This is a genomic window from Massilia psychrophila, assembly GCF_002760665.1.
GTDB lineage: Bacteria > Pseudomonadota > Gammaproteobacteria > Burkholderiales > Burkholderiaceae_D > JAFCUW01.
Map to the genome: position 1 here is coordinate 1 of NZ_PDOB01000009.1, position 115343 is coordinate 115343.

Genomic DNA, 115343 nt, shown 5'->3' on the forward strand with positions numbered 1-115343 from the left:
CGCCGCGCACCAGGATATGCGTGTCGGGGAAATGGCGGCGAATGCGCTCCAGCACTCGCTTGAGGATCATCGTATTCTCGGCGCCGGTCGGACGCATGGACGAGCGCAATACGGCCGCCACCAAGGCACCGCTGAGGCCCTCGAAAATCACCAGCGGCAGAGAACAGGTGCTGCCATAGTGGTGGTTGCAGAATGCGAATGGCTGCGGGCCATGAGCCTGATCTTGCGTGTGGTCGATGTCGAGCACCAGCACAGCCGGAGCGGTGGCGTAGCCGGCGATGAACTGGTCCACGAGCGCACTGCTGAGGCGGAAAATATCCCTGCGCCGGGCCGCATGTTCGAAACGGGAGATGGTGGAGGCCGATGCCAATGCCGCCTCGTCGTTGAACGGGGCACGGCCCAAGCCAAGACGAAACATCGGGTCGTGGCGCAGCGCAGTGCAACCGTTACCGTCCTCGTAGCCGCTGGCGATCTGATAGACCCGCTGGTTCAGGATGTCGTGTTGCGAATGGGTGACGTAGCTGGCGTGACGTCGGTCGGTGAGCGCCGCCGAGAGCCGCTTGGTCAGGCCAATCTGGCGGTCTATCCCATTGAGCAGCAGTGGCCCGACATCGGACGACAACGCCCCGCCTTCGACGTCGGCCCGCACTGAAAAACCCGGAATGGAAGCAAAGCGGAGCTGTTCTGGCTTAAAATTCATCTTGGGCAAGGTGTGTTTGTGTTGAACGAATAGGTTTCTAGATAATTCCCATTCTATCAATCACTTACGTCACTCTTGCCCTTTTTTATGCAATATCCGGGTTAGGGCGCTACTTTTGCGAACTGTGGCAATATTGCCTTTTATTCATTCTTGCGCTAGGGCCCCGCGATGGTCGGCATATGTCCAGGGTGCAACAATTAAAGCCAAGCATACTCTAAAGTTGTTGACAAGAAACCTTGTAAAAGGCAGAGTTCGTTTTGCTGCTGTTGCAACGCTACCGCGCGGCCGCCTTTCCATGGAACCTTGATGCTTCCTCTGATTTCGTCTCAACTGCTGCGCCTGTTTGCCTGGTGTTGCCTGCTCGTCCTCGCCGGCGTGGCTGGAGCAACCCCCACCTCCGACCTGCGCTTCAAGCGCCTTGGCGCGCTCGACGGCGATGACCTGTCGATCATGGCGCTGTTGCAAGACCGCCAGGGCTTCATCTGGATCGGCACCAATAGCGCCGGACTGTACCGTTATGACGGCTACCAGGCCAGCAAGTATCTCCACGATCCGCGCAACCGGCGCAGCCTGCCGAGCGACCGGGTGCTGGCGCTGTTCGAAGACCCGCAGGGCCAGATCTGGGCCGGGACCCAGGAAGGCGTGGCGCGCTTCGATCCCGCATCGGGCGACTTCACCTCATTGACCCTGCCGCCCGGGCCGGCGCGCCAACGCATGGTCAAGGCGATTGTCGGCGACGGCGCCAAGGGCATGTGGGTCGCGACCTGGGGCGGCTTGCAGCATGTCGACAGCGCCAGCGGCGCCGTGACCGTGTACACGCACGACCAGCAGGACCAGGCAAGCCTGGGCAGCAACGACCTTAATGCGCTGGCGCTGGACCCGCAAGGCGGCCTTTGGATTGCCACCTGGCCGGGCGGACTCGACTATCTGGCGCCAGGTGCTACCCGCTTCGTGCATTATCGGATCGACTCGTCGCAAGCGCCCGACGACAAGCGTAATATTGCCCGCTCGCTGTACTTCGCCGCCGACGGCACCTTGTGGATCGGTACTGAAAACGGCATCGTCACCTGGAACTCCGCCCAGCCATGGTCGGCGCGCCAGCAAATCGCATCGCCGCCGAACCGGATCACCACGCTGTATGGCGACCGCAGCGGCGCGGTGTGGGCCGGCACCCTGGCCGCCGGGCTGCTGCGCTGGGACAAGGGCAGCAGCACGGCGGTGCATTACGTGCACCGCGCCAACGATATACACAGCCTGCAATCGGACCATATCCACGCCGTGCTGCACGATCGCGGCGGCATCTTGTGGGTCGGCTCGTACACCAACGGCATCAGCCAGGTCAACCTCAATAGCCGCGGCTTCGAGCGCGTCATCCCGTTCGACAGCGCCGCCGACAGCCTGTTGCGCGACAATGCGATCCGCAGCATCGACGGCGCGCCCGACGGCCGGCTTTGGCTGGGCAGCAATACCGGCATTGCGCTGTTCGATCCGGCCGAGGGCGCCGTGATCCAGACCTGGCGCAGCGCGCCGAAGCGCCCGGGCGCGCTCAGCAACGACACCGTCTACAGCCTGTACCAGCAGCCGGGCGGGCCGCTGTGGGCCGGCACCGCGGCCGGGCTGAACCGGCTCGACCGGCAGGACGGTGGCTTCCAGGTCATCGGCTTCGGCGCCATCGCCGCCAATTTCATCAACGTGATTGCGCCTGGCGCCGGCGCCACGCTGTGGCTCGGCACCGGCCAGCAGGTAGTGCACTACGATATTGCCAGCGGCAAGTGGACCGGCTACCCGAACAACCCGCTTGATCCGCTCGATCCGGCCAGGCGCAGCGTGGGCGGCACCAGCTGCATCGTCGAAGACAGTCTGGGTCGGGTCTGGATGGGCTCGGAATGGAACGGCGGCGGGCTCGACCTGCTCGATGTGGCCAGCGGCAAGTTCCGCCATTTCCGCCACGATCCGGCCGACCCGGCCTCATTGGCGCACGATAACGTCTCGAGCCTGTACCAGGATCCGCAGGGCCGGCTTTGGGCCGGCACGGCGCGCGGCGTCCAGCAGGTGCTGGTAGGGGCCGACGGCGCCATTTACTTTCGCAGCTACAGCGCAGCAGGCAGCGTCGGCGCGGTCAAAATCCTGGCGATGCGCAGCGACCGCGCCGGACTACTGTGGCTGAGCACGGCAAAAGGGCTGCTGCGGCTCGATCCGGTCAGCGGCAAGATCAGCAGCTATAGTGCCGCCGATGGCCTGTCCGAGGGGTTTGCGCTCAACGTTGCCACCGCCGCGCCGAACGGCGTGCTGTATTTTAGTGGCCTCAATGGCATGACCGGAGTCCATCCCGACAAGGTGCACAGCGTCTCGATGGCGCCGCACGTGGCGATCACCGACATGCGGGTGTTCAACCGCTCGCTGGCCGAAAGCGGGCACAGTGCCGACGTCAAGCTGCGCGGCACGATCACCGCGCCGACCGAGATCACGCTGTCGGTACGGCAGTCGGTATTTTCGCTCGAGTTTTCGGCCCTGCACTACACCGACCCGGCGCGCAACGCCTACGCCTACCGGCTTCAGGGTTTCGACCGCGACTGGGTGCAGGCCGATGCCAACCACCGCAGCGCCACCTACACTAACCTCGATCCCGGCACCTACCTGTTCGAGGTCAAGGCGGCCAACGAGCAGGGCGTGTGGAGCAAGCAGCCGGCCAGGGTAACAATCCGCATCCTGCCGCCGTTCTGGCAGACCTGGTGGTTCCGCCTGCTAGCGGCGCTGCTGGCGACTGGCCTGCTGGCGGCGGCTTACCATGCCCGGGTGCGCAGCCTGACGCGGCGCCAGGAGCAGCTGCAGGCACTGGTCGCGGCGCGCACCGGCGAACTTGAGGAAAGCAACGCCAAGCTGGCGATGCTGTCTTCCACCGACGCCCTGACAGGCATCACCAACCGGCGCGGCTTCGACGAGGCGCTGGCGGCGGAATGGCAGCGCGCCAAGCGCGGCAATCACGCGCTGGCGTTGGTGATGCTCGACGTCGACTACTTCAAAAGCTACAACGATTTCTATGGCCACCAGGCGGGCGACCAGTGCCTGCGCGCGGTGGCCGCGGTGATCGAGACGTTCGGTCGTCGCACCAGCGACATGGTGGCGCGTTACGGCGGCGAGGAGTTCGTGCTGCTGGCGCCGGAGACCGACGCCGCCGCCGCGCTGGCGCTGGGACAGGCCATCTGCCGCGAACTCGAACGGCTGGCATTGCCGCATGCGCAGTCGCCGTACGGGGTAATTACGATCAGTATCGGCGTGGCGGCAATAGTGCCGGCCGACGACAACGATTCGGGCATGCTGGTGCGCTTGGCGGACAGGGCGCTGTACCGCGCCAAACAGGCCGGGCGCAACCGGGCGATGCTGCCGCTTGTCAGCGTTGAAGCGGCACGCGATGCGGCCGATATCGAGGCGCACTGACGGCCGCCCTAGCGCGACCAGCCGCGCTGAGCTGCCGCCTGCTCGCCCTTGGCGTCGAGCGACGGCCCTACCGTGCGCGCGTCGACCGCATCGAGCACCGCCGGCGGCATCGCGCTGCCGGCCTGGCGATAGGCGCCGGCCGCGCCACCGCCACTGTCGGTCAGCACCGGGATGGTCCACTGGCCGTCCGACCGGCACGCCAGCCCGGCCGCCCCGCCGACTGCGAACGTGCGGCAATACTGGCCCTCTTTGGCGACGAAGCTGACGCCGATCGTGATGGCGCTACCGGCGGCCGGCGGCGCGCTCGCCAGTTGCCGCGTCAAGGCCGTGTCGAGCTTGCCACGCGCGGTCAGCGTACCGTTGCTGCCACCCGAAGCGAAGGTGGTTTCACCCTGCACGCTGTGCAAGCCGAGCGTGCCGGCCAGCACACCGACCACCAGGGTGGCGGCGATCGCGCCCCATTCCGGCCACGACCAGCGGTGCGACGTTTCGATGACGACCGGTTTCCTTGCCGCCCGCACGCTGTCGAGATGGACCACCTTCGGCGAGCTTGACGCCGCCTGCCGCAGGCGCCCTGGCGTGTTCACCTTTCCGCTCGAATTTGCCTCGATCAAGACGCCGCTACGCGCCTTCCTGGCCACGCTGTTCGACGAAAACACGTACCAGTTCAAGCCGGTGTTCCGCGGCTTTTACTTTACCAGCGCACTGCAGGAAGGCAGCGTCCAGGACCTGGCGTCGAAACGCGTCGCCAGCCGCTTCGACCTGAAGCTGCAAGAGCAGCAGGCCGCCGCGACCGGCGAACCCGGCGAACCCGGCGAGCAGAGCGGCGGCTTCTTCCTGCACGACCTGTTCCGCAAGGTGATCTTCGCCGACCGCGATCTGGTGGCGCGCTACACCAGCCCCACAAAAGCGCGCCTGAAATACGGCGCGTTCTTCGCCGCCACCGTGTTGCTGGGCTGCTCGCTGGGCCTGTGGAGCTGGTCGGCCATGGGCAACCGCCAGTTGGTGGCGAACGTCCAGGCCGACCTCGAGAAGACGGTGCAGCTGCAGGCCAAGCGCTCCGACTTGCAGTCGCGAATGGAAGCGCTGGAAATTTTGCAGGACCGTATCGAGCAGCTGCAGAAATACCGCGATAGCAAGCCATGGATGCTTGGCTTCGGCCTGTACCAGGGTGGCGCGCTCGAGCGCAAGCTGCGTGACGAATACTATGGCGGCGTGCGCGAAGTGATGCTTGCCCCGGTCGGCGCCGCCCTTGAATCGCTGCTCACCCAGATGAACGCCAACGCCGACAAGCTTGACACCGTGCCGGCGTCTGCGCCCGCGGCGCGGCCTGGTCAGCCCTACCAGGACGCTTCGCCGACCAGCTCGGCCGACGGCTACAACGCGCTCAAGACCTACCTGATGTTAAACGACAAGAGCCGGGCCGAAGCCAGCCACCTGAACGACCAGCTGACGCGCTATTGGCGCGGCTGGCTCCAGGCCAACCGCGGCGCCATGCCGCGCGAACAGATGATCCGCAGCGCCGAGCGGTTGATGAGCTTTTACGTTACCCAGATAGGCGACCCGGCCTGGCCACAGCTGACCGCCAAACTAAGCTTGGTCGACACGGCGCGCGAGAACCTGCGGCGGGTGGTACGCGGCACGCCGGCGCGCGAACGGGTGTATGCCGACATCAAGGCGCGCGCCGGTACCCGTTTCCCCGCGGTGACGGTGGCGCGCATCGTTGGCGAGCAGGACCAGGCGCTGGTGGTCGGCAGCGTCGCCGTGCCGGGCGCCTTCAGCCGCGAGGCGTGGGAGAAATTCGTCAGCGGCGCCATCAAGGACGCCTCCAACAAGGAGCTGCAAAGCAGCGACTGGGTGCTCAAGACGGCGGTCAAGGACGACCTGACGTTAGAGGGCAGTCCGGAGCAGATCCAGAAGTCGCTTACCGAACTGTACAAGGCCGACTACACGCGCGAGTGGCTCAGGTTCGTGCAGGGAGTGACCATCAGCGAACTGTCCAGTTTCGATGCGAGCGTGCGGGCGATGAACCGGCTGGGGGATCCGCAGACCTCGCCACTGGCCAAGCTGCTCACCGCGATCTACCAGGAAGCCTCGTGGGACAACCCGGCGGCCGCCCGCGCCAACATGGCGCGGGTCGAAACCGGCCTGTTCGCGTGGTTCAAACAAACTATCCTGCAGCGCGCGCCAAGCGAAGCGCGCAACGATCTTCGGAGCGACACCGCGGCGATGGGCCCGATTGGGCGCGAATTCGCCGGCGTTGCCAAGCTGGTCGGGCTGCGCGAAAAGGAAGCTTCGCTCATGAGCGGTTACCTCGACAGCCTGTCGCGCCTGCGCAGCCGCCTTAATACGCTCAAGAACCAGGGCGATCCGGGGCCTGGCGCCAAGCAGTCCATGCAGCAGACGTTAGCAGGTCGTTAAAAAAAGCATGAATACCTTCGGGTTTTATCGATGATCAGTCGAATTTATCGCTCTCAAACCCGCATTCAGCCCTGAAACCAGGTTCTGGCCGCATTTCAGGGCGTTTTTTGCGCGTTTTCACGCCTTTCGGCGCTCTCTGGGCGGATTCCGCCTATACCGTCGACAAACGCCAACCAAAAATCGTCGCCATGCGCGCCAGGTTGTAGACCGCAAAAGTGAAAATTGTTTGTGCCCTGACCTTCGCCAGACCGACAAAACGCGCCTTGCGCAGACCACCGATTGTCTTACTCCAGCCGAATATCTGTTCGACCAGTTTGCGTTTCTTCAGGCTTACCGCGTAGCCCTTGTGGCGCGTGATGCGGGCATCGATGGCACTGTGTTTTTTCTGCGCGACGTGCGGTGTAATCTTCAGTTTGCGCAGCTGCTTGACGAATTCAAAGGCGTCATAGCCGTTGTCGGCGCCAAGCGTCGAACCGGCTTTCGTCATGCTCCGCTTCGCCATCGTCAGCGCCGCGTCGCGCTCCGCCGTGCCGGTCGCCAGCGTCGTTTCAGCATCGACCACGAGGCCGTTGCGGTTCTCCATCAGCGCATGGCTCAAGTAGCTCATGCGAGACTTGTCGCCTGCGCTTTTTTTGTACAGACGGGCGTCCGGATCGGTCGTCGAATGGTGCGTTTCGTTGGAGCGTTTCTCGCCCTTGAAATCGACCGTGGCGTTACGTCCGCCATCCTCCGGCGGCTTGCCACTGCCGTCTTTTTTAACGAAACTTTTCATCGACGCCCACGCTTCGATCTGGGTGCCGTCGACCGTGAAATGCTCGTCCGAAATCAGATCTTGCCATTGCGCGATCAGCAACACCTCGGCGAAGAAACGCTGTGCCATGCGCTCGCCGAACAGGCGGTCGCGGTTGGCGCTGAAGGTCGAATGGTTCCATACCGCCTCGTCGATATTCATGCCGACAAACCAGCGGTAGAGCAGGTTGTATTCAATGTGCTGGACCAGCTGGCGCTCGGAGCGGATCGTGAACAACGTCTGGATCAGGCTGGCCCTGAGCAAGCGTTCCGGCGCAATCGACGGTCTGCCACGGCGCGAGTACAGCGGCGCAAACTCGGCGTTCATGCTCTGCAAAATTCCGTCAACCAGAATGCGTAATCTGCGCAGAGGATGCCTCTCAGGAATGCGCTCCTCCAGCGATCGGTAGCTGAACATGGCGTGCTGGGTGACGTCGGTCTTGCGCATGGGGTCGAAGTAAAAAGTTGTTCTCTTCATACAACGTATACCCCCGCCGTCCAGTTGACAGGGCAGTGGAATTTTTCAACAGCCTGCTAAGCCGCCCGGCGTGACGAAGCAGGATAAAAATAGGGGTGCTGCACGGTTCTGTCCGGCAGCGCCCCAAGGTAGTCGGCGCTATGGCCGACCTGGTGATGGGACAGCTGACCGACCGCTACACCAACCGCATGGGCCGCTACCGGCCGTGGCTGCTGCTGCTGGCGGTGCCTTATGGCATCAGCGTGTTCTTCGTCTTCACTACCCCCGACTGGGCCTAAAGCGCCAAGCTGGTGTGGGCCTACGCCACTTACATCATCATGACCGTGATGACGGCGGGCGTCGGGATTCCCTACATTTCGCTGATCAGCGGGCTCACCAGCGACCCGCAGGAGCGCCTCTCAGCCAATGGCTACCGGCTGTTCTTTGCCAAGATCGGCGCCTTCATGGTCACCATCATCGTGCCGATCCTGGCGCAGCGCTGGGGCGGCGGCAACCCGGCCACCGGCTACCAGGCGGCGATGGCGGTGATGGCGCTGATCGGCGTGGCGATGTTCCTGTTTTGCGTATTCAGCACCACCGAACGGGTGATCCACGTAGTCGAGCGGCAGTCGCTGGCCGACCAGGTCAAGCTGCTGCTGCGCAACGACCAGTGGCTGATCCTGTGCGGCGTTTGCATTACCGGCACCGTCGGCTACGTGGTGCGCGGCTCGGTCGCCATCTACTACGCCAAGTACTACCTCGGCGCCGACACCGCCACCGTGTCGGCCTTCCTCTCGATCGGCGTGGCGGCGGCAATCCTGTCGATGATCGCTTCGACCTGGGTCACCAAGTTCTATTGCAAGGTCAAGCTGTTTCGCAACACCCAACTGGCGGTGGCGGCGATCAGCGTGCTGATCTACGTGGTGGTCAAGCCGGGCGACATCATGCTGGCGTTCGTCCTGTATTTCATCTTGTCGTTCGTGGTCGACCTGCACGCGCCGGTGTTCTGGTCGGCGATCGCCGAAACCATCGATTACGGCCAGGTCAAGACCGGCAAACGCGTCTCCGGCTTTGCCTTCGGCGGCATTTCGGTGTGCCAGAAGGCCGGCATGGCGGTCGCCGGCGCGATGGTCGGCATCTTGCTGACGTATTTCAACTACCAGCCGAACCAGACACAGACGCCGCAGGCGCTGGCGGGCATCGCCATGATGCTGTCGGTGATTCCCGGCTTCTTCCATTTCGTCATGGGCATGCTGATGTTCAAATACCGCATCAGCGATACCTACTATACGACCGTGACGGACGACATGCGCACCCTTGGCTACGTCGCCAGCTAAGCTGAAAAACGACCCATGGAACAACTTCTCACACCGCTGATCGCGCAGCGCGCCGATCCCCATATCGTGCGCCACAGCGACGGCCATTACTATTTCACCGCATCGGTACCGCAATATGACCGCATCGAACTGCGCCGCGCCAAGACCATCGCCGGGCTGGCCGACGCTATGCCGGTGGACGTCTGGCGCAAGCCCGACAGCGGCCCGCACAGCGAACTCGTATGGGCGCCAGAACTGCACTTCAACCAGGGCGCCTGGTACGTCTACTTCGCCGCGGCGCCCAGCCGCGAGATCAAGTTCGAGCTGTTCCAGCACCGCATGTACGCGATCCGCAACACCAGCGCCAATCCGCTCGACGGCGGGTGGGAGTTCATGGGCCCGGTCGACACCGGCATCGACACCTTCTGCCTCGACGCCACCACCTTCACCCACAAGGGGCAGTTGTACTACCTATGGGCGCAGAAGGACAAGGCGATCGCCGGCAACTCGAACCTGTACATCGCGCCGATGAAGACGCCGTGGCAGATCGACGGCAAACCGATTATGCTGAGCAAGCCGGAATTCGACTGGGAGACGCGCGGCTTTTCCGTCAACGAAGGGCCGTCGGTGCTGCAGAGAAACGGCAAGGTGTTCATCAGCTATTCGGCCAGTGCCACCGACGAGAACTACGCAATGGGTCTGCTGTGGGCCGACGATGACGCCGACCTGCTCGAGCCGGTGTCGTGGACCAAGCTGGCGCGGCCGGTGCTGCAAACCTGCTACGAGCACGGCGTCTACGGTCCGGGCCACAACAGCTTCACCCGGGCCGAAGATGGTGATACCGTGTTACTTGTCTACCACGCGCGCACCTATACCGAAATCGTCGGCGATCCGCTGTGGAATCCGGACCGCCACATTTTCGTCAAACGTCTGCGCTGGGACGAGCAGGGCATGCCGCTGTTCGGCCGCCCGTCGATCGATTGAAGATGGAGGCAAGCATGAACGACAAGGTCGTCAAGTCGCCGTTCGGCCAACTGGCCGACGGCGCCAAGGTCAGCCTGTACACCTTGGTCAATGCCCACGGCATGGTGGTTAAAATTACCGATTTCGGCGCCATCATTACCGAACTGCACGCACCGGACCGCGCCGGCGTGCTGGCCGACGTGGTGCTCGGCTTCGACATGCTGGCGCCTTACGTGGCGCCGAATCCGTACTTCGGCGCCACCATCGGCCGTTACGGCAACCGCATCGCCGACGGCCGCTTCGAGCTCGACGGCGAAATTTTTCAGTTGGACGTCAACGACGGCGCCAACCACCTGCACGGCGGCTCGCGCGGCTTCCACACCGTCCTGTGGCAGGCGACGCCGGACCAGGAAGGCCTGACGCTGACCTACCGCAGCGCCGACGGCGAGCAGGGCTACCCGGGCAACCTCGACGTCACGCTGCGCTACGAGCTGACCGACGACAACGAACTGCTGATGCGCTGCTCGGCCGTGACGGACCGTGCCACGCCGGTCAACCTGACCCAGCACAGCTATTTCAACCTGGCTGGCGGCGGCGACATTCTCGCCCATGAACTGACGATCCACGCCGATTCCTTCACGCCGATCGACGCCGCGCTGATCCCGACCGGGGCGCTGGCGCCGGTGGCCGGCACCCCATTCGACTTCCGCTCGCCGCGCCCGATCGGCGAACGCATCGCCCAGCCGGACAAGCAGCTGCGCCAAGGCGCCGGCTACGATCACAATTTCGTGCTCGACAAGCAGGGCGGGCGCATGACGCTGGCCGCGCGGGTGCGCGAGCCGGTGACCGGCCGCATCCTCGAGTTGTACACCGAAGAGCCCGGGCTGCAGTTTTACAGCGGCAATTTCCTCGATGGCAGCCTGCCCGGCAAGGGGCGCAGTATCGACTATCGCAGCGGCTTCTGCCTGGAGCCGCAGCATTTTCCCGATTCGCCGAACCAGCCTGAGTTTCCAAGTACCATACTGCGGCCGGGCGAACGGTACATGACCGAATCGCGTTTCAAGTTTTCAGTGGAGAACCACGCATGATGCAATTGGTGGTCGATGGCGAGAACGAACTGGGCGAATGCGTCCTTTGGTGCGAACGTACCGGCCGCTTGCTGTGGACCGACATTCCGGCGGCGACGCTGTGGGCGCACACGCCGGCCACCGGCGACACGCGCAGCTGGGCGATGCCGCAAAAGCTCGCCTCGTTCGCATTCACCGGAGACGACGACCGCCTGCTGCTGGGCCTGGCGAGCGGCCTGGCGTTTTTCACCTTTTCCGGCGCTGCAGTCACGCATATCTGCGACGTCGGGCCGGACTTGGCGGCCACCCGCATCAACGACGGCCGCTGCGACCGCCAGGGCCGTTTCGTGTTCGGCATGTTTAACCAGAAGCACAGCCCACGCGAGGCGATCGGCAGCTTTTATCGGCTCAATTGCGACCTGTCGCTCGAGCGTCTGCCACTCGGGCCGGTGGCGATTGCCAACAGCATCTGCTTCAGCCCGGACGGCGCCATCATGTACTACTGCGACTCGCTCACCAAGGTGATCCGCTGCTGCGATTATGGCGACCAGGTGGGCGAGTCGCGCGTGTTCGCCGACCTGACCGGCGAGACGGGCGAGCCGGATGGCTCGACCATCGATGCCGAGGGCTACCTGTGGAACGCGCGCTGGGGCGCCGGCCGCTTGGTTCGCTACGCACCGGATGGATCGGTCGAGCGGGTGCTGATGCTCGACGCGCCGCAGCCGACCTGCGTCGCCTTTGGCGGTCCGTTGCTCGACAAGGTGTATGCGACCAGCGCGCGCCAGTGGCTGTCCGACGCCGAAGTAGCGGCAGCGCCAAAGTCCGGTGGCGTCTTTACGCTCGCCACCGATGTCATTGGCCTGCCCGAGCAACGCTTCCTGGGCTAAGTCCGTGCTCCTGATAACGATTTCGATATCGATATCGCGAAAAAATTGATTGGAAAGATATTCCCCCAGCTTTTAGTATGACTTATCGCTGGCCTGGGCCACCAATAAGTCCCCGGCGCCAAGAAAATTCTGGAGGAATGGATGTCTGAGATCAAAAAAACGAAGCTGCGTTTGGCCGAATGGTTCGGCTCGCAAGACAAGAACGGTTTCATGTACCGCAGTTGGATGAAAAACCAGGGCATTCCCGATCATGAGTTCCAAGGCAAGCCGATCATCGGCATCTGCAACACCTGGTCTGAACTGACTCCTTGCAACGCCCACTTCCGCAAACTGGCCGAACACGTCAAGCGCGGCATCTTCGAAGCCGGCGGCTTCCCGGTCGAGTTCCCGGTATTTTCCAACGGCGAATCGAACCTGCGCCCGACCGCCATGCTCACGCGTAACCTGGCCAGCATGGACGTCGAAGAATCGATCCGCGGCAACCCGATGGACGCCGTCGTGCTGCTGGTCGGCTGCGACAAGACCACCCCGGCGCTGCTGATGGGCGCGGCCAGCGTCGACCTGCCGACCATCGTCGTCAGCGGCGGCCCGATGCTCAACGGTAAGTTGAACGGCAAGAACATCGGCTCCGGCACTGCCGTCTGGCAGCTGCATGAACAGATGAAGGGCGGCCAGATCAGCATGCACGATTTCCTCTCGGCCGAAGCGGGCCATTCGCGCTCGGCCGGCACCTGCAACACGATGGGCACGGCGTCGACCATGGCCTGCATTGCCGAGGCGCTCGGCACCTCGCTGCCGCACAACGCCGCTATTCCCGCGGTCGACGCGCGCCGCTATGTGCTGGCCCACATGTCGGGCATCCGCATCGTCGAGATGGTGCACGAAGACCTGCGTCTGTCGAAAATCCTGACCCGTGAAAATTTCGAGAATGCGATCCGGGTGAATGCGGCGATCGGCGGCTCGACCAACGCGGTGATCCACCTGAAGGCCATCGCCGGCCGCATCGGCGTGCCGCTGGAGCTGGAAGACTGGACCCGCATCGGCCGCGGCACTCCGACCATCGTCGACCTGCTGCCGTCGGGCCGCTACCTGATGGAAGAGTTCTACTACGCCGGCGGCCTGCCTGGCGCCATCCGCCGCATGGGCGAGGGCGGCCTGCTGCCGCACAAGGACGCGCTCACCGTCAACGGCAAGACGCTGTGGGAAAACTGCATCGACGCGCCGATCTACGACGACGAGGTGATCCGCAAGCTGGACACGCCGTTGATCGCGGACGGCGGCATCTGCATCCTGCGCGGTAACCTGGCGCCGCGCGGCGCGGTGCTGAAACCGTCGGCCGCCTCGCCGCACCTGATGAAGCATCGCGGCCGTGCCGTCGTGTTCGAGGACTTCGCCCACTACAAGGAGCGCATCCTCGATCCCGACCTCGACGTCGACGCCAACTCGATCCTGCTGATGAAGAACTGTGGCCCGAAAGGCTACCCCGGCATGGCCGAAGTAGGCAACATGGGCCTGCCGCCAAAGCTGCTGGCGCAGGGCGTGACCGACATGGTGCGCATCTCGGACGCGCGCATGAGCGGCACCGCCTACGGCACCGTGGTGCTGCACGTGGCGCCGGAAGCGATGGCGGGCGGGCCGCTCGGCATCGTGCGCGACGGCGACTACATCGAGCTCGATTGCCACGCCGGCAGTCTTCACCTGGACATCGGCGACGCCGAGATGACGGAGCGGCTGGCGCTGCGCGCCAAATTGCAGGAAGCGGCAAAAGGCGCCGGCATGAAAGGCGGCTATCAGGCTTTATATATCGATCACGTGCTGCAGGCCGACGAAGGCTGCGACTTCGACTTCCTGGTCGGCTGCCGCGGATCGGCCGTGCCGAAGCATTCACACTAATTAGAATATCTGGAGACCCCATGCTGCTTGTACAATTTCTGAACGCCGCCGGCCAGCGCCGCGTCGGCATCCTGCAACACGATACCATCCGCGAAATCGACGGCGTCGAATCGACCCTGGCGCTGGCTCAGGCGGCGATCGCCGCGCAAACCGGGCTTGAGCAACTGGCCGCCTCCAAATCCGGCGCGCAGACCCACGCGTACGCCGACGTCGTCGCCGGTGGCCGCCTTCTGGCGCCGCTCGACCATCCGGACCCGGCGCACTGCTACGTCACCGGCACCGGCCTGACCCACCTCGGCAGCGCCGACACGCGCGATTCGATGCACAAGAAGTTGTACCAGCAGGACGGCGGCGAGATGGACGCGCTGTCGGACAGCATGAAGATGTTCCGCATGGGCGTCGAAGGCGGCAGGCCGGCGGCGGCTTTGGTGTCGCGCCGGAATGGTTCTACAAGGGCGACGGCTCGATCGTGCGCGCCAGCGGCCAGCCGCTCGAGATGCCCGAGTTTTCGCTCGACGGCGGCGAAGAGCCGGAGATCGCCGGCCTGTACGTGATCGGCGCCGATGGCCAGCCTTACCGGGTCGGTTACGCGATCGGCAACGAGTTTTCCGACCACGTCACCGAGCGCCAGAACTACCTCTACCTTGCGCACTCGAAGCTGCGCGCCTGCAGCTTCGGCCCCGCGCTGCTGGTCGGCGAACTGCCGGCGCACGTGCAGGGCCATTCGCGCGTGGTCGGCACCGATGGCAAGGTGCGCTGGGAAAAGGCCTTCGTCAGCGGCGAGCAGAACATGTCGCACACGATCGAGAACCTCGAGCACCACCACTTCAAGTACGCGCTTTTCAAGCGCCCTGGCGACGTCCACGTGCACTTCTTCGGCACCGCCACGCTCAGCTTCGCCGACGGCATCTTGGTGCAGCCGGGCGAGACGTTCGAGATCGAAGCGGACGCCTTCGGACCGCCGCTGCGCAACCGGCTGGCGATTGTCGAATCCACGAGTGCGAAAGTGAAGACCTTATGAACATTACCGGTAAAGCCCTGATCGGCGGCGTCAGCGAGCGCGGCAACGGCGCCAACTTCAAGGCCGTCGACCCGGCCCTGCGCGCACCACTCGAGCCGGCCTTTTACATGGTCGATGCAGCCCAGATCGACCGCGCCTGCAACCTCGCACGCGACGCCTTCGACGCTTTTCGCAACACCAGCGACGAGCAGCGCGCCACCTTCCTCGACACCGTCGCCGACCAGGTGATCGCCATCGGCGACGAATTGATCGTGCGGGCGATGGCCGAATCCGGCCTGCCGCGCGCGCGGCTCGAGGGCGAACGTGGCCGCACGGTCGGCCAGCTGCGCCTGTTCGCCGCCTTGCTGCGCGAAGGCTCGTGGCGCGACGTGCGCATCGACAGCGCGCTGCCGGAGCGGGTGCCGCCGCGGCCTGACATGCGGTTGCGCCTGATCGGCGTCGGCCCGGTCGCCGTGTTCGCCGCCAGTAATTTTCCGTTGGCGTTTTCGGTGGCCGGCGGCGACACCGCCTCCGCCTTCGCGGCCGGCTGCCCGGTGGTGCTGAAGGCGCACTCGGCGCATCCGGGCACCTCCGAACTGGTCGCTCGCGCGGTGGTGAAAGCGGTGGCGCTGTGCCAGCTGCCGGCCGGCGTGTTTGCACTGCTGACCGGCACCGGCAATGGCATCGGCCAGGCGTTGGTGGCCCATCCGGCGATCCAGGCGGTCGGTTTTACCGGCTCGCGTTCCGGCGGCCAAGCCTTGATGGCGGTGGCTGCGGCGCGGCCGCAGCCGATTCCCGTGTATGCCGAAATGAGCTCGATCAACCCGGTGTTTTTGCTGCCGGGCGCGCTGGACCGGCGCGCCGAAGAAATCGACGCCGGCTTCGCCGCATCGCTGACGATGGGCGTCGGCCAATTCTGCACCAATCCCGGGCTGGTACTGGCGATCGACGGCGAGCAGTTCGACCGCTTCGCCGCCAGCGCCGCCAGGGCGCTCGACGCCACCGAAGCGGCTACCATGCTGACGGCCGGCATCGCGGCAAGCTACCAGGGCGGTGTGCAGCAGCTCGCCGCGCACGACGCCGTCATCACGCTGGCGCACACCGCGCACGGCGAAGGCAAGGGCGGCGCCGCGCTGTTCAAGACCAGCGGCGCGGCCTTCCTGGCGCAGCACGCGCTGCATGGCGAAGTGTTCGGCCCGGCGTCGCTGCTGGTCGCCTGCAAGGACGCCGATGAGGCGCGCCTGGTCGCCGAAAGCCTCGAAGGCCAGCTGACGGCGACCATCCAGATGGAAGCAGGCGACATGGACGAGGCGCGCAAGCTGCTCACGGTCCTCGAACGCAAGGTCGGGCGCATCCTCGTCAACGGTTTCCCGACCGGCGTCGAAGTGTCGACCGCGATGGTGCACGGCGGCCCGTTCCCGGCGACCTCGGACGGGCGCAGCACGTCGGTGGGTACGGCGGCGATCAACCGCTTCCTGCGCCCGGTGTGCTACCAGAACATGCCGCAGGCGCTGCTGCCCGAGGTGCTGCGCGACCATAATCCTGCCGGCACATGGCGGCGGCGTGACGGCTCGCTCGGCAAAGCGTAATCATTAGCGCTATCACCACACTACAAGAGCAGACGGAGACAGCATGAAACAGTTGGCCAACTATGGCAGCCTGCGTGGCAAGCGGGTATTTGTGACCGGCGGCGGCACCGGCATCGGCGAGGCCATCGTGGCCGCCTTTGCCGGGCAGGGCGCCGTCGTCGGGTTCGTCGACATCGCGCGCGAGGCGAGCGATGTCCTGTGCGCGCGCTTGGCGCAGGCCGGCCTGCCGGCGCCGCAGTTCCGCCACTGCGACATCACCGATATCGCCGCGCTGCAAGCGACGATGGCCGAACTGGCCGCCGAGCTGGGCGACTTTGACGTACTGGTCAACAATGCCGCCAACGACCAGCGTCACGACATCGCCGACGTCTCGCTCGACTACTGGAACGAGCGCATCGCGGTCAACCAGCGGCCGATGTTCTTCACCTGCCAGGCGGTAGTGGCAGGCATGCGCAAGAAGGGCGGCGGCGCGATCATCAACTTCAGTTCGATGTCGTGGCACGTCAAGGGCAGCGGCTACCCGGTGTACGCCACCACCAAGGCAGCGGTGATCGGCCTGACGCGCAGCCTCGCGCGCGACCTCGGCAAGGACGGCATCCGCGTCAACACGGTCACGCCTGGCTGGGTGATGACGCAGCGCCAGGTCGAGCTGTGGGTGAACGACGCCGCCAGGGTCGAGATCGCCAAGGCGCAGTGCCTGCCAGGCGAACTGATGCCGGACGACATCGCATCGATGGTGCTGTTCCTCGCCGCCGACGACAGTGCGATGTGCACCGGGCAAGAATTCATCGTCGACGCCGGCTGGGTCTGATCAATTCAAAATGGGGTCAGACCCCATTGAAATTAAATGGGGTCAGACCCCATTGAAATTCGGTCCGGGCACGATTTCTACCTATTTAAAACGGGTCTGACCCCTTTTTTATAAAAGGCAGGTTTGACCTCCGACGCGCCTCTGCAGCGCATGGGATTCGCATGCTCATCACGTTCAAACATACCGTCGCGGTGTTGGCCGCGAGCGCCTTTGCGGCGCCCGCGCTGACCAGCCCCGACCATCACATCAAGGTGCGCGTGGCCGTCACGCCGCAGCAGAGTTCGATATCCGCGCCGCATGGCGGCTTCGTCGCAATATTTAAATAACTAAAAAACACCAGGAGACAGCAATGCACGCACTCAAACACACCGTCCTCGCACTGGCCTTCGCCGCCGCGCCGGCCTTCGCGCAGGTCAGCGTGACAATCGACGCTGCGCATCCGGGCGCGGTGATCAACAAGAACGTCTACGGCCAGTTCGCCGAACACCTTGGCACCGGCATCTACGAGGGCATGTGGGTCGGCCCCGGCTCGAAGATCCCCAATACCAAAGGCTGGCGCAACGACGTTGTGGGCGCCCTGAAGGACCTGCACGTGCCGCTGGTGCGCTGGCCGGGCGGCTGCTTCGCCGACGAATACCACTGGAGGGACGGCACCGGCCCGCGCGCCAAGCGCCCGGTCAAGGTCAATACCAATTGGGGCGGCGTGGAAGAGAGCAACGCGGTCGGCACCCACGAATTCTTCGACCTGGTCGAGATGCTGGGCGCCGACGCCTACGTCAACGGCAACCTCGGCTCCGGCACGCCGCAGGAGATGTCGGAGTGGGTCGAGTACATGACCTCCGACAGCAAGTCGACGCTGGCAAACCTGCGCCGCAAGAACGGCCGCGAGAAGCCGTTCAAGCTGGCGTATTTCGGCATCGGCAACGAGGCCTGGGGCTGCGGCGGTAACATGACGCCTGAGTATTACACCGGCATGTACAAGCACTTCAAGAGCTTCCTGAAGGCGCCTGAAGCGACGCGGCCGAAATTCATCGCCAGCGGCGGCAACGACAACGACACCAAATGGACCGATGTGATCAGCCGCGATGCCGCGCACGAAACCGATGGCATCAGCTTCCATTACTATACGATCCCGACCGGCAAATGGGAGGTCAAGGGCGCCGCCACCGGCTTCGACGAGGCGCAGTGGATAGCGACGCTGGCAAACACGCTGAAGATCGATGGCATGATCACGAATAACGTGGCGAAGCTCGACAAGAATGACCCGGACAAGAAGATCGGACTGTTCGTCGACGAATGGGGCACCTGGTACGACGTCGAGAAGGGTACCAACGCCGGCTTCCTGTTCCAGCAAAATACGATGCGCGATGCGGTGGTGGCGGCCCTCAACTTCAACATCTTTCACGCCCACGCCGAGCGCGTGCGGATGACCAATATCGCGCAGATGGTCAACGTGCTGCAGGCGATGATCATCACCGACAAGGACAAGATGATCCTGACGCCGACCTATCACGCGTACCAGATGTACGTACCGTTCCAGGATGCGACGTCGCTGCCGGTGGCGCTGGCGAATAACGTGCCGTACAGGGTCGGAGGCGTCAGCATCCCGGGCGTCAGCGCCTCCGCCGCGCGCGGCAAGGACGGCAAGCTGTGGCTCGCGCTGGTTAACACCAACCCGGGCCAGCCGGTCGATGTCGCCCTCGACGTCGGCGGCCGGCACATCGCCGCGGTCAACGGCCAACTGCTGACGGCCGCCGCGATGGATGCCCACAACACGTTCCAGCAAGCGACGACGGTCAAGCCGGTGCCGTTCAGCGCCCGCGCCGCCGGCGGCAAGTTGAGCGTTAAGCTGCCGGCCAAAGCGGTGGTCGTGGTGGCGGTCGAGGTGCAACCATGAGGCTCACTGTGCTTGCGCTGGCCGTCTCGATCAGCCTGGCGGCTTGCGGCGGCGGCAGCAGCGGCAGCGCGGTCACCCCGGCGCCGGCGCCCGTGCCGACGCCATCCCCAGCCCCGGCGCCGACCCAAACGGCAGTCACGTTCACCAACGTTTCGGTGCACGATCCGGCCGTCATCAAGGTCGACGCCACCTGGTACGTCTTCGGCTCGCATCTGGCCGCGGCCAAGTCCACCGACCTGATGAACTGGACCAAGACCGCCGACGGCGTTACCGCAGCCAACCCGCTGTTCAACAACGTCGTCACGGCGCTGGCCGATACCTTCGCCTGGGCACAGGTGACGGACCTGTGGGCGCCGGACGTGATCAAGCTCGATGACGGCAAGTTCTACATGTACTACAACGCCTGCAAGGGCGATTCGCCGCGCTCCGCGCTCGGCTTCGCGGTGGCCGATAAGGTGGAAGGCCCGTACACCAACAAGCAGATCCTGCTGAAGTCCGGGATGTGGGACCAGATCAGCGACGACGGCACCATCTACGACGCGCGGATCCACCCGAATACGGTCGATCCGACCACGTTGCGCGACAAGGACGGCGCGCTTTGGATGGTCTACGGCTCGTACTCGGGCGGCATCTTCATCCTGGCGATGGACAAGGCGAGCGGGCTGCCCAAGCCGGGCCAGGGCTACGGCAAGCACCTGATGGGCGGCAACCACGCGCGCATCGAAGGCGGCTACATCATGTATAGCGCGCAGTCGGCCTACTACTACCTGTTTACGTCCTTTGGCGGGCTCGATGCGAATGGCGGCTACAACCTGCGCGTGTCGCGCTCGCGCAATCCGGATGGCCCGTTCGTCGACGCCAAGGGCACCGACATGGCGACCGTCAAGGCGAATCGGGCGTTGCCGCTGTTCGACGACGCCAGCGTCGCGCCGCACGGCCAGAAGCTGATGGGGAACTACCAGTTTGCGCTGGCGGCCGGCGAGAGCGGCACGCCGATCGGCTACGTCTCGCCCGGTCACAACTCGGCGCAGTACGACGCCGCCAGCGGCAAGTACTTCATCCTGTTCCACACCCGCTTTCCAGGAACCGGCGAAGCGCACGAACTGCGGGTGCACGAAATGTTCATCAGCGAGGACGGCTGGCCGGTGGTGGCACCGTTCCGCTACGCGCCGCTGACGCTGGCCGTGCCGACGATCAGCGCGACCGTCACCGCGGCCGACGCCGCCGGAACGTATAAGATGATCAACCACGGCAAGGACATCAGCACCTCGGTCAAGTCCTCGCAGGCGATCAAGCTGGCGTCGGATGGCACAGTCAGCGGGGCGGCGACGGGCAGCTGGGCGCACAAGGGTGGCAACAACGTTGGAATCACGCTCACCGGCGGCGGAACGTTCCACGGAGTGCTGTCGCGCCAGTGGAATACCAACGCGAACGCCTTCGTCGTCACCTTCACGGCGCAGTCGGTGGACGGCGTGTCGATCTGGGGCGCCCGTAGCGGCCACTGAACTGCAATCGAATTGAGGAATCCATGAGCTTTTCGTTTCGATCCCTTGCGGCCGTGCTTGGACTGGCGCTGTGTTTTGGCTGCCAGGCCGCGCAGGTCAGCGTGCACGACCCGGTGATGGCGCAGGACGGCGCCCGCTACTACCTGTTCAGCACTGGGCCGGGCATCACCTTCTACAGTTCGGCCGACATGCAGAACTGGACGCCGGAAGGCCGCGTGTTCGCCGGCCCGCCGGCCTGGGCCAAGCGCGCCGCGCCGAGCTTCAATGACCACATCTGGGCGCCGGACATCCAGCATCACAACGGCAGGTTCTACCTGTATTACTCGGTGTCCGGTTTCGGCCAGAACACCTCCGGCATCGGCGTCACGGTCAACCGGACGCTCGACCCGCATTCGCCCGACTACCGTTGGGAAGACCAGGGCATGCTGCTGCAATCGGTGCCGGGGCGCGACGATTGGAACGCGATCGACCCGAACATCGTCGAAGACGGCAAAGGTGGCGCGTGGATGTCGTTCGGCTCGTTCTGGAGTGGCTTGAAGCTGGTGAAACTCAACGACAACTGGACGCAGCTGGCCGAGCCGCAGGAATGGCATTCGATCGCGCGCCGCGAGCTGTCGACATCGGTGGCCGGCGCCGGCGCTGGCGCCGGCGAGATCGAAGCGCCCTACATCTTCCGCAAGAATGGCTACTTCTACCTGTTCGCCTCGTGGGGGCTGTGCTGCAAGGGCAAGGACAGCACCTACCGCGTGATGGTCGGCCGCGCCAGCGACGTCAGCGGGCCGTACCTCGACCGTGCCGGCAAGGACATGGCGGCCGGCGGCGGCTCGCTGGTGCTGGCCGGCGACAAGGACTGGCAGGGCGTCGGCCACAACAGCGTCTACACGATGGTCGGCAAGGACTTGCTGGTGCTGCATGCCTACGAGCGCGCCGACAAGTACTTGCAAAAGCTCAAGGTCATGCAGATTCAGTGGGACAAGGACGGCTGGCCAACGGTCGACCCGCGCGACCTGAATCGGTACAACAGCACGCAACTGCCATGATTCGCTCGATGCTGATGGCGCTGCCGGACTGGGCGCTGCAGCTGACGGCGCGCAGATCACCGGCGAGGACAACGCCGACGCCCGCGGCAGCGCGCTGGTGACCAACGACATGACCAGGGAAACCGGCATCGCATGGGACGACATCGATCCGGCGGCGGTCATTCGCGGCGACGGCCAGGCCATCGTCGACTTCAACGGCAAGTCCTGCATCTTCCACCACAACGCCAAATTGCCGGGGGAGGTGAGTACCGCCGTTCGGTGGCAGTCGAGGCATTCCAGTATGGGGCGGACGGCAAAATCGGCCTGATTGAGCAGAGCGCGCAGGGGCCGGCGGCGAATCCCTCGGCGGGCTGCAGGTGATATCGAAATCGATAACATTTTGCCGCGAGCAATATCGGGGATGATATTATTTTGAAAATGGACTCTCCCAACCCAAACTGGTTCCTGAAGGCGCGCCTGAAGACGCGGCAACTGCTGCTGCTGATCGCGCTCGACGATTTTCGGAATACCCACCGTGCCGCCGACGAGCTGAACATGACGCAGCCGGCCGCTTCCAAACAGATCAAGGATCTCGAGGAGATGCTCGGCGTGCGCCTGTTCGAACGGCTGCCGCGTGGGATGGAACCAACCCTGTACGGCGAAACGATGATCCGCCACGCCCAGATGGCGCTGACCGGCCTGTCGCTGGCGCACGACGACATCGTCGCGCTGAAGGCGGGCCTGGCGGGGCAGGTCGAGGTCGGCGTGATCATGACTGCGGCGATGGCCTTGCTGCCGCGCGCGGTCGCCCGTATCAAGGAGCACGCGCCGCTGCTGCGGATCGGGGTCCAGGTCGAGCCGAGTAACGTCTTGCTCGACAAACTGCAGCGCGGCACGCTTGACTTCATGATCGGGCGCATCTTCGACACCGCCGACAGTTCCGGGCTGATCTACGAAGAGCTGACCGAGGAGCCGGCTTGCGCGGGGGTGCGCCCCGGCCATCCGCTGCTCGAACGGCGCGAGCTGGCGCTGAAGGATATTTCGGCGTTGCCGTGGATCTTGCCGCCGCACGGCAGCATCCTGCGCCACCGCTTCGACATGATGTTCCGCCGTGCCGGCCTCGAGCCGCCAATCAATGTGGTTGACTCTACCGCGCTGTTGCTGGTGACGGCGCTGTTGCAGCAGACCGATTCGCTGCATGTGATGCCGATCGACGTCGCCGCCTACTACGCCTCGCTCAATGTAGTGAAGATCCTGCCGATTGACCTGCCATGCAAGATGGACGCCTTCGGCATCATCCTCCAGCAGGACCACCTGCTGTTGCCGGCTGCCGGCCTGCTGCTCAAGGAAGTGCGCATCGCCGCGCTCGAAATGTACTGAGAAGTGAGGTGCTCAAACCTAAAGATTTTCCCTGATCGAGGCCGGTAGTTCGCGATCTTTTCAATCGTCGTCGGTCCATCGTCACAGTCCACTATCCATATCGCTTACATATACCAACATCAAACCAGACTCGCTTGTCTGCAATAGCTTCGACCTTCAGCGTGCCCGGTTGATCCGAAATCATCCCGCGCTGCTGTTCGAAAAAGGCATCGATCTCGTCTTGGAGGATGGACAGGTGTATCGAGTCGACGGTTGCACAGCACAGCACAGCTCGACGGAGCAATGCTAAGGAAGCGATCCAGCGTTTGAAGCATCTTTACCCGCGCGTTCGCCACGACCTGCGCGGACAGGCTGAAGATGTTGTTGTTTGTGCCCGCATCGAGATAGGACAGCTGCTACCCCTGCGGCGCACGGGTCAGATCAAAATACTTGTGCTGCCTCAGGAGGTGCGCTCTCAGTCGAAGCCTTGAGATGGCCGGTCAGCCTTCGATGCCAATGGCCGCTATCGTTGCTCAGGCAGCCGCCGGTGGCGAAGTCGCCAATGAAAATCCTTCGTCGATCCAGCCGGTAATTCCTCCTGGCATAATTTTGACGGGGCGTCCGAGCTTTGCCAGGCGAATCGCCGCGCGCGCCGCGCCGTTGCAATGGGGGCCGGCGCAATAGGTCACGAAGACCGTCTCGACCGGGTACTGGGCCAGCTTTGCGTTGACGATTTTTCCATGTGGAAGATGGTTGGCTCCGGCAATGTGCGCAGCGGCAAACTGATCTGGTCCGCGCACATCGAGCAGGACGAAATCATGGGCGCCGGTGGCGAGTGCATGGTGGACGTCCCAGCAATCCGTTTCGAACTGCAGAATGGCTTCAAAGTGGGCAAGGGCAATGGCATGAGGTGCTGCAGCTATTTCGGTGATGATGGACATGGTCGAACCCGGGGTTGGTTGGTGTGGGGCTATTATCGATGCCGCCGGCCTGTCTCGATAGTGGCGTAAACGTCAATGTGCGGTAACATAACGCCATGGAAAAACATCTTGTTGTCGCGCTCGCTTATGACAGGCTCTGTACCTTTGAATTCGGTTGTACCGTCGAGCTGTTCGCGCTTGATCGTCCTGAGTTGGAAGTGCCCTGGTATGCATTCGCCGTCTGTGCAGCCGAGTCGGGGCCTATCCGAGCTGCCGGCGGCATTTCGGTCCTGGCGCCGTTCACCCTGGATTTGCTCGACCGCGCCGATACCATCATCATTCCGGGCTGGCGCGATGCCGATGAGTTGCCGTCCGTTGCTTTGCTCGACAAGTTACGTGCGGCCTACCGGCGCGGTGCCCGGCTGTGCTCGATTTGCTCCGGGGTCTTTGTCCTGGCCGCAGCCGGGGTTCTTGACGGCAAGCGCGCGACTACGCATTGGCGTTATGCCGGGCGCCTGGCACAGCGTTACCCATCCATAGAAGTAGAAGCCGACCTGCTCTATGTTGATGCGGGACAAATCATTACCTCGGCCGGGTCGGCCGCCGGACTCGACATGTTGTTGCATCTGGTACGCCGCGACTACGGGGCCAAGGTCGGCAATCTGGTGGCGCGACGGCTGGTCGTCGCGCCGCATCGGGAGGGCGGCCAAGCCCAGTTTGTGCCGCGTCCAATGGCGCGCGATGAGGGCGGCCGACTGGCAAAACTGATGGACTGGCTGCGCGCACATTTGGCGCAGCCGCACACGCTCAGCTCGATGGCGCAACGTGCCATGATGAGTCCACGCACCTTGCAGCGCCAGTTTCAAGACGCCACCGGACTGGGGCCGGTCAACTGGCTGATCCGGGAACGGGTGGCGATCGCCAAGGACCTGCTGGAGTTGCCCGACACGCCAATGGCGCAGGTAGCCGAACTGGCCGGTTTCGGTTCGGAAGAATCGTTGCGACGGCATTTTCGCCGACTCGTCGCCACCAGTCCGGGTGCGTATCGACAAAGGTTCGCAGCGATGCCGTAAGGTCTCGCCATGGCGGCACATGGCAGACAGGTGGTGCTTGCCGAGTTACTTCACCCGCTGCTTTTCCAGCTTGCGCGCGAGGGTGCGCCGGTGCATGCCGAGCCGGCGCGCCGCCTCGGAAATATTAAAATCGGTCTCGGCCAGTACGGCATGGATGCGCTCCCACTCGAGCGTCTTGATCGAGGTGGGGCGCGCGGTCAGCGCCAGGTCGGCGCTGGCGACCTGGTGGCCGAAGGCCGCTTCGATGTCGTCGGTGTTGGACGGCTTGGCCAGGTACTGGCAGGCGCCCAGCTTGACCGCCTCGACTGCCGTGCCAATGCTGGCAAAACCGGTCAGCACGACGATCAACATGGCCGGATCGTGCGCGTGCAGCATCTGCACGCAGGCCAGGCCCGACAGGTTGCCGGTCAGTTTCAGGTCGACCACCGCGTAACCGGGCACATGCTGGCGCAGCAGCGCGCGCGCCTCGTCGTAACTGGCGGCCAGCAGTACGCGGTATTGGCGGCGCTCGAACGAGCGGCCGAGGGTGCGGGCGAAGTCGAAGTCGTCTTCGACGATGAGCAGCAGGCGTTCAGGCTGCATGACTGGTTTCCTCAGGTTGCAGGGCGATCGACGCCAGAGGCAGGTCTAGTCGCACACTGGCGCCGCCTTCGGCGCGGTTGCGGGCACTGACGCGGCCACCTAAAGTGCGGGCCACGTTGACCACCAAAAACAGGCCAAGACCGCCGCCGGGCCGGCCCTTGGTCGACTGGTAGGGCGTGCCGAACTGGTCCAGCATGCCGGGGGCGAAGCCGGGGCCGCCGTCAGTAATCAACAGCACCAGCGCATCGCCTTCGCGGCGCGCTTCCAGGCGCTGCCAATGGGGCGACGCCTCGAAGGCATTGTCGAGTACGTTCCAGATCATCTGCTTGAGGGTCGAGTCCGACACTACCGGCACGTCGCGCTCGATATGGTTGTCGTATTCGAAGGCGACAATCGGCCGGCTGGCGCGCCACTCCGCCACCAACTGGTCGAGGAACACCTTAATGGTGGTCTTAGCCGATGATTCGCCGCGCGCTTCGCCGGCCGACATCAGGATGCCGCTGACGATGGTCTTGCAGCGTTTGAGCTGGGCCTGCATTTCGCCCAACTCCGCCAGCAATTCGGGATTACGCGCGAACTCGGGCATGCGGCGCCAGTCGCCCAGGATCACCGCCAACGTCGCCAGCGGCGTGCCGAGCTCGTGGGCGGCGCCCGAGGCCAGCAGACCCATCCGTACGATATGCTCTTCCTCGGCGGCGCGCTGGTGCAGGCCGGCGAGCTGGGCGTCGCCGGCGCGCAGGTTGCGGTTGATGCGGGTGATGAACACGAGCAGCAGGGCCGCATTGACGACGAAGCTGATCAGGATGCCCTGAATATAGAGGCTCGACATGCCGCGCCCATGGTCGAGCGGCAGCGGCAGCGGCTTGGCGAACAGCGCCAGCGCCGCCACGCAGGCGCCGGTGATGACGACGATGGTCCAGCTCGACCATGGCTGCAGCAGCACCGCCGCCAGGATCACTTGCAGCAGGTAAAGGAAAACGAAGGGATTGGTCATCCCACCGCTGAGATAGAGCTGCATGGTCAGGCTGAAGACGTCGACCAGCAGCGCCAGGAACAGCTGGCGGTTGTCGACGTAGTGCTGTTCCTTCCAGCGCAACAGGCTGAAAATGTTAAAGGCGATTAGGCAGGCCAGCAACTGCAGCATCGCCGGCACCGGCAACTGGACGCCGAAGCCCATTGACACGACGGCGATCGTCGACAGCTGGCCAACCACCGCGATCCAGCGCAGCTGGATCAACTGGTGCATGTTGCGATAGCCGGCGGCATTGGCGTTCTGGCCCGGCACCGCCATCGGTTCGATCACATCGCTTTTTCGTCGCCCGGTCTTCACGTCGTCCCTTATCAAATTTTCCCGCGCGCAATGGCGTAGCTGGCGCCGGCCGACATCAGCCCCATGGCAAACCAAGTCAGGGCGTAGACAAGGTGGTTGTTGTGGAAGGATACCACCGTCAGGCCGGCGACCGGGGCGACCGGCGCGCCGATGCGGGAAAAGGGGTCAGACCCGTTTGTTGTTCGGCGACCAGTGCCCTGAACGTCGTGATTAATGGGGTCAGACCCATTTGTTATTTTGATTTCTACGCCCTGGACCTCGCGATTAAACGGGTCAGACCCTGTTTTTGGGGCAACGGAATTAGTGGCGTCCTGGTCGAGGAACCAGGGGGCGATGCGGGTCAGGCCGCGGGCGGCGCCGATTGCTTCGGCATCGCGCGAATACCAGCGGTTGTGCTTTGGGTCGTTGTCGCGCAGGAAGCCGCCGCCGCGCTCGCTCATGCGCAGCAAGCCGGTGATGCCGACGGCGCCGGGACCGGCATCGGCCGGCGTGGCGTCAGACGGGATAAAGCCGCGGTTGATGAGAACGACGGCGCCGCCGCTGTTGACGTTGTCGGTGCTGCCGCTGCCGCCAATGACAAAAGGCGTCAGCACCCAGAAGCCGGCGCCCAGTTCGGTAACCGCCTGCACCCGGGTGGACAGCCGGTCGAGAAAGCGGCCTTCGAGGCGCAGGTGGCGGTATTCGTCGTTGTTTCTGGACAGGGCTGTCCAGGCGGCGACGGGCGGGGCGGCGGTAGCGGGCGCATGCACGCGCCCGTCGACTTGCGCGATCAGCGCTTTTTTCCACTGCAGGCGCTGGACTTGCCAGGCACCGAGGGAGAATAAAACGGCGCACAGCAACGCCAGACAGAGCGCAACTACCCGCCGCGCCCCTGTCCTGCGCGGCGTGGCCGGGTTTGCGCCCCGCGGATTGGTCATGGCATGTCGTGTTGCATGGCCGGGCCCATCATGCTCGGCATCATGTTGTGGTTCATGTTGTACATCACCCAGATTGATCCGCTCAGCATGATGACCACCACCATCGTCGTGAACAGCATGGCCAGCATCGACCAGCCGCCTTCGACCTTGGTGTTCATGTGGAGGAAATAGACCATGTGAACGACGATCTGCACCGCGGCCAGGCCCAGGACCACCAGGCCGGCGGTGCCGGAGTTGCTGAAGACCTTGCCCATCACCAGGTAGAACGGGATGGCGGTGAGGATCACCGCCAGCGCAAAGCCGGTGGCATAGCCGCGCAGGGTCGAGTGCGGGACCTGCTGCTCATGCCCGTCGTTGTGGCCGTGGCCGGAAACATCGTCATGCGCGCTCATGGCAGCACTCCCATCAGGTAGACAAAGGTGAAGACGCCGATCCAGATGACGTCGAGGAAGTGCCAAAACATCGACAGGCACATCAGGCGGCGGCCATTTTCCGGTGTCAGGCCGTGTTTGCCGAGCTGGAACATCAACGTGATCAGCCAGATGATGCCGAAGAAAACGTGCAGGCCGTGGGTGCCGACCAGCGCGAAGAACGCTGTCAAGAAGCCGCTGCGCTGCGGGCCGGCGCCTTGGTGGATCAGGTGGGCGAACTCGTACAGTTCAAGGCCGATGAAGCCGGCGCCGAGCAGGCCCGTGACCGCCAGCCAGGCCAGCACCGGGCGCAGTTTCCCCTTTTGCATTTCCAGCATGGCGAAGCCGTAGGTGATCGACGACAGCAGCAGCAGCGCCGTGTTGATCGCCACCAGCGGCAGGTCGAACAGTTCGGCGCCGGTGGGGCCGCCCGCGTAATTACGGCCAAGGACCGCGTAGGTGGCGAACAGGCAGGCGAACACCAGGCAGTCGCTCATCAGGTACAGCCAGAACCCCAACAAGGTGCCGTGTTCAGGATGATGCTCGCGAACGTAGAAGCGCGCGCTCGGGTCGGCGGGCGCAACGCCCGATTCAGGGTAAGTGCTAGGGTAGGTGGTCTCAGACATGGGCTTCCACTTGGGTATCGAGTAAGCGGGTGCGGATATTTTCCGTACGGGCGACTTCGTCGGCCGAAATAAAATAATCGCGTTGATAATTAAAGGTATGAACGATGACGGCGGCGATCACGGCGGCCATGCCCAGGCCGGCAATCAGCCAGATCTGCCAGACCAGCGCGAAACCGACCAGCGCGCACAGACCGGCGATGATGAAACCGGCGCTCGTATTCTTCGGCATGTGAATTGCCATGAAGCCGCTGCGCGGACGCTGGTAGCCGGCAGATTTCATGTCGGTCCAGCTGTCGTTGTCGTACACACGCGGGGTGAACGCGAAGTTATAGTCCGGCGGCGGCGACGAGGTCGACCATTCGAGCGTGCGGCCACCCCACGGGTCGCCCGTGACGTCGCGCAGTGCTTCGCGGTTGCGGTAGCTGACGACGAACTGCATCAACATCGAGGCGATACCGAGCATCACCAGGAAGGCGCCGAAGGCGGCGACGATGAACCAGATCTGCAGCGACGGGTCCTCGAAGCGGCTGACCCGGCGCGTCACGCCCATCAGGCCAAGCACGTACAGCGGCATGAAGGCGAGGTAGAAGCCGACCACCCAGAACCAGAACGAGCACTTGCCCCAGAAGTCGTCGAGCTTGTAGCCGAACGCTTTCGGGAACCAGAAGTTGATGCCGGCGAACAGGCCAAACAGCACCCCGCCGATAATCACGTTGTGGAAGTGGGCGATCAGGAACAGGCTGTTGTGCAGCACGAAGTCGGCCGCCGGCACCGCCAGCAGCACGCCGGTCATGCCGCCGATGACGAACGTGATCATGAAGGCGATCGTCCACATCATCGGCAGCTCGAAGCGGATGCGCCCGCGGTACATGGTGAACAGCCAGTTGAAGATTTTCGCGCCGGTCGGGATCGAGATGATCATCGTGGTAATGCCGAAGAACGAGTTGACGGAGGCGCCCGAACCCATGGTAAAGAAGTGGTGCAGCCAGACCAGGTAGGACAGGATCGTGATGACGACGGTGGCATACACCATCGACGTGTAGCCGAACAGGCGCTTGCTGCAGAAGGTGGCGACCACTTCCGAGAAGATGCCGAACGCCGGCAGTATCAGGATGTAGACCTCGGGGTGGCCCCAGATCCAGATCAGGTTCACATACATCATGGCGTTGCCGCCCATGTCGTTGGTGAAAAAGTGGGTGCCGAGCATGCGGTCCATCGACAACATGCCGAGCACTGCGGTCAGGACCGGGAAGGCGGCGACGATCAGCACGTTGGTGCACAGCGCGGTCCACGTAAAGATCGGCATCTTCATCAGGCTCATGCCCGGCGCGCGCATCTTGACGATGGTGGCGAGTAAATTCACTCCGGACAGCAGGGTGCCGACGCCGGCTATCTGCAGCGACCATATATAGTAGTCGACGCCGACATCGGGACTGGCCAGGATGCCCGACAGTGGCGGATACGCCAGCCAGCCGGTGCGGGCGAATTCGCCGACGAACAGCGACACCATCGTCAGGCCGCCGCCGAACGCGGTCATCCAGAAGCTGAAATTGTTGAGGAACGGGAAGGCGACGTCGCGCGCGCCGATCTGCAGCGGCACGACGTAGTTCATCAGGCCCGTCACCAAGGGCATGGCCACAAAAAAGATCATGATCACGCCGTGGGCGGTGAAGATCTGGTCGTAGTGGTCCGGCGGCAGGAAGCCGCTGTTGCCGCCGAACGCCATGGCCTGCTGGGCGCGCATCATCAGCGCATCGGCGAAGCCGCGCATCAGCATGACCAGGCCCAGGATCATGTACATGATGCCGATTTTCTTATGGTCGATGCTGGTGATCCAGTCGCGCCACAGTGGGCCCCACAAGCGGAAACGGGTGAGGGCGCCGAGCATTGCGGCGCCGCCGATGGCCACCATGGCGAAGGTGGCCAGCAGGATCGGATCGTGAAGGGGAATCGCGTCCCAGCTTAGCCGCCCGAACAGAAGCTTTGTCAGGTCAATTTGGTTGAGCATTGGTTGTCTCTTCTTATTGAGTTGGTTGGCGTGATGTGGATATATGCGCTGGCGGACTTGCCATCAAGGTCGGCTTCTCGCCCATCCTGTGGTTGGCATGGGCGTCGGCCGCCATCGTATGGTTCATGCAGGCCGCGCCAGGCGCGACGCAGCGGTTGAGGATGGCGTCGTACAGGTCGCCGGCGACGACGCTGTAGCGCCGCACCCCTTCGCGCTGGCTTGGCTTTTCCAGCTCCAGGTAAGCGCTGCGGTCGAGCATGGATGTGCTGGCCCCGGCCCCAGCCCCGGCTTTCACCGACGCCACCCAGGCGTCGAACCCGGCCTGGTCCTTGCCGTGAAATTTGAAACGCATGTCCGAGAAGCCGGCGCCGCTGAAGTTGGCCGAAAAGCCATCGTAGCTGCCCGGCTTGTTGATGACGGCGTTGAGCGTCGTCTGCATGCCCGGCATGGCGTAGATCTGGCCGGCCAGGGCGGGAATGAAAAACGAATTCATCACGGTCGAAGCGGTAATTTTGAAACGCACCGGCACGTCGATCGGGGCCACCAGTTCATTGACCGTCGCGATGCCCTGTTCCGGGTAGATGAACAGCCACTTCCAATCGAGCGCGACGACTTCGACGATCAACGGCTTGGTGTCCATCGAAATCGGGCGGGCGGCGTCGAGGCGCTGCAGCGGTCGGTACGGGTCGAGCACGTGGGTGCTGATCCAGGTAATCACGCCGAGTGCGATGATGATGAGCAGCGGCGCGCCCCAGATCACCAGTTCGAGGCTGGTCGAGTGGTCCCAGTCGGGCGAATAGGTCGCCGCGGTGTTACTCTTGCGATAGCGCCAGGCAAACAGGATGATCAGGACGATGACCGGGACGATGATCAACAACATCAACGCAGTCGACACGACGATCAGGCGCGCCTGCTGGACGGCGATGTCGCCGGACGGGTTCATCACCACGCTGTTGCAGGCACTCAGCAACAAAATGGGCGAGAGGAGCATCACGCGGGTAAGTAAGTAAGTCATGCGATATGGGTATGTATAGTCGGTCTGAGGTGTTACAGTACAGCAGCTAACAACGGAACGCGATTGGACAAATTGTCCTACCCAGGCGGGTGCGCCGCGCGCCCAGTTATGATTGCGGCAGACAAAATAGGAGGAGAATTGAGCATGTCAGACATTCATACCCCACGCCCCGGCTCCATCAAGGAGCGTGCCGACATCGGCGCCGATGCGCGCCGCATCAATGCCGACCATTCCGCCGTCGCGCCGGGCGAAATCGCGGTCGGCGTGGTGATCGGCCGCGCCTCCGAATATTTCGACTTTTTCGTTTTTGCCATCGCCTCGGTGCTGGTGTTTCCGTCGGTTTTTTTTCCCTTCGCCGACAAGCTGACTGGCACGCTGTACGCTTTCAGCGTGTTCGCGCTTGCCTTCGTGGCAAGGCCGATCGGCACCGCGCTGTCGATGGCGATCCAGCGCCGCTACGGGCGCGAAGTAAAGCTGACCGTGGCGCTGTTTCTGCTCGGCGTATCGACCGCCGGCATTGCCTTCCTGCCCACTTACGCCCAAATGGGCAGCACCGCCATCGTGCTGCTGTCGCTGCTGCGCGTCGGCCAGGGGTTGGCGCTGGGCGGCTCGTGGGACGGCCTGCCGTCGCTGTTGGCGCTGAACGCTCCGGCCGACCGGCGCGGCTGGTATGCGATGCTCGGCCAGCTGGGCGCGCCGGTGGGCTTCATGATTGCCGCCGGCGTGTTCTGGTACCTGCTGTCCGACCTCAGCAGCGCCGACTTCCTGTCGTGGGGCTGGCGCTACCCGTTCTACGTCGCCTTTGCCATCAACGTGGTAGCGCTGTTCGCCCGCCTGCGGCTCATTTCCACCAACGAGTACACCCACTTGCTTGAAGAGCAGGAATTGCAGCCGACCCCGTTTGGCGAAATGACCCGCCACCAGGGCCGCAACGTCGTCATCGGCGCGCTCGCCGCGCTTGCCAGCTACGCCTTGTTCCACTTGGTGACGGTGTTCCCGCTGTCGTGGATCAGCTTGTATTCGCCGCGCGAGGTGGCCGGTTTCCTGGTAATCCAGATCATCGGCGTCGCCCTGATGGCGGTGGCGGTTGTCGCTTCCGGCCTGATTGCCGACAAGGTCGGCCGGCGCACCACACTCGGCACCCTGGCCGGCCTGATCGCCGTGTTCAGCTTTTTCGTTCCGATGCTGATGAACGGCGGCGAATCTGGCCAGAACACGTTTATTTTGGTCGGTTTCGTGTTGCTGGGACTGTCGTATGGCCAGGCCGCCGGCGCCGTCACCGCCAACTTCCCGGCGCGCTACCGCTACACCGGCGCGGCGTACACATCCGACCTGTCGTGGCTGGTCGGCGCCGGCTTCGCGCCGCTGGTGGCGCTGGCGCTGGCCGCCAAGTTCGGAATGGTCTACGTCGGCTTGTACCTGCTGTCGGGCGCGGTCTGCTCGCTGGCGGCCCTCAGTCTGAACCGCAAGCTCGATATCCGCGACTGACAGGCGGCAGCTGGCGCAGCGCCGTATCTTCCCGCGCAGCAGCCATGGCCGTCAAGCGGCGCGAACTTCCGCGCTCCTGCAAACGGACGAACGGTGTAAGCTGGAATTTGGCGGTGCCGCGGGCGATGCGATTTATCCACTGTCGCACGCACGATGGCATCTCGCACTCAGTTGACGTATTTATTAAGGTGAGAAAATCATGAAACCAAGCACATGGCTTTTCGCAGCTGCAATGTCCGCCTCCGCCCTGGCGGTGGCACAAGCGCCCCAGAGTTCAGGTGTGACCGAAACCACCGACCCGGCCAAAATCGCCGCCATCGAGCAGCGTGCACAAGAACTGGCGTCGCGTCCGGCGGCGCCAACGGCGGACGCGGGCGACCAGATGAAAAACAAGGGCGCGCGCCATCACAAAAACAAGGCCATGCACAAGGGCATGAAAAAAGCCAAGCCGCCATCGGATACGCCAATGGCGACCGACAGCAAGAGCTGAACCGGCCTGCAGCGGCGTCAGCAGACCGCGTGCATCCAGCCGTGTGCATCCGGCGCGGTGCCGTGCTGGATCGCCAGCAAGGCTTCGCGCAGCGCCATCGTCACCGGGCCGTTTTCGCCGTTGTTGATGGTCAGCTCGAAGCCGTTGGCCTTGACAAAGCCGACCGGCGTGATCACCGCGGCGGTGCCGCAGGCAAATACTTCGGTCATGCGGCCGGCCGCGATATCGTCGCGCCACTCTTTCACGCTGAGTTTGCGCTCGACCGTGCCGTAGCCGAGGTCGCGCCCGAGCTGCAGCAGACTGTCGCGCGTGATGCCGGGCAAGAGGGTGCCGGTCAGTTCCGGCGTCACGAGCGTGGTCTTGCCGTCTTGCTGGTACACGAAGAACAGGTTCATGCCGCCCATCTCTTCGACATACTCGCGCTGCACGGCGTCGAGCCAGACGACTTGGTCGCAGCCTTTTTGCTCGGCCTGCGCCTGCGCCACCAGGCTGGCGGCGTAGTTGCCGGCGCACTTCGCTTCGCCGGTGCCACCGGGGGCGGCGCGCACGAAGTCTTCACTGATCCACACCGTGACGGGCTTGACGCCTTTCGGAAAATAGGCGCCGGCAGGCGAGCCGAACATGACGAACAGGTATTCGAGGGCGGGGCGCACGCCGAGAAAAGGGTCGGTGGCGATCATCAGCGGACGCATGTACAGGCTTTCGCCGACGTTTTGCGGCACCCAGTTGCGCTCGAGCGTAATAAGCGCGTCGGCCGCTTGCATGAACAGCTCCGGCGGCAGCGCCGGCATGGCCAGGCGCTTGGCGCTGCGGTTGAAACGTTCGGCGTTCGATTGCGGGCGGAACGTCTTGACGCCGCCGTCGGGCTGGCCGAACGCCTTGAAGCCCTCGAAAATGGCTTGGCCGTAGTGCAGCGACGAACACGACGGATCCAGGCTCAACGGGCCGTAGGCCTTGATCTCGCCCTGTTGCCAGGCGCCGTCGCGGTAGGGAATGACCACCATGTGGTCGGTGAAGGTGCGCCCGAAGCTCAGTTTGCTCATGCGCGCGGCGCGCTCCGCGTCGCTATGGATGTTGGCCGATGGCGTGACGACGAGGCGTGGCTGGGTAGTGGTCATGGATAGTCCCGGATAGGTCAAAAAAATTCAGGCGCAACGGCCTCGTGCGGCCGCGCGTGAACGAACATACAGATTGTAGCGCGGCATGGCGCGGCCATGGTGAGCGGCAGCGCTTGCCGCCATGTTTTTGATCTGTAAGATCGGCTCTTGGAGCTTGCGACGTAACATTTGGGAGGCATGCATCATGCAACGCCGTAACATGTTGAAGAGCTTGTTGGTCGGGCCGCTCGCTTGCAGCGCGGACCTGGCCTTGGCGCAGGGCTTGATGGCGACCCCGGCGCAGACCGAAGGGCCTTTTTTTCCTGATAAACTGCCGCTCGATCAGGACAATGACCTGGTTCGCATTGCAGGACATCAGGCGCCAGCCGCAGGTGAAATCACCGAGTTGACGGGACGGATAGTAGACCTGAACGGCAAGCCGCTGGCGGGGGTGACGATCGAGATCTGGCAGGTCGATCACAACGGCCGTTACATCCATTCGGCCGATGCCAGCGTTAAAAACGATGCCAATTTTCAGGGCTACGGCCGGTTTGAAACCGGCCAGGGCGGGCAGTACCGGTTCCGCACCATCAAGCCGGTGCCGTATCCCGGACGCACCCCGCACATCCACGTCAGGCTGCGCGAGGGCGGCCACGAATTGCTGACCACTCAACTGTACGTGCAGGGCCACCCGCTCAACGAGCGCGATGGCGTCTTGCGCGCCATGCGCGACAGCAGGGCGCGCGCGTCGCTGATGGTACCGTTTTTGCCGAGCAAGGAAGGCCGCAGCGCACTGGCGGCAAGCTTTGACATTGTATTGGGAGTGACCGCGGCCACGTGAACGGCAGCCGCGATCAGTGCCATTACGGTGTCCTCACCTGCTTCAAGACAGCTTTATTGAGCGCGGGAAAGTTGCAATTCCCAATAACCGACATCGACCCACTGGCCGAACTTGCGCCCGACCCGTTTGAAAAGAGCAACTTTTTCGAATCCGACGCTTTCGTGCAGGCGCACGCTGGCGGTGTTCGGCTGCGCGATGCCACCCAGGACCACCTGCATGCCGCGTGCGCGCAAGTCGTCGATTAACGCCTGGTACAGTTGTGAGCCAATGCCTTGCCGGGCGAAGCCGGGCGCCACGTAGACGGTGCTCTCGACAGAAAAACGATAGGCGCTGCGCGATCGCCAAGGCGTCGCATATGCGAAGGCGACCACCGCTCCCTCGCGCGCGTATACATACCAGGGCAGCCGGGCGCCGACCTCGTCGACCCGGCGCGCCATGTCGTCGGCTTCGACCGCCTGTTCCTCGAACGTCACCGTGCTGGTTTCGACATAGTAGTTGTAGATCGCTGCAATGGCGGCGGCATCGGTAAGCTTGGCGAGTCGGATCGACATGAAAATGTTCGGTAGCGTGGATTAAATTTGGCAGATTTGCGGTATGCGGTCAGGCATATCTTTATTGTCGGCCAAAATTAATTTTTTGTCAATAATATTGTGGAAAAATTAAGTTATCCGGCCCATGTGCGAAGTACTTAACATTCGCATTTAACCATTGCCCGTATATTTACCTACTTGTTTACCCGTCTGCCAATCGTCTTGGTGGGTGTGTTCATTACCTTAAGGCGCCTAAAATGAAAAACCCAGTGCTCGTTCCCGTCGTCGTTGCCGCCTTTGCTGGCGCCGTCTTGCTCGGCGCCGCCTCCCTGGCCCTGGCCGCCGAAAATCCGCCCAAGGCCGAACCGGCCATGCAGAAAGTGCTCGACGCCCTTGCTTCGCTGGGCGGCAAGCCGGCCGAAACCCTGACCCCGGAAGAAGCGCGCAAGCAGCCGACGTTCGCCGACGCGGTCAAGAAAGTGACCAGCGACATGGGCAAGAGCGCCGCGCCCGACGCTGGCGTGACCGTCAAGGACATGTCGATCGCCGGCCCGCTGGGTAATTTTCCGATCCATATTTACACGCCGGAAGGCAAGGGGCCGTTCCCCGTCATGGTCTATTACCATGGCGGCGGCTTCGTCATCGCCGACACCAAAACCTATGACGCCTCACCGCGCGCGCTGGCGAAGATGGCCAACGCCATCATGGTGGCGGTCGACTATCACCTGGCGCCGGAACACCCATTCCCCGCCGCGCCGAACGATGCCTACGCGGCCTACCTCTGGACACTCGAGCATGCGAAGGAAATCAACGGCGATCCGGCCAGGGTGGCGGTCGGCGGCGAAAGCGCCGGCGGCAACCTGGCGACCGTGGTGTCGATGATGGCGCGCGACAAGAAAGTGGCGATGCCGGTGCACCAGTTGCTGGTCTACCCGGTCGTCGACGCCAACATGGAGACGCTTTCGTATCGCAGGAACGCCGAAGCCAAGCCGCTCAACAAGGCGAGCATGGCGTGGTTCTTCAAGCATTACGCGGGCGACCCGGCCAACCCCTATGCGCTGCCGATGAAAGCTGTTTCGCTAAAGGGACTGCCGCCTGCGACCGTCATCGCGGCCGAAATCGATCCCCTGCAGTCGGAAGGAAAAGCCTATGCCGACCGCCTGAAAAAAGATGGCGTCGCCGTGACATACAAGCAGTACATGGGGGTGACACATGAATTTTTCGGCATGGGCGCGGTGGTGCCGAAAGCAAAAGAAGCCGAGCAGTTCGCCGCCGATGCGCTGAAAAAGGCGTTTGCGGCCAAGAAATAAGACCGACAGCGACCGGGAAGGGCGACGGCTGCGATGCAAAAACAGGATTGAAATAAAAGCGAGGTCTGCTTGCGGTTCCCCGATGTATCTGGCGAACCTGGGTGACTTATGCCGCCAGCACGCAATTGCGTCCGTTTGCCTTGGCGCGGTACATCGCCGCATCGGCGCGACTGATCGCCTCGTCGAAGCGCTCGAGCGGCCTGGACGCCGTGACCCCGGCGGAGAAGGCGACCGCCAGCAGGGGATCGACGGCGTCGATGCGCATCGCCCCGATGCGCGCGGCAATGCGGTCCAGCACGGCCAGCGCCTCGTCGAGCCGGGTGTCGGGCATCAGCAGCAAAAATTCCTCGCCGCCCCAACGCGCCAGCGTATCGGCCACGCGCAAGGTGGCACCGGCTTCGCGGGCGAAGCTTTGCAGCACGGCGTCGCCGCCTGCATGGCCGTATTTGTCGTTGATAGCCTTGAAAAAATCGACGTCAATGGATCGACGCTTCGAACGGCGGATGGTGCCGCGGCTGCAGCCAAGCCAATGCCGCGGTGGCCGCGCCGAGGGCGGCAACGGCGAACGCGCTGAGCCAAAGGGTCTGGCGCGGGCGCAAGGCGAAGGCGCAGAAGACGAAGATCACCGGCAAGCCGATCAGCATGGCGCTACCCAGGTTGTCGAGCACGGCATACAGCGCCAGGGCTTGGACAATGGCAAACTGGGCCTGGGCGAGCGCCAGTTTCCAGTTGGGAATTTTTAACCACGGCGCGCAACGCAATAGAATATAAAACGCCACCACGCCGGACAGACACAACGAGACGACCAGAACCGCTGCCGGTCGGGCAATGTAGCCGCCCGTCACTTGGTGCCACACCACGGCGCAGCAAAAGCTGTACAGCAGCGCGGTGGCAGCCCAGTACGTCAACACGCTGCGCAGCTTCCGGGTGGTGCCAAACACCGCGTGTGACATCTTTTTAACCAGGGACATGCGGTATTATTGCTAACGAGAATGTATCAGTCTACTTTCTAATCGGACAGTGGCAAAAGAATATTCTGTAACGATTAGCCAAGTGCTTGTCGTATTGTTAGCGCAGTGCAACAAGTTGTTGCCCGTAGATTGTGTTCGTTCGCCTGGGTACAACTGGCACCGTCGAGAGCCTGTCGAAATGGTTGATCCGTGGCGTACTGGCCCGATCGACCGGTAGCCGCCGTCGAGTTGACAAGCGCGGCATGATAAACATGATAAACAAGTCATAATGCAGCGTCACCATCCCCCCCCCGAAGGACCGCCATGACCGACCTGTCCTCTTTTCCGATTACCAAAAAATGGCCCGCCGTCTATCCTGAGCAGATCCAGCTTTACTCGTTGCCGACGCCGAACGGCGTCAAGGTGTCGATCATGCTGGAAGAGACCGGGTTGCCGTACGAGGTTCACTTGGTCAGTTTCGACACGCAAGACCAGCTGACGCCGGAATTCATCTCACTCAGTTCCAACAACAAGATCCCGGCGATCCTCGATCCTAACGGACCCGGCGGCCAGCCGCTGGCGCTGTTCGAATCGGGGGCGATCCTGATCTACCTGGCCGAAAAAAGCGGCCAGTTGCTGCCGCAAGACGCCGCCGGCCGCTACCAGGCGATCCAGTGGGTGATGTTCCAGATGGGCGGCATCGGGCCGATGTTCGGCCAGCTCGGCTTCTTTCACAAGTTCGCCGGCAAGGACTACGAGGACAAGCGCCCGTTAGCGCGTTACGTCGCCGAAGTGAAGCGCCTGCTTGGCGTGCTTGACGCGCGTCTGGTGGGACGCAGCTGGATCATGGGCGACGACTACTCGATCGCCGACATCGCCACTTTTCCGTGGGTGCGCAACCTGATCGGCTTTTACAATGCGGGCGAGTTGGTCGCCATCAACGACTATCCGCAGGTGCTGCGCGTGCTGGACTCCTTCGTGGCGCGCCCGGCGGTGGCGCGCGGGCTCGAGATCCCGGCCCGGTAGGGGGACCCCCGGTTTGCGGACTAAGAGCTGCTTCTTATCGGCAGGCGGCACGCCGGCAAATAATTCCCAGTGCGAAATGCAGCATCGCGAGACAGGTACAGCTCTTCTTTTCCCAACGTACCGGTCAGCGTCGGAATCGATTCATCCGGCTATGAACCCGTTCGACAGCCATCGGCGTGCTTTCGCGCCTTCTACTCGCTTTTCGTCATGCTGCTGGCCGCGTGACTTCATGTGTGTCGTCAAGCCGAACTCGGCCACCAGAATACGAATGGCATCCTAGTCATGTCCTTTGTCCAGGCTCAGGTGCTGCGGCGTTTCGTGCGTCGGCTCGGGCCGCTCAATCATCAGTTGGGATAACGTCCGTTCCACCAACTTCATGTCATGCCGGTTTGCACCATCGATCTCAATGGCGATCGGTATGCCATTCGCTTCTGTCAGCAGGCTGCGCTTGACACCACCTTTGCCTCGGTCGGTCGCGTCGGGGCCGGTTTTTCCCCCACCCAATGGCGCCTTCGTCATTGCCCCATCGAGTGCCACCTTATGCGTGTAACCGAGCCGCTCGAGCACTTCAAAACCCAACAGCCCGTCGGACACCTCGCAGCTGCCCGGCGCCACGGCCAGCCGCCCCCAGAGCGTCAGGGCCGCGAACGAAAAGCCGGCGACCGGATCGAAACGCACTCGTTGCGGACGCCCTCGCGCATTTCCACTGCCGCGACGAAGGCCACCTTGTTCGTCGATCCGCGTCCCGGTCCGCCGCCGGTGCGCTCCCCGCCCAGGTAGGCGTCATCGACACGGATATCGCCTTCCAGCGGGCGATCGGCCTCGCGCTGGGCCATCGCCGCCATCAGCTTGTGCTTGAGCAGCCAGGCGGCCTTCCAGGAAATGCCCAACTGCCGCATCAAAGCCAGCGCTGCGATGTTCGTCTTCGACTGCGTGATCAGGTAGATCGCCAGGAACCACTTCGTCAACGGTAGGTGACCATGCTCCATCACCGTTCCCGAGCGCAGGCTGGTCTGATGCCGACAGGCGCCACACTGCCAGTACCGTCGTCCCTGCCGCCTGAATTCGTAAGCGGTTGTATGGCCGCACGGGCAAACGAACCCGTGCGGCCAGCGCGCCTTGATGAATGCGGTTTCGCACTGTTCCTCGCTGCCGTACTCCTTCAGGAATGCTGCCAGGGACAGCCCCTTCTGGAACTGAATTGCGTTGATCGCCATCATCGTCTCCTCAGTAACTCAAACATTCTGAAGATTTGACTCGGCGGGAGCGGTTGAGTTCTGAGGAAAAAACATAATCAGGTAATAGGTTGTTGCCTGATTTTCATTAGAGAGCGATGATTATTCGCTAGTCGGCGGGCATGTTATCGTGCATGTTATTGACTGCGACTGCGACTGCGACTGCGACTGCGACTGCGACTGCGATGGTGCCGGCAAATCCGGGCCATTCAGGCGTGATAACCCTGCATGCTTCGTTTTGCCAGTCAGACTCCCTGGAAGAAAAGCCGGGGTCTGCCTCCTTCAAGCCTTCTTGACGAATTCGCTCTTCAGGCTCATGGCGCCGAAGCCGTCGATCTTGCAATCGATGTCGTGGTCGCTGTCGACCAGCCGGATGTTCTTTACCTTGGTACCGACCTTGACGGTGCCGCCCGAGCCTTTCAGCTTCAGGTCCTTGATGACGGTGACGGTGTCGCCGTCCCGCAGGACGTTGCCGGCGCTATCGCGGTATACTTTCGGGCCCTCGACGGCGGCGCCGGCTTCGGCGTCGGTGGCGCTCCACTCGTGGCCGCATTCCGGACAGGCGAGCTGGACTCCGTCCTCATAGGTGAATTCGGAATTGCATTTCGGGCAGGGGGGCAGGGCGCTCATCGGATACTCCTTGTTGGCCAGGGCCGGCCTGTGACAGGCGCGCAGTATAGCAGCGCACATTGCAGGGTTACAGCGCCAGCGCGCCGGCCAGTTCCAGGGGCAGCTCCAGCGCGAGCACGCGGCAGCCGGGCAGTGGCGTCCATTCGGCCAGCGGTTCGCCATACAGCTTGAGGCAGGCTTCTCGCTCGGCCCAGGCCTGGGCGAAGGCGCGCGGTCGCTCAAGCTCGGGGAGCGCCGCCAGGCGGATGGCGCAAGCCATGCCGAGGTAGTCGTGGGCCACCCGCGCCCAGTCCGACGTTGCCCGCACTTCCACCAGGTCGAGGCCGACCGCGCCGTGCGGGTTGATCGCCACCATCGAGACGGCGCCGGCATGGCTGATCGACAGGCCCGGCACCAGAGGCCATCCTTCAATCGCCACGTGAGGCGCGCTGCCGGGGTTTGAATGCACGGCGATCCGTTCGATGGCGATGCCAAGAACGTGCGCCAGCGCCTCGCGCACGGCAATGCGGATGCGCGCGCGGGCCTGCGTCCGCTGCGCGCCCTTGCCGTCACCATCGCCATTGACAACCGAAATCACCAGCACTTCGTCGCCCCAGGGAGGCAGCGGCCCAGGCCAGGGATGGACAACGATCGCCATCAGCGCGCCGGGGCCGCCGGGCAGCCGGCCCAGCTCGAGCCGGCCGGGATGTGCTCGCCCTTCATTACCAGGGTCAGCGGGCCGAGGCGGGCGTTGTCGCCGACCTTCGCGCTGTAGAGCACCGCGCTGCGCGGCCCCATGTAGACCTTGCTGCCGATGTCGACATGGTCGATCTTCATGACCCGGTCTTCGAACAGGTGGGTCTGCGGGCAGGCAAACGCGTTGAGCTCGCTGTAGTCGCCGATGGTGACGCAATCGAACTCGGTGATGTCGGTGGTGTCGAGGTAGACGCCGCGGCCGATCTTGCAGCCCAGCAGGTTAAACGCGACAGGCAGCCACGGCGTGCCGCGCAGGTAGCGCATGAAGTTCGGCACGGCGATGCCTTCGTACATGTTGGTGACGCCTTCGGAGAGCCACACGAACGGTGTCCACATCGGGGCGGCGCGCTTGCGGTAGCGCCCCAGCAGCAACCATTTGAACGCCATCACGAACAGGTAGTTGCCGATGCCATAGATCAGGCCGGCCATTGCCAGGTCGCTCACTACTTCGCCCCAGCGCCCGGCGCCGGCGATCGGTACGACGTCGAGCACGACCGTGTAGCCGACGGCGATGACGACCGCGTGCGGGGCGACGATGCGAAACGCTTCGACCAGCGTGCGTCCCAGCCGGCGCAGCGGCGAGGGCCGGTACGTCAGCCACTCCGGGTAGCCACTCACTTCCTCGCGTGCCGGCAGGTGGATCGGCGGCGAGCCGAGCCAGGTGTCGCCGCTTTTCATCTGCTCATTATCGGGCGCGTAGGTGTGGACGCCGACCAGCACCCGTTCCGGCAGGATGGTGCCGTCGGGGATATAGCTGCCGTTGCCGACGAAACTGCGGTGCGACACCACCGTCGGCTGCATCGTCATCCAGCCGCCGTCGATCTGTTCGTCGCCGAGCATGACGGCGTCGGCGATGAAGGTTTCGTCGCCCAGGGTCAGCATGTCGGGAACCACGCCGAGGGCGGTGGAAATTTCGGCATCGCGCCCGACCTTGGCGCCCAGCAGGCGGTACCAGAACGGCGCGAACACGGTGGCGTAAATGCCATGCAACACGTTCAGGCTCGATTCCTGGATATGGCTGACCAGCCATTTCTGGCAGTAGGTATTGCTGTGCACGGCCGAGCGGCCGGGCTGCAGCCGCGGCATCGCCCCCCAGCGGATGCCGGCCGATACCAGCATCGTCAGCACGATCAGCACGGCGCTGGCCGGGAAGGCCAGCACGAAGTAGCGCGCCAGCTGGACGGTGACGCGCTCGCCCTGCAGCCACGGCATCAGTTCGCCCTCGTCGAACGAGTCGATCAGCACGAAACTCGGAAACACCGGCATGAAAAACAGGGTGGCGATCAGCAGCATGCCGAATACGAAGAACAGCGCTTCTCCGGCGACACGCAGGCGCCCCACGGCGGGGCGGGGCGGCACGTTGGATACGAACGGCTTGATGTCGCGCGCCGGCGAGCCGCCCCAGACGCGCCCGGCGGGGACGTGGACGCCGTCGGCCAGCGCTGCCTGGCCTTCGAGGTGGCCGGCCTGGCCGATCGAAGTATTGCCTTCCAGTACGGCGTACGAGGCGACGCAGGCGTCGTCGGCCAGAGTGATGCGTCCGAGCAGCAGGCGGCCGCGTTCAACCCGGGCGTTTTCGAAGTTGACGGCGTTGCCAATGCTGACATTGTTGCCGATGACCAGCAGATCGGGCGCGCGCAAGGTCATCGCGCCGATGATCACTTCGTCGCCGACGGTCGCGCCCAAGGCGCGCAGCCACCAGTTGTACAGCGATGATCCGGCCAGCAGGTAAACCGGCGCGGACTCGACCAGCCGGTCGGCCAGCCACCAGCGGTAGTACGTCAAGCCCCACAACGGGTAGGAGCCGGCTTTCAGGCGTCCGGCAACGATCCACTTGCCGGCGATCGCGAAGACGAATTCCATTATTGTCGCGAGCAGGAACACGCCGATCGAGGCGGCGATGGCGCGCGTGACCGAGTCGCCGGGCGAGCCGGTCAGGAAGTGGAAAGTAAAAAACGGCGCCAGCCACTGGGCCATGCGCAAGGTCACCAGGAACGGTACGGCGGCGGCCTGGGCCACGCCGCAACGCCAGCGCTGGACGCCAGAAGGCGGCGTCCAGTCGGCCTGGGCGGGGGTGGCAAGCGGCGCATCGGCCAGTGCGGCGGCGATCAGGCCGATCTTGCGGTGGTGGTAAATGTCGCGCACCGTCACGTGGGCGAAGGCCGGATCGGCGCGCAACGCGGACGCCAGGCGGGCGGCAAAAAACGAGTGTCCGCCGAGGTCGCTGAAAAAGTCGGCGTCGCGCCGGATCGGCTGGCCCGGGAACAGTGCCGCGAGGGCTGTGAACAGCGCGCTCTCGGCCGGCGTTTCCGGCACGCTTGACTCGCCCGCAGACGCGGCCGGCGCGATTGACAGCGGCATCGCCTTGAGCGCCTTGCGGTCGATCTTGCCGGAAGTGAGGCGCGGCATCGTGGCCAGAATTTCGTAGCGGCCGGGCACCATATATGGAGGCAAGTGTTCGACGAGCGCGTGGCGCAGGCTTGACCGCGCCAGCGCGGCGCTGCCGGCGGACAGCACGATGTAGGCGACCAGCTGGTCGATGTCATCAATCTTGCTCAGCAGCACCGCGACGGTGCCGACGCCATCCTGCTGGGCCAGCACGGTTTCTATCTCTCCCAGCTCGACGCGAAAGCCGCGGATCTTGACTTGGTCGTCGGTACGGCCGAGGCATTGCACTTCGCCATCGACATCAATGCGGGCCAGGTCGCCGGTGCGGTACAGGCGCGCATCCATGCTGCCCGCCGCCCACGGGTTGATCAGGAATTTATCCGCCGTCAGGTCGGGCCGGCCGAGGTAGCCCGCCGCCAGCCCGGGGCCGGTGATGCACAATTCGCCCGTCTCGCCGCGCGCCAGTAAACTGAGGGCCGGGCCTTCGGTGCCGATTACCAGCAAGCCGTAATTGGGCAGCGGCGTGCCGATGGTAATCAAGCGCCCTGGCTGCAGCCGCGCCAGGCTGGCCGACACCGTCGCTTCGGTCGGGCCGTAGGTATTGAACATCTCGCGGCCGGGGCGCGACCAGCGCAGGACGAGCGACTCGGGGCACATTTCGCCGCCCAGGTTAATCAGGCGCAGGCTGGCAACCTCCTCGGCAAACAGCGCCTGCAGGGTCGGCACCGCGTGCAGCACGGTGACCTTGTTGGCCGACAGCATGCGCGGCAAGGTTTCCGGGTCGCCCGAGATTTCCTTCGGACCGATCCAGAGCGTGGCGCCGACCAGGTACGCAATCCAGATTTCCTCGAACGACATGTCGAAGGCGACTGAAAAGCCCTGGTAGACGCGGTCGTCGGCGCGCACTCCCAGCACGGCGTTTTCGCTGCGCAAAAAGTGGCAGATGCTGCGCTGGGTGATCAGGATGCCCTTCGGCTTGCCGGTCGAGCCGGAGGTGTAGATGACGTAGGCCGGGGCATCGGGCGAGACGGCGCCGCGCTGGCGCATGGTTACGCCGGCACTTGACGGCGCGAGCATGGCTTGCGCCGTCCACACCGGACGCTCGACGCCGTCCAGTTGCGGCGCCATCAACGCATCAGTGACGATGCCGATCGCTGCCGCGTCGTCGAGGCACACTTGCAGCCGCTCGACCGGGGTGTCCTGGTCGACCGGCAGCCATGCCGCGCCGGTCTTGGCAATGGCCGCTTGCATCACCAGCAATTCGATCCCGCGCGGCATCCACAACCCGACGATGGCGCCGGGCACTACGCCCGCCTCGATCATGCGCGAGGCGGCCAGCCCGGCCATCCGGTCGAGCTCGAGGTAGCTGATTTCACGCTCGCCGTAGACCAGCGCTATGTAATCGGGACTGCGGCGCGCGGTCGCTTCGAGCAGGTCGGCAAGGATTTCTTCCCTCAGCAAGCCTGGGTCAAACGGGCCGTACAGGACGTTCGGGTTGATTTGGAACGGGGTGGTATCAAGCAGGGAGAGATCGTTCATGCGGGGCGGTTTCGGTTGACGCGAGCGGATGCCGCACCAAGCTCCACATTACAGGGAATTTCGCAAAAGGATGGTGCGCCTGAGAACTTTTTTAAGCCCGTGCCTGAACCCATGTGGGCTTGACATTTTTGCCGCATCCCACAATACGATCGAAAATTAACGAGGAGGTCACCGTGTCCCTACGATCATTCGGCGCCGTCACAGTGCTGGCGACGGCCATGTTGTGCGCCCTCGTGGCCGGCCTGATGCGCGTGCCGATGCACGCCGCCGGCATGCGCTGAAGCGTCAATCCTGTCTCAGCGCTCGCCCCAGCAGGTCGGCGCGCGGATAATCCCATTGCGGCACGCCCTGCGGGCAAGCCTTGCCGGCAAACTGCGCCAGGTCGATGGCGGAAAAATTCGACCGGGGCGTGGCGCTGAAACGGCTGTCCGCAGCCAGCATGCCGGTCAGTTGCGGCGCCCTCGCAAAGCGCAGCCAGGCGCGGAAATAGCAGTTGTCCCGCGCGAGCCGGCGCAACGCCGCCAGGCTGCCGTCATGATCGAGCAGGAGCGTGATCCCGGGCGCAAGCTCACGCCCGGACGAACCGCTCGACAAACCGGCGGGACACTGGCCTGGCGCCAGCATCGCCGGCGCCAGGCCCAGCACGCCGCTGCGCAGCCGGTAAGTGCCGCCAGCTTCGTTGCGTTCGACCGCGACGAAATTGAAGCACAGCGGATTGGCGGGATACGCCGACATCGCAGCGTCGACCAGTTCGCTGGCGGGATCGCGCCCGCGCAGCTCGTCGGCCAGCATGCGCGCGCCACGCGCCGAACCGACGCCTTGCACCGCCACGAATAGCAGGCAGGCGGCCAGGCCTGTTAGCAGGCCGCTGCGGCCATGGGTGCCGGCATGCGCCTGCGCCGCCCCGGCCACCAGCCCCACCAGTGCCAGCAGGATCAGCGAGCCCCAGTGCAGAAAGCCGGCCTGGAAGGCAAACAGCGGCACGCCGGTTAGCAGCAGCAGCAGCGGCACGCCGATAAATTTTCGTTTGACCATGAGCGCCAGCGGCGCCCCGGTGGCGATCCAGAATACCGGCTCGAGGATGAACACCATGTCGCCGTACAGCCAGCGCTGGTCGACTGGGTAAAACGGGTGGATGCCATAGGAATTGAGGAAGTCCATCGACAGGTGCAGCAGGAAGCCGAGGGTGATGGCGTACAGCAGCGCGCGCCGCGCATTGCCGCTGGTGGCCAGCAGCCGGCGCGCCGCCGGCCACAGCAGCCAGATCAACGCTGCCAGCAGCAGCGCCTGCGGCAAGGCGAACAGCAGCGTGTGGGTGTGGCCGCGGTGATGCAGCAGGTAGCCGAGCGGACGCGGCAGCAGTGACGTGAACACCAGGTCGAGGTCGGGGAAATTGCTCGCCGCCCAGCACGACACCAACAGCATGCGGCGCCGCACCTGCTGGCTGGCTGCTTCCGGTTCCGGCGCCACGCTGCGATGGACCAGTTCGCCGACTGCGAGTCCTGTCAGGGAATGACTAAGATTATCCATGCCGCAATCTACCATGCGGCTGAAGTAAAACCCCGGGCGGCCCGGGTACAGCTTGAAGTGCACATGCCGGTAGCGGAAAATCGCTTGTCCATGTCACAATACACAACGATACAAGAGGAGACTGGCCGATGACCCCGTACCAACACTTTATCGAAGCACGCGATTTCTTGTTGCAGCACCGCACCGAATACGAGCTAGCCCACCGCGGCTACATGGCGCCCGCGCTCAACGAATTCAACTGGGCGCTCGATTTCTTCGACGTCCAGGCGCGCGACAACCATACGCCGGCGCTGTGGGTGGTAAACGAAGACGGCGCGCAACAAAAGATCAGCTACGCCGACATGGCAACGGGCTCGAGCCGGGCCGCCAATTACCTGCGCGAACTGGGCGTCGGACGCGGCGACCGGGTCTTGCTGATGCTGCCGAACCGGGTCGAGCTGTGGGAAATCATGCTGGCAGGAATCAAGCTGGGCGCCGTGATGGTGCCGACCAGCATGCTGGCCATGCCGACCGACCTGGCCGACCGCATGCAGCGCGGTGAAATCCGCCATATCATCGCGCAGGACTCCGAGGCCGCCAAATTCGCCGGCATCGACGGCGGCGCCACCCGCATCGCGGTCGGCGCGGCCGTCGAGGGTTGGCACGACTACGCCGACAGCGTGCGCGCCGACCCAGGCTTCGTGCCGCAGGGCGTCACCCTGGCCCACGAACCGGTGCTGCTGTATTTTACGTCAGGCACCACGGCGAAACCGAAACTGGTGGTGCATAGCCACGAGAGCTATCCGGTCGGCCACTTGTCGACGATGTACTGGATCGGCCTGCAACCGGGCGACATACACTGGAACATCAGTTCGCCCGGCTGGGCCAAGCACGCCTGGAGTTGTTTTTTTGCGCCGTGGAACGCCGGCGCGACGGTGTTCGTGTTTAATTACGAGCGCTTCAACGCCAGGGCGGCGTTCGACATCATTGGGCGCTGCGGCGTGACGTCGCTGTGCGCGCCGCCCACTGTCTGGCGCATGATGATCCAGGAAGACCTGGCGGCGTGGAAGCTGCCGCTGCGCGAACTGGTCGGCGCGGGCGAACCGCTCAATTCGGAAGTCATCGAACAGGTCGAACAGGCCTGGGGCATTCGCATCCGCGACGGCTACGGGCAGTCCGAAACCACTGCGCAGATCGGCAATTCGCCGGGCCAGCCGATCAAACCGGGTTCGATGGGGCGGCCGCTGCCGGGCTACCATATCGTGCTGCTCGACGCTGACGACCATCCTGCCGACGAGGGTGAGATCGCGGTGGTGATCGAAACCGAGCTGGTCGGCCTGATGCTCGGCTACGAGCACGAGCACGAGAAAACCGCCGAGGTTATGCGCGCCGGCTTCTATCACACCGGCGACATCGCCACCCGCGACGCCGACGGCTATTATTTTTATGTCGGCCGCAACGACGACGTGTTCAAATCGTCCGGCTACCGCATCAGCCCGTTCGAACTCGAAAGCGTGCTGATCGAGCACGACGCGGTGCTGGAGGCGGCCATCGTGCCCAGTCCCGACGCGCTGCGCCTGTCGGTGCCGAAAGCATTTATTACCCTGCGCGATGGCGTCGCGCCGAGCAACGAGCTGGCGCAGTCGATCTTTGCCTATGCGCGCGAAAAACTGCCGGCATACAAGCGGATCCGCCGCATCGAGTTCCGCGAGCTGCCGAAAACCATCTCTGGCAAGATTCGCCGCGTCGAGCTGCGCAAAAGCGAAGCCATGCGCGACGATGCAGCCCCAAGCCAGGCCGAGTTCCGCGAGGACAATCCGGACTGAGGTGCCGGACGCGCCATCTCCACTTCGATTATGCATAGCCCTTCACTTGTCAGCACCATGTCTACATCCACATCTACATCCACACCGCGCCCGCCCTGCAAAGTCAAGCTCTCCCCGGTCCACGGCAACGGCGTCTTCGCCACCCGCCCGATCGAGGCGGGCGAGCGCATCATCGAGTATCTCGGCGAGCGCATCGACTGGCCGGAGGCGTTGCGGCGCACCGAGGCGAGCGACGGCCCGGTCAACCATACGTTTTATTTCAGCCTGGCCGACGGCAACGTCGTCGATGGCGGCAGCCGCGGCAACGACGCCCGCTGGATCAACCACGCCTGCGAGCCTAACTGCGAAGCCTATGAAGAAGACGGCCGGGTCTTCATCCATGCCTTGATGGAAATCGAGGCCGGCGAGGAACTCAATTACAACTACGCGCTGGTGTACGACGAACGCCACACCCCGGCGGTAAAACGCGCGTTTGGCTGCCTGTGCGGCACGCCGGGCTGTCTAGGCACCATGCTGGCGCCGAAGAAGCGCAAGTCGCGGGCGAAGGCCAAGACCAAGACCTAGAGCAGCTGACTGACGCCAGCGAAGGAACCGCTTGATGACTGCGCGGCGCTCGTCGCGAATATGCGATCGTGACGAACCCGAGTGCGTCGGGATTGCAGCCCATTCGTAGTTCCGCTTGCGACCCAACGCGGAAGTAGCTGGCCCGCTATTGAACGCCCCTTTCTGCGCTCCTCAAGAGACCAGCTTGTCTCTTCAATTTTTATTGACGCTTGCCTTGCCAGGAGCCGCTTCGGCACTGAGCGTCTGAGCAAGGGTCGCGCGCGCCTTGACCGCATAGTTACGGCAGGCGTTGGCATCGATGAAGGCGCCATTGCCGAGTGCCGCCTGTTTAGCCTTGCGCTCCCACAAGCCACCCGCTTCCGGATGCGCGGCGACGAGGATGTCGCAGGGCAGCGCTTGAATCGTGGTGATCGAGCGCTCGACGTCCGCCTGCGCCTTCGGGTAAAGCGGATTGCCGCTGAAACGCAGGCCTTTGGCGGCCAGCGCAGTCAGGCTGTCGGCAAACACGACGTTCACGGTCCGCCCATTTTCTTCGGCTTGCCAGGTCCAGCTGGTTCCGCCCTTGGTGTGTCCTGGCGTGAAGTGCGCGGTCACGGCCAGCGGCCCGAGATGGATGGTTTCGCCGTCACGTACTGCGCGGGTGCGAGCGACCGGTGGCATGGGAGTCAAGTTCGGATATTGCGCATCGGCCCGATCTGGCTGGCCGTTCTCGAGCACCCGGACAGAGGCCGCACTGGCCAGCACCGTTGCGCCGCTCAGCTTCTGCAAGTCTACGATGGCCCCTGCATGATCTTGGTGGGCGTGTGAGTTCAGGATGTAGCGGATGTCTTCGACCCGGAAGCCGAGCTTGCGGATATGCGCCACAACGTGAACCGCTGCCGCAGGTCCGCCGACATCGACGAGGATGTGTCCCGCTGACGATGTAATCAGCACAGCGCTAATCCCACCGGTGCCGACGTAATAGGTGTTTCCGTACACGGGGAAAGGGTCTTGCGGCGCGTACCAGTCTGCCGCCTTGGCAGTGGTGAGGAATGCTCCTAAAAAAAACATGGAGCACCCGAGAAGTTTCTTTTTCATTCTTGTCCTGAGGATAATTTAAGGATGTCTGTCCAGGCGTCGGCACTACGGCATGCTGCGACTGCGAAGCGCCAACGCCAACGCCAGCATTGTAGAGATAAAGATATGTGACTAATGCGCAAATTGTCACACTGTAACCGGCCGCTTTTGGCCGACTGCTGCCTCTCGCAACAGGCAGCTCCCGCCCGAAGCAGCCTTGACATACTGTTGCGCATATTAACTGCATCCTGGTCGGCGTCGGCTTTTGCGAGCGCCTGTTCGCCGACTGCCTGGGCAGGGCGTGTTCCACACCGCTGACTTCGCCGGCCAGGGCCTTGCGCGCTAAGACCGTCATCCTCGCGAAGGCGGGGATCCATGCTGAGCAGGCCGAAGGTTGACTAGATTCCGGCAGAGATTCTAGGAGCGGACGTGGCGAAGTGCGGACCGCGTCGAGTCGCAAAGGGGGTATGGATCCCCGCGTGCGCGAGGATGACGGTCTTTGGGATAGCGAATCTATCAGCGCCTGCGGTGCGCTTCGTCCAATACCTACAACGCCACCGGGTAAGTCTCGGGCGCTTCCCCTCGTCGCCCAGTGGCTGGCCGGCTCGAGCGGCTCCGCCGCGCCGGTGGTGGCGAAGCGGAGGATGGCGTCGAACTGGCGCGGAAGCTGGGACGAAAAATAGTGGCTCTGGCGGTTCGCCGACGTGCGAGTTATGTTCCCACACGACGAATCAGTTCGGGGTTGGTGTGGTTCGGCATGACGGATCACCGGTTTCCGGTTGAAGGCGCCAGGCTTCGGCCAGCAGTGCCTGCACTTCGGCGTCGGCGGTCTGGTCGAAATGGCGGTACCAGTGGCTGACGGCCATAAACCCCAACGGCGCCGACAGGCACACCATCTCGTCCACTTCGCCAGCAAGCGCGGCGACGCTCTCGGGCGGACCGACGGGCGCGGCGATGACCAACCGCGCAACATGGCTGCGGCGCACTACCTCGACCGCGGCGCGCAAAGTGGCGCCGGTGGCGATGCCGTCGTCGACCAGAATAATGCAGCGGCCCGCAAGCTGGGGCGGCGGGCGGCCGGCACGGTAGAGCCGGCCGCGGCGTTCGATTTCGGCCATCTCGCGCGCGCTGGCCTCTTCGATCTGCTTCATCGAGACGCGGCCAGATTCGACCAGGCCGGCCTGCAGCACGCGCACGCCGCCGGCGCCGACCGCGCCCATCGCGTATTCGGCGTGGCCGGGCAGGCCGAGTTTGCGCACCAGCATGATGTCGAGCTCAACGCCGAGGGCTTGCGCCACCGCGAAGCCGACCGGCACGCCGCCGCGTGGCAATGCCAGCACCAGCACGTCGGCGCGCCCGGCATAAGTCAACAGCGCTTGCGCCAGCAGTTTGCCGGCGTGGGCGCGGTCGGTGAATCGTTCTGGCGTGTCCATGCGAATGACTTCCGTTGCGCTCTTGATAGGCAACCGTGCGGAGATTTCCGCGGCTGATTGTTTGACAGGAAAACAGCGTAACGGTTGCAGCAGGCTGCGGCAAATGTCGACGATGGGGCGGGCAAGCGCGGGCTTGCCCTGCAGCGGCCGCATGGCAGCCATGCAACGACGAGCAACGCGGCACCCGCGTGTCAGGCGCACCGGCAGCGACCGCGGTCTGCCGGGATAGGCTCTCAGCCCAGGTTTTCGCGGTGAAAGCGCAGGTGCGCTTCCATGAACGTCGAGATGAAGTAATAGCCGTGGTCGTAGCCGGCGTGGCGCCGGATTTCGAGGCGCTGGCCGGCCTGTGCGCAGGCCGTTTCGAACATATCCGGGCGCAGTTGCGTGGTGAGGAATTTGTCGGCCAGGCCCTGGTCGATCAGGATGCCGTCGGGGAAGGGCGCCTGCATCGTGCGCATCAGTTCGCTTGCGTCGTAACGCTGCCAGGCGGCGTGGTCGGCGCCGAGGTAGCCGGTGAACGCTTTTTCGCCCCATGGGCAAAGCGAGGGCGCGGCGATCGGCGCGAACGCCGACACCGAACGGAACAGATCGGGGTTACGCAGGGCCAGCACCAGCGCGCCATGGCCGCCCATCGAATGGCCGAAGATGCCGGTACGCTCGCCGTCGACCGGCAGCGTGGCGATCACCAGTTCGCGCAATTCGAGCAGGTAGCTGTACATGCGGTAATGTTCGCTCCACGGCGCTGTGGTGGCGTCGAGATAGAAGCCGGCGCCGGCGCCGAAGTCCCAGGCATCGAGCTCGCCCGCGACGCCGGTGTCGCGCGGGCTGGTATCGGGGGCCACCAAAATCATCCCTTCGCGCGCGGCATGGCGCTGGGCGCCGGCCTTGGTCATGAAAGTTTCTTCGTTGCAGGTCAGCCCTGCCAGATAGAACATGGCCGGCAGGCGTTCGCCGGCGGCGGCGCTCGGCAGGAACACCGAAAAGCGCATCGGCAGGCCGATAGCGCTCGAGTGGTGGCGGTAAAAGCGTTGCAGGCCGCCGAAGCAGGCGTGCTCGCTGATGAGTTCTGGCATACGATATCCTGATCTGGTTGACTGCCGCAGTATGCCTTGCTGCGCCGATCTTTGCCAATTCGCCTAGCGAAGCGGGGGTGGGAGCCCGAGGTGGCGCTCGACGGTGGCGCGGATCGCCTCGAAGTTGTCGCTGGCCGCCGCCAGGTCGCCGGCCAGCAGGGTGTAGCGGGCGCGCACCTCCAGTTCGGTGGGCGCGTGCTGGCCGGGCAGGCGCGGCAAGGGTGACGGCGCGGGCGCCATCGACAGCAGGTCAACGGCAGCGTCGCGGGTGAGGCTGGCCCAAGCGCCGACCCGCACGCCCGCGTACAGCAGCTTCGCTTCCATCAGCATGCAACCGCCGGCCATGCAGGCATAGTAAAACATGGTGTCGGCGTCGACGCGCAAGTTCAATGGGCTGCGGATGGCTACGTCATGGATGATCGAAGCGCGCCGGTAGTTGCCGGTGTACGGGCTGCCAAGCGAAGACCAGAGTGTGCGCGGAATGCTGGCGCCGTTGGTGATGGCTCCTGTTAAAGCCTCCCAGCGGCGGCCTTGCGGGTCGATGTACCAGAACGCCTCTAACAGGCACATGTTGCTGTCTTCGCCCCGTTCGCACAGCCATTCGGTCTTCGGATTGCCTGAAAAACTGCCGTAGCCCATGATTGCCCACCTCCTTGGTGCCAGTACAGCACGCTTAGGGCGGGAGGTGCTGGCGCAAGGTCAAGATTGGAGTCAGGCTCGAAGCCGGCCGCGCTGATCGCCCCGCACCGGGGCAGCGGCATCTTTGCGCTCAACCAGTTCGCGCTGGACCATGGCCGGTACGCCACCGAAACCTTGCCATGCCGGTAAGGTCAACGACACAAACAGGTCGGTCGGCGATTGCCGGCAGGGCCGCGCGGGAGGTGGTGCAGGTGTCATGTGTCATGCGTCATGATCGCGTGCGCCAGGGTCGCTGTCCATGCGGGGCCGCCTTCCCGGTGCGGCGTGGCGAATGGCAAGACAGGTCCGGGCCGGCCGCTGACGATATTGCAAATTCGATGGAAAAGTGACATTGACTTTACAATATATTGTCAGATACTCCGAAGGCGATGACGCTTTGCCGTCTCAACTGGAAGGAACTGCGATGAATTTACTGCGCAACGACAACGACACCGCCGGCACCTGCGCCGAGAACGAACAAAACTACGAACGGCGCGACGATCGCTGCCGCGACATCGTCGACCATGCGATCGCCGTCCAGCACTCGCGAAATACCATGTCCGCCGTCGAATACCTGAAGTCGCATGACATCACTGCCGACGTTATCGAGCGCGTGATGCTCTGGCCCGAGCGCCGGCGCCGCCGCGGCTTCGGGTAAGTACGGCACTCATACCCCGAGCGCCGCGCGCCTTGTGCGGTCGCACGCTTGCCGGCCAGTCCAGAAAAATGTCAAAATAATATTGAATTTTGTTCTGTTCCGTTCGCCTGCACAGGATGCTTATGGACAAAAAATGTTCTTGGAAAATTATTCAGATATTTTTTATTGATTTCGGAATTGACTTTGCAAGTCATTGATTTCGTTCGAATTATTTTTTGCCTTCTGAATGAGCATTTTGTTGAAACCCGCATTCCCAAAGGCTTGCGTGGTGTCAAGGGGGGCTTATCCACAAAGTTATGCACAACCACTGTGGATATCTTAAAAACTGCTTTATAAACTGACACTTAGACCGTTTACTGCTCGCGGACCCGGCGCTGTGCGACCGGGCTCGGCACAGTGCATGAGAATGTTTGTGCAAAATACCGGTTTTCTTCTTGCGCAAAATAACTGGATAAATGTACAGTAGTATCCACCCCAAGCCTGAATGCCCGCCATGCCTGAAGCTGTTGCTCCGATTGTTGTTACTCCCACCCTTGTTGCTCCCACCCTTGCTGCTCCCGTCCTCGCCGCCTCCACTACTGCCGACGATCCCTACGGCAGCCTCAACCCTGAGCAGCGCGCCGCCGTCGAGCACGATATTGGCGCCGGCGAGGGCGCCGCGCGTCCCTTGCTGGTCATCGCCGGCGCCGGTTCCGGCAAGACCAACACGCTGGCGCACCGCGTAGCCCGGCTGATCCAGGGCGGCACCGATCCCCAGCGCATCCTGCTGCTGACGTTTTCGCGCCGCGCCGCCACCGAAATGACGCACCGCGCCGGCAGCGTGCTGGCGCGCGTGATGGGCATGCGCGCCAGCAGTGCGCCGGCCAGCCTGCCGTGGGCCGGAACCTTCCACAGCATCGGTGCGCGCCTGCTGCGCGAGTACGCCGGGCGCATCGGGCTGGATCCTTCGTTCACCATCCACGACCGCGGCGATTCCGAGGACCTGATGGGCATGGTGCGGCACGACATCGGCCAAAGCCAGATCCAGGGCGCCAGGCGCTCCCCCCTGAAGGGCACCTGCCTGTCGATCTACTCGCGGGCGGTGAACAGCCGCGATCCGCTGGCGCTGGTGCTGCAGAGCACTTTCCCGTGGTGTAAGGAATGGGAAGCCGAGCTGAAAACGCTGTTCGGCGCCTACGTCGACGCCAAGCAGGAGCAGAACGTGCTCGACTACGACGACTTGCTGCTGTTCTGGTCGGAAATGGCGGCCGACCCCGAGCTGGGGCCGGAGCTGGGCGCTTTGTTCGACCATGTGCTGGTGGACGAGTACCAGGACACCAACCGCTTGCAGGCGGCGATCATCACCGGCATGAAGCCGGACGGGCGCGGCGTGATGGTGGTGGGCGACGACGCCCAGTCGATCTACGCCTTTCGCGGCGCCACGGTGCGCAACATCCTCGATTTTCCGCAGCAATTTTCGCAGCCGGCGGTGCTGATCACGCTCGAGCGCAACTACCGCTCGACGCAGCCGATCCTCGACGCTTCCAACGCCGTCATCGCCGGCGCGCGGGAGCGCTATGCCAAGACGCTGTGGACCGACAAGGCATCGACCGTGCAGCCGCAATTGGTCTTGATCCCGGACGAGGCCGAGCAGGCGCGTTGGGTCTGCAACCGCATCCTCGAGCACCGCGAGGCGGGCATCGCGCTGACGGCCCAGGCGGTGCTGTTTCGCGCCGCCAGCCACAGCGCGGCGCTGGAACTCGAACTGATGCGGCGCAACATCCCGTTCGTCAAGTTCGGCGGCCTGAAGTTTTTGGAGGCGTCACACATCAAGGACGTGCTGGCGGTGCTGCGCTTTGCGCAGAACCCGAGCGGGCGCATGGCCGGCTTTCGCGTCGCCCAACTGATTCCCGGCATCGGGCAGGCCACCGCCAGCAAGTTGCTCGACGAGGTCGGCGCGGCGGCCGAGCCGACCGTCGCGGTGGAACAGTTCGCCGCGCCCGCCAGGAGTGCCGGCGACTGGCGCGAGTTCGTCGCCCTTTACCGCGCGCTGCGCACGCCGGGCCTGCGCTGGCCGGCCGACATCGAGCTGGTCAAGACCTGGTATTTGCCGCACCTGGAACGGATGCACGACGACGCGCAGGTGAGGGTGGCCGATGTCGAACAGCTGGCGCAGCTGGCGGGCGGCTACGGCACGCGCGAAACTTTTCTCGCCGAAATAACGCTCGACCCGCCGGAGGCAAGCAGCGACCGCGCCGGCCCGCCCCTGCTCGACGAGGATTACGTGATTCTCTCGACCATCCATTCGTCCAAGGGGCAGGAGTGGAAATCGGTCCACGTGCTCAACGTCGTCGACGGCTGCATCCCGTCGGACATGAGCACCGGTAACGCCGACGACATCGAGGAGGAGCGCCGCCTGCTGTACGTCGCCATGACACGCGCCAAACAACATCTGCACCTGGTGGTGCCGAACCGTTTCTTCATCAAGCAGCAGGCGCAGATGGGCGACCGTCACGTGTATGCGGCGCGCAGCCGCTTCATCACGCCGGCCATGCTCAAGCATTTCGAGGAATGCGTGTGGACCAGCGCCGAAACGCGGCACACCAAAAAACCGATGCCCGACAGCGTGCGTATGATGGTAAGGGACCGCGCGCGCAATGCGTGGAAGTGAACGTGAATGGAATAACGAAACGCCTGCGTGCGGTTCAGCCGGCCGGGCCGATCGGGGTGGCGACGGCGACGTAGTGCCGGGCCGCGCCGCCGGCATCCTCGAAGGCCAGCACCGAGCAGCGCAGGTCGCAGGCGCCGCTCGCCAGCATCACGTGGAGTTCGCCGTCCCAGCTTGCGTCAGCCGCCAGCGCCGTCATGATCTCGTTTGTCAGATCCGGCGGAAATGCTTCGCGGTGAACGGCGTGCAGGTCGCGCCCGCGCAATTGCTCGGGCTGCATGCCGACCAGCCGGCACAAGGTCGAATTGGGCTCGACAATGCGGCCCTCCCGATCGAGCGTGAGGACCAGTACCAGTGCGTGGCGGTCGACGGCGGCAATCACCTGTTGTGCCCGCTCGAGTTCGGCATACGCCGCCGCGCGCGCGCGCGCGGCGGCCGCCAATGTCGCGTACGCGCGCAGCGACGCGATGACGGTGGTATAGAGCTTGCGGGTGGTCAGGTCGGCTTTGCTCCAGAAATCGCTGACGTCGTAGTCGACGATGATGCTGTGCTCGAGTTCCTGGCCCGGCTGGCCGGTGCGCAGTACGACGCGTACCAGATCGTTGTGCAGCTCGTTGCGGACCTGGCGCGCCAGGCGCAGGCCGGCGTCGGAAGTTTCCATCATCACATCGAGCAGGATGAGGGCAATATCGGGGATGTCGCGCAACTTGTCGAGCGCTTCCTTGGCCGAGTAGGCGTGCAAGAAGCTCAGGCGGCGGCCCTGGAAATTAGCATTGCTGAGCGCAAACTTGGTGACGACATGGACGTCCACGTCATCGTCGACAATCAAAATGCGCCACGGCGGCGTCTCGTCCGCGGCAACGCTGCCCGTGGCCGACGCTTCGTCATCGTCATCGTCAGCGAACAGGTGTGGATCGTCTGCAGTGGCATGGTCGCTTGCTTGCATTGGCTCACACTAGGACAGCACGGGCGAATTGTCAAAGCAATTCATGACGCATAAATTGTCGTAAAAAACCGAACTTTTTCAGACTTATCCCCTGTTGGGAACTTTTGTAGGAGAATGCCTCATAAGGACATGTAGGAAGAATCCTCATCTGCGCCAAGTGATTGATTCATTTGAGTTTACTTTTTGCATTTAAAACGGGCAATTTAATGAAAACCGCATGAATACAGGGCTGGCAGGGTGCTCAGCTTGAGTTGTCCACAATGTTATCCACAGTTCGTGTGGATATCCTGAAAAGATGAATGAAATCCGTGGGTTAGCACAGATGTTCGGTAATCAAAGTGTTTCTGGAAAAATAGTTGCCGTGATACAAGGGCTTTCACGCGCTTTTGCCGAGTTCACCGAGGCAAAGCTGGCCGAGCGCGTCCACGAAGCGCTGATCAAGAACTATCTGGGCGACACGCTGATTGGCCACATCAGTCGAGATGGCACAGCGATCGCGGCGAGAGAAAAGCCGGCGAACACTGGCACAGATGCTCAGTGATTTGCCCAAAGCGTGTGAATTCGCCGTGCAAGTGCGCGGCCCTGCCGTCGGCGTGGCGCCGTTCGCCGCGCGGTCAACGGCGGGGGCCAGCAATTGCTCGGGGTGCCAGCTCGCGCTGGTCACCGCGTTCGGGTGGATTTGACAAGCGTGTGCTGGGCATGAACGGTCGATGCATGGTCGGTGGCGTCAGCCTGCTGATATTCGAAGCGCCAGTTCAACCCCTCGGCGGCGACGATCCGCTGCAGGAAATCGAAGTCGGTCTCGCGGTACTGGAGCCGTAGCGGGCGTGCCGAAAGTGCCTGCGCCAGGTCGAACTCGCCGCGCACGCGCGGGTAATCGGCCAGCAGCTCGGTGACGATTTCCTGAACCGTTCAGGAAGCAACCGCGATCAGTTCGAGTTTCAGCGCGCGCATCCCGGAAGGGACGTAGATTGAAATCGATTGGGCCTGCAGCATCCGTTCGTACATCGGCCCCTTGCTGTCGAGCGTGAAGTAGCAGGTGTCGGGGCGCACCGGCACCGCCGCCGGTACTTGCGGCGCGTGCTGCAGGCGCACGCCGGGCATCGCCGACAGGACGAATTTTTCGACGTCGTCGGGCGCGCCGATCTTGAAGCGCAGCGGTACCACGTCGACCAGTTCGAGCGCTGCCATGTCGGCCGAAACGGCCAGGTAGAACGCGGTGCGCTCGTCGATCTTGCCGGAGTCGAGCATGCCGTGGTGGTACGACGGCTTCGTTTCGGTCAGGGCGATGGCAAAATATTTACTGGAAATGACGGTGTCGAGCAGCTCGCGGATGATCAGGTGCAGCCGTTCGAACGACGGCCCCGGATCGGCGTGCTGGTAGGACGGCAGGTCCGACAGCACATGATTTTTGGAGAACGTCATCAGGCCGCCTGCCAGGCCGAGCAACTGCTGGAACAGCCGCTCCGGATGCAGCGTCGGATGCTGGAGGTAGTGCGACAGCGAAGCGAACGCCGAACTGGCCGTGTGCAGCAGCCAGAAGGTGGACATGTCGCCCGAGCGGTATTCGATGACGTTCTTGCTAGGCTCGCGATGGTGGCCGTGCAGTGCGCTCACTTTCGCCTGCAGCGCGTCGAGCAGGCGGCGCAGTTGTACGAACAGCGGCGACGAACTGCGGATCGACAGGCTGGGCGGGATGAACGTCGGGTCGGTTTCGAAGCCGCCGGTCGACAGCCGCCGCAGCCTTACCAGCGGGAAGCTGACGAACGAATCGCGCGGCTCGCTCTCGGCCACCAGCCGCAGCGACTTCTTGAGGTAGGTCAGCTGGGCCAGCGCGGCCTGGGTAAACAGGTCCGGCGTTTCGCACGTGCTCTGGGCAAAGCGGGCGCCGTTGTTGACCTGGCCGGTGGGCGTGAAATTGCCGCCGAAATGCTTCAGCGCGGGCAAGGCGGCGTGAAAGGTGACGCTCTGGCCTTGCCCCAGCTCGCTCAGGTCGACCGCCCCGGGCAGCTCGTCGTTGCCGGGCGCGTTGACGATTTCGCCGTCGGGGAAGATCAGCGACAGCTCGAGCACGCGCAAGGAGTTGCTGACCAGCGCCTCGCGGTCGACCTTCAGGTGGCTGACCCCCCATGCATACGGATGCAGGGCCTTCACGCTTTCGTGCAGCCGGTGCTCGTGATATTGATCCTGCTGCTGGAAATGCTGCGGCCTCAGGAACAGCCCTTCACCCCATAGAACCTTGCTGGCAGTACTCATTTTTGATCCTTTGTGTAGACCGCGGAACAGGCGCAGGCGACGGTTTATCGTGTGCCAAAGAAACCATTTCACCGGGAAATTGCTTCTTCGCCTTTGTTGTATATCAAGTCAACCGAGTTCGGTAGGCAATAGATTCAGTATTTGGCGCGTGCGCGCGAAACGGACCGGAGTCAATTGTGGAAGAACTGCTGCCTTACTACGAACGCGAGCTGGGCTTCCTGCGCCGCTATTCGCGCGAGTTTTCTGAGCGCTATCCGAAAATCGCCGGGCGCCTGCTGATTGCCGGCGAAGTGTGCGAAGACCCGCACATCGAACGCATGATCGAATCGTTTGCGCTGTTGAACGCCCGTGTGTCAAAGCGGCTCGACGACGACTACCCGCAATTTACCGAGGCATTGTTCGAGGCGCTGTACCCGCACTACCTGCGGCCGTTTCCGTCATGCTCGATCGCCCGGTTTGATTTCGGCGGTAGCGCCGCCCAGCTCAGTACGGCTGGAGAGATGCCGCGTGGAACCGAACTGAGCACGCGGCCGGTGCAAGGCGGCGCATGCACATTCCGCACCGCGTATCCGGTGACGATGGCGCCGGTGGCGCTAACGCAGGCACGATTTTCGGCCATCCTCGATGCCCCTGAAGCGGTGGCGGCGCCGCCCGGTGCCACCTCGAACCTGAGCCTGACGATCGAGTCCACCGCCGATGCCCTGGCGCTGTCCCAGCTCGGGTTGGCGTCGCTGCGCGTGTTCATCGACGGCGAGCCGTCGTTTTGCGCGGCCTTGCGCGACGCCCTGTTCATGCGCACCGTCAAGGCCTACGCCGAATTCGATCAGAGCCGGCGCTGGATCGCCCTGCCGGCCATCCCGGTCAGCCCGGCCGGTTTCGGCGAAAACGAGTCGCTGATTCCCTACCAGGCCCGTTCGCACCCGGCCTATCGCCTGCTGACCGAATATTTCTGCTTTCCCGAGAAATTCAATTTTTTCGACATCGACCTGGCCGCCATCTGCGCCGCGCTGCCGGCCGGCGCCAAAAAGGTCACGCTGCACCTGGCGCTGGCCGGTTTGCGCAGCGACTCGAACAACGCCCGCATGCTCGGCACGCTGTCAGCCAACAACGTGCTGCTCGGCTGCACGCCGGTGGTCAACCTGTTCAGCCAGCACGGCGTACCGATCCGGCTGAGCCACACCACCGACAGCTATCCGGTACTGGCCGACGGACGCCGCGCGTATAGCTACGACGTCTACTCGATCGACTTGGTCAAGCTGGTGCGCCAGACGCCGCATGGGGAGTCGGTGGTCGATTTCCACCCGTTCTATTCCCTGCGCCACGGCCAGACGCCGGAAAAGAACGGTCACTACTGGGTGATGCGCAGAAATGACGTCATTGCCACCAACAGTCCCGGCTTCGAGACGGCCATTTCGATCGTCGACATCGATTTCGACCCGGCGGCGGTCGAAACCGACACCCTCAGCCTCGAGATCACCTGCACCAACCGCGACCTGCCGGCGCAGCTGACCTATGGCGTGGCCGGCGGCGACCTGTTCCTGGCGGGCGGCTCGACCGTGCGCACGGTCGGCTTCCTGCGCAAACCGACCCTGGCGTACCGTTTTTCGCGCGGGGGCGGGGCGCACTGGCGCCTGATCTCGCACCTGTCGCTGAACCACCTGTCGCTGTCCGGCGGCGGCCTGGAAGCATTTCGCGAAATGCTGACCTTGTACGACCTGCCGCGCTCGCCGATTTCCCAGCGCCAGATCAGCGGCATCGACGCCGTCAGTTACAAGCCGGCCACCGCCTGGATGCCAGGCAACCCGTTCCCTTGCCTGGTGCGTGGCGTCGAAGTCGGTCTGACCATCGACGAGGAAGCGTTTGTAGGCAGCGGCATCCACGCCTTCGCCCACATCGTCGAATGTTTTTTAGGGCTGTACGTGCACGCCAACAGCTTTACGCAGCTGGTGGTGATATCGAAGAAAAACGCGGAGGAACTGTTGCGATGCACACCACGAAGCGGCGATTTGAGCCTTGTGTAATCGAGCGCCTGTTTGCCGAACCGCAGCGCTTTGAATACTTTCAGGCGGTGCGGATGCTGGAACTGTGGCTCAGGCGACATGGCGTGCCGCAGGAAGGCGCGGTGGCCAATTTTTTGCGCTTCCAGAATTCGGTGTCGCTCGGTTTTCCGGCGAGCCAGATCGAAGCGTTGCAGCCTGAACCGCGCGAACTGGCGCGCGACGCTGGCACGCTCGGGGCGGCGCTTGCCCGCGCCGAACTGAAATACATCCGCATTACGCCGGCCTTCATGGGCATGCTGGGGATGGCCGGCAGCCTGCCGGCCCACTACACCGAACGCATCGCCGCCCACCAGTTGTTCGACAAGGATGATGGCCCGCGCGCCTTCCTCGATACATTCTCGAACCGCGCGCTGGCGCTGTTCTACGAAGCGTGGCGCAAATATCGGCTGGAACTGAAATACCAGATCAAAGGCAAGGACGGCTTCCTGCCGCTGCTGCTCTCGCTGGCCGGGCTCGGCCACGCCGCGCTGCAGGGGCGCCATACCGAAGGCAGCGACGGGTCACAGGGCGGGTTGCTCGACGATACGATCGGCTATTTTTGCGGCGCCTTGTTGCACCGGCCAACTTCGGCCGGATCGATCGCGCGGGTGCTGTCGGAGTATTTCGGCCAGCCGGTCAGCGCGGAGCAGTTCGTCGGCAGCTGGTACAGCTTGCCGCTCATGCAACAAAGCGCCCTGGGCGGCGCCAACGCGGTACTCGGCGCCGGCGCCGTGGTCGGCACGCGCGCCTGGCAGCGCGACTTGCGGCTGCGGCTGACGGTGGGGCCGCTGGACCGGGCCAGTTTCGCCTCGTTCCTGCCAGGCGGCAAGGCGGCGTGCGTGCTGGCCAGGCTGCTCACCATGTTCACCGGCGTGACGCTCGAGTACGAAATCGAATTGGTGCTGGTGGCTGCCGACGTCGAGCCGATCAGATTGCAGTCGGGGCGTAGTTGCGGACGGCTCGGGTGGGACACGTTTCTGGGCGCAACCGCCGGCGCGCACGACCGCCACGACGTGCGCTACGCCATCCACGATCTATAGTTCAGCCAGACGGACCAGCAGCGCGCAGCAGTAGTGGCTGTCGGAATTGCTCACGTACAGGGCCGGGGTGCTACATGTCAGCGCCTGGTGAGCGGCCAGCGCCAGCGCCGACATCGGACTGCAGCAACGCCTCGCTGACCAATCCGGCCACCGCGGCGGCCATCGACAACGCGCGCCACCCCTCGTCGCTAAAATCGAGCTCCGCCATACCGCGCTGCGCCAGCCATGGCGCCATTATTGTGCCATCGCCATCGTCGACGGCATGCTGTCGGCGGCGCGCCAGTACAGTATCGCACCAAGCCAGCAGGCGGCGACGACGGCGACCGCCAGCACGGCGCCAACCCGGGGCCGGCCAGTGGGCAGGCGCGGCGCGGGGGGGGAAGGGGCGACGGTGAGGGATGCGCCTGGCAAGGTGGGGCTCCGGTGAAGTTTCCGGCCGGGATTGGTCGGACAGCGCCAATCGTCACGCCCTGGTGCGGAGAAAGCTTGAAAACGAGCAAGGACTGGCCTCAGCGCGGTTTCAGGCGGTGCAACTCGGCCAGGAAACGGTCGCACGCCAGCGTCGGCGACCACGGCTCCCAGGCCTGGCCGCCATACAGCGCCGTCAGCGGGTCGTCGGCTAGCGGCGGCACGCTGATTTTTAGTGTGTGCAGCACCTCGTCGGCCGACCAGCCCACCACGTGCACTGCTTCGCTGGCGGCGGCCTGGCGGTCGGCGCGCTTGTGCATCGCGTGCTCATCAGGCGTCCAGGGCGGCAGGCCGTAGCGCAGGAAGACCGCCTTGTCGAGGCGCGCGCTAAGGTCGCGAAAGCCCTCGCCCAGGAATGGCTTGAGTACCGAGATGCAGTCGAAGCCGAGCAAACCTTCTTCGGCGTCGTGCAGCAGTTCGCGCAGTTCAAAGGACGGCGCCAGCGGCGCGCTGGATGCCGCGCGCCGCAGCAGCATCACTGTAATGGAGTGCTGGGCCACCGACAGCGGCAGCGGCCAGGCCGAATGCCCGCCCCAACGGTAGGTACGGGCCAGGCCGAGCGCAAGGTCTTCGTCTTCCCAGTCGTCGGGGCGCGGATCGAGCAGGTCGAGCCGCTTGCCTGATGGCATGCGCACCCAGGCGCGGGTGGCGCCGTCGTTGTTCGCAAAGCTGTCGGCAGTCGTGTTCATCGCCTCATTTTACAAGATCGTCTACAGGATCGCGGCGCGGGTTGCCGTTTTGGCGAGGACGTCGCCGAGCGCCACGTCGAGCTGGCCGAAACCGCTGTGCGCCTGGCTCAGCAGTCCGGCATCGGCCAGCGCTTCCAGCGCGCCGGCCAGTTGGTGCACGCGCGCGCAGTCGAGATACGCGGCGCTGCCTTTGAGGGCATGCAGCGCGTCGGCCGCGGCGGCCGCGTCGCCCGCCTCGATCGCGCTGCGCGCCTGCGCCAGCCGGCGTGGTGCTTCCAGCATGAAGGCCTGGCCAATGCGCTCACGGTGCGCAGCGGAGAAGCCAAACAGCGGTGCGCTGCGCGCTGCTTCGCCGGCTCCCTGCGCCACGCCGAACTGGTGCGCCAGCGCCGAGTTGTCAAGCGCCGGGGCGGGCGAAGACGCTGCGCCGGCGCAGCGCAGCACGTGCCCGTCGATCAACAGGGCGTCGATGGTGGCCTGGATCACGTCATACAGCTTGGCCTCGTCGACCGGCTTCGACAGGAAACCGTCCATGCCGGCGGCGAGGTAGCGTGCGCAGTCGGGCGCGCTGGCGTTGGCGGTCAGCGCGATGATCGCGATGCGCGGATTGCGCACCTGCCCGCCACCCGGGCCCGCGGCGCGGATCGCGCGGGTGGCTTGCTCGCCGTCCATCAGCGGCATGCGGCCATCCATCAGCACCATGTCGAAGTCGGCGCCGGTCAGCGCATCGAGCACTTCGCGGCCATTTTCGACCATGTGCACCTGGTGCCCCATCGCCTCCAGCAGAGCGCCGATGATGATCTGGTTGGTCTGCACGTCCTCGGCACACAGGATGCGCAGCTGGTGGCTGTGGCGCGCGCGAACCCTGGTCTCGCGCAGGTCCCGCGGCGCACTGCCGGCGGCCAGCGGCAGCGTGACGGCGAACCGCGAGCCGGCGCCCATCGTGCTGTCGACCGAAATGGCGCCTTTCATCAAACCGACCAGCTCCTTGCAGATCGCCAGCCCCAGCCCGGTACCGCCGTAGCGCCGCGTGGTCGAGTGGTCGGCCTGTTCGAACTTCTGGAACAGGCGCGCCTGGACCTCGGAGGGGATGCCGGGACCGGTGTCGCTGACGACGAAGCTGATCGGCGTGGCGCCGCCCTCGGTGCTGCCGGCGCTTGCCGCCAGCACCACTTCGCCGTGCTCGGTAAACTTGATTGCATTGCCCAGCAGGTTGACCAGGATCTGGCGGATCCGGGTCGGGTCGCCTTCGACGAATTGCGGCAGGCCTGGCGCCGGTTCGACCCGCAGCAGCAGCCCCTTGGCATCGGCCTGGCCCTGCATGATGCAGGCCGCATCTTGGACCAGGCCGGCCAGCGAAAAGCTGGTGGTTTCGAGCGTCAGCTTGCCGGCGTCGATCTTCGAAAAGTCGAGGATGTCGTTGAGGATGTCCAGCAGCGACTCGCCATTGCGCAGGCCGATGCGCAGGTATTGCTCGGTACGCCCGCGCACCGCGGTGTCGCGCAGGCTCAGCTTGAGCATGCCGATCACGCCCGCCAGCGGGGTGCGGATGTCGTGGCTCATCGCCGACAGGAAGTCGATGCGGTGGCGGCTGACCACTTCCGCATGCTCCTTGGCGATCGTCAGCGCCAAGTTGGCGCGCCGCAGTTCCTGCGTGCGGCGGTCGACGTTTTGCTCCATCTTGTCGCGCAGGAGGCGGATCTGGTCGGCCAGTGCGAACGCCAGCAGCAGCGCGTCGATGGTGCCGCCGACCATCGTCAGCACCTGCGCGTTGCTCTTCAACGCTCCGATCAGGCCGAGGTTGGCCGGCAACACCAGCAGCGCCGGCACCGTCACGGCGATGAAGCCGAAGACGAAATAGCGCGCCGGCTGGAAGCCGCGCTTCCACGCCACGATGCCGCAGACGAGGGCCAGCACCAGCCACAGCATGACGACAAAGGTGAGCAGCCTGGGGGCCCAGCCGAGGGCCAGGAAACAGCTCGGCAGCAGCAGCAACGGCAGCACCAGGTTGACCCGGCTGATGCTGGCGAGCCACGGTGCGAGCTGCCTGAGCGGCAGGAAGTTCAGATAGAACAGCGTCGAGAAAACCGGCAGCAGGAAGAACGGCACGAAGTGCAGTTCGACATGGCGCCAGTCGAACAGGTCGGCGAACACGTTGAACGCCATCGCCCAGGCGAGGAAAGAGGTCACCAGGTACAGCGTGTAGTACAGGGTGGCACGGTCGCGCGTGAAGGAAAAGATGAAGCTGTTGACGATCGCCAGCGCCGCCAGCGCGGCGAGCGAGGCGACGATCATCAGGTTTTCGCGGATGACCAGGGTGCCATATTCGGTTTGCGGGATAAGCGCGACGACCGGTGCGCGGATATAGTAGGGACTCGAAAAACGCATCACCAGCTGGTATTGGCGCTGCGGCTCGAGCCGCACGTTCTTGCCGTAGTGAAGAAAATATTCGCGGCTGGCCTGAAAGCCCGTATGCACCTGTTGCACGCCGCCCTCCAGACCGAACAGGTGGGCCTCGACGCGGTCGATCAGGGTGTTGTGCGGATCGAAGACCCACTGTTCTACTGGCGTGTCGTTGCGCACGCCCGTCACCAGCCAGTAAGCGCCGCCGGTCGGATCGATGCGCGCGGCCGGGGTCAGCGTTGCCGTCCACGCGGCGATGCCGTTTGCGCTGGAGGGAAAAGGTCCGCCGTCGTCCTTGAACAGCCGCGCGGAAGGCCGCAGGTCGATTGCGCGCGCCTGGACCAGCACGCTGGCGCTGGTGGCGGAGCGCGCATGGGCGGGCCAAAACAATACTTGCATGACCAACGCCAGCAGCAAAAGAAAGCGCATGAAACCCGAATAAGAAAAAAGTGAACCGGCCACACCGCGTGGCGATGCCAGCGCCGGCGCCGGCGCGGTGCTGGCATTTTAATCCACAACATGCCAATCCTTGCAATTTAGAACACAATGGCGGGGCGCGGCTACGCAAACAGGAGCGGCAAATGGACGACACGGTTGAACGGATTGATTGCGATGTGCTGGTAGTGGGCGGCGGCATCAACGGCGCCGGCATCGCGCGCGATGCTGCCGGACGCGGCCTGCGCGTGGTGCTGTGCGAAAAAGACGACCTGGCTGCCCGCACCTCGTCGGCATCGAGCAAGCTGATTCACGGCGGCCTGCGTTATCTCGAGCACCGCGAATTCGGCCTGGTGCGCAAGGCACTGGCCGAGCGGGAACTGCTGCTGTGCAGCGCGCCGCACATCATGTGGCCGCTGCGCTTTGTGATGCCGCACGACGCCGGCCAGCGCCCGGCGCTGCTGATCCGGGCCGGGCTGTTCCTCTACGACCGGCTGGCGCGGCGCGAATTCCTGCCGGCCTCGCGCGCAATCAACCTGCGGCGCCACCCGGCGGGTCAGGCGTTGGCCGGCGCCTTCATGCGCGGCTTCGAATACTCGGACGGTTGGGTCGACGACGCCAGGCTGGTGGTGCTCGCCGCGCTCGACGCCAGCGAACGCGGCGCGCGAGTGATGACGCACACGCGATGCGGCCAGCTGCAGCGCCACCGCTTGCACTGGAGTGCCATGCTGACGGGCGCCGGCGGGCGCAGCACCCACGTCAGCGCGCGCTGCCTGGTCAACGCGACCGGCCCCTGGGCGGACGGTTTTCAGCAAGCCGCGCTTGGGCTGGCGCCGGCCGATGCGCTGCGCCTGGTTAAAGGCAGTCACATCGTCGTCAGGCGGCTGTTCGACCATCCGTATGCCTACATCTTCCAGCACCCGGACGGGCGCATCGTGTTCGCCATGCCGTACGAACGCGACTTCACGCTGATCGGCACCACCGACCTGGAATTTACCGGCAACCTCGACGACGTCGCCATCAGCAAACCGGAAATAGCGTACTTGTGCGCGCTGGCGAACCGCTATTTCCGCCGCCCGATCAGCCGGCTGGACGTAGTCTGGTCGTACGCCGGCGTGCGTCCGCTGGTCGATGAAGCCCCGGCAAGCGCGCAATCGGCGTCGCGCGATTTCCGCCTTGGCCGCAACACGGACGGCGCGCCGATGCTGACTGTTTTTGGCGGCAAGATCACCACCTTCCGCAAGCTGTCCGAAGAGGCCGTCGACTGGATTGCCCCCTTGCTCGGCAACACCAGCGACGGCTGGACCGCGCACGCCTGCCTGCCCGGCGGCGACCTGTTCGGGCAAGCGCCGTCGAGCCGGGGCGTGCTCGAATTCGACTTGTGGACGGCGTCCATGCAGCAGCGTTACAGCTGGCTTTCACCGACGCTGGTGCGGCGTTACGCCCGCGCCTACGGTACCCGCATGGTCGTCATGCTGGAAGGCTGCCGCAGATTGTCCGACCTGGGGCCGGAAATCGTGCCGGGGCTGTATGCGGCGGAGGCCGACTACCTGATGACGTACGAATGGGCGGCCAGCGCCGTCGATATCCTGTGGCGCCGCTCCAAGCTGGGGCTGCACCTGCCGGCCGGCAGCGCGGCGCTTGTCGACGCCTGGATCGCCGCCCGCAAGCCGGCGCGCAAGTTCGCTGAAAGCAGCGGTTCTTAGCGCGCCACGATCCGGTAGCGCAGCTCCATCGTATCTTGCACCGTCATCGCACCTCCCATCACCGACATCGGCGTGATGCCGAAATCGCTCTGGCGCAATTGCAGGGTGCCGGTCGCAACCAGTCCCTGCGGCGTGGTGTCGATGCGGGTGGGCGCGGCCACCGTGCGGGTGACGCCATGCAAGGTGATCGACAGCTGCAGCGGTTGGCCCGAAACTTGGCCCAAAACTTGACCGGCCGGCTGGCGTGCCGACAGGATCACCAGCGGGAAGCGTTCCGTCTCCAGCACCTTTGTCAGCATGTTGGCGCGAGTGCCGGCAATGGCGTCCGCCGACGGTTCGGTGTCGAGGCCGGCCGCGCGCCGCAGATCCGCTTCGTCGACCGTCATCTGGTCGAGCCGGAAATGAAAATCGGCACGGCCGGCGGATGGCGCGGCAAACCCGGTGACGCCGCGGCTGGCCACCACGTGATCGTGGCCGAAGCGTGCCAGGGCGCCGCCGCGCCGCACCGTCACCGCCACCAGCGACTGCGCCGGATCGATGACCAGCACGTTGGTGCCGGATGCCGCGGCCTGGCGGTACCACTGCGCCGCATTGCCGGCGTCGAGGCTGACCGGGTCCGGCGGCGGCGCCACGGTGCAGCCGGCCAGCAGCGCGGCAGCCAGGAGCGCTGCCGGTAAAGTTAAAGCCCGTTGCCAGCGCTCGGCGTCCATGGCCGTTCTAGCGGGCGCTGAGCCAGGCATCGATCTCGGAAAGGCGCTCGGCCCGCGTCTTGATGCGGTCGCGAATGCCGGCGATCGCGGTGTCGGCGTCGCGCCGCGAGCCGGCCGCAAAGTTGGCGCCGGCATAGGCGTTCAGCTTGCCGATGGTAGCCGGATCGGCGGAGCCCGACGCCAGCCGCGGCAAGTAGCGGCTGCGCGAAGTGGCATCGACCCGTTGGTTTACCTTGTCGATGTGGGCCAGCGCGAAATCGAACGCCATGTCGGGATGTTCCTGCGCCACCTGGGCCAGCATTGCCGCGCTGTTGGTCACGCCCGGTTCGTCCGTCATCGCCAGGGCCAAAGCGCGGCGCGCCAGCGCGTCATTGCCGGCCGAGGCGAGCAGGTGATACAGCTGGTCCTTGATCATCGGCGATTTCTCGGCCTTCGCTGCGCGGTGCATGCCATCCCACGTTTGCGCGTCGGCATGCTGCGCTATCACCGCCATGATGGTCTTGCGCAGAGCTGGGGGATTGAGCTGTTCGTCGTCAGCCGCTCCGGCGTAGCGGCGGCGCGCTTCGGCAATCGTGGCGTTGTCGTTCAAGTCGCTCAGGGTCCCGATCAGCTCGGCCCTCAGGTTGGCCACGGTGGCGTTTTCGCCGGCGCGCGCATTCCAGCCAACCTGGTTGAAGACCGGCGCCAGGCGAGCAACGGCGAATCTGTCGAACCGCTGCTGGCGCGAGGAATCGCCCGCATAGTGGCCGTGCAGCGTGCCGAAAATGCGGACGATCTTGCCCCATACCTGGGGGTCCGCCGCCAGCGTGGCGGCGTTGGCCAGCCCCATGAAGCCGGCCGCCGGCTGCATTCCGGCCATGCCGAGCGCCCAGCTGTCCGACAACAGGCCAAGCTGGTCGATCGGCGCCAGGCTGGCGAAGCTGGCGCTGAGCGCGTCGAACTGCTGCGGCGCGTACAGCGTGCGGTAGTAGCCGTTCTGGCCGGCGTTGACAATCACCGGGCCGCAGCCGGGCACGCTCACGGTCGCCTTGCCGGCGCTGACCAAGGCACGCACCTGCTGATTCGAACCGGCCACCTGCAACGTCACCGGCACACGCCAGCGCAGCGGTTTTTTGTTCGGCACGTCGCGGCTGAACTCCTGCTGGGTCAGCACCACAAGCGTGCTACTGCTGCCACTCTTGCAGGCGGGTCCATCGACGCGGATCAGCGGCACGCCCGGCTTGAGCGTGAAATCATGGGCAATTGCCATGACTGGTTTGCGCGCCGCTTTTTCGATCGCGCGCCACAGGTCGTCCGAGACGGTGTTTTTGTAGGCGTGTTCGCGCATGTACGCGCGCACGCCGTTCTGCCAGGCTTGCGCGCCGACGTAATCTTCGAGCATGCCGATTACCGACGCACCCTTGTTGTAGGTGATGTCATCGAACGCCTGGCTGGCTTGTTCGACCGTTGCGACGTGCTGCACCACCGGGTGGGTGGTGGCAAAGGCGTCGCGCGCCATGGCCCGTTCGCGCGCGCCGACCGCACCGAGCGCGGTATGCCACTCTGGATGCAGGCGCGCCGTCATGCGGCCCTCCATCCACGAGGCGAAGCCTTCGTTGAGCCACAGGTCGTCCCACCACTGCATGGTGACCAGGTTGCCGAACCACTGGTGCGCCATTTCGTGGGCGGCGGTGGCAAATATTTCCTGCTTGTCGTACTGCGTCGAGATGGCCGGATCAAGCAGAATCGCGTACTCGAACGTGAAGATCGCGCCCCAGTTCTCCATCGCACCGAAGAACTGGCTGCGCCCGGGCGCGGCGATGTTGTCCAGTTTTGGCAGCGGGTAGCGCACGCCAAAATAACGGTTGTATTCGCCGAGAAGCGCTTTCGACGCATCGAGCGCGAAGGCGGCCTTGGCGGCGTTGCCCCTGGTGGTAATGACGCCCAACTCGGTGCCGTCGGCCATCGCGGTGACACGCTCGAAATCGCCCAGGCCGAAAAACAGCAGGTAGGTCGACATCTTCGGCGTGGCGCCGAATTTGACAAGGCTGCGGCCATCTGGCAGCGTGCTGGTCGAAGTGACCGGCATGTTACTGACCGCCATCTGACCGGCCGGCACCGTCGCCTGCAGGGTAAAACTGGCCTTGTAGGCCGGTTCGTCCCACGACGGGATCATGCGGCGCGCGTCGGAGTTTTCGAACTGCGTGTACAGCGCACGCTGGTTGCCGGCCGCGCTGTCGTAGTCGAGCGAGAACAGGCCCAATGCCTGCTGGCCGATGACGCCGGTGTAGTCGAGCGCCAGCGTGTAGCGGCCCTTGGCGAGCGGCCTGGCAAAAGTAAAGGTGGCCGTTTGCGCGGCGGCGTCGATGCTGGTCGATGCCTGCAAGGGCGCGCCGCCCGCGCCGGAAGCCAGCGTCGCGCTAATAAACGCAAGGTCGGCCGCGTTGAGCGTGATTGACGCCGTTGGCGCCAGCACGTCGAGCGTGATGGCGACCTTGCCGGCAAACGTCGAGCGCGCCGCGTCGGGCGTGAGCGCGACATCGTAATGAATCGGACGCACCTCGCGCGGCAGCTGGGTGGTGGCCTGGACGGCGCGCGCTGCCGGGGCTGCCGGGGCTGAAAAAGCGGGCGCTGCGGTGAGACCAGCCAAGGCGAGAACTGCGGCCGAAATCAGGGTGCGGTGCATGAAGTTCCTCGTGTAATGACGTGCGGCAGGCCAGCCGGGCCGTGCGGCGCGCGTCGGCATGTATGCGGCAATCTAAAGGGAAAGCGCGGGACTGTCAACGCGCGGCCCGAATCGGCTATCATCTAGCTGTTCCCGCCGTCCTCGACCGTTTCCAGACCCGAAAAGGAAAATCATGATCGACCTCTACTCAGCGGCCACGCCGAATGGCCACAAGGTATCCATCGCGCTCGAGGAGTTGGCGCTGCCCTACACGCTGCACACGCTCGAGCTGCAGAATAATACGCAGAAAGAGCCGTGGTTTTTGGCAATCAATCCGAACGGGCGCATTCCGGCCATCGTCGACCGCGCTGAAGACGATTTCGCCGTGTTCGAGTCCGGCGCCATCCTGGTCTACCTGGCCGAAAAGACCGGACGCCTGATGCCGGCCGATGTCAAGGGCCGCTCGCTGGTGATGCAATGGCTGATGTTCCAGATGGGCGGGATCGGCCCGATGATGGGACAGGCGAACGTATTCTTCCGCTATTTTCCGGAAAAGATCCAGCCGGCGATCGACCGCTACCAGGGCGAGAGCCGGCGCCTGTTCCGCGTGCTCGACGCCCGGCTGCGCGACAACGAATACCTGGCCGGCGACTACTCGATCGCCGACATCGCCAACTGGGCATGGGTGCGCACCTACGCCTGGTCGGGCGTCGTGCTCGACGACCTGCCGCACCTGCAGCGCTGGCTCGAAGCGATCCGCCTACGCCCGCAAGTGCGGCAGGGCCTGCTGGCGCCGCCGTCCCTGCGCGACTTGAGCGCGGAGGACGCCGAAAAATTTTCAATCGCCGCGCGCAGCATGCTCGAAACGGGCCAATCGCGCAGCGTATGAAATTTCCCTGGAATTTACCCGAAGTCCACTTGGAGGCCGCTTGAAACTGTACACTAGTACTTTCGCGCCAAACCCGCGCCGCGTCACCATGTTCATTGCCGAGAAGGGCATTGCCGGCATCGAAAACGTGATGGTCGACCTGGCGGCCGGCGAGCACCGCAGTGCGTCGTTCCTCGCCATCAACCCGCTCGCCCGCGTGCCCGCGCTCGAACTCGACGATGGCCGCGTGCTGTGCGAAACGCGCGCGATCTGTACCTGGCTCGAAGGGATGTACCCGCAGCCGAACCTGATGGGCGAGGACTTCGAGGAACGCGCCTTCATTGAGATGGCCGACCGGCGCGTCGAGTTCCACCTGTTCGCCGGCATCGCCAACAGCGTGCGTCATAGCCATCCGGGACTGGCGAACCTGGAGCAACCGCAGTTCCCCGACTTCGGCGCTTCGCAGGGCGAAAAAATGCGCGACGTGGCGCGCTGGCTCGACGCCGAACTGGCCAATCACCCGTACGTGGCGGGGAACCGCTTCACAGTGGCCGACATCACTGCATTCTGCGCGCTGGAATTCGCCCGCGGGTTGATGAAATTTCACCCAGGGGCGGAAGGGATGACGCACCTGCAGGAGTGGCGCGACAGGATCGCGGCACGGCCGGCGGCGGGCAGGCCGTAGCATGTGCACGTCGTCCCTGCCATTGGCAGGACCGACTCATTGCGAACGCGGCGACCGCGCATGCCTGCTCCGCTCGGAACGCAAGTGCTGACTGGTTGCGTAAAACTTGGATCCCCGCATGCGCGAAGATGACGCGTCAGGCTACCCGATCCGCTGGTAACTCGCCGCCAGCGCAGCTGCTGCCATCAGCGACAGCAGCTGCGCCACATCGAGCGGCTGGTCGTGGAAGGACAGGTGGGTTTCGGTGAAGCGCCCGCTCGGCGCTGCGGCGCGCTGCCTCAACCGGCCTTCGCGGCCCACCACGCGCGACACTTCGGTGACCGCCTTCACCGTTTTCTCCGTCGTTTCGATGATGTCGTTGAGGGTATCGGCGATCTTGCCCGACACCCCCGTCCAGTCGGACGGCATGCGGGCGGTGAAGTCGCTCATGTTATTCACCGACATTGTCTTTTTTTTCGAAAGTGGAAGGGTAGGTGGTATGGCGGGGCACGATGCCTGCAGGTTCGGGCAGCGTCGCGTGAAAAGATTTTTATACGGCAATAAAAAGCAAGAAAATTGCCGGTGCAAAAGTCATGACATTCAGATGTATTGCAATACAACAACTTAACGAGCGTGAAAGTTGGCGAAGGATAAACGGAATATAATTTCCTGGGCGCACGGATGACTGCCGGGTAATCTTGCCGGCAAAGGGCCAAGCGGCGCAGGCGTGTTGTATTTACACAACTTAACAGGCGTGAAAGTGCCGTCAAGCCCGCCTTGCGCGGGCGTCCTCGCCCGTCGCGACGGTGCATTCAAAAACATTTTTTTTTGTCATCACCAGAAGTTGAACTTTAGTAAAAAGTCAACTACGATAGAGCTTGGTTACGCCATCTCTTATCGTACGATGTAAGCATCAGCAGGGAGAGGGAAATGCTTGAGCTTGGTCAACTGACAAAATTGTTCGATGCCGGTTCCGAAGAGGCATGGAGCGCCGGCTTGTTCGGCGTTGCACGCTCGCTGGGTTTTGATTCGGTGCTGTACGGCGCAGTGGCGTCGAAACACGTCAGCCTGGAAACCCCTTTCCTTCACAGCAATTATTCCCCAGCTTGGCGGCAACTGTACGATGCCAAAAAGCTGTGTCACGTCGATCCGACGGTCAGCCATTGCATGAACAGTGTGTTGCCGATCATTTGGAAGCGCGAAATTTTTACCGTGCAAAACCAGGACGAACTGTACGAGAATGCCAGCCGTCACGGCATCCGTTCCGGCATCACCTTCCCGATTCACGGCAGTAAGGGCGAACTGGGGCTGCTCAGCTTTGCCAGCGACATGCTGCCCGGCGAAAAATCCAACGACGCCCTGATGCACTGTCTGGCCGACCTGTCGCTGGTGCGCGATTATGCCTTCGAGTCGTCGCTCAAATTCATCCGCGCGCGCGGCGTGGCTGAACCGGCGCCGCACCTGACCAAGCGCGAACTCGAAGTGCTCAAATGGGTGATGGCCGGCAAATCATCGTGGGAAATCTCCCGCATTACCGATTGTTCCGAGGCCACCATTAATTTTCATGTCGCCAACATCCGCCAGAAGTTTGGCGTGAATACCCGCCAGCAGGCCCTGGTCAAGGCGATCGCCCTCGGCATCCTTACGCCAGAAGATCCCCATCGGTAAGTTTGCCGTCGACGTACAGTTTGACCAGCAGCGCTACCGGCGGCGGCACGCCCAGGCCGGTCTCGAACCGGCTGCCGCTCGACTGCGTCACACCGAAGCGGGCCCAGAACGTCGCCTGGCTTTCGCGCTTGCTGACGCGAAATTGGCGCAAGCCGACCTGCTTTGCAACCCGCGCCGGCGCATCGCACGCGTCATTCGCCGCATGCGATGCCGCGTCGTTCTCCGCCACCATAACCATGTCGAGCTTGAGGTCCTGGTCCATTTCGCTTTCCTCGCGAGACAAAGAAGCAGTATTCCACCTCCATGCTTGCTTTCCAGCTATCACTTCTGCTAGTTATGCATTTTCAATATTTAAATGAATCTACATGCACGTTGCATAACCTAACAGAAAGCGAGGCACCGAAATGGCGATGCATATCCAGATTGCGGCACGCAAGGATTTCAAGTCGTTCGATCTTCGGGAGATGCACCAATTACGCGCCAAGGTATTCAAGGACCGCCTCGGGTGGGAGGTGCCGGTACTGAGCGGAATGGAAATCGATGGCTACGACGCACTCGATCCGTACTACATGATGATCCGCGAGCCTGGTTCCTGCGCACTGCGCGGCTGCTGGCGCCTGCTGCCGACGGAAGGCCCGTACATGCTCAAGGATACGTTTTCCTCACTGCTGCACGGCATTGCAGCGCCCAGTCATCCGCGCATCTGGGAGCTGAGCCGGTTCGCCATCCAGACCGACCCCGCCTCGCGCTTCGGCTTTTCGGAAGTGACGATGGAGTCGTTCGGCGAGATGATCCATTACGGCCGCCGCAACGGCATCGATCGCTTCGTGACCGTCACCACCACCGGCTTCGAACGGCTGCTGCGGCGCGCCGGCGTCGTCACTACCCGGCTCGGCGAGCCGCAGCAGATCGGCATCGAGAAGGCGGTTGCCCTGTACGTCGAAGTCGAGGCGACCTACCGGGCGATCTACCAGCAACGGCTGGCATCGTAGCAGGCGCCGACGCAATGCAAAATTGTAAAAATGTCACCAATAGTATGTGTTTACCGCCGTCATTAATAGTATGCTTGACGCAGGTTGGCGTGCAGCAGGTTCGACGTCCGGCGCTCCATTCTGCCAGGGACAAACGATGACGCAAGCAATTGGGCGCAGCATGCGCAACACAGTGAGGGCCAGCGGCCCCGGGCGCCTGCTGTTCTGGGGAGTGGGCCTGGCGTTTTCGGTGCAGGTGGCGGCCGTCCTCTACACGCTGGCGCTGCGCATGGTCGAAGACGACGCGCTCCAGCGTTTCGAGCGCATTGCCCGCAGCGCCCAGTCGGCCCTGGTGACGCGCCTGGACGGCTTTGGCAACCTGGTGCGCGGCACGTCGGCGCTGTTCGGCGCGGCTGACGGGCCGGTCACGCGCAAGCAGTTCCATCGCTACGTCGAGGCGCTCGACATTGCGCGCAATTATCCGGCGCTCGAAGCGGTCTGGTTTGCCGCCGCGTTCGATAACTCGGCGCGCGATGTTTTCGTCAACGCGGTCCGCGCCGACCGCAGCCTCGATCCGGCCGGTTACCCCGGTTTTGCCATCACGCCGCCGGGCCGCCGCGCTCACCATGAGGTGTTCGTTTTCATCGAGCCGATGGCGCCGTTTGCCGACAAGTTTGGCCTCGACATCGGCGCCGATCCGGCCGTCGCCGGCGCGCGCGACAACGGCCAGTTCAATGCTTCCGGCGTGCCGGTGATGGTGGCCAAGCCCCAACTCCACCCCCAACTCGGTCTGCGCATGTGGCTGCCGGTCTACCGCAACGGCGCCGCTCAGGCCGGCGTTGGCGCACGCCGCGCCGCCTATCTCGGCTCGGTCGGCGTCGGCGTCGGCGTGCCGGCGCTGGTGCAAGGCGTGATCAAGCAGCTTGCCGTGCCCGGCCTCGAGCTGGCGCTGTATGCGGGGGGGAGCGGCAACAGCGCCGACCGCCCGCTCCCCGAGCTGGACGCCGCGCCGAGGACGGTATTCCAGGCGGTATTGCCAATCGACTTTAACGGCAGCCTGTGGAAAGCACGCTTCTCCCTACGCGGCGTTGACCTGTACAACCGCTTCGACCGGGTATTTCCCCTTGTCGCGCTGGCGATCGGGCTAATCGGCAGCATGCTGTTGTACGCGTTGTTCGTTACCCTGTACTGGTCGCGCCACACCGCAGTCGAGCAGAGGGTGCTGCTCGACACGGTGCTCGACAGCGTCGACGCCCACGTGTACATGAAGGACCGCGAACGCCGCTTTACCTATATCAATGCGCGCACTGCCGAAGCGATGGGGCGCGAGCCGCGCGACGTCATCGGCAAACTCGATCGCGACGTGCTGCCGCCCACCACCGCCGACGCCTATTGGGAGCAGGACCGCCAGGTGTTCGAACATGGCGCCCACCAGGCCACCCAGTTCGAGTTCGTCCAGCACGACGGCGAGGTGCGCCAGTTCTGGACGGTGAAGGTGCCAGTGCTGCGCGACGGCCAGGTCAGCGCCGTGATCGGCCTGTCGACCGACGTCACCGAGCTGCACAAGCTGAAGGCACAGGCCGATGCCGCCAACCTCGCCAAAAGTAACTTCCTGTCGAACATGAGCCATGAGATCCGCACGCCGATGAACAGCATCATCGGCATGTCGCACCTGGCGCTCAAGTCGGCGACCAGCCCCAAACAGCGCGACTACCTCGAAAAAATCCATCACTCCAGCCAGCACCTGCGGGGGATCATCGACGACATTTTGGACTTTTCGAAGATCGAGGCCGGCAAGCTCGACCTGGAACTGCTCGACTTCTCGCTCGACAGGCTGATGCAAAATGTCGCCCACCAGCTCGGCGACACCGCCAGCGCGCGCGGCCTGGCCCTTGAATTCGACATCGATGCGAACCTTTCTCCCCAGTTGCGCGGTGATCCGCTGCGGCTCGAACAGGTGCTGCTCAACTTCACCGCCAACGCCATCAAATTTTCCGACAATGGCGTGGTGCGCATCCGCGCGCGCGGGCTGCAGCAGTCCGACAGCGGCACGCTGGTGCGCTTCGAAGTGGCCGACAGCGGCATCGGCATGACCCAGGCCGAAGTGGCCGACTTGTTCGCGTCGTTCCACCAGGCCGACCCGTCGACCACCCGCAAATACGGCGGCACCGGGCTGGGACTGATAATCAGCAAGCAGCTGGCGGAGCTGATGGGTGGCGGCGTCGGGGTCGACAGTACGCCGGGCGCGGGCAGCACGTTCTGGTTCACGGCAAGGCTCGGCAAGGGCGTCAGCTTCATGCGGGCGGAATCGGAACCGGAACCGGTGCCGCAGCCGGTGCTTGACCAGATCGCCGGTGCCTGCATCCTGCTGGCCGAGGACAATGTCTTCAGCCAGCAGGTCTGCCGCGAGCTGCTCGAACAGGCCGGCGCCACCGTGGTGGTCGCCAACAACGGCAGGGAGGCAATCGCCCTGATGCTCCGACGTCGCTTCGATTGCGTGCTGATGGACTTGCAGATGCCGGTGATGGACGGTTTTGAAACCACGCGCATGATCCGCTCCGACCCGCGCCTGCGCGACGCGGTCGTCATCGCGCTGACCGCCAATGCGGGACGCGACGACCAGGCCCGTGCGCTCGCTTGCGGGATGGACGAATTCGTCACCAAGCCGATTTCGCCGAACCTGCTGTTGAAGGTGATCGCGGGCGCCCTGGGCAAACAGGCGTCGGGCCTGTCCGCTACCGACGGCGTAGTTAGCGCAGTGGCGGCCATGCTCGACATGGCGGCGCTGGCGCAAAGCTTCGGCGCCAATCCGGACAAGATGCGCAAGTATGCGTTCAGGTTCCTCGACTCGGCGCGCGACGGCCTGGCCGACGTCGCCGATGCACTTGCGCGCGACGACTTCGCACGCGCCGCCGACAATGGGCAGCGGATGACGGTTTCCGCGCGGGCGGTCGGCGCAATGGACTTCGCCCGGCTGTGCCAGGAGCTCGCGCAGATCCGCACCATCGGCGGCTGCGCCGCAAGCACCAACGCGGCGCATTTCTTCGACCTGCTGGCGCGCATGACGGCCCTGCGTGAGCAGCTGGCCACGCACATGGCGGTCGAACTGGGCGAGCCGGCGACCGCTGTGCCCGGCGACATGGTTGTCGAAGCCGTCACCCTACCGCCGGGCGCATAAAAATAGTATGCTGTGGCGCTGTCGACCCGGCTATTTATCGGAACACCATGGCATCTCCCGTCGCTCCCGGCCTGCTCATCCTGCACGGCAACCAGCTCGAGCAATTGCGCGCCGCGCTGTTCGGCTGGCTGCGCGACCATCCGCTCGCGCCTCTCGAGTCCGAGATCGTGCTGGTGCAGTCGAACGGGGTGGCCGAATGGCTGAAAATTTCGCTGGCCGAAAACATCGGCGTCTGCGCGGCGACCCGGGTGGCGCTGCCGGCGCGCTTCCTGTGGGAGACCTACCGCGCCATGCTGGGACGCGGCCAGGTGCCGCAGCGTTCGCCCTACGACAAGGCGCCGCTGACCTGGCGCCTGATGCGCTTGCTGCCGGTGCTGCTGGCCGAGGAGGTGTTTTCTCCGCTGCGTCATTTCCTTGGCGATGGCGATCCGGAACGCCGGCTGCAGCTGACCGAACGGATCTCCGACCTGTTCGACCAGTACCAGGTGTACCGCGCCGACTGGCTCGATGATTGGGCCGGCGGGCGCGACGTGCTGCGCGGCGCGCGCGGCGAGCAAACGCCGCTGCCGGCCGACCAATTGTGGCAGGCGGCGCTGTGGCGCGCCGTCAACGACAGCCTGCCCGAGGCGGAACAGCTGAGCGGCCGCGCCACCATCCACAACGCGTTCGTACGCGCCATCGAAGCAGGCGAGGCGCCAGCGGCCAGGCTGCCGCGCCGCGTGGTTTTGTTCGGCATTTCGGCGCTGCCGTACCAGACCTTGCAGGCAGTAGCGGCGTTGTCGCGCCACTGCCAGGTGCTGCTGGCAGTGCCCAATCCCTGCCAGTTTTACTGGGGCGACATCATCGAAGGGCACGAGCTGCTCAAGGCGCGCCGCCGGCGCCAGCCGCCGCGCGGCGGCGTCGACCGCGTCAACGTGCCGATCGAGGACATGCATACCCACAGCCATCCGCTGCTGGCGGGCTGGGGCCGGCAAGGGCGCGACTTCGTGCGCATGCTCGACGAATTCGACAGCGAGGCGCAGGGCCGCGTCGACAACCTGCGCGTCGACCTGTTCAGCGAAGGCGAGGGCGACACCCTGCTCGGCCAGGTGCAGGCGGCGGTGCGCGATCTGCTGCCGCTGTGCGAACATCCGCGCAATGCCGCTGGAGCGGCGCCCTCGCCAGGCGACCGCTCGATCGAATTTCACGTCGCCCACAGCGCGCAGCGCGAAGTCGAAGTGCTGCACGACCAATTGCTATCGTGGTTTGCTTGCGCATCGGCGTCTCCGTTGCGCCCGCGCGACATCGTCGTGATGGTGCCCGACATCGACACCTTTACAGCGGCCATCCATGCGGTGTTCGACCAGCACAAGCGCAGCGATCCGCGCTTCATCCCGTTCGAAATCGGCGACATCAAAGACCGCAGCGTCAAGCCGCTGCTGGTCGCGCTCGAATGGCTGCTGTGCCTGCCGCAGCAGCGCTGCCGCCAGAGCGAAGTGCGCGACCTGCTCGACGTGCCGGCGCTGGCGGCGCGCTTTGGCCTGCTTGACGCCGACCTGCCAATTCTGGGCCAGTGGATCGAGGGCGCGGCGGTGCGCTGGGGCCTGGACCAGCAGCACCGCAACGGTCTCGGGCTCGGCTCGGCCGGCGAACAGAACGCCTGGATTTTCGGCGTGCGGCGCATGCTGCTCGGTTACGCCAGCGGGGCCGGCGCCAGTTTTCAGGGCATCGAACCGTACGCCGAAGTGGGCGGGTTGGACGCCGCGCTGGCCGGTTCGCTCGCCCAGCTGATCGAAACCTTGCTGGCGTGGCGCGCCAGCCTGGACGTCGACCGCACGCCGGCCGAATGGAATGTTCAAGCGCGTGCGTTGCTGGCGGCCTTCTTCGACGTATCGAGCGAAGCGGATCGCCTGAGCATCGGCCAGCTGCACGACGCCCTGCAAGCCTGGCTGGAAACCTGCAGCAGCGCCGAATTTGCCGAGCCGGTGCCGCTGGCGGTGCTGCGCGAAGCCTGGCTCGGCGCGCTCGACGAGCCGACGCTGGCCCACCAGTTCGTCTCCGGCGGGGTGACGTTTTGCAGCCTGATGCCGATGCGAGCGGTGCCGTTTCGTGTCGTCTGCCTGCTGGGGATGAACGACGGCGACTTCCCGCGCCGCTCGCAGCAGGCCGATTTCGACCTGTTGACCTTGCCCGGCATGGCGCGCCCGGGCGACCGCTCGCGCCGCGACGACGACCGCTACCTGATGCTCGAGGCGGTGCTGTCGGCGCGCGAGAAGCTGTACGTCAGCTGGGTCGGGCGCAACGTGCGCGACAACAGCGAGCAGCCGGCCTCGGTGCTGGTATCGCAGCTGCGCGATTACCTGGCGGCCGGCTGGGACCTGGACCTGGCTGGCATGACCACCGAACATGCATTGCAGCCGTTCAGCCGGCGCTATTTCGAACAAGGCGGACTGCCGACCTATGCCGGCGAGTGGCGCGCCGCGCATACCGGCGCACCCTTCGAGGACGACAGCGTGCTGCCGCCGTTCGAGCTGGAACCCGATTACCGCCTGAAACTGGGCGAGCTGGCAAATTTTCTGCGGCAACCAGCGCGCTATTTCTTCCGCCGCCGGCTTGGTGTCTGGTTTGCCGACGTCGCTGCGCTGGGCCAGGACGAGGAGCCATTTTCGTTCAATGCGCTCGAGCGCTATCTGCTCGAGGACAGCCTGCTCGAGGACAGCCAGTTCGACGACGGCCAGTTCGATGTCAACGGCGCCGGCGCACAGGGCGAAGTGCGCGCCAGCCTGACGGCGCGCGCCGCCAGGCTGGCGCGGGAAGGCGTGCTGCCGATCGGCCTGATCGGGCGCAAGTGGCAGGAACAGCTGGTCGACGCCCTGCTGCCGGTGCGTACCGCGTGGTTGACGCTGGGCGCGCGCTTCCCGGGCCAGGCGCCGAAGCTGCCGATCGGCCTGCGTTTCGACGGCATCGAACTCGACGACTGGATCGACAGGCTGCGCACGATGGATGCGGCAGGCGCCCAAGGCGCCGACAACCCTGAGACGGCGTGGCTGACGCAGATCTCGTCGAAGGTGCTGGACAAGAAAGGCGGGCCGCGCGGCGACAAGCTGATCGGTCCGTGGGTGCGCCAGCTGGCCGCCGCCGCTTGCGGTCACAAAGTGACCGGCTACCTGGTCGCGCGCGACGCCATCGTGACGATGGCGCCGCTCGAGGCGCAGCAGGCGCGCACCGAACTGGCCGCCCTGATAACGCTGTGGCGAAAAAACCTGGACCAGCCGTTGCCGGTTGCCTGCAAGACGGCGCTGGCCCAGCTGCGCGGCGACGACGCGCGCGCCACCTACGACGGCGGTTTCGAACTTTCCGGCGAGGTCGACGACCTGTGCCTGGCGCGGCTGTGGCCCGACTTCGCCGCGCTCGCCGCCAGCGGCGAATGGGCCGCCACCGCCGTCGCACTGTATGGCCCGCTGGCTAACTGGCTCGGCGAGCATATCGCCGTGACAAAGATGGGTGAGCAATCAGCGGAACCGGCGGACCTGTCATGAGCGAACTGCTGCAACCTTTGATTTTTCCACTGCACGGCTCGCGCCTGATCGAGGCGAGCGCCGGTACCGGCAAGACCTGGACCATCGCCGCGCTGTACCTGCGGCTGGTGCTCGGCCACGGCGACGGCGACGGCGACGAAGGCGCTGGCACCGGCTTCGGCCGCGCGCTGCTGCCGTGCGAAATCCTGGTGATGACGTTTACCCGCGCGGCGACGCGCGAACTGTCGAACCGGGTGCGCGAGCGGCTGGTCGAAGCGGCCGCGTGTTTTCGCGACATGAGCGAATGCATCGACCCTTACCTCACCGCGCTGGCGGCGTCGTATCCAGGCCACGCCGAACGCCAGCAAGCCGCATACCGCCTGATGCTGGCCGCCGAGACGATGGACGAAGCGGCGATTTTCACCATCGACGCCTGGTGCCAGCGCATGCTGCGCGAGCACGCGTTCGATAGCGGCAGCCTGTTCGACGAAGAACTGGTCAGCGACGAACGCGCGCTGTTCGAAGACGCTGCCCACGACTACTGGCGGCAGAACGTCTACCCGTTAACTAGCAGCGCGCTGGCGGCCCTGATGGCATGCTGGCCGCATGTCGGCGCGCTCAAGCAGTCGGTGCGCGAGCTGGTGCGCCGCATCCACCTGCTCGGCGCGGTGCCGGACGTCGAGCTGGCCTCGCTGATCGCCAGCGTAGAGCGGACCCAGAAGGCCGAACTGGCGGGGCTGAAAGACGGCTGGTTCGAACGCGCCAACCAGATGGAGCAATGGATCGCCGGCCAGCGCGAGCAGGCGCCGAAATGCTTCAACGGCAACAAACTGCGCGCCGACTCGCTCGTCAAGTGGTTCGAGGCGCTGCGCGCATGGGCGTGCGACCCGGCAATGGTGATGCCGGCCTTGAGCGACACCGCCTGGCACCGCCTCACGCCTGACGGTATGCTGGACGCCTGCAGCAAAGGCTTTACGGCGGCGGCGCCGGCCAGCTTCGAGCACACCACCGACTTGTGGGACGCGTTAAAAGCGATCACGCCGCTGTCGCATGCCTTGTACAGCCACGCGGCGTCCAGCATCGCGCGGCGCATCGACGAACTGAAAAAACGCAGCCGCCAGTTCGGTTTCGCCGACATGCTCGAACGCCTGAAAGCGGCCCTCGAGGGCGAGAACGGCGCGCAGCTGCGCGCCCGCATCACGGCGCAATACCCGGTGGCGATGGTCGACGAATTTCAGGATACCTCGCCCGATCAGTACGCCATTTTCAACCTGCTGTACCGGGTCGGCGAGAACGACCGCGCCCAGGGCCTGTTCCTGATCGGCGACCCGAAGCAGTCGATCTACGGCTTTCGCGGCGCCGACATCAACAGTTATTTGGCTGCGCGCGCCTCAACCGCGGGCCGCCATTACCAGCTCGGCACCAACTACCGCTCCACTACGGCGGTGGTGGCGGCGGTCAACCAGTTGTTCCTGCACGCCGAGCATGGTTTCGCCGCCGGAGCGTTCAAGTTCAAGAAGGGCGACGTCAATCCGCTGCCATTCGACGCCGTCCTTGCGCACGGCCGCGGCGAGCGCCTGGTCGGCGTCGACGGACCGTTCCAGGCGCTGGCGGTATGCAGTTCCGAGCGCGACGACATGGGGGCAAACGAACACCGCGAGTTTTTCGCCCACCATTGCGCCGAGCATATCGTCGCGTTGCTGAACGACCCTGAGGCCGGCTTCGAGCAGGACGGCGCGCTCACCCGCCTGGTGCCGGCCGATATCGCCATCCTGGTGCGCGACCGCCGCGAGGCGCAAGCGATCCGGCGCGCGCTGGCGCAGCGCAAGGTGCTGAGCGTCTACCTGTCGGACAAGGATTCCGTGGTCGACAGCGTCGAGGCGGCCGACGTGCTGCGCTGGCTGCAGGCGGTCGCCAATCCGCTCGACGGCGCCCTGGCGCGGGCCGCGTTTGCGACCCAGACCGCCGGCCTCCCGCTGGCGGCGCTGGCGCGCATCGCGTCCGACGAACTGGCGTGGGAAGCGCGCGTCGAGCAGCTCAAGGCGCTGCACGCAGTCTGGCAGCGCCAGGGCGTGCTGGCGATGCTGCGCCGCTTCGTGCACGAATTGAACCTGCCGTCGACATTGCTGCGCCAGGCAGGGGGCGAGCGCCGCCTGACCAACCTGCTGCACCTGGCCGAACTGCTGCAGTCGGCCAGCCGCGGCCTCGATGGCGAGCAGGCGCTGATCCGCTGGTTCGCCGAGCAGGTGGCAGGTTTGGGCGAGGGCGGCGAGGGCGGCGAAGAACGCGTGCTGCGCCTCGAAAGCGATGCCGACCTGGTCAAGGTGGTCACGGTGCACAAGTCGAAAGGCCTCGAATACCCGCTGGTCTACCTGCCGTTCGCCGCCACCGCGCGCAAGACCGACCGCCGCAACCGCAGCTTTTTCGAGTTCGTCGACGGCGACGACAAGCGCCGGCTCGACCTGGCGCTGTCGGACGAGGCACTGGCTGCGGTCGACCGTGCCCGCATCGAGGAAGACCTGCGCCTGCTGTACGTGGCGCTGACGCGCGCGCGCCATTTTTTGTGGCTAGGGGTGGCGGCGGTGGCGGCCAGGAAGGCCGGCGAAAACAAACTGCACGAATCTGCCCTCGGCTACCTGCTGGGTGGCGGCGCGGCGATTGCAGCCCTCGATATGAACGCGCGCTGGGAAACCCTGCGCGGCGGGTCCGGGGCGATCGAACTGAAGGCGTTGCACGCGCCCGGGGGCGTGACAATGCTTGCGCGTGAGCAGGCGCACAAGCCTCTGGTCGAGGCCGCGGTGTTCGGCGGCCGCGTCGAGCGCGACTGGTCGGTCGGATCGTTCACTTCGCTGACGCGCCAGACAAGCGCGGCGCCGATGCACGCCCAGGAAGAGACGATGCTCGAAGAAGCGCCGAAGCAGGCGAGCGGGCCTACCCAGGACACGCCGTGGCACCGTTTCCCGCGCGGCCCGGTGCCCGGAAATTTTCTGCACGAGCAGCTCGAGTGCCTGGCGCAGGATGGTTTTGCCAGCGTTCACGACATCGGCTTCGAGGCGCGCATGAAAGCACGCTGCGAACGCGCCGGCTGGGGCCATCGCAAGGACGACGCCATCGCCTGGCTGCGCGAGATCGCCATCACGCCGCTGCCGCAGCTTGGCGCGGCCTTGGCGCAGCTGGGCGAAGTGCTGCCCGAAATGGAATTCTGGTTCCCCAGCCGCCATCTCGACAGCGCCGCGCTCGACGCCCTGTGCACGCGCAGCCTGCTTGAAGGGGTCGCGCGCCCGGCGCTGCCGGAGCGCCAGCTACACGGCATGCTGAAAGGCTTCGCCGACCTGGTGTTCGAACACGAGGGACGCTACTGGGTGCTGGACTACAAATCGAACGCGCTCGGCGCCAACGACGCCGCCTACGGCCGCGCCGCGATGGCGGCCGGAATGGCTGGCCACCGCTATGACGTCCAGGGCGCGATCTACATGCTGGCCTTGCACCGCCTGCTGCGCAGCCGGCTGGGCATCGATTACGATCCGGCGCGCCAGCTGGGCGGCGCGCTGTTCCTGTTCCTGCGCGGGATCGCCAACCCGTCGACGCGCGGCTGTTACCTGCTCGAACCGGACCTGGCCCTGCTCGACGGCCTCGAGCAGCTGCTGGGCGCCGACATAACCGGAAACTCCCCGAATGAATGAGATGGACCCGCTGTGGGCCGAAGTGGAGGCCTTGACCGAGGCCGGCCAGCTGCGCCGGCTGTCGGGCGCTTTTGCCCGTTTTATCGGGTCGGTCGGCGCCGCCTCGCCGGGCTTGACCCTGGCCTGCGTGCTCTTGTCCGAGCTCGAAGGGCGCGGCCACAGCTGCCTGATGCTGGACGAACTGGTCGACGACCCGGTCGCGTTGATGGGCTGGAGCGTTGAACAGTGGCGCGCGCTGGCCGGCGCCTGCGCCGGCCAGCCCAAGACCGTCAAGGCGTGGCGCGCGCTGCTCTCTGGCGCGAGCCAGGTGTGGCAGGCAGGCGAACTCAGTTTCGAGCAGCCGCTGGTGCTCGACGGCGAGCGGCTGTACCTGCGCCGCTACTGGCGCGACGAGACGCTGGTGGCCGCCAGCATCGCCGCCCGCGCGCGCGCGCCGGCGCACCTGGCCGTCGATGCCGGCCAGGTGCGCGCCTGGCTCGACATCCTCTTTGGCAGCCATGACGCCCATGACGCCGATGGGCCTAACTGGCAGAAGCTGGCCTGCGCGATTGCCTTGCGCGGTTCGGTGTCGATCATCACCGGCGGCCCCGGCACCGGCAAGACCTATACCGTGGCGCGCCTCTTGGCGCTGCTGTTCGCGGTGGCGCCGGATGCCGGCGGCCAGCGCATTGCCCTGGCGGCGCCCACCGGCAAGGCCGCTGCGCGCCTGAAGCAGTCGATCGACAAGGCACTCGCCGAACTGGCCGACAAGGTCGGCGACCAGCTGCCGCTGCGCGAGCTGACAAGCCGCATGGGCGCCGCGCGCACCCTTCACAGCCTGCTGGGGGCGCGGCCCGACACGCGCGCCTTTGCCCACAACCGCGCCAATCCGCTCGACGTCGACGTGCTGATCGTCGACGAGGCGTCGATGGTGCACCTGGAGATGATGGCGGCGCTGCTCGACGCGCTGCCGGCCGGTGCGATGCTGGTGCTGTTGGGCGACAAGGACCAGCTGGCGTCGGTGGAGGCGGGCGCGGTGCTGGGCGACTTGTGCCACGACGCCCAGGCCGGCGGCTATGACGCGGCCACCCGGGCCTACGCACTGGCCGCCAGCGGCGAAGCAATCCCGCCGCAGTTGCAGGGTAGCGCCGGCGCGCTGGCACAGCAGACCGTGATGCTGCGTCACAGCCGGCGCTTCAGCGGCCCGATCGGGCAACTGGCGCTGGCGGTCAACGCGGGCGATGTCACCCGCGCCGAGCAAGTGCTGCGCGATGGCGGCGATGCGGTGCACTGGATCGAAAACGCGCAGCAGCAGCACGTGCTGCAACTGGCCAGTGCCGGCTACCGGCCGTACCTGGAAATGATTGACGGGATTGAAGGCAAGCAAGAGGGCGCCGGCCACGATGATTGGGTGCGCAGGGTGCTGCATAGTTTCGAGTCGTTTCGCCTGCTGTGCGCGGTGCGCGAAGGCGAGTGGGGCGTCGGCGGCTTGAACCCGGCGATCGAACAGCGCCTCGAGTCGGCGCGCCTGATTCGCCGGCGCGGCGACTGGTATGTGGGGCGGCCGGTGATGGTGACGCGTAATGACTACGGCACCCGCGTATTCAATGGCGATATCGGGCTGACGCTGGCGGATCCGGCGCGGCCGGACTCGCTGCGGGTGTATTTCCTCGAAGGCGACGAGGTGCGCAGCGTGCTGGCGACGCGCCTGCGTCACGTCGAGACGGCATACGCCATGACGGTGCACAAGTCGCAAGGTTCTGAGTTCGCGCACACCGTGCTGGTGCTGCCCAAAGCGGGCGGCGCGATGCTGGCACGCGAACTGGTCTACACCGGGATCACGCGGGCAAGCAGGCAATTCACGCTGGTGTCGCCGGCCAGCGCGGTGCTGGCCGAAGCGGTCAAGCGCAAGACCCAGCGCGCCAGCGGCTTGAGGAAGATGCTGGAAGGGTGAAGCGCGCCGGTCTTAGGCGCGGCGGTGGCGCGCCTTGGTGTGCTTGGCGATGCGGGTGCGCGCCGACGCCTTGGCGGCGCGGCCTTCGGCACGCGGATGGGCGCGCGCGACGCGGACGTCTTCGCCGGCCATGAAGCGGCGGATCGACACCGCGTCGAAGGCGCGCACCGACGACGCCCCGGCATTGAGCAGCACCAGGGTGGCGTTCTTGCCGGCTGCCTTGATGCGCATGATCAGGCAGCGCCCGGCTTCTTCGGTATAGCCGGTTTTCGACAGGCCGATGTCCCAGCCCTTGGCGCCGACGAAGCGGTTGGTGTTGTGGTATTCGACGCCGCGGCCATTGATGTTGATGATCTCTTTCGAGTCGGTCGTGATGCGGGCGATTTCCGGGTAGGCCGAAGCGGCGAGTGCCATCTTTACCATGTCGGACGCATTCGAGCGGTTGTTCGGCGACAGGCCGGTCGGCTCTTCGATCGAAGTCTGGGTCATGCCGAGCGCGGCGATCTTGGCCTTGACGGCGGCCTTGAAGGCCGCGGTGCCGCCCGGGTAGGTGCGGCCGAGCGACGCGGCGGCGCGGTTATCCGACGACATCAGCGCCAGCTGCAGCACGTCGCGGCGGGCGATGCTGGCGCCGACCGGCACGCGCGAGGTGCTGTGCTTGAGCACGTCGACGTCTTCCTTGTCGATCGAGATCGGCGCGTCCATGTCCTGCTTGGCATCGAGCACGACCATCGCGGTCATCAGCTTCGTCAGCGAGGCGATCGGGACGATGGCGTTGGCGTTTTTTTCGATCAAAACCTTGCCGGTATCGTCTTCGACGACGAGAACCGATTGCGATCCGTACGCACCGGCAATGGCGGACGCGGCGGAGACCGTCAACAGGACGGTGGCGAATAATTTTTTCATCTGGGCAGTTTGGTGGGGTGTGGCGGTTCAATGTCGGGCGCCAGGGACGAGGGCGCTGCGCGAAATGAAAATAATCTGATTGTGAGGCGCTCTGGCTTTGGAGCAACTTTAGCCGTAAAGCAACTGCTTAGCCTAAGACGATATCACCAAGCCCCCGGGTGTGTCTATGGCGCACAAGTAGAAAGCTCCCTATTATGACAATTTCATGTGAAAAAGGCCCTGCGCTGCGGCAGAGCCTTTTCAATTAGACAAGCTGCGGCGGTAAATTACTTGAACTGGTAAATCTTGTCGAACTCGGCGCCGTCGTCAAAATGCTTTTTCTGCGCCTGTTTCCAGCCGCCGAACAATTCGTCGACGGTGAACAGGGCGATCGGCTTGTGGTTGGCGGCGTATTTCTTCGACACGCTGGCGGAGCGCACGCGCATGAAGTGCTTGGCGCCGATCTCCTGGCCAGCTTCGGAGTACAGGAACTCCAGATAAGCTGTCGCCTGCTTGCGCACGCCGCGCCGGTCGACCACCTTGTCGACGACGGCCACCGGCGACTCGGCCAGGATCGAGGTCGGCGGGTAGACCACTTCGAAGTTGTCGCCGAATTCCTGGCGCACCAGTTGCACCTCGTTTTCGAACGTCACCAGGGCGTCGCCGATTTCGCGCTGCGTGAAGGTGGTGGTGGCGGCGCGCCCGCCGGCGTCGAGCACCGGCACATTCTTGAAGAGGCGACCGACCAGTTCGCGCGCCTGCGCTTCGGTGCCGCCTTTTTTCAATACCGAACCCCAGGCGGCCAGGTAAGTGTAACGGCCGTTGCCGGCGGTCTTCGGGTTGGGGATCACCACCTTGACGCCAGGCTTGGCAAGGTCGTCCCAGTTTTTGATTTGCTTCGGATTGCCTTTGCGCACCAGAAATACCATGGTCGAGTAGTAAGGCGCGGCGTTGTGCGGGAATTTTTTGGCCCAGTCCTGGACCACCAGGCCGCGGTCGGCCAGCATGTCGATGTCGTTGGCCTGGTTCATCGTCACCACCGACGCCTCGAGCCCGTCCGCCACCGAGCGCGCCTGCTTGCTCGAGCCGCCGTGCGACTGCTTGATGACGACGGTTTCGCCGGTCTTTTTCTTGTGCTCGGCGATGAAGGCCGGGTTGATTTCCTTGTACAGTTCGCGCGCCACGTCGTATGACACGTTGAGCAATTCGACGTCGGCGGCGCGCGCCGCACTGGTGGCAAAGGGCAGCGACAGCGCGCCCAGGACCAGGCTCATGGCGAGGATCCGGCGGCGTGGGTGGAACGGCGTAGCAATGGTCATCTTGTCCTCGCGTGTGCGGTGTTGGTAGTAGAGAAAAGCATGGTCCGGAATGCGGCCGGAAAACGGAAGTACTATTTTGTCATATGCTTAAAACCTGCTGTTGCAGCGGCGCGTCAACCTTGACGCCGAAGTTTAGCTCAGCCGGCAACGTGCTCGTCTTCAGTGTATAGTTAAAGGGTATGCACATTGAAAGGTAGTAATACCTTTTTCTCGAAACCATTGCTTATTGTTTATTACCATGGGTACAACCGTCCGCCCTGCGGCACTCGAAGACGCGGCTGCCGCTTGCGTCGTGCTGCGCCGTTCGATCCAGGAATGCTGTCAACAGGACCACCAGGACGACAGCGCCAGGCTCGACGCCTGGCTCGGCAACAAGACCCCGGCCACGATCGGTAGCTGGATCGCCTCGCCGACCAATCATATGCTGGTGGCGGTGCGCGATGGCGCACTGGTGGGCGTTGCGCTGTTGACACAATCGGGCAAGTTGCCGCTGTGTTATGTGTTGCCGGAATTTCAGCATTGCGGCGTCGGCAAAGCGTTGCTGGACAGCGTAGAGGCGAAAGCGCGCGCATGGGGAATCGGCGCCTTGAGCCTCAAGAGCACCGCCGGCGCCTGTGACTTTTTCGCCCGCAATGGCTATACCAACGGCGGCATGGAAAAAACCTGCTATGGCCTCGAATGCAGCCTGTTCTGGAAAAAGCTGAACGCCGCGCCGGGTGCGGACGCCGCTGGTGGCAAGCGCTTCTGCAACTGCAACGCGCCATAATTGCTCTTCGGCCACGTTACGCTTTGATTCCCCCGCGCAGGCGCCTTGCGTTATAGTGGCCGGGTTTCATTGATGGGTACCTTATGGCTTCGCGCAGAGAATTTCTACACCAGGGCTTATGCCTGTCCACGCTTGGCGCGTTCTCAGTGCCGTTGACCGGCTGTGCTGCCACCAGCGCCGCCTCGAAAGCGTCCACGGCAACAGCCGCGGGGACCGATGCCGGCCGCAGCGCCAATGTGGCGTCGCGAACCCCCGACCGGACTCACATACTGGCCGAGCCGGCCGGCATGGCGCCGCCGCCCGATATCTTCGACGCCCAGGCGCTCGACCTCGAATTCTGGCTCAAGCCGCGTACCTTGTCGGTGATCCGCCCGCAAAGCGGCGAAAAGGCAAAGGTGCTGTATTGGCGTGACGGCGAGGTAATCGACTCGGCTTACCAGGAGCTGTGCCACATCCTGCGCGACGTCAACGGCAAGGAAACCGCGCCGATCGATCCGAAACTGTTCGAGACGCTGTGGGGCACCCAGGCCTTCGTGGCGCGCTACGGCATCGAGCAGCCGCTCGAAATCCTGTCGGGCTACCGCACCGCCAAGTCGAACGCCAGGCTGATCGAGCAGGGCGTGCCGGCCGCGCGCCAGTCGCTGCATATCGAGGGCAAGGCGGCCGACATCCGGATCGCCAACTTGAACGCCGAAGTGCTCGGCGGCCTGGTGCGCAGCTTCCGCCAGGGCGGGGTTGGTTTCTACTACCGTGCCGGTGCGAACGGCGGCTGGATCCATGCCGACACCGGCCTCAAGCGTAGCTGGAAAGGCTAGCGTCGGCGGCTCGCCTTAAAGCGGGCTCGGCAAAACTTGGCGGCGTTTTTGTTGTCTCACCCTCGATCCTGCCAGTCGGCGGGCCGGGGCGCCGCCGGTGGTGGCGTTACAACCACAGCAACCAGGAGGTAGTAATGGCAACGATGAACATCCCTTCGACCGAGCGGCGCCACATTCCGGAACGGCGCACCACGGCCAGCGGCGCCGGCCACAATGCCGGCTTGTCGGCGGTTGGCTACATTGCGATGGCCTTGCTGATCGTCGGCGGGCTGAACTGGGCGCTGGTGGGCCTGCTCAGTTTCGATCTGGTGGCCACGCTGTTCGGCACCCAGAGCACGTTGACGCGGCTGGTCTACATCCTCGTCGGCGTGTCGGCGTTGTATGCGATCTACCTGGTCAGCCGCTGGGGGAGCCGGTCGGACGGCTAGCGGGCCGGCCGCAGCCGTCTTACCATGCCTGGAAGGAACATGCGCGCACGTTGAATGGGTGACGAACAGCATGGTGAATTTTATTTCCTTCCACAGCGCCTGCAATTGCTCCTGCATCTGGCAGCGGGTGAGGGCGTCGAGGGCGGCGAGCGGTTCGCCCATCAACAAAATGTCAGGCTGCATCGCCAGGGCGCGGGCGATTGCCACGCGCGCCTCCATGCCGCCCGACAGGGTGTGCGGATAGGCGTCGACAAACGCCGACAAGCCGACCTTGGCCAGCCAGTGCAGGGCACGCGCTTTGGCGTCGGGCCGCGCCATGCCGCTTGCCAGCAAGGGAAACATGACATTGCCCTTGACCGTTTTCCACGGCGGTAACTGGTCGAATTCCTGGAACATGACGATGCGGCCGGGACCGGGCCGCAGGATCGGCTGGCCGTTCAGCAACAAGCTGCCGGCGTGCGGGGCGATGAAGCCGCCAACGGCCTTGAGCAAGGTCAATTTGCCGCAGCCGGACGGCCCCAGCAGCACGAAGCGGTCGCCGCGGTAGACGTCGAAACTGACGTCGTCGGTGGTGCGCACGGTGCCCCGGGCACCGGCGTACTCGAGCGTGACGCCCAGCGCGCGCAGCAGCGGGTCGGTCGTCACCAACTGGAATGGCCGTACGTTCATGTCAGCTCCCGGCGGCAAGTGCAGGATGGTCGAAGAAATAATCGCGCCAGCTCTTCGGCTGGTTGTTCAACGCGCCCGCCTTGAACATGAATTGCCCCATGCCGAGCGTATTTTGCGGGGCCACCTTGAACTCGACCTGGGGATTCCTGATCACTTTCAGCAGGAAAGCGCGGTCGATACTGCTCTTGTTGACGCGCAAATAGGAGTCGACCGCCGCTGCCGCATTGTTTGCGATCGAGGCAGCCGCTTCGGCCAGCGCGTCGACCAGGGCGCGGTACGTCAAGTGGGCGTTGATCTCGGTCTGGCCGGCGATCACGGCGGCGGCTGCATCGGCATGCGGAATCGATTGCGTCAGGCGGTCGAGCCGCTTGAATTCGCCGATGCCCCATTGCTTCGCCGCCGCCATCTGCAGGATGCGCGCCTGCACCGATACGATCGATGCCGGCAGCGCGATGCGGTCGACGTCGGTGAAATCGGCAATCGTTTTCACCTTGGGATTGGTGCTGACCAAATAATAGGGGAAGTTGCCGAGCGACGCGACGCCCTTGACGTTCTGCCTGCCGGCAGTGCGGTCCCAGATCGTCAACAGCGGGCCGACGCCGGCGCCGGCAATGTCGATCGAGCCCGACAGCAGCGCGTCGTTGACGGCGCCCCCGCCTGACAGCTTGATCCAGTCGACGTCGATCTTGACGCCGTTTTTCAGGCCGTGCTTTTCGATCAGCTTCTGGTCCTGGGCAACGTTGAGTAACAGGTAGACCACGCCGAACTGCTCGGCGATGCGAAGTTTTCCTTCGGCATGGGCGGGAGCGGCGGCAATCAACGTGGCCAGGGTCAGGGCGGCGAAGGTGGACAGCAGATGGGTCATGACAAGTCTTTCATAATGGTGCATGGGTACCAGGCATTCAAAAGGGAACGTCGCCCTCGATGGTGGTGCGGTACAGCTTGCGGCGCTGGTCTTGCGGGCAGCCGGCAGCGAGGTGCATCACCGAGCGGTTGTCCCAGAACACCATGTCGCCGTCGCGCCACTGATGGCGGTAAATGTGCTCTGGCCGGGTGCTGTGATCGAACAGTTCGTCCAGCAGCGCGCGGCTATCCTTGTCCGGCAAGCCGATGATGCGGGTGGTGAAATGCTTGCTGACGAATAGCGCCCGGCGCCCGGTCTCAGGGTGGGTGCGCACGATCGGATGCACCGCCGGCACCACTTCGTCGATCTGGGCCTGGGTCAAATTCGGGCGCCACGGATTGCGCCGTTGCAGCTCTGCATACTTGGCCAGGTAGCTGTGTTCGGCGCTGACCCCTTCCACCGCGCGCTGCAGGTAGGGCGGCAGCGCTTCCCATGCGGTATGCTGGTTGGCGAACAGCGTGTCGCCCCCTTAGGTCGGCAACTCCTGCGCTTGCAGCATCGAGCCCAGGCTCGGTACCGCCTTGTATGACAGGTCCGAGTGCCAGTAATGGCCGGCGTCGCCAAGCCCGATCGGCTGACCGTCTTGCACGATGTTCGAAATGATCAGCACCTCGGGATCGCTCGGCAACTGGAACTGGCGCAGCACGTGGATCTGCAAGGGGCCGAAGCGGCGGCTGAATTGAACCTGCCGGGATGGCGTGATGCGCTGGTCGCGAAACACCAGCACGTGGTGTTCGAGGTGGGCGCGGTGCAGCGCGGCCAAGTCGCTGTCGCCGAGCGGGCGGGCCAGGTCGAGGCCGATGACGTCGGCGCCCAGCGGCGCGTCGAATGGCTCGACACGGATAGTTTGCAGCGGTGGGACCAATTTTTGGCCGGTTACGGCGACTTGCGGTGAGTTGCAACCGGTTCGGCGAGCTCGTCAAGAATCGGGCACTCCGGCCGGTTGTTGCCCTGGCAGCATGCGGACAGTTGCAGCACCTGGTCGCGGATGGACTGCAGTTTCTCGATGTCGCAGTCGAGCTCCGTGACGTATTGGCGCGCCAGCGCTTTGACGTCCGCGCTCTTGCGATCCTGGTCCTTCCACAGTCCCAATAACGTCTTGATGCGCTCGACCGAAAAGCCAAGCTCGCGTGAACGCTTGATGAAGCGAAGCGTTTGCACATCGTTTTGAGCATATTGGCGATAGCCGACCCCGGTGCGGCCGGCCCTGGCGACCAGGCCGATGCTTTCGTAGTAGCGGATGCGCTTGGCGTTGACGCCGGAAGCTTGCGCTGCCTGGCCGATGGTCATGCTGTTGATCATGTTGATAGCCATGCTCCGGTTATTTCTGGATCGTTGCGGCCGGCTTCCAGCGGCGCAGCAGCAGCGCGTTCGACACCACGCTGACGCTCGAGAGCGCCATTGCCGCGCCGGCAATCAGCGGATCGAGGTAGCCAAAAGCGGCCAGTGGAATCCCCACGATGTTATAGGCGAAGGCCCAGCCCAGGTTCTGCCTGATCTTTTGGTAGGTTTTTTTCGACACGTCGATCGCTTCCGCGACCAGCTGCGGGTCGCCGCGCATCAGCGTGATGGCGGCGGTATGCATCGCGACCGCGCTGCCGGTGGACATGGCAACCCCGAGGTCGGCCGCCGCAAGCGCGACGGCGTCGTTGATGCCGTCGCCGACGAAACACACTTTCTGGCCCGCCTGTTTCAGTTCGGCGACAATGCGCGCCTTGTCCAGCGGCAGCAAACTGGCCCTGACGTCGGCAATCCCGACTGCCTCGGCCACGAAACGTGCCGCGCCGGCATTGTCGCCCGTGAGCATGAGGGACTTGATGCCCATCTGGTCGAGCCTGGATACCGCCGCCTGCGCGGTTGGCTTGACCGTGTCGCCAAAAACGAGCAGGCCACCTGGTTCGACGCCGCTGTCACCTTTGACGGCAAGCCAGGAAACAGTGCGGCCCGCATTCTCGTGCTGCGCGGCGAGCTGGTCCAGCGTGGTGGTCGCAACGCCGAGTTCTTGCATCAGGCGCGCGTTGCCAAGGAAAACGGTCATGCCTTCGACGTCGGCCTGGACGCCGCGCCCCGCCAGCGCCTTGGCGTTCGCGCCGGCAAGTAAATCGATCCCGCGCTGTGATGCCGCCGCTTCGACCGCACGGGCCAACGGGTGGTCGCTGTATTGCTGGACCGCGCGCGCCAGCTGCAAGAGCTCAATCTCCGGCCGGCTTGCGGCAACAATGGCGACGACGGCCGGTTTCCCTTGCGTCAGGGTACCGGTTTTATCGAAGGCGACGAGCGTGACGGCGTGGGCGGTTTCCAGCGCCTCGGCGTCCTTGATGAGGATGCCGTACCTGGCGGCGACGCCGGTGCCGACCATGATCGAGGTCGGCGTCGCCAGCCCGAGGGCGCAGGGGCAGGCGATGACCATCACCGCTACCGCATTGAGCAAGGCCTGCTGCCAGTCGCCATTGGCCAGGCCCCAGCCGGCAAACGTCAGCGCCGCGATCGCCAGCACCACCGGCACGAAGACCGCGCTGACCCGGTCGACCAGGCGCTGGATCGGCGGTTTGACCGCCTGCGCGTCTTCCACCATCTTGATGATCTGCGACAGCATCGTCGCGCCACCGACGGCAGTTGCCTGTGCCACCAGCACGCCATCGGCGTTGACGGCGCCGGCGGTGAGCAGGTCGCCCACGGTTTTTGCAACCGGCAGGCTCTCGCCGGTCAGCAGCGATTGATCGAGGTCGCTGCTGCCTTCGAGGATCACGCCATCGACCGGCACGCGGCCGCCAGGACGTACGATGAAAGTGTCGCCGCGCCGCACCATCGCTATCGGCACCTCGCTGTCGACGCCGTCGCGCCGCACGATCGCGGTGGCGGGGCGCAGCGACTCGAGCGCGCGGATTGCCGCGACGGTCTGGTACCTGGCGCGCTCTTCCAGCCACTTGCCCAGCAGGACCAGGGTAATGATGACGGCCGACGATTCGAAATAGAGATGCTGCATGCCGGCGTGGCTGCGCTGCGTCCACAGCAGGACCAGCGACAGGCCATACGCGGCGGAGGTGCCGAGCGCCACCAGCAAGTCCATATTGCCGGCGCCGGCGCGCAGCGCCTTCCAGCCGGCCTTGTAGAAACGGCCACCGAGCCAGAACTGCACCGGGGTTGCCAGCGCCAGTTGCGCCCAGCCGGGAAGCGCCCAGTCTTTGCCAAACGGCATGGCCAGCATGGCAAGGATCAAAGGCAGGCTGAGCAGGGCCGATGCCGCCACCCGCCACCACGACGGCATCGCACCGGCGATTTCCGCCGGCGCGCCGTCTTGCGCCAGAGCCGCCTCATAACCGGCTTTTCTGACGGCGCTAAACAGCGCATCGACAGTCACCCCTTCCTTTGACGTCACGTGGGCCTTTTCGGTGGCGAGATTGAGCGAGGCATGCTCGACGCCCGGAACGGCGTTCAAGGCCTTTTCCACACGCGCCACACACGAGGCGCACGTCATGCCGCTGACCTTGAAACTGAGGTCGATCGATGTGCTTGTTGGTGACAGGGCGGACTTCATGCAATTTTCCCGAACAAATTTTTACAGTCTTCACCATACGGCTTCCAGCGATGGGAAGGTCAAGCGTGTTCTGCTAGGCCGGACCGAGCATGCGGGCCAGGGGCCGCGATGCGCGCAAGCGCTCCTTCCACCAGGTAAGGGCGGCTCCCGCCTCGCCAGTCCGCCACGCAAGATACAGCGTCTCGTCGGGCTTGGCTTCTTCGACCTGTTTTTCGATCAATGCGCCGCGCGCGATGTCCGCGCGCACCCAGGCTTGCGGCAGGAAGCCGAAGCCCATGCCGGCAAGCTGGAACTGGTACTTCGTCTGCATGTCCGGCACCGCCACCGTGTCCTGGCCGAACAACAATCCGACCGTGCGTGCCTGCAGCAGCCTGGCCGAGTCCGCCACCGAGACAGCCCGGTACTGGCCCAGGTCGGCCTTGCCCAGGACGTGCGCAACAGTTGCCAGCGGGTGGTGCGGGGCGACGACGAAGACGAACGACAGCGTGCCGAGCGGCTCGGCCGTGTAGCCGCCGCCGGAGGGGCCATCGCCGGCGGCGCCTACAGCCAAGTCGGCGCGCCGGTCCAGCAGCGCTTCCCAGGTACCCGACAGCTGCTCCTTGACGAGGCGCACCCGGGTCTGGTCGGCGACTTCGTAAAAAGCCGCCAGGTCGTCCAGCAACCCGGCGGGCGAGAGCATCGAATCGATGGCGATGGTGATCTCGGTTTCCCAGCCGCAGGCGACCCGGCGCACCCGGCGTTCGAGGTCGCCGGCGACTTTCAGCAGGTGGCGCCCTTCCTTGAGCAATTCCTGGCCGGCCGGCGTGAGCGCCACCCGCGGGCCGAACCGTTCGAACAATTGCACGCCGAGGTCTTCCTCGAGCTTGGTGACCGTGTACGAAATGGTGGAAGGCACGCGAAACAATTCCTTGGCCGCGGCCGAGAACGACCCGCGCCGCGCGATGGCGTCGACTGTAAACAAGGCGTCAAGGCTCAGTTTTAACATTGAATTTTTTCGAAAATGGGTACGTCCAATAATACTTTACATGGGGTCGCTCCGGGCGAGCGTGAGGCACAAGCTTCCAGCATGCGCCGCGGCAATGCTCGGGCTCGAAGCTTGACAAGCGCGCTGCAAAAATGCCGATGGCGATAGAATCGGCGTGCGCCGCGACCGCGCTAAGTTACGGGGAGATAAGTGCCATGAATCAGCAATCCGATACCGCCCTGGAGGTCGTCGTCGTGCCGCGCACCCATGATCTGGGCGATCAATTCATCGTGCGGCGCGCCCTGCCGAGCAAGCAGCGGCGCATGGTCGGGCCGTTCGTCTTTCTCGACCAGATGGGGCCGCATGTTTTTTCCGCCGGACAGGGACTCGATGTGCGTCCGCATCCGCATATTGGGCTGGCGACCGTGACGTATCTGCTCGATGGTGAAATCATGCACCGGGACAGCCTTGGAACGGTGCAATCGATCCGCCCTGGCGCTGTCAACTGGATGAGCGCCGGCAAAGGCATCGTCCACTCGGAGCGTACCGCGCTTGACCAGCGCCAGGCCGGATCAAGCCTGTTCGGCCTGCAATGCTGGGTTGCGCTGCCGCGCGAACTGGAGGAGACGGAACCCGCTTTTTCGCACACGAGCGCCAGTGAGCTGCCGGTGGTGGAAGGCGAGGGCGCCACGGCGCGCGTGATTGCCGGCCGGTTTTTCGGCCAGGCCTCGCCGGCGCCGGCAAGTTCGCCGCTGTTCTACGTCGACCTGCAGTTGCAGCCCGGTGCGCGGCTGGCCATGCCATCGGAATACGCCGAGCAGGCGCTGTACATCGTCGACGGGTCGCTCGACCTGGGGCGCGACGGCAGCTTCGGTGCCGGCCAATTGCTGGTACTTAAACCGGGCGCCACGCTGACCCTGGCCGGCGGCGGTTCCGGTGCGCGCGTGATGCTGCTGGGAGGCGAGCCGATGGACGGCCCGCGCTATCTCACCTGGAATTTCGTTTCCAGCTCGGTCGAGCGGATCGAACAGGCCAAGGCGGATTGGAAGGCGCAAGCGTTTCCGCCAGTGGCGGGCGAAACGGAGTTCATTCCATTGCCGGATTCGCCGGACAAACCGGTCCACTATCCGTAAGACGGCAGATATCGATGACTGACCATGCAGGCTATGCGCCGTCGAACGGGGTAACTATGAACTGGCTGTTCTGACAGATGGGCTCGGTCCCCTTCGTCGGTGGCGGCTTCGGCCACATTGATGCCTGCGCCGAAAAAACTCGACCACTGCGGCAAACCGGGAGCCTGGCATCGCATCCGGCCAAAATCACCCCGATCGGGCGACATATTTATCGATCCCTGCTTCAAGAAAGGAGCGTAAAAATGTTCACCTTGGCCGACCGAACCACGTTCCTTGGACTCTGTGTCGCACTTGGCATCGGCCTTCTGGTTGGCGCGGAGCGCGAACGCCGCAAAGATACGAGCCCAACGCGAAATGCGGCCGGCATTCGGACCTTTTCTGTCGCGGCCATGCTCGGAGCGATCAGCGTCCTGCTCGGTGGTGGAATGGTCACGGCGGTCACAGCGCTGATTGTCGGCGCCGGGGCATTGGTCGCGTATCAGCGGACACACGATCAGAATCCTGGTTTGACGACTGAGTTTGCACTACTCTTGACGTGCTTGCTGGGCGGTTTTGCGATTCGCAATCCAGTCCTGGCCGCTGCTGTGGGCGTTGTCCTTGCCCTGCTGCTGGCAGAACGCTATCGGATCCACCATTTCGTGCGCAATGTGCTCACAGAGCAAGAACTAAGCGACATTATCTTCTTTTCTGCCATGGCCTTGATCGTGTTGCCGCTGGCTCCAGACCGCTACATGGGGCCGTTCGATGCACTCAATCCTCACGCGCTGGTGCTCCTGGTCGTCCTGGTCATGGCGATCAGCGCCCTTGGCTATGTTGCCATGCGCTCACTGGGGGCGCGTTATGGCCTGCCACTGGCTGGCTTCGCTTCGGGTTTTGTTTCCAGCACCGCGACCATTTATTCCATGGGCGAACGCGCTTCACGACAAGAATCCGTCATGAGTGGCGCCGTCGCCGGGGCATTGTTCTCCTCTGTTGCAACGATGATTCAGATGGCAGTTGTCATCGGGATGGTGCAATCATCGTTATTGATTGCGTTGATGCTGCCGTTGATTTTCGGCGGCGTGGCAGCCGGCGGCTACGGGCTGATCTTCTTCATGACGAAGATGCCACCCAGCGGCGGCGAAGACCGGGAACTCGATGTGGGACGCGCCTTCGATCTCAAAATGGCCGCGCTGTTTGCCGCACTGATTGGACTGATCGTGCTTGGGACAGCCGGACTGAACGCTTGGTTGGGCGCGCGTGGCATGTTGCTGGGCGCTGCACTGACTGGCTTGATCGATGCGCATGCGACCGCGGCATCGGCTGCCTCGCTGACGGCCGCGAACAAGATTTCAATAGATCAGGCAATAGGTCCGATTCTTGTGGGCCTCACCACCAATACCATGATGAAAGCGGTAGTTGCCTTCAAATCGGGAGGGACTCGTTATGCAGCGCACATCGTACCGGGGCTCGCATTAATGATCATTGCAGTCTGGCTTGGCGCATGGGTAGGCAATTAAATGCTTGCTCAACGCTCATGTCGGCGTACAGGAAAAGGCGAGTCGCGTTGACCGCAGCTTCGTGATGCGAGGAGAGCATAGGTCAGGCGTGTCGAACTTAGTATCAGAATGATGGTGTTCGTGTGGCTTGGATGCGCGCTGCAAACTGCGCTTGCAGCGTGTCGCCGAATTACCTGTCAGGCGCCATGCGGCAGCCCCAGGTTCTGGTTCGCCGGTATGGCGATGTCCATCAATATCGGTTTTGGCAGCTTGAGCGCCGCCATCAGCGCGCCGAAATCTTCCTTGCTGCGATTGGCGAGGCGGGCGTTGTGGCGCTTCTCCCATCCGATGGTCGACACCGACTGCCCCTTGTAGTCGTGACCGGGCCACACGCGGGTCGTATCAGGCAGCGCAAACAGCTTGCCGATGACGCTGTCGTACAGCGCTTGCGAGCTGCCGCTTTGGAAGTCGGTGCGTCCGCAGCCGTCGATCAGCAACGTGTCGCCGGTAAAAACGTTGCCGCGCCAGACATAGCTGACGCTGCCCGCGGTGTGGCCGGGTGTGTGCAGCACCTCAATCCGTTCGTCGGCACCGAAGCGGATGACATCGCCGTCTTTCAGCTGCACTTCAGCAGGCATAATGCCGCAGCCGGATGGCACCGCGGCTCGGGCGCCGGTGACGTCAACCAGCTTGCCGGCCGATGTCACATGGTCGGCATGCGCGTGGGTTTCCAGCACATAGGCAAGCTTCAAACCGAGCCGCTCGAGATGCGCCAAATCACGCTGCCAATGGCGCTCGACCGGGTCGATGATAACGGCCGACGTATTGTCGTCGGCGACCAGGATGTAGGAAAACGTCGACGAGTCGACATCGAACAGCTGAACAGGATTGACATTCATTGCGAATCTCCAGAGGCGAGGTTAAAGGCAGTTCAAAAGGTCGACTTGACGATCATGCCGACGGCAACCGCCGCCGCCACACAAGCGAAGCCGATCTGAAGATGGGGACCGGCCAGGCGCGCCGAGACGACGCGCCCGCCCAGCATGCCGGCCAGCGCGCCGGCCGAAAACGGCATGGCGACGCGCCACGCCATGCCGCCGGTGGCGGCGCTGGCGACGACACCGGTCACCGAAACGAGGGCAATCACTGCCAGCGAGGTTGCCACGACCGAGCGCATCGCCAGGTCGGTGTAGCGCTGCAATGCAGGCACCATGACAAACCCGCCGCCGACGCCGAGCAGACCGGACAGCAGGCCGGCGATGGTGCCCGACAAGGCCAACGCGCGCGCGCAACTGCTGGTCCAGATGAAACGGCCAGTCCCGCCATCGCGCTTGCAGGGATGCGGCGAATCGACATCGGCCGCGAGGGCTACCGCCGGGCGCATCGCCTGGCGCAAGGTGCGAAATGCCACCAGCAGCAGGATCATCGCGAACAGGACGCTGAGCCAGCGGTTGTCGAGCCGATGTGCCAGCCACATGCCGAGCGGCGACAGCAGCATGCCGGACACGGCGATCAGCATGGCGGCGCGGTAGCGCACGATACCTTCGCGCAGGCCGAGCACGGCGCCGAGCGCGGCCGCCATGCCGACCGCCAGTAAACCAATCGGGCCGGCCTGGGCAACGCTCATCTGGATGCCGAACACCAGCAGCGGCACCGCCAGGATGCCACCGCCGGCGCCGGTGAGCGCGAGGATGACGCCCACCACCAATCCCAGTGCGAGCACGGTCAACATGGTGGGTTTCCCTTAGACGGCTTGCTTGCCGCGTGCCGCCAAGCGTTCCAGCAATGCGAAGATCACCATGCCGGCGACCATCGCGCCAGCAAAAATGAGCGGCTTGCTGCCGCCGCTGGCGAGCGATGCCAGCGCCGGGCCGGGGCAATAACCGGCCAGTCCCCAGCCGGCGCCGAAGGCCAGCCCGCCCAGCACCAGCCGACGGTCGATATGGGTTGCTGTCGGCAGGCGCATGGCGTCGCCGAGCAGCGACCTGTCGCGCCCCGCGGCAAACCGAAACGCGACCAGTCCGACCAGGATCGCGCCGCCCATGACGAAACCAAGCGACGGGTCCCAGGACCCGGCCAGATCGAGAAAGCCGATGACCTTTGATGGATCGGTCATGCCGGAGACGATCAGGCCAATGCCGAAGACCAGGCCGGCAAGCAGTGCCATGATGATGTGCATGATGCGCTCCTTATCCGATGAGGTGACGAACGATGAAAACGGTGACGAAGCCGGCCGCCATGAAGGCCGCTGTCGCCACCAGCGAACGGGGCGAGCGTCGCGACAGTCCGCATACGCCGTGGCCGCTGGTGCAGCCGGCGCCATAGCGCGTGCCGATGCCGACCAGCAAGCCGGCGACCACCAGGGTTGCGGTCCCGGCGTCGACCTGCACTGCGGGCAGCGGGGCGAACAGGCCGTAGGCGGCAGGGGCAGCGACCAGGCCGAGCAGGAATGCGACGCGCCAGCCGATGTCGCCCTTTGGCCATTGCAGCAGGCCGCCAAGGATGCCGCTGATGCCGGCAATGCGGCCGTTGAACAACAAGAACATTGCTGTGGCCAGTCCGATTAATGCACCACCGGCCAAGGAGGTCCACGGCGTAAAACTTGTCCAGTCGATCATCATGATGTTGCTCCCATTGTTGCGCCGTCGGTTTTTTTACAATACAGCTGGTACAGCACCTGCATCACTGCCATCGCCTCGCTACTGGCGATGCTGTAGAAGATCTGCTTGCCTTCGCGCCGCGTCGTCACCAGTGCTTCGTCGCGCAGCACGCCAAGCTGCTGGGAGAGCGTTGGCTGCTGGATTCCCAGGATGCTTTCGAGCTCGCTGACGCAAAGAGGGCCTTGCGTGAGCTGGCACAGCAGCAGCAACCGGTCAGGGTTGGCGAGCACTTTCAACAGGCCGCATGCCTGCAATGCCGCCGCGTGCATTGCGGCGGGGTCGAACTGGACGGGTTGCTTCATGATGGATCGTTCCTTGCAGTCAATTTGTACGCATATATTATATTCCTAAATAAACTATAATTCAATATAGGGTATTTTGAGGGTGGTGCGGGCTGCAGCGCACCGCGCATCAGCCTCCTCGACGCCAATGTCAAGGTGGAACAAGCGACCGCCTATCGTGGTCGACAATGTTGCCGACGGTGACGCGCGTCGCCAGTACGGGCGCCGCGTTGACCGCCTTGAACACCCACAAGTGAAACGGCGCCAGGTTCACCGCGATGAACGCCCCCCCCCCCCGACAGCTCGGGCAGCCAGCGCAGCCGCTCCAGCGACAGTTCGATCTGCGGCACGCGCGATGCCAGCGGCACGTTTAGCGCCGCCAGCTTCTGGCGTTAGTCCTGCGCCGCCACGCTCGCCATAAAAGCGTTTGAGCCACTGGCGCTCGTCGTCGGGCGATGCGGGTGCGTTCGATTGCCAGCTTCCGCTCCATCTCGGCCAAGCTGGCCATGACGTGAAAGAAGAACCTGCCGGATGGTGTCCCGGTGTCAATGGTATCGGTGAAGCTCTTGAACTGGACGCCTTGCTTGTGCAGTTCGCCGACCAAATCGACCAGGTTCTTGACGCTGCGGCCAAGGCGATCCAGTTTCCAGGCGGCAAGAGTGTCGCCGTCACGCAGCATTTCCAGCGCCTTGGGCCCTGGCATGCTGATCGGCTATGCGCGCGTCTCGACGCGTTGACCAAGGCCGGTTGCCAAAGGATCTTTGAGGACAAGATCAGCGGCAGCCGCGCCGAGCGGCCTGGACTGGCCAAATGAGTATGCGATCGCGCGTCATCGCTCAGCGACCAATTGCCTCATCGAAACAAGAAATCCCGGCCATTGCGACGAGATCGACTGCCCATAAGCCTGGCCGAAACTCTCCTGAAAATCGTCGCCGTTCAAGATACCTTTCAATGCCAACTTAAAGGCTGTCGGATTTTTGTCGTTCAGATACCATACGAACAAGGCGGCCTCCTGGTAAAAAATCGGAGCCCGCAGGTCGTAGCTGGCTGCAGTTCGATTGCGAAACACGCTGCCGGACTCGGCAGGATCGAAGGACTTGCCATCCAGGATGCTTTGCGCCGCTTCTGCCGGCGTCGCCGACAATCCCGCCCCATCGGACGTCATGACAGCGACGCCTTCTTTGAACCATGCCGGCACGCGAAGGTAAGCAATTATTCCGGCACGTTGATATAGCAGTAAGTGTGCAAGTTCATGGGTAAGGAATCCGTCAGCTGGCACGCCACGGTGTTGTTCTCGTTGCAATATCAGATCTTCATTCATGAAGATCGAATCACCAGACTGCGTGGCGGGATCCTTATTGTTACCAAGTACAAAGGCAACTACGCATTCGGTCGTGCAGACAAACACGCGTGGTGGGTGGGTGAATTTGACCCCATGAGCTTGCTCTACTACTTCAATTGAGTGCCCAATCTTCGCAGCAAGCCGATCCGCCAGCACTTGCGACCCTGGCAGGTAGCGGACATCGGGATTTGCCGCAGTAGCGATAAACTGATCTCGCGACTTTGTTTGGGCAATAACATGGCTGCAGCCCGCCAATGCGCCGATGCTGGACAAAAAAAGTGGCACCAGTGCCGCCTTGCGGAGTGACCGCCTTACCACGTCATTCCGCTAATTGCGATTTTTCCATGTTCCACGTTCACTCCAATTCTCAAAACTCATTGCCATGGTATCTGTTTGAAAATATGGTTTCAATAACTATTTACGAGAAGACTACGGCCTTGATTCCATGCGGAATGACTTGAAGCCCAGTATGGGCCTGGTCACGCGCTTGATCGCTCGATGGTCTTGTTCAACAATATTGTTAAGGTATTTGACTTGGCGGACAGTGATCACGGCGCGGCCGGCGTTAATCTCGTCGATCGCCGCCTTGTTGGCGCCGCTCTTGCCCATCGCGACCTTGTCCGGCGCGCCGTTCGCTGTCATCGCCTTGTCGAAGAGGCGCCTGGCTGCGGCCATGTCGCGCTTGGCAGTGAGCACGAAGTCGACGGTTTTGCCCTGCTTGTCGACAGCGCGGTAGAGATATTTCCAGATGCCTTTGACCTTGATGTACGTTTCATCCATCCGCCAGATGCCGCCGACCGGACGCTTGTGCTTGCGAGCCATTTTCTCGATGGGCGGCAAGAAACGAATCGCCTACTGCTTGATCTACGAGAGCAATTGGCGCTTCGTCGATCCGGAGCAGCTGAACGACCAAGAGCGCCATCTGATCGACGAGCTGATAGAAACCTGCGGCCATGGACTCATGAATCTTTGAGCGGGACCATCACAATCGGATCCAGACCCTGCTGCCTGCCCTCAATAATGATTTCTTGGCCGAGAATAAGTGCTTCTTCGGCGGCGACACAGCGATTGTCCTGGCCCTGATCGAGTACCGGAAGTCGGTCGATATCGACTTCCTCTGTGCGTCACAGGATGGATACCGCGAGCTGCGCAACACGATCGACAATACTTGCCTGGGCGCGATCTTGTCGCGGCCGGTGGAGCTGGCTCGGGACGTGCGCGCGGACCGCTACGGCATTCGTACGTTCCTGCGCGTCGACGGCATGCCCGTGAAGTTTGAGATCGTCAGCGAGGGTCGCATCCAGATCGCGGGCGAGCTGAATTCGTTGACTGGCGTGCCGGCGCTGACCCGCGCCGACATGTACGCGGAGAAGCTGCTGGCCAACGCCGATCGATACCGCGACAGGGCGGTCGCGAGCCGAGACATCATTGGTAAGCTTAAACCGGCGGAATTTGTCCATCTCCCCATAGGTGTAGCGACTCGCATTTGAAAGCAGGCATGCTCGCGTTCGACGCGTTTTCTGGCTCAAATTAACTGCAAATGACAAGAGGGTCATGCTCACGATATTGGCAAACGTGTTCGCATTCGACGGCAGCGTGCTCACGCTAACTGTAAATGAAATGCTCGTATGTTGACAGTCCGCTTCTAAAGCGTACGGCTGGATCATAGTCCAACAGATTAATTCCTACCTGATATATTCCGTACAACCTTATACTTTGCAAAATGCTTCCAACCTCCATCCGGTTGCTGCGATTCCAAAACGAAGGTCCAATAGCCTCCCTCTGGATCAAAGGTAAAAGTGTCCCGGAAGGTACCGCCTTTGTATGGAAACGTGAACTGCAACATGTTTTCTTTAAGACCGCCTGTACCATGAGGAATGGAATATTTTGCGCCGAAGCTATCCATCCAATGAACAATCAGCGCCTTCGTCGCATGGTCATAGCCGATATACACGTTCGCAGCGTACTTCGCCGGAATCTCAATATCTTGCATTCGCAACTCGGTAAAAGCTCCTAATAGGCTTGGTTTAGCTTCAAGCGAATAAGTCACCGGTTTACCGCGTACGTCACCAGACATCGTCCAGATTCCGTCTAGTTGTTGCAGGAGATTAGGTCTGCTTGCTATGTCCTGCCCGTATGAGAAAGTAGACAGGAACAGCAGAGGAACGGAACAAAAAATACCTATAATTTTTGAGCTGTAATGGATCATTTTATTGGCAGAGAAAAATGTTTGATGTTCGCACGTCCGCTAAGCGATCAACAATTACGCGGACTTGCACGGTAGGTAAACTTCTGAATGGTTGCCTGGCCGAAAGCGGAAGTTGCCTGGGGACGATTCTACCGTACAGGTACACCAATGCGAGGCGCTACCACCGAGACGTTTTTCGCGTCTCAGATGGGCCCAATGGGAGCGAAGCTGCGGTAAGCGACATTTAGTGGCGAGCCGGCACCCCAGAAAATTCGGTCAGCCTAACTTCAATCTGCAAGTTTCTGAATGCGCCCGGCAAGGCGGCCGAACGCTTCATCCACGTACTCCAACGCCTTGGGTTCCGTGCTCCGCGCACGTAGAGAGCTTTTGACGTTGTCCAGATCGGAAAGTCATTGCCAATGCAGCTTGCCGCTTCCAAGAAACGCCTGATAGCCGCGTTCAAGTGTTGCCGCTGTTGCCAGCAATTGAGCCGCCAGTTGTTTGTGCTGTTCCAAAAACTGGGCCATGCCGTCATAAGACCGCGATCCCCTATTGCCTTCGGCTTCGGACGCCTCTTCCATGAGGAGGGCGTAGCGGTAAAACTCGGGAAATTCGTTGGACAGTGCCATCAGCTGGGCGTTGGATGTTCCGACCCAAATTCTGTGCAGGTCGGCACGTATCCCATCAAGTGATTGATGATGGCATGGGCGTCGTTGACGCCCTGGGCAGAAAGCTGTTGCATGTGCTGATCCAGCTTCGCTGCCAGTCGGCGAAATTGATTCATGCTCATGCTCATGCTTACTCGAACAGCGTGGTGACTTTCGCCAGCACTTCTTCCATGATGGATTCCGGCAGGGTATCGACCTTGCGGGCATGCCGAGCGACCAAGTCGATCACGCGTGGCTGATCGCAACGCACGACGCCGGTGGTCTTGATGCCGGTCACGTGCACCGCGAAGCCCAGGCGGCGGGCGAATTCGCTGCCGTTGGTAATCGGCAGGATCAGCGGCAGCTTGGTCGCGTCATTGAACTCAGCGGGCGACACGACCAGGACGGGGCGACAGCCGCTTTGCTCATGCCCTGCCGTCGGGTCGAACGACACGGGGTAAATGTCGCCTCGCTTCATAGCTCACCGCCCAAGGCGGGAGCATCGACCCATTCGCGGTCCTCGGCTGACTGCGGTTGCGAATAGTCCGATGCGGCCAGCAACTCGGCGCGCATGGTGTCGCTCCTGGAACTGGAAACGCTTGGTCCGGCGTGCAAAAGGCAGGCCGGTATTCATCAGGATGATGATTAAATCGATGCACTTTCGCAAATACGATAACAAAAATGGATGATTTCGTTGGTTAGGCGGTGTCTGCGTTCACTGCAAGCGGATTAGAGAGTCGATGCCGCCGCGATTGCCGCGTCTGCACCGCTGGTGCAGAAATACCGAGGGGGAGCATGCCGATTTTGGCGCGCTGTTGGCGAGACCGGCGACGTTCGGGGGCACCTGCAGAGCGCCATGGAGCCGTCAACACTGATCAACCGGATCGGCGGCGCTCTGCAAGAGTTGGAAAGATGGTGCGTGGCCCAGGAATCGAACCTGGTTATCAGTCTTAGGTGTGAAACCGACTTCGACTGGGCTTTACCAATAAGCGAGCCGCGCGAATGCATGTTACCGCACATTCCATTAAAGCAATTAATATTCATCAAATTCAATATTAATTTTTTCACTTAATTTACTGATATTTATAGGGTTTTTCCGATACATCATCATTGCGCCGCGGTTCCAGGTCCGTCGAGTCAACCTGGTGGTCCCACCAGATATCCCATCCCCGTTTCTGGTCGGCCCTCACTTCAGGGCGGCTGGCCAGAAAAACGTTGAGGAATTGCTCATACTCCGATACGTAGCCGCCTTGGCCGACACGCTTGTTGACAGAATCCGTTTTCATACATGCTCCATTCGCCGCCCGTCCGCATGCAGCCGGGCCGCGCTCAATGATTGGTCGGAAATATCCGCCATGTACTGCGCGACTGAAATGACGTAGCATATATGCCGTCAGTAGCCTAATTTTAAAGTCGCAATGAATCAAGAGTCGCACAATGCATCGCCGGCCGGCGATGGCACGCCGCCGCGGTTTCGCCCGGTGCCGTGGACCGCGCTGGAAACGCCGCAGGACGTCGAACTGTGGATCGACGAGCACAACCAAAGTTTGCAGGAGCATATCGGCCCGCAGGAGACCGGCTATGGCGTCTGCTTCAGCCTGGCGGCAGGGGGCAACATTTATATGCAGACCAGCGGCGACGCGGTGGTGCTCGACGTCGAGTCCGATGCGCAATGGGTGGCGCCGCTGATCGTGGCGGCGACCGGCGGGGTGGAGCCGGCCGGCCAGCTGTGGGTGCTGCCCGAGGACCGCCTAGTGCAGCTGATTATCGGTTTGTCCAGCTTGGTTGCCAGCACGATCTTGGTCAGCGGCCACAAATTCAGCTCGCGCAATCGCAAAATGTCGGCCTGACTTGCCATATTTCGGATGTGAGACTACTTTCTGTTTCGAAATGGTCGCCAGCCTGCGCAAGCAGCGTCAAGGCGCGCGAGCTGCGGCGGCGGCCATCTATTAATGCATGAGCCTGGCGTTCGATAGCGTGCAACGGCGGTTGAGCCGGACCCATCAATAAACTCGACAGACTGGAAGTCGCATGCTAATCTTGCTTCGAAAGCAAGATAACCGGCTTCTAGCGCCTGCGGGGTGATATGGGTGATACGGACAACGATCGCAATCGCGCCGCGCCGCTGATGCACAGCAGCGGCGTCAGCGTCGAACGCAAGCGCCGCGACGACGAGGCGGCGCGCTTCAACGAGCTCCATCTGCTGGCGCCGGTCGGCTATTTTGTCGTCGCCTTCGACGGTCGCATCCTGCTGGCCAACCTGGTCGGTGCCGACATGCTCGGCATTAATCGTGCCGATCCCGGCGCACACCGTTTTCGCAGTTTCATCGGCGACGACTGGGTTGCGCAATTCGACAGCTTCATCAGCCGCGCCTTGAATAGCCCGATGCCGGAAAAATGCCGGCTGCGCATGCGGCGATCGAACGCAGGCGCCGACTTTGCGGTGACCTTGCTGGCCAACGCCGATGGCAGCGGCCAGGCTTTGCGGGTGGTGGTCGAACACGCCGAGGGCATGCTGGCCGCACTGGAGCGCAGCGAAGAGCGTTTTCGGCGCATCGTGCACAGCGCCAGCGAAGGCATCTGGGAGATCGACGCCAGCGCGCACACCAGCTTCGTCAATCCGAAAATGGCAGCGCTTCTCGGCTACAGTATCGAGGAGATGCTGAACCGACCGCTGGCCGGCTTCATGGATGCAGACGGCCGTGCCATCGTCGAGCGCAGGCTGGCGCGCTGCCGCGACGGCATCGCCGAGCGCCACGAACTGCAGTTGCTGCGGCGTGACGGCAACGCGGTATGGACCTCGATGGCGATCAATCCGATCGTCGACGGCGCCGGCGCCTACGTCGGTGCGCTGGCGCTGGTGACCGACATTCCCGCCCCCCGCGCCGGGTCCGAACAGATCTGGCACCAGGCCAATTTCGATGAACTGACGGGCCTGCCGAACCGCCACATGTTCATGGACCGGCTGGGCCAGGCGGTCAAGAAGGCCGACCGCGGCGGCGCCTTCCTGGCGCTGGTGTTCATCGACCTCGACCACTTCAAGGAAGTCAACGACCAGCTCGGGCATGCGGCTGGCGACGCGCTGCTGGTCGAGGCCGCGCGCCGCATCAGCGCTTGCGTGCGCGTCTCCGACACGCTGGCGCGCCTGGGCGGCGACGAGTTCACCGTGATCCTGGCCGGCATCGACCATGTCGGCAGCGTCGAGCGCGTCGCCCAGGCGCTGGTGGCGGCGATCGCGCTGCCGTTCGAGCTGGAAGGCGAGCGCGTGTTCATTTCCGCCAGCGCCGGCGTGGCGCTGTATCCGCCCGACGCCGGTACCGTCGGCGACCTGCTGGCGCGCGCCGACCAGGCGATGTACGCCTCAAAAAAGGCCGGCCGTAACCGCTTCAGCTATTTCACGCCCGACCTGGAAGACGCCGCGCGGCAGCGCCGCAACATCGCCACTGACCTGCGCGCGGCCATCGAGGCACGCCAGTTCGAGATCGCCTACCAGCCGATCATCTGCCTCGCCACCGGCGCCGTGCGCAAGGCCGAGGCGCTGCTGCGCTGGCGCCATCCGACCCGCGGCCTGCTCGCTCCGGCCGAATTCATCCTGTTCGCCGAATCGAATGGCCTGATCGTCGAGATCGGCGACTGGGTGTTTCGCGAGGCGGCGCGCCAGGTGCAGCTGTGGCAGAAAACCATCGACCCGGCGTTCCAGATCAGCGTCAACAAGTCGCCGGTGCAGTTCCGTCGCGACGCCGGCCTGTACCAGGCATGGCTCGATTACCTGGCCGACATCGGGCTGCCGCCGCAAAGCATCGTCATCGAGATCGCCGAAGGCGTGCTGATGGAAGGCGTCGAGAAGGTGATCGAGCGGCTGCGCCAGTACCGCGCGATGGGGCTGCAGGTGGCGCTCGAACACTTCGGCACCGGCTACTCGTCGCTGTCGCACCTGAAGCGCTTCGACATCGACTTCGTCAAGATCGACCGCTCGTTCGTCGCCACGCTGGACGACAATGCCGGCGACGGCAACCTGGCGCTGTGCGAGGCGATCATTGTGATGGCGCACAAGCTGGGATTGAAGGTGGTGGCCGAGGGCGTCGAGACGCCGCTGCAGCGCGCGCTGCTGGCGGACGCCGGCTGCGATTATGCGCAAGGGTTTGTGATTGCGCACCCGATGGCGGCAGCGGAGCTGGAGGCGATGGCGCTGGCGTCGCACGTTGCGGCTTGATAGCGGAAAATCCATCGCTAACCGAAAAACCGTCATCCTCGCGCACGCGGGGATCCAATTGCATCGCTACTCTACGAAATTGGGTCCGCGTTTTCGCGAGGGCGACGCCGAAAATTACATATTCGGATAATTCGGCCCGCCGCCACCCTCCGGCGTCACCCACACGATATTTTGCGTCGGGTCCTTGATGTCACACGTCTTGCAGTGAACGCAGTTCTGGGCGTTGATCTGCAGCCGCAGCTTATCCGCGCCTTCCGTCGGTACGTACTCGTAGACGCCGGCCGGGCAGTAGCGCGCCTCCGGCCCGGCATACCTGGCAAGGTTGATGTCTACCGGCACGCTCGTGTTTTTCAAGGTCAGGTGGATCGGCTGGTCTTCGGCGTGGTTGGTGTTCGAGATGAACACCGACGACAGGCGGTCGAAAGTGAGCTTGCCGTCGGCCTTGGGATAGGCGATCGGCGTGTAGTTGGCGGCCGGTTTCAGGCACTCGTGGTCGGCATGCGTGTGGTGCAAAGTCCATGGCGCCTTGCCGCGCAATAAAATCTGGTCGATGCCGGTCATGACGGAGCCGAGGTACAGCCCTTTCGACAGCCACGGCTTGACGTTGCGCGCCACGTGCAGTTCTTCCTTCAGCCACGATTGCTCGAACGCTTGCGGGTAGCTGGCCAGTTCGTCGTGCTGGCGCGATTCGCCCAGTGCGGCGAACGCGGCGTCGGCCGCCATCATGCCGGTCTTGATCGCGGCATGGCTGCCCTTGATGCGGCTCATGTTGAGAAAGCCGGCGTCGCAGCCGATCAGCGCGCCGCCCGGGAACACGACCTTCGGCAAGCACTGCAGGCCGCCCGAGGTGATTGCGCGGGCGCCATATGAAATGCGCTTGGCGCCTTCGAAAAAAGGGCGGATGGCCGGGTGGGTTTTATAGCGCTGGAATTCCTCGAACGGCGACAAATAGGGGTTTTCGTAATTGAGGCCGACGACGTAGCCGACCGCCACCTGGTTGTTCTCCAGGTGGTACATGAACGAGCCGCCATAGGTGCCGGCGTCGAGCGGCCAGCCGGTGGTATGGATCACCAGGCCGCTCTGGTGCTTCGATGGGTCGACCTCCCACAATTCCTTGATGCCGATACCGTAAGACTGGGGATCCTTGCCGGCATTGAGGTCGTATTTGACCATCAGCTGCTTGCCGAGGTGACCGCGCGAACCTTCGGCGAACAGCGTGTATTTGGCATGCAGCTCCATGCCGAGCTGGAAGTCGGCGCCCGGTTCGCCGTCGCGCTTGACGCCCATGTTGCCGGTGGCGACACCCTTGACCGAGCCGTCGGCGTTGTACAAAATTTCAGCGGCGGGAAATCCGGGAAAAATTTCGACGCCCATCGCTTCGGCCTGCTGGCCCAGCCAGCGCACCACGTTGCCGAGCGAGACGACGTAGTTGCCGTGGTTCTCGAAACATGCCGGCACCATGAAATTGGGCGTGCGGTAGGCTTTTGTGGCGGTCAGGAACAAAATCCGGTCTTCGGTCACTGCGGCGTTGAGCGGCGCGCCCAGTTCCTTCCAGTTCGGGATCAGTTCAGTCAACGCGCGCGGGTCCATCACGGCGCCCGACAGGATATGCGCGCCCAG

The 115343-nt window shown here is 63.9% G+C and carries 96 protein-coding genes and 12 pseudogenes (1 of these 108 running past the window's edge); 48 read left to right on the forward strand and 60 right to left on the reverse strand.

The genetic code is table 11. From position 1 onward, the window contains the following. The coding region (locus CR103_RS22005) for an IS1380 family transposase (RefSeq protein WP_229442905.1) at nt 1-700 on the reverse strand (700 nt) is incomplete at its 3' end. 306 nt (nt 701-1006) lie between these two features. Here CR103_RS22005 and CR103_RS07620 point away from each other — a divergent pair. Continuing rightward, entirely contained in the window at nt 1007-4138 is a 3132-nt protein-coding gene (locus CR103_RS07620; protein ID WP_099915400.1) for a ligand-binding sensor domain-containing diguanylate cyclase, read from the forward strand. Nucleotides 4139-4146: 8 nt separating this feature from the next. On the opposite strand, the gene CR103_RS23285 is transcribed toward CR103_RS07620, so the two are convergent. Then, nucleotides 4147-4725, reverse strand: coding sequence for a hypothetical protein (locus tag CR103_RS23285; RefSeq protein ID WP_229442917.1), 579 nt, complete (start codon nt 4723-4725; stop codon nt 4147-4149). Between CR103_RS23285 and CR103_RS07625 the strand changes: the two are divergent. Beyond that, a pseudogene (locus tag CR103_RS07625) lies at nt 4709-6553 on the forward strand (ImcF-related family protein); the annotation flags it as partial. The gene CR103_RS23285 and the pseudogene CR103_RS07625 sit on opposite strands and share 17 nt — an antisense overlap. A 157-nt stretch (nt 6554-6710) precedes the next feature. Here the strand turns inward: CR103_RS07625 and CR103_RS07630 are convergent. Further along, the gene (locus tag CR103_RS07630; protein ID WP_099915402.1) at nt 6711-7796 is read right to left on the reverse strand and encodes an IS5 family transposase; all 1086 of its coding nucleotides are present in this window, start codon (nt 7794-7796) and stop codon (nt 6711-6713) included. A gap of 125 nt (nt 7797-7921) precedes the next feature. On the opposite strand from CR103_RS07630, the pseudogene CR103_RS07635 reads away from it, so the two are divergent. From CR103_RS07635 to CR103_RS07695, 14 genes and pseudogenes are all read left to right on the forward strand, one after another. Next, nucleotides 7922-9142: pseudogene (locus CR103_RS07635) on the forward strand (MFS transporter). A gap of 15 nt (nt 9143-9157) precedes the next feature. Further along, nucleotides 9158-10105, forward strand: a complete 948-nt coding sequence (locus tag CR103_RS07640; protein ID WP_099915403.1) for a glycoside hydrolase family 43 protein — start codon at nt 9158-9160, stop codon at nt 10103-10105. A 14-nt stretch (nt 10106-10119) separates the two neighbouring features. After that, the gene (locus CR103_RS07645) at nt 10120-11172 is read left to right on the forward strand and encodes an aldose epimerase family protein (RefSeq protein ID WP_099915496.1); all 1053 of its coding nucleotides are present in this window, start codon (nt 10120-10122) and stop codon (nt 11170-11172) included. Continuing rightward, nucleotides 11169-12038, forward strand: a complete 870-nt coding sequence (locus tag CR103_RS07650; RefSeq protein WP_099915404.1) for an SMP-30/gluconolactonase/LRE family protein — start codon at nt 11169-11171, stop codon at nt 12036-12038. The genes CR103_RS07645 and CR103_RS07650 overlap by 4 nt, the downstream gene beginning before the upstream one ends. Before the next feature lie 141 nt (nt 12039-12179). Next, nucleotides 12180-13931 carry an IlvD/Edd family dehydratase gene (locus tag CR103_RS07655; protein ID WP_099915405.1) on the forward strand — a complete coding sequence of 584 codons (1752 nt, stop codon included), beginning with the start codon at nt 12180-12182 and terminating at the stop codon, nt 13929-13931. 20 nt (nt 13932-13951) lie between these two features. Then, a pseudogene (gene araD1, locus CR103_RS07660) lies at nt 13952-14952 on the forward strand (AraD1 family protein). Further along, complete coding sequence (locus CR103_RS07665; RefSeq protein WP_099915406.1) at nt 14949-16520, forward strand: aldehyde dehydrogenase (NADP(+)); 1572 nt, start codon at nt 14949-14951, stop codon at nt 16518-16520. Before araD1 ends, CR103_RS07665 begins: the two are co-directional and overlap by 4 nt. A gap of 43 nt (nt 16521-16563) precedes the next feature. Further along, the gene (locus tag CR103_RS07670) at nt 16564-17331 is read left to right on the forward strand and encodes an SDR family NAD(P)-dependent oxidoreductase (RefSeq protein ID WP_099915407.1); all 768 of its coding nucleotides are present in this window, start codon (nt 16564-16566) and stop codon (nt 17329-17331) included. 161 nt (nt 17332-17492) lie between these two features. Beyond that, the gene (locus tag CR103_RS22565) at nt 17493-17657 is read left to right on the forward strand and encodes a hypothetical protein (RefSeq protein ID WP_180279317.1); all 165 of its coding nucleotides are present in this window, start codon (nt 17493-17495) and stop codon (nt 17655-17657) included. A gap of 23 nt (nt 17658-17680) precedes the next feature. After that, nucleotides 17681-19228, forward strand: coding sequence for an alpha-N-arabinofuranosidase (locus CR103_RS07675; RefSeq protein WP_099915408.1), 1548 nt, complete (start codon nt 17681-17683; stop codon nt 19226-19228). Continuing rightward, on the forward strand, nt 19225-20733 hold the full coding sequence (locus CR103_RS07680) for a glycoside hydrolase family 43 protein (protein ID WP_099915409.1): 1509 nt from the start codon (nt 19225-19227) through the stop codon (nt 20731-20733). The genes CR103_RS07675 and CR103_RS07680 overlap by 4 nt, the downstream gene beginning before the upstream one ends. A 23-nt stretch (nt 20734-20756) precedes the next feature. Continuing rightward, entirely contained in the window at nt 20757-21773 is a 1017-nt protein-coding gene (locus CR103_RS07685) for an arabinan endo-1,5-alpha-L-arabinosidase (protein WP_099915410.1), read from the forward strand. A 97-nt stretch (nt 21774-21870) separates the two neighbouring features. After that, nucleotides 21871-22080: a hypothetical protein gene (locus CR103_RS07690; protein WP_307719690.1), complete on the forward strand. Its 210-nt coding sequence runs from the start codon at nt 21871-21873 to the stop codon at nt 22078-22080. A gap of 110 nt (nt 22081-22190) precedes the next feature. Then, the gene (locus CR103_RS07695; RefSeq protein ID WP_099915411.1) at nt 22191-23132 is read left to right on the forward strand and encodes a LysR family transcriptional regulator; all 942 of its coding nucleotides are present in this window, start codon (nt 22191-22193) and stop codon (nt 23130-23132) included. 512 nt (nt 23133-23644) lie between these two features. Here the strand turns inward: CR103_RS07695 and CR103_RS07700 are convergent. Next, on the reverse strand, nt 23645-24052 hold the full coding sequence (locus tag CR103_RS07700) for a rhodanese-like domain-containing protein (RefSeq protein WP_099915412.1): 408 nt from the start codon (nt 24050-24052) through the stop codon (nt 23645-23647). A 95-nt stretch (nt 24053-24147) separates the two neighbouring features. Here CR103_RS07700 and ftrA point away from each other — a divergent pair, with 95 nt between their 5' ends. Then, complete coding sequence (gene ftrA, locus CR103_RS07705; protein WP_099915413.1) at nt 24148-25104, forward strand: transcriptional regulator FtrA; 957 nt, start codon at nt 24148-24150, stop codon at nt 25102-25104. 45 nt (nt 25105-25149) lie between these two features. Here the strand turns inward: ftrA and CR103_RS07710 are convergent, their stop codons facing one another. From CR103_RS07710 to cyoA, 7 genes are read right to left on the reverse strand one after another with little or no spacing between them, the layout of a single operon-like run. Beyond that, entirely contained in the window at nt 25150-25686 is a 537-nt protein-coding gene (locus CR103_RS07710; RefSeq protein WP_099915414.1) for a response regulator transcription factor, read from the reverse strand. Continuing rightward, on the reverse strand, nt 25676-26977 hold the full coding sequence (locus CR103_RS07715; RefSeq protein ID WP_099915497.1) for an ATP-binding protein: 1302 nt from the start codon (nt 26975-26977) through the stop codon (nt 25676-25678). Before CR103_RS07715 ends, CR103_RS07710 begins: the two co-directional genes overlap by 11 nt. A 50-nt stretch (nt 26978-27027) precedes the next feature. Continuing rightward, entirely contained in the window at nt 27028-27933 is a 906-nt protein-coding gene (locus CR103_RS07720) for an SURF1 family protein (RefSeq protein ID WP_099915415.1), read from the reverse strand. After that, nucleotides 27930-28325 (reverse strand): cytochrome o ubiquinol oxidase subunit IV, encoded by a 396-nt coding sequence (gene cyoD / locus CR103_RS07725; RefSeq protein WP_099915416.1) that lies wholly within the window; start codon nt 28323-28325, stop codon nt 27930-27932. The genes CR103_RS07720 and cyoD overlap by 4 nt, the downstream gene beginning before the upstream one ends. Then, nucleotides 28322-28969 carry a cytochrome o ubiquinol oxidase subunit III gene (gene cyoC, locus CR103_RS07730; protein ID WP_099915417.1) on the reverse strand — a complete coding sequence of 216 codons (648 nt, stop codon included), beginning with the start codon at nt 28967-28969 and terminating at the stop codon, nt 28322-28324. Before cyoC ends, cyoD begins: the two co-directional genes overlap by 4 nt. Beyond that, a complete protein-coding gene (gene cyoB, locus CR103_RS07735; protein ID WP_099915418.1) occupies nt 28962-30977 on the reverse strand; it encodes a cytochrome o ubiquinol oxidase subunit I in 2016 nt (671 codons plus the stop codon). The genes cyoC and cyoB overlap by 8 nt, the downstream gene beginning before the upstream one ends. A gap of 13 nt (nt 30978-30990) precedes the next feature. Continuing rightward, nucleotides 30991-31992, reverse strand: a complete 1002-nt coding sequence (gene cyoA / locus CR103_RS07740; protein ID WP_099915419.1) for a ubiquinol oxidase subunit II — start codon at nt 31990-31992, stop codon at nt 30991-30993. A 144-nt stretch (nt 31993-32136) separates the two neighbouring features. Here cyoA and CR103_RS07745 point away from each other — a divergent pair, with 144 nt between their 5' ends. After that, nucleotides 32137-33480, forward strand: a complete 1344-nt coding sequence (locus CR103_RS07745; protein WP_099915420.1) for an MFS transporter — start codon at nt 32137-32139, stop codon at nt 33478-33480. A gap of 199 nt (nt 33481-33679) precedes the next feature. Continuing rightward, the gene (locus CR103_RS07750; protein WP_099915421.1) at nt 33680-33970 is read left to right on the forward strand and encodes a hypothetical protein; all 291 of its coding nucleotides are present in this window, start codon (nt 33680-33682) and stop codon (nt 33968-33970) included. Nucleotides 33971-33987: 17 nt separating this feature from the next. On the opposite strand, the gene CR103_RS07755 is transcribed toward CR103_RS07750, so the two are convergent. Continuing rightward, on the reverse strand, nt 33988-35088 hold the full coding sequence (locus CR103_RS07755; protein WP_099915422.1) for a branched-chain amino acid aminotransferase: 1101 nt from the start codon (nt 35086-35088) through the stop codon (nt 33988-33990). A gap of 184 nt (nt 35089-35272) precedes the next feature. Between CR103_RS07755 and CR103_RS07760 the strand changes: the two genes are divergently transcribed. Beyond that, nucleotides 35273-35908, forward strand: a complete 636-nt coding sequence (locus CR103_RS07760) for a dioxygenase family protein (protein WP_099915423.1) — start codon at nt 35273-35275, stop codon at nt 35906-35908. 53 nt (nt 35909-35961) lie between these two features. On the opposite strand, the gene CR103_RS07765 is transcribed toward CR103_RS07760, so the two are convergent. Beyond that, on the reverse strand, nt 35962-36459 hold the full coding sequence (locus tag CR103_RS07765; protein WP_099915424.1) for an arsinothricin resistance N-acetyltransferase ArsN1 family B: 498 nt from the start codon (nt 36457-36459) through the stop codon (nt 35962-35964). Between the two features lie 236 nt (nt 36460-36695). Here CR103_RS07765 and CR103_RS07770 point away from each other — a divergent pair, with 236 nt between their 5' ends. Then, a complete protein-coding gene (locus CR103_RS07770) occupies nt 36696-37748 on the forward strand; it encodes an alpha/beta hydrolase (RefSeq protein ID WP_218968454.1) in 1053 nt (350 codons plus the stop codon). 106 nt (nt 37749-37854) lie between these two features. Here CR103_RS07770 and CR103_RS07775 read toward each other — a convergent pair whose 3' ends face one another. Continuing rightward, nucleotides 37855-38169, reverse strand: coding sequence for a diguanylate cyclase (locus tag CR103_RS07775; RefSeq protein WP_229442863.1), 315 nt, complete (start codon nt 38167-38169; stop codon nt 37855-37857). 55 nt (nt 38170-38224) lie between these two features. Beyond that, the gene (locus tag CR103_RS07780; protein ID WP_099915426.1) at nt 38225-38719 is read right to left on the reverse strand and encodes a hypothetical protein; all 495 of its coding nucleotides are present in this window, start codon (nt 38717-38719) and stop codon (nt 38225-38227) included. A gap of 303 nt (nt 38720-39022) precedes the next feature. Between CR103_RS07780 and CR103_RS07785 the strand changes: the two genes are divergently transcribed. Next, nucleotides 39023-39724: a glutathione S-transferase N-terminal domain-containing protein gene (locus CR103_RS07785; protein ID WP_099915427.1), complete on the forward strand. Its 702-nt coding sequence runs from the start codon at nt 39023-39025 to the stop codon at nt 39722-39724. 34 nt (nt 39725-39758) lie between these two features. Here the strand turns inward: CR103_RS07785 and CR103_RS23290 are convergent. The 6 genes and pseudogenes from CR103_RS23290 to CR103_RS07815 all read right to left on the reverse strand — a co-directional run. Beyond that, nucleotides 39759-40312 (reverse strand): annotated as a pseudogene (locus CR103_RS23290) (IS5 family transposase); the annotation flags it as partial. 47 nt (nt 40313-40359) lie between these two features. Beyond that, nucleotides 40360-40941 (reverse strand): IS1595 family transposase, encoded by a 582-nt coding sequence (locus tag CR103_RS07795; RefSeq protein ID WP_180279318.1) that lies wholly within the window; start codon nt 40939-40941, stop codon nt 40360-40362. Between the two features lie 300 nt (nt 40942-41241). Further along, on the reverse strand, nt 41242-41589 hold the full coding sequence (locus CR103_RS07800) for a zinc ribbon domain-containing protein YjdM (RefSeq protein WP_099915430.1): 348 nt from the start codon (nt 41587-41589) through the stop codon (nt 41242-41244). Between the two features lie 67 nt (nt 41590-41656). Further along, nucleotides 41657-42226, reverse strand: coding sequence for a 4'-phosphopantetheinyl transferase family protein (locus CR103_RS07805; protein ID WP_099915431.1), 570 nt, complete (start codon nt 42224-42226; stop codon nt 41657-41659). Then, the gene (locus CR103_RS07810; RefSeq protein WP_099915432.1) at nt 42226-46251 is read right to left on the reverse strand and encodes a Pls/PosA family non-ribosomal peptide synthetase; all 4026 of its coding nucleotides are present in this window, start codon (nt 46249-46251) and stop codon (nt 42226-42228) included. Before CR103_RS07810 ends, CR103_RS07805 begins: the two co-directional genes overlap by 1 nt. A gap of 285 nt (nt 46252-46536) precedes the next feature. After that, complete coding sequence (locus tag CR103_RS07815; RefSeq protein WP_099915499.1) at nt 46537-47781, reverse strand: metal-dependent hydrolase; 1245 nt, start codon at nt 47779-47781, stop codon at nt 46537-46539. A gap of 128 nt (nt 47782-47909) precedes the next feature. On the opposite strand from CR103_RS07815, the gene CR103_RS07820 reads away from it, so the two are divergent. Together CR103_RS07820 and CR103_RS07825 are read left to right on the forward strand one after the other, a co-directional pair. Then, on the forward strand, nt 47910-49586 hold the full coding sequence (locus CR103_RS07820; RefSeq protein ID WP_099915433.1) for an AMP-binding protein: 1677 nt from the start codon (nt 47910-47912) through the stop codon (nt 49584-49586). Nucleotides 49587-49643: 57 nt separating this feature from the next. Next, nucleotides 49644-50150 carry an SET domain-containing protein gene (locus CR103_RS07825; RefSeq protein ID WP_099915434.1) on the forward strand — a complete coding sequence of 169 codons (507 nt, stop codon included), beginning with the start codon at nt 49644-49646 and terminating at the stop codon, nt 50148-50150. A gap of 192 nt (nt 50151-50342) precedes the next feature. Here CR103_RS07825 and bla read toward each other — a convergent pair whose 3' ends face one another. The 5 genes and pseudogenes from bla to CR103_RS23295 all read right to left on the reverse strand — a co-directional run. After that, nucleotides 50343-51227 (reverse strand): subclass B3 metallo-beta-lactamase, encoded by an 885-nt coding sequence (gene bla / locus CR103_RS07830; protein WP_099915435.1) that lies wholly within the window; start codon nt 51225-51227, stop codon nt 50343-50345. A 710-nt stretch (nt 51228-51937) separates the two neighbouring features. Next, entirely contained in the window at nt 51938-52639 is a 702-nt protein-coding gene (locus CR103_RS07835; RefSeq protein ID WP_099915500.1) for a phosphoribosyltransferase, read from the reverse strand. 233 nt (nt 52640-52872) lie between these two features. Then, the gene (gene fghA, locus CR103_RS07840; RefSeq protein ID WP_099915436.1) at nt 52873-53712 is read right to left on the reverse strand and encodes an S-formylglutathione hydrolase; all 840 of its coding nucleotides are present in this window, start codon (nt 53710-53712) and stop codon (nt 52873-52875) included. A gap of 63 nt (nt 53713-53775) precedes the next feature. Beyond that, nucleotides 53776-54351, reverse strand: coding sequence for a DUF1353 domain-containing protein (locus CR103_RS07845; RefSeq protein ID WP_099915437.1), 576 nt, complete (start codon nt 54349-54351; stop codon nt 53776-53778). Nucleotides 54352-54474: 123 nt separating this feature from the next. After that, nucleotides 54475-54609, reverse strand: a pseudogene (locus CR103_RS23295) (chromate transporter); the annotation flags it as partial. Between the two features lie 205 nt (nt 54610-54814). Here CR103_RS23295 and CR103_RS07855 point away from each other — a divergent pair. Beyond that, nucleotides 54815-55048 (forward strand): hypothetical protein, encoded by a 234-nt coding sequence (locus CR103_RS07855; protein WP_099915438.1) that lies wholly within the window; start codon nt 54815-54817, stop codon nt 55046-55048. 493 nt (nt 55049-55541) lie between these two features. Beyond that, nucleotides 55542-57698, forward strand: a complete 2157-nt coding sequence (locus CR103_RS07860; protein ID WP_099915439.1) for an ATP-dependent helicase — start codon at nt 55542-55544, stop codon at nt 57696-57698. A gap of 34 nt (nt 57699-57732) precedes the next feature. Here CR103_RS07860 and CR103_RS07865 read toward each other — a convergent pair whose 3' ends face one another. Then, complete coding sequence (locus tag CR103_RS07865; RefSeq protein WP_099915440.1) at nt 57733-58641, reverse strand: PAS domain-containing protein; 909 nt, start codon at nt 58639-58641, stop codon at nt 57733-57735. A gap of 376 nt (nt 58642-59017) precedes the next feature. Between CR103_RS07865 and CR103_RS07870 the strand changes: the two are divergent. Beyond that, nucleotides 59018-59161: pseudogene (locus CR103_RS07870) on the forward strand (IS5/IS1182 family transposase); the annotation flags it as partial. Between the two features lie 140 nt (nt 59162-59301). Here the strand turns inward: CR103_RS07870 and CR103_RS07875 are convergent. Next, nucleotides 59302-59541, reverse strand: a complete 240-nt coding sequence (locus CR103_RS07875; RefSeq protein ID WP_099915441.1) for a contractile injection system protein, VgrG/Pvc8 family — start codon at nt 59539-59541, stop codon at nt 59302-59304. A gap of 12 nt (nt 59542-59553) precedes the next feature. Continuing rightward, nucleotides 59554-60897 carry a type VI secretion system baseplate subunit TssK gene (gene tssK / locus CR103_RS07880; RefSeq protein ID WP_099915442.1) on the reverse strand — a complete coding sequence of 448 codons (1344 nt, stop codon included), beginning with the start codon at nt 60895-60897 and terminating at the stop codon, nt 59554-59556. 176 nt (nt 60898-61073) lie between these two features. On the opposite strand from tssK, the gene tssF reads away from it, so the two are divergent. Beyond that, nucleotides 61074-62918, forward strand: a complete 1845-nt coding sequence (tssF, locus tag CR103_RS07885; protein ID WP_099915443.1) for a type VI secretion system baseplate subunit TssF — start codon at nt 61074-61076, stop codon at nt 62916-62918. After that, nucleotides 62882-63976: a type VI secretion system baseplate subunit TssG gene (gene tssG / locus CR103_RS07890; protein WP_099915444.1), complete on the forward strand. Its 1095-nt coding sequence runs from the start codon at nt 62882-62884 to the stop codon at nt 63974-63976. Before tssF ends, tssG begins: the two co-directional genes overlap by 37 nt. A 70-nt stretch (nt 63977-64046) precedes the next feature. Here the strand turns inward: tssG and CR103_RS22570 are convergent, their stop codons facing one another. The 4 genes from CR103_RS22570 to CR103_RS07900 all read right to left on the reverse strand — a co-directional run bounded on the left by CR103_RS22570 (nt 64047) and on the right by CR103_RS07900 (nt 67935). Then, nucleotides 64047-64211 carry a hypothetical protein gene (locus CR103_RS22570; RefSeq protein WP_180279319.1) on the reverse strand — a complete coding sequence of 55 codons (165 nt, stop codon included), beginning with the start codon at nt 64209-64211 and terminating at the stop codon, nt 64047-64049. Next, complete coding sequence (locus CR103_RS22575) at nt 64211-64387, reverse strand: hypothetical protein (RefSeq protein ID WP_180279320.1); 177 nt, start codon at nt 64385-64387, stop codon at nt 64211-64213. Before CR103_RS22575 ends, CR103_RS22570 begins: the two co-directional genes overlap by 1 nt. Before the next feature lie 98 nt (nt 64388-64485). Then, a complete protein-coding gene (locus CR103_RS07895; protein ID WP_229442875.1) occupies nt 64486-65133 on the reverse strand; it encodes a phosphohydrolase in 648 nt (215 codons plus the stop codon). A 21-nt stretch (nt 65134-65154) separates the two neighbouring features. After that, nucleotides 65155-67935, reverse strand: coding sequence for a hybrid sensor histidine kinase/response regulator (locus CR103_RS07900; protein ID WP_099915502.1), 2781 nt, complete (start codon nt 67933-67935; stop codon nt 65155-65157). Nucleotides 67936-68117: 182 nt separating this feature from the next. On the opposite strand from CR103_RS07900, the gene glpD reads away from it, so the two are divergent. After that, the gene (glpD, locus tag CR103_RS07905; protein WP_099915445.1) at nt 68118-69677 is read left to right on the forward strand and encodes a glycerol-3-phosphate dehydrogenase; all 1560 of its coding nucleotides are present in this window, start codon (nt 68118-68120) and stop codon (nt 69675-69677) included. On the opposite strand, the gene CR103_RS07910 is transcribed toward glpD, so the two are convergent. Together CR103_RS07910 and CR103_RS07915 are read right to left on the reverse strand one after the other, a co-directional pair. Continuing rightward, nucleotides 69674-70387, reverse strand: a complete 714-nt coding sequence (locus CR103_RS07910) for a YceI family protein (RefSeq protein WP_099915446.1) — start codon at nt 70385-70387, stop codon at nt 69674-69676. The two genes, glpD and CR103_RS07910, sit on opposite strands and share 4 nt — an antisense overlap. 7 nt (nt 70388-70394) lie before the next feature. Further along, entirely contained in the window at nt 70395-73052 is a 2658-nt protein-coding gene (locus tag CR103_RS07915) for a M1 family metallopeptidase (protein ID WP_099915447.1), read from the reverse strand. A gap of 172 nt (nt 73053-73224) precedes the next feature. Between CR103_RS07915 and CR103_RS07920 the strand changes: the two genes are divergently transcribed. Both CR103_RS07920 and CR103_RS07925 read left to right on the forward strand, forming a co-directional pair. Continuing rightward, nucleotides 73225-73920 carry a glutathione S-transferase family protein gene (locus CR103_RS07920; protein WP_099915448.1) on the forward strand — a complete coding sequence of 232 codons (696 nt, stop codon included), beginning with the start codon at nt 73225-73227 and terminating at the stop codon, nt 73918-73920. Between the two features lie 40 nt (nt 73921-73960). Beyond that, complete coding sequence (locus CR103_RS07925) at nt 73961-74584, forward strand: glutathione S-transferase family protein (RefSeq protein WP_099915449.1); 624 nt, start codon at nt 73961-73963, stop codon at nt 74582-74584. A 141-nt stretch (nt 74585-74725) separates the two neighbouring features. Here the strand turns inward: CR103_RS07925 and CR103_RS07930 are convergent, their stop codons facing one another. After that, complete coding sequence (locus CR103_RS07930; protein WP_099915450.1) at nt 74726-75028, reverse strand: hypothetical protein; 303 nt, start codon at nt 75026-75028, stop codon at nt 74726-74728. A gap of 465 nt (nt 75029-75493) precedes the next feature. On the opposite strand from CR103_RS07930, the gene CR103_RS07935 reads away from it, so the two are divergent. Continuing rightward, on the forward strand, nt 75494-76231 hold the full coding sequence (locus CR103_RS07935; protein ID WP_099915451.1) for a LuxR family transcriptional regulator: 738 nt from the start codon (nt 75494-75496) through the stop codon (nt 76229-76231). Here CR103_RS07935 and CR103_RS22580 read toward each other — a convergent pair. Next, a complete protein-coding gene (locus tag CR103_RS22580) occupies nt 76206-76493 on the reverse strand; it encodes a helix-turn-helix domain-containing protein (protein ID WP_180279321.1) in 288 nt (95 codons plus the stop codon). The genes CR103_RS07935 and CR103_RS22580 overlap by 26 nt on opposite strands. A gap of 142 nt (nt 76494-76635) precedes the next feature. Between CR103_RS22580 and CR103_RS07945 the strand changes: the two genes are divergently transcribed. The 5 genes from CR103_RS07945 (at nt 76636) to recD (ending at nt 89493) form a co-directional block, all read left to right on the forward strand. Beyond that, nucleotides 76636-77223: an acyl-homoserine-lactone synthase gene (locus tag CR103_RS07945; protein WP_180279322.1), complete on the forward strand. Its 588-nt coding sequence runs from the start codon at nt 76636-76638 to the stop codon at nt 77221-77223. Between the two features lie 136 nt (nt 77224-77359). Continuing rightward, a complete protein-coding gene (locus CR103_RS07950) occupies nt 77360-80380 on the forward strand; it encodes a CHASE domain-containing hybrid sensor histidine kinase/response regulator family protein (RefSeq protein ID WP_229442877.1) in 3021 nt (1006 codons plus the stop codon). A gap of 47 nt (nt 80381-80427) precedes the next feature. Continuing rightward, the gene (gene recC / locus CR103_RS07955) at nt 80428-83898 is read left to right on the forward strand and encodes an exodeoxyribonuclease V subunit gamma (RefSeq protein ID WP_099915452.1); all 3471 of its coding nucleotides are present in this window, start codon (nt 80428-80430) and stop codon (nt 83896-83898) included. Further along, nucleotides 83895-87560, forward strand: a complete 3666-nt coding sequence (gene recB / locus CR103_RS07960) for an exodeoxyribonuclease V subunit beta (protein ID WP_099915453.1) — start codon at nt 83895-83897, stop codon at nt 87558-87560. Before recC ends, recB begins: the two co-directional genes overlap by 4 nt. Then, nucleotides 87553-89493 (forward strand): exodeoxyribonuclease V subunit alpha, encoded by a 1941-nt coding sequence (recD, locus tag CR103_RS07965; protein ID WP_099915454.1) that lies wholly within the window; start codon nt 87553-87555, stop codon nt 89491-89493. The genes recB and recD overlap by 8 nt, the downstream gene beginning before the upstream one ends. A 12-nt stretch (nt 89494-89505) precedes the next feature. Here recD and CR103_RS07970 read toward each other — a convergent pair whose 3' ends face one another. Together CR103_RS07970 and CR103_RS07975 are read right to left on the reverse strand one after the other, a co-directional pair. Continuing rightward, on the reverse strand, nt 89506-90399 hold the full coding sequence (locus CR103_RS07970) for a serine hydrolase (protein ID WP_099915455.1): 894 nt from the start codon (nt 90397-90399) through the stop codon (nt 89506-89508). A 266-nt stretch (nt 90400-90665) separates the two neighbouring features. Then, the gene (locus tag CR103_RS07975) at nt 90666-91697 is read right to left on the reverse strand and encodes a sulfate ABC transporter substrate-binding protein (RefSeq protein ID WP_218968455.1); all 1032 of its coding nucleotides are present in this window, start codon (nt 91695-91697) and stop codon (nt 90666-90668) included. Nucleotides 91698-91935: 238 nt separating this feature from the next. Here CR103_RS07975 and CR103_RS07980 point away from each other — a divergent pair, with 238 nt between their 5' ends. The 3 genes from CR103_RS07980 to CR103_RS23300 all read left to right on the forward strand — a co-directional run bounded on the left by CR103_RS07980 (nt 91936) and on the right by CR103_RS23300 (nt 93706). Further along, nucleotides 91936-92463: a GNAT family N-acetyltransferase gene (locus CR103_RS07980; RefSeq protein WP_099915457.1), complete on the forward strand. Its 528-nt coding sequence runs from the start codon at nt 91936-91938 to the stop codon at nt 92461-92463. Nucleotides 92464-92546: 83 nt separating this feature from the next. Further along, nucleotides 92547-93278: a YcbK family protein gene (locus CR103_RS07985; RefSeq protein WP_370659428.1), complete on the forward strand. Its 732-nt coding sequence runs from the start codon at nt 92547-92549 to the stop codon at nt 93276-93278. 245 nt (nt 93279-93523) lie between these two features. Beyond that, nucleotides 93524-93706 (forward strand): DUF378 domain-containing protein, encoded by a 183-nt coding sequence (locus CR103_RS23300; RefSeq protein ID WP_229442907.1) that lies wholly within the window; start codon nt 93524-93526, stop codon nt 93704-93706. Nucleotides 93707-93757: 51 nt separating this feature from the next. Here the strand turns inward: CR103_RS23300 and CR103_RS07995 are convergent. The 6 genes and pseudogenes from CR103_RS07995 to CR103_RS08020 all read right to left on the reverse strand — a co-directional run. Then, nucleotides 93758-94375: pseudogene (locus CR103_RS07995) on the reverse strand (ABC transporter ATP-binding protein); the annotation flags it as partial. A 1-nt stretch (nt 94376) separates the two neighbouring features. Next, on the reverse strand, nt 94377-95240 hold the full coding sequence (locus CR103_RS08000) for an ABC transporter substrate-binding protein (RefSeq protein ID WP_180279323.1): 864 nt from the start codon (nt 95238-95240) through the stop codon (nt 94377-94379). A 37-nt stretch (nt 95241-95277) separates the two neighbouring features. Next, nucleotides 95278-96144, reverse strand: a pseudogene (locus tag CR103_RS08005) (TauD/TfdA dioxygenase family protein). A gap of 11 nt (nt 96145-96155) precedes the next feature. Then, a complete protein-coding gene (cueR, locus tag CR103_RS08010) occupies nt 96156-96593 on the reverse strand; it encodes a Cu(I)-responsive transcriptional regulator (protein WP_229442885.1) in 438 nt (145 codons plus the stop codon). Nucleotides 96594-96600: 7 nt separating this feature from the next. Continuing rightward, nucleotides 96601-98817 (reverse strand): heavy metal translocating P-type ATPase, encoded by a 2217-nt coding sequence (locus CR103_RS08015; RefSeq protein WP_099915459.1) that lies wholly within the window; start codon nt 98815-98817, stop codon nt 96601-96603. Between the two features lie 73 nt (nt 98818-98890). Further along, the gene (locus tag CR103_RS08020; RefSeq protein WP_099915460.1) at nt 98891-99802 is read right to left on the reverse strand and encodes a LysR substrate-binding domain-containing protein; all 912 of its coding nucleotides are present in this window, start codon (nt 99800-99802) and stop codon (nt 98891-98893) included. Between the two features lie 185 nt (nt 99803-99987). Between CR103_RS08020 and CR103_RS08025 the strand changes: the two genes are divergently transcribed. Together CR103_RS08025 and CR103_RS08030 are read left to right on the forward strand one after the other, a co-directional pair. Continuing rightward, the gene (locus CR103_RS08025) at nt 99988-100914 is read left to right on the forward strand and encodes a pirin family protein (protein WP_370659429.1); all 927 of its coding nucleotides are present in this window, start codon (nt 99988-99990) and stop codon (nt 100912-100914) included. Nucleotides 100915-100991: 77 nt separating this feature from the next. Further along, the gene (locus CR103_RS08030; RefSeq protein WP_218968456.1) at nt 100992-102413 is read left to right on the forward strand and encodes an MgtC/SapB family protein; all 1422 of its coding nucleotides are present in this window, start codon (nt 100992-100994) and stop codon (nt 102411-102413) included. Between the two features lie 176 nt (nt 102414-102589). Here CR103_RS08030 and CR103_RS08035 read toward each other — a convergent pair whose 3' ends face one another. From CR103_RS08035 to CR103_RS08060, 6 genes and pseudogenes are all read right to left on the reverse strand, one after another. After that, nucleotides 102590-103291 (reverse strand): MBL fold metallo-hydrolase, encoded by a 702-nt coding sequence (locus CR103_RS08035; protein WP_099915463.1) that lies wholly within the window; start codon nt 103289-103291, stop codon nt 102590-102592. Between the two features lie 32 nt (nt 103292-103323). Next, entirely contained in the window at nt 103324-104124 is an 801-nt protein-coding gene (locus tag CR103_RS08040; protein WP_099915464.1) for a sulfite exporter TauE/SafE family protein, read from the reverse strand. A gap of 12 nt (nt 104125-104136) precedes the next feature. Then, the gene (locus CR103_RS08045; RefSeq protein ID WP_099915465.1) at nt 104137-104571 is read right to left on the reverse strand and encodes a YeeE/YedE family protein; all 435 of its coding nucleotides are present in this window, start codon (nt 104569-104571) and stop codon (nt 104137-104139) included. Between the two features lie 10 nt (nt 104572-104581). Next, nucleotides 104582-105013 (reverse strand): YeeE/YedE family protein, encoded by a 432-nt coding sequence (locus CR103_RS08050; RefSeq protein ID WP_099915466.1) that lies wholly within the window; start codon nt 105011-105013, stop codon nt 104582-104584. After that, nucleotides 105010-105354 (reverse strand): ArsR/SmtB family transcription factor, encoded by a 345-nt coding sequence (locus tag CR103_RS08055; protein ID WP_229442887.1) that lies wholly within the window; start codon nt 105352-105354, stop codon nt 105010-105012. Before CR103_RS08055 ends, CR103_RS08050 begins: the two co-directional genes overlap by 4 nt. Before the next feature lie 436 nt (nt 105355-105790). Beyond that, nucleotides 105791-106024 (reverse strand): annotated as a pseudogene (locus CR103_RS08060) (recombinase family protein); the annotation flags it as partial. Nucleotides 106025-106034: 10 nt separating this feature from the next. Between CR103_RS08060 and CR103_RS08065 the strand changes: the two are divergent. Further along, nucleotides 106035-106144: pseudogene (locus CR103_RS08065) on the forward strand (recombinase family protein); the annotation flags it as partial. Nucleotides 106145-106162: 18 nt separating this feature from the next. On the opposite strand, the gene CR103_RS22010 reads toward CR103_RS08065, so the two are convergent. Both CR103_RS22010 and CR103_RS08080 read right to left on the reverse strand, forming a co-directional pair. After that, nucleotides 106163-106960 (reverse strand): hypothetical protein, encoded by a 798-nt coding sequence (locus CR103_RS22010; RefSeq protein WP_143752545.1) that lies wholly within the window; start codon nt 106958-106960, stop codon nt 106163-106165. Nucleotides 106961-107122: 162 nt separating this feature from the next. After that, a pseudogene (locus CR103_RS08080) lies at nt 107123-107524 on the reverse strand (IS6 family transposase); the annotation flags it as partial. Here CR103_RS08080 and CR103_RS22585 point away from each other — a divergent pair. Together CR103_RS22585 and CR103_RS08085 are read left to right on the forward strand one after the other, a co-directional pair. Further along, complete coding sequence (locus tag CR103_RS22585; protein ID WP_180279324.1) at nt 107505-107648, forward strand: hypothetical protein; 144 nt, start codon at nt 107505-107507, stop codon at nt 107646-107648. The pseudogene CR103_RS08080 and the gene CR103_RS22585 overlap by 20 nt on opposite strands. Before the next feature lie 55 nt (nt 107649-107703). Beyond that, complete coding sequence (locus CR103_RS08085) at nt 107704-108165, forward strand: nucleotidyl transferase AbiEii/AbiGii toxin family protein (RefSeq protein ID WP_229442894.1); 462 nt, start codon at nt 107704-107706, stop codon at nt 108163-108165. A gap of 188 nt (nt 108166-108353) precedes the next feature. On the opposite strand, the gene CR103_RS08090 is transcribed toward CR103_RS08085, so the two are convergent. From CR103_RS08090 to CR103_RS08110, 6 genes and pseudogenes are all read right to left on the reverse strand, one after another. Further along, the gene (locus CR103_RS08090; RefSeq protein WP_099915471.1) at nt 108354-108884 is read right to left on the reverse strand and encodes a DUF1579 family protein; all 531 of its coding nucleotides are present in this window, start codon (nt 108882-108884) and stop codon (nt 108354-108356) included. Nucleotides 108885-109273: 389 nt separating this feature from the next. Next, on the reverse strand, nt 109274-109492 hold the full coding sequence (locus CR103_RS24300) for a hypothetical protein (RefSeq protein WP_229442896.1): 219 nt from the start codon (nt 109490-109492) through the stop codon (nt 109274-109276). Next, nucleotides 109492-109653, reverse strand: a complete 162-nt coding sequence (locus tag CR103_RS24305; protein WP_229442898.1) for a hypothetical protein — start codon at nt 109651-109653, stop codon at nt 109492-109494. Before CR103_RS24305 ends, CR103_RS24300 begins: the two co-directional genes overlap by 1 nt. 8 nt (nt 109654-109661) lie before the next feature. Further along, nucleotides 109662-109988, reverse strand: coding sequence for a type II toxin-antitoxin system PemK/MazF family toxin (locus tag CR103_RS08100; protein WP_099915472.1), 327 nt, complete (start codon nt 109986-109988; stop codon nt 109662-109664). Nucleotides 109989-110423: 435 nt separating this feature from the next. Further along, nucleotides 110424-110510 (reverse strand): annotated as a pseudogene (locus CR103_RS22590). 73 nt (nt 110511-110583) lie between these two features. Further along, nucleotides 110584-110796 (reverse strand): DUF3460 family protein, encoded by a 213-nt coding sequence (locus CR103_RS08110; RefSeq protein WP_099915474.1) that lies wholly within the window; start codon nt 110794-110796, stop codon nt 110584-110586. A gap of 132 nt (nt 110797-110928) precedes the next feature. On the opposite strand from CR103_RS08110, the gene CR103_RS08115 reads away from it, so the two are divergent. Both CR103_RS08115 and CR103_RS08120 read left to right on the forward strand, forming a co-directional pair. Further along, nucleotides 110929-111360: a hypothetical protein gene (locus CR103_RS08115; protein WP_099915475.1), complete on the forward strand. Its 432-nt coding sequence runs from the start codon at nt 110929-110931 to the stop codon at nt 111358-111360. 236 nt (nt 111361-111596) lie between these two features. After that, nucleotides 111597-113723: a putative bifunctional diguanylate cyclase/phosphodiesterase gene (locus CR103_RS08120; protein ID WP_099915476.1), complete on the forward strand. Its 2127-nt coding sequence runs from the start codon at nt 111597-111599 to the stop codon at nt 113721-113723. 114 nt (nt 113724-113837) lie between these two features. Here the strand turns inward: CR103_RS08120 and CR103_RS08125 are convergent, their stop codons facing one another. Next, nucleotides 113838-115343, reverse strand: partial view of an electron transfer flavoprotein-ubiquinone oxidoreductase gene (locus CR103_RS08125; protein ID WP_099915510.1) — the 3' portion only. Its footprint extends 126 nt past the window's final position; the window shows 1506 of its 1632 coding nt (coding positions 127-1632); its start codon lies beyond the right edge, outside the window; it ends in the stop codon at nt 113838-113840.

Coding starts and splice junctions, on each gene's coding strand:
- CR103_RS07620 (WP_099915400.1), top strand. CDS start 1,007: ATGCTTCCTCTGATTTCGTCTCAACTGCTGCGCCTGTTTGCCTGGTGT.
- CR103_RS07630 (WP_099915402.1), bottom strand. CDS start 7,796: ATGCGCAAGACCGACGTCACCCAGCACGCCATGTTCAGCTACCGATCG.
- CR103_RS07640 (WP_099915403.1), top strand. CDS start 9,158: ATGGAACAACTTCTCACACCGCTGATCGCGCAGCGCGCCGATCCCCAT.
- CR103_RS07645 (WP_099915496.1), top strand. CDS start 10,120: ATGAACGACAAGGTCGTCAAGTCGCCGTTCGGCCAACTGGCCGACGGC.
- CR103_RS07650 (WP_099915404.1), top strand. CDS start 11,169: ATGATGCAATTGGTGGTCGATGGCGAGAACGAACTGGGCGAATGCGTC.
- CR103_RS07655 (WP_099915405.1), top strand. CDS start 12,180: ATGTCTGAGATCAAAAAAACGAAGCTGCGTTTGGCCGAATGGTTCGGC.
- CR103_RS07665 (WP_099915406.1), top strand. CDS start 14,949: ATGAACATTACCGGTAAAGCCCTGATCGGCGGCGTCAGCGAGCGCGGC.
- CR103_RS07670 (WP_099915407.1), top strand. CDS start 16,564: ATGAAACAGTTGGCCAACTATGGCAGCCTGCGTGGCAAGCGGGTATTT.
- CR103_RS22565 (WP_180279317.1), top strand. CDS start 17,493: ATGCTCATCACGTTCAAACATACCGTCGCGGTGTTGGCCGCGAGCGCC.
- CR103_RS07675 (WP_099915408.1), top strand. CDS start 17,681: ATGCACGCACTCAAACACACCGTCCTCGCACTGGCCTTCGCCGCCGCG.
- CR103_RS07680 (WP_099915409.1), top strand. CDS start 19,225: ATGAGGCTCACTGTGCTTGCGCTGGCCGTCTCGATCAGCCTGGCGGCT.
- CR103_RS07685 (WP_099915410.1), top strand. CDS start 20,757: ATGAGCTTTTCGTTTCGATCCCTTGCGGCCGTGCTTGGACTGGCGCTG.
- CR103_RS07695 (WP_099915411.1), top strand. CDS start 22,191: ATGGACTCTCCCAACCCAAACTGGTTCCTGAAGGCGCGCCTGAAGACG.
- CR103_RS07700 (WP_099915412.1), bottom strand. CDS start 24,052: ATGTCCATCATCACCGAAATAGCTGCAGCACCTCATGCCATTGCCCTT.
- ftrA (WP_099915413.1), top strand. CDS start 24,148: ATGGAAAAACATCTTGTTGTCGCGCTCGCTTATGACAGGCTCTGTACC.
- CR103_RS07710 (WP_099915414.1), bottom strand. CDS start 25,686: ATGCAGCCTGAACGCCTGCTGCTCATCGTCGAAGACGACTTCGACTTC.
- CR103_RS07715 (WP_099915497.1), bottom strand. CDS start 26,977: ATGGCGGTGCCGGGCCAGAACGCCAATGCCGCCGGCTATCGCAACATG.
- CR103_RS07720 (WP_099915415.1), bottom strand. CDS start 27,933: ATGACCAATCCGCGGGGCGCAAACCCGGCCACGCCGCGCAGGACAGGG.
- cyoD (WP_099915416.1), bottom strand. CDS start 28,325: ATGAGCGCGCATGACGATGTTTCCGGCCACGGCCACAACGACGGGCAT.
- cyoC (WP_099915417.1), bottom strand. CDS start 28,969: ATGTCTGAGACCACCTACCCTAGCACTTACCCTGAATCGGGCGTTGCG.
- cyoB (WP_099915418.1), bottom strand. CDS start 30,977: ATGCTCAACCAAATTGACCTGACAAAGCTTCTGTTCGGGCGGCTAAGC.
- cyoA (WP_099915419.1), bottom strand. CDS start 31,992: ATGACTTACTTACTTACCCGCGTGATGCTCCTCTCGCCCATTTTGTTG.
- CR103_RS07745 (WP_099915420.1), top strand. CDS start 32,137: ATGTCAGACATTCATACCCCACGCCCCGGCTCCATCAAGGAGCGTGCC.
- CR103_RS07750 (WP_099915421.1), top strand. CDS start 33,680: ATGAAACCAAGCACATGGCTTTTCGCAGCTGCAATGTCCGCCTCCGCC.
- CR103_RS07755 (WP_099915422.1), bottom strand. CDS start 35,088: ATGACCACTACCCAGCCACGCCTCGTCGTCACGCCATCGGCCAACATC.
- CR103_RS07760 (WP_099915423.1), top strand. CDS start 35,273: ATGCAACGCCGTAACATGTTGAAGAGCTTGTTGGTCGGGCCGCTCGCT.
- CR103_RS07765 (WP_099915424.1), bottom strand. CDS start 36,459: ATGTCGATCCGACTCGCCAAGCTTACCGATGCCGCCGCCATTGCAGCG.
- CR103_RS07770 (WP_218968454.1), top strand. CDS start 36,696: ATGAAAAACCCAGTGCTCGTTCCCGTCGTCGTTGCCGCCTTTGCTGGC.
- CR103_RS07780 (WP_099915426.1), bottom strand. CDS start 38,719: ATGTCCCTGGTTAAAAAGATGTCACACGCGGTGTTTGGCACCACCCGG.
- CR103_RS07785 (WP_099915427.1), top strand. CDS start 39,023: ATGACCGACCTGTCCTCTTTTCCGATTACCAAAAAATGGCCCGCCGTC.
- CR103_RS07795 (WP_180279318.1), bottom strand. CDS start 40,941: ATGGCGATCAACGCAATTCAGTTCCAGAAGGGGCTGTCCCTGGCAGCA.
- CR103_RS07800 (WP_099915430.1), bottom strand. CDS start 41,589: ATGAGCGCCCTGCCCCCCTGCCCGAAATGCAATTCCGAATTCACCTAT.
- CR103_RS07805 (WP_099915431.1), bottom strand. CDS start 42,226: ATGGCGATCGTTGTCCATCCCTGGCCTGGGCCGCTGCCTCCCTGGGGC.
- CR103_RS07810 (WP_099915432.1), bottom strand. CDS start 46,251: ATGAACGATCTCTCCCTGCTTGATACCACCCCGTTCCAAATCAACCCG.
- CR103_RS07815 (WP_099915499.1), bottom strand. CDS start 47,781: ATGGATAATCTTAGTCATTCCCTGACAGGACTCGCAGTCGGCGAACTG.
- CR103_RS07820 (WP_099915433.1), top strand. CDS start 47,910: ATGACCCCGTACCAACACTTTATCGAAGCACGCGATTTCTTGTTGCAG.
- CR103_RS07825 (WP_099915434.1), top strand. CDS start 49,644: ATGTCTACATCCACATCTACATCCACACCGCGCCCGCCCTGCAAAGTC.
- bla (WP_099915435.1), bottom strand. CDS start 51,227: ATGAAAAAGAAACTTCTCGGGTGCTCCATGTTTTTTTTAGGAGCATTC.
- CR103_RS07835 (WP_099915500.1), bottom strand. CDS start 52,639: ATGGACACGCCAGAACGATTCACCGACCGCGCCCACGCCGGCAAACTG.
- fghA (WP_099915436.1), bottom strand. CDS start 53,712: ATGCCAGAACTCATCAGCGAGCACGCCTGCTTCGGCGGCCTGCAACGC.
- CR103_RS07845 (WP_099915437.1), bottom strand. CDS start 54,351: ATGGGCTACGGCAGTTTTTCAGGCAATCCGAAGACCGAATGGCTGTGC.
- CR103_RS07855 (WP_099915438.1), top strand. CDS start 54,815: ATGAATTTACTGCGCAACGACAACGACACCGCCGGCACCTGCGCCGAG.
- CR103_RS07860 (WP_099915439.1), top strand. CDS start 55,542: ATGCCTGAAGCTGTTGCTCCGATTGTTGTTACTCCCACCCTTGTTGCT.
- CR103_RS07865 (WP_099915440.1), bottom strand. CDS start 58,641: ATGCAAGCAAGCGACCATGCCACTGCAGACGATCCACACCTGTTCGCT.
- tssK (WP_099915442.1), bottom strand. CDS start 60,897: ATGAGTACTGCCAGCAAGGTTCTATGGGGTGAAGGGCTGTTCCTGAGG.
- tssG (WP_099915444.1), top strand. CDS start 62,882: ATGCACACCACGAAGCGGCGATTTGAGCCTTGTGTAATCGAGCGCCTG.
- CR103_RS22570 (WP_180279319.1), bottom strand. CDS start 64,211: ATGGCGCCATGGCTGGCGCAGCGCGGTATGGCGGAGCTCGATTTTAGC.
- CR103_RS07895 (WP_229442875.1), bottom strand. CDS start 65,133: ATGAACACGACTGCCGACAGCTTTGCGAACAACGACGGCGCCACCCGC.
- CR103_RS07900 (WP_099915502.1), bottom strand. CDS start 67,935: ATGCAAGTATTGTTTTGGCCCGCCCATGCGCGCTCCGCCACCAGCGCC.
- glpD (WP_099915445.1), top strand. CDS start 68,118: ATGGACGACACGGTTGAACGGATTGATTGCGATGTGCTGGTAGTGGGC.
- CR103_RS07910 (WP_099915446.1), bottom strand. CDS start 70,387: ATGGACGCCGAGCGCTGGCAACGGGCTTTAACTTTACCGGCAGCGCTC.
- CR103_RS07915 (WP_099915447.1), bottom strand. CDS start 73,052: ATGCACCGCACCCTGATTTCGGCCGCAGTTCTCGCCTTGGCTGGTCTC.
- CR103_RS07920 (WP_099915448.1), top strand. CDS start 73,225: ATGATCGACCTCTACTCAGCGGCCACGCCGAATGGCCACAAGGTATCC.
- CR103_RS07930 (WP_099915450.1), bottom strand. CDS start 75,028: ATGTCGGTGAATAACATGAGCGACTTCACCGCCCGCATGCCGTCCGAC.
- CR103_RS07935 (WP_099915451.1), top strand. CDS start 75,494: ATGCTTGAGCTTGGTCAACTGACAAAATTGTTCGATGCCGGTTCCGAA.
- CR103_RS22580 (WP_180279321.1), bottom strand. CDS start 76,493: ATGGACCAGGACCTCAAGCTCGACATGGTTATGGTGGCGGAGAACGAC.
- CR103_RS07945 (WP_180279322.1), top strand. CDS start 76,636: ATGGCGATGCATATCCAGATTGCGGCACGCAAGGATTTCAAGTCGTTC.
- CR103_RS07950 (WP_229442877.1), top strand. CDS start 77,360: ATGACGCAAGCAATTGGGCGCAGCATGCGCAACACAGTGAGGGCCAGC.
- recC (WP_099915452.1), top strand. CDS start 80,428: ATGGCATCTCCCGTCGCTCCCGGCCTGCTCATCCTGCACGGCAACCAG.
- recB (WP_099915453.1), top strand. CDS start 83,895: ATGAGCGAACTGCTGCAACCTTTGATTTTTCCACTGCACGGCTCGCGC.
- recD (WP_099915454.1), top strand. CDS start 87,553: ATGAATGAGATGGACCCGCTGTGGGCCGAAGTGGAGGCCTTGACCGAG.
- CR103_RS07970 (WP_099915455.1), bottom strand. CDS start 90,399: ATGAAAAAATTATTCGCCACCGTCCTGTTGACGGTCTCCGCCGCGTCC.
- CR103_RS07975 (WP_218968455.1), bottom strand. CDS start 91,697: ATGACCATTGCTACGCCGTTCCACCCACGCCGCCGGATCCTCGCCATG.
- CR103_RS07980 (WP_099915457.1), top strand. CDS start 91,936: ATGGGTACAACCGTCCGCCCTGCGGCACTCGAAGACGCGGCTGCCGCT.
- CR103_RS07985 (WP_370659428.1), top strand. CDS start 92,547: ATGGCTTCGCGCAGAGAATTTCTACACCAGGGCTTATGCCTGTCCACG.
- CR103_RS23300 (WP_229442907.1), top strand. CDS start 93,524: ATGGCCTTGCTGATCGTCGGCGGGCTGAACTGGGCGCTGGTGGGCCTG.
- CR103_RS08000 (WP_180279323.1), bottom strand. CDS start 95,240: ATGACCCATCTGCTGTCCACCTTCGCCGCCCTGACCCTGGCCACGTTG.
- cueR (WP_229442885.1), bottom strand. CDS start 96,593: ATGGCTATCAACATGATCAACAGCATGACCATCGGCCAGGCAGCGCAA.
- CR103_RS08015 (WP_099915459.1), bottom strand. CDS start 98,817: ATGAAGTCCGCCCTGTCACCAACAAGCACATCGATCGACCTCAGTTTC.
- CR103_RS08020 (WP_099915460.1), bottom strand. CDS start 99,802: ATGTTAAAACTGAGCCTTGACGCCTTGTTTACAGTCGACGCCATCGCG.
- CR103_RS08030 (WP_218968456.1), top strand. CDS start 100,992: ATGGGCTCGGTCCCCTTCGTCGGTGGCGGCTTCGGCCACATTGATGCC.
- CR103_RS08035 (WP_099915463.1), bottom strand. CDS start 103,291: ATGAATGTCAATCCTGTTCAGCTGTTCGATGTCGACTCGTCGACGTTT.
- CR103_RS08040 (WP_099915464.1), bottom strand. CDS start 104,124: ATGTTGACCGTGCTCGCACTGGGATTGGTGGTGGGCGTCATCCTCGCG.
- CR103_RS08045 (WP_099915465.1), bottom strand. CDS start 104,571: ATGCACATCATCATGGCACTGCTTGCCGGCCTGGTCTTCGGCATTGGC.
- CR103_RS08050 (WP_099915466.1), bottom strand. CDS start 105,013: ATGATGATCGACTGGACAAGTTTTACGCCGTGGACCTCCTTGGCCGGT.
- CR103_RS08055 (WP_229442887.1), bottom strand. CDS start 105,354: ATGAAGCAACCCGTCCAGTTCGACCCCGCCGCAATGCACGCGGCGGCA.
- CR103_RS22585 (WP_180279324.1), top strand. CDS start 107,505: ATGGGCGGCAAGAAACGAATCGCCTACTGCTTGATCTACGAGAGCAAT.
- CR103_RS08090 (WP_099915471.1), bottom strand. CDS start 108,884: ATGATCCATTACAGCTCAAAAATTATAGGTATTTTTTGTTCCGTTCCT.
- CR103_RS24300 (WP_229442896.1), bottom strand. CDS start 109,492: ATGGCACTGTCCAACGAATTTCCCGAGTTTTACCGCTACGCCCTCCTC.
- CR103_RS24305 (WP_229442898.1), bottom strand. CDS start 109,653: ATGAGCATGAATCAATTTCGCCGACTGGCAGCGAAGCTGGATCAGCAC.
- CR103_RS08100 (WP_099915472.1), bottom strand. CDS start 109,988: ATGAAGCGAGGCGACATTTACCCCGTGTCGTTCGACCCGACGGCAGGG.
- CR103_RS08110 (WP_099915474.1), bottom strand. CDS start 110,796: ATGAAAACGGATTCTGTCAACAAGCGTGTCGGCCAAGGCGGCTACGTA.
- CR103_RS08115 (WP_099915475.1), top strand. CDS start 110,929: ATGAATCAAGAGTCGCACAATGCATCGCCGGCCGGCGATGGCACGCCG.
- CR103_RS08120 (WP_099915476.1), top strand. CDS start 111,597: ATGGGTGATACGGACAACGATCGCAATCGCGCCGCGCCGCTGATGCAC.